This is a genomic window from Microbacterium sp. ZW T5_56 (genome assembly GCF_044987425.1).
GTDB lineage: Bacteria > Actinomycetota > Actinomycetes > Actinomycetales > Microbacteriaceae > Microbacterium.
The window spans coordinates 1-115,343 of record NZ_JBJDRI010000004.1 but is presented as its reverse complement, the minus strand read 5'-3'; the positions used below and the strand labels follow the sequence as shown (position 1 = coordinate 115,343).

Sequence of the window (115,343 nt, the reverse complement as noted above, 5' to 3'; positions counted from 1 at the left end):
GGTTCTCACCCACGGCACGCATGCGGAACCCGAGGCTCGAGCGCTCCATCAGCCACCAGACGACCACGGTCAGGATGATCACGACGATGAGGCCGAGGTTCAGACCGGGGAACTGCGGGCCCGCCAGCTGCGGCAGCTGTGCGCTCTCGGGAGTCGCGACCGACTGCGACTGGTTAGAACCGGGCTTCTGCAGGCCGGGCGTACGTACCAGGAAGCCGACGAGGTTGAGGGCGATCCAGTTCAGCATGATCGTGAGGATCACCTCATGCGCACCGGTGCGTGCCTTGAGGAAGCCGGCGATTCCGGCCCACGCCGCGCCACCGAGGGCGGCGACCAGGATGGTGAAGGGGATGTGCAGCCACAGCGGCATCGACATCTGGAATGACAGGAAGCCCGCGAAGACTCCGGCGATGAGCATCTGGCCCTGCGCACCGATGTTGAACAGGCCGACGCGGAAGGCGAGACCGACACCGAGACCGGCGAGGATCAGCGGAACCGCGAAGCCGAGTGTATTGGTCAGCGGCCGGATCATCCGGACGAAGTTGGCGGCCTCAGGATCGAAGATCGAGCCACGGAACAGGGCCCAGTATCCGTTGGAGACGGCCTGCCAGATGGCGGAGATCGTGTCCATCGGTCGGCTGAAGAAGTAGCCGGAGGCCTTCTGCACGTCGGGGTCGGTGGCGGCGATCAGGATGCCGCCGATGATGAACGCCGCGACGATCGCGAACAGCGTCGTCACGACGCTGCCGCGCAGAATCTCCCGCATGACGGCGTTGCCCTTGGGCACCGGGATGTTCTGGATGTTCCGGCTCGGCTCGCCCTGGGCGGCGAGAGCACCGGCCGTACTCGCCACCTCGGTGGTGATGGTCTTCTCGGCTGCGACCGCCTCGGCGGCAGCCGTCGGGCCGGCCGCCTTGAGCGGGTCGTCTGATCCGCTGTTCTTCTCGTTCATGCTGCCTTCTCTCCCGCCATCAGGAGGCCGAGCACGTCGCGCGGGGTGTCCGCGGGGACGATGCCCATGATCTGTCCGCGATACATGACCGCGATCTTGTCAGCGAGCGCGGTGACTTCGTCGAGCTCAGTCGAGACGACGATCACGGGCACGCCGGAATCACGCGTCTCAACGACGCGCTTGTGGATGAACTCGATCGAGCCGACGTCGACGCCACGCGTGGGCTGCGATGCGATGAAGAGTGTGAGCTCACGGCTCAGTTCGCGCGCGATCACGACCTTCTGCTGGTTGCCGCCGGACAGCGCCGCCGCTGGTGTCTGCGGTCCCTGCGTGCGAATGTCGTACTCTGCGATGCGGCCGCGAGCGAACTCGTCCAGCGCTCCGCGCCGGATGGTGCCGGCGGACGCGAACTGCGGGTCCGAGGAGCGATCCAGGATGAGGTTCTCCGCGACCGAGAAGGAGCCGACCAGTCCGTCCTCGTTGCGATCTTCCGGGACAAAGCCGACGCCCGCGTCCAGCACGGCACGGACGTTCTTGCCCACGAGCTCGATGTCTCCCAGCCGAGCCGAACCTGTCACCCGGTTCTGCATGCCCACGAGAGCTTCGACCAGCTCGGTCTGTCCGTTGCCCTGCACTCCGGCGATGGCGAGGACCTCCCCGGGGCGGACCTCGAAGCTGATGTGGTCGACGGCGAGCTGACCTGACGGAAGCTGCACGCTCAGGTCGCTGACCACCAGTCCACCGGGTCGCACGTTCGGTGCGTTCTTGTGCACGGTGAGCTCGACCGCGCGCCCCACCATGAGAGACGCCAGCTCGGTGTTGCTGGCCGTAGGCGATGCCTCCCCCACCACGCGTCCGAGGCGGATGATGGTGATCCGATCGGCCACCTCGCGCACCTCGCGCAGCTTGTGGGTGATGAAGACGATCGCGGTGCCCTCTTCACGCAGCTGGCGCATGATCGCCATCAGCTCGTCGGTCTCCTGCGGCGTGAGCACGGCAGTGGGCTCATCGAAGACAAGGACACGTGCATCGCGGGCGAGCGCTTTGATGATCTCGACGCGCTGCTGGACGCCGACGGGCAGGTCCTCCACGATCGCATCCGGATCGATCTCGAAACCGAAGCGCGCGGCCACGGTGCGCACGTGCTCGCGCGCAGCCTCGATGTCGAGGATGCCGGGGCCGTGGGTCTGCTCGTGACCCAGCATCACGTTCTCGGCGACCGTGAAGACCGGGATCAGCATGAAGTGCTGGTGCACCATGCCGATGCCAGCCGACATCGCGTCGCCCGGGCCGGAGAAGTTCTGGACGACGTCGTCCAGCAGGATCTCGCCCTCATCGGCCTGGTAGAGGCCGTAGAGGACGTTCATCAGGGTGGATTTTCCGGCACCGTTCTCCCCGAGCAGCGCGTGGATCTCACCGGGCTGGACGGTCAGGGAGATGTGGTCGTTGGCGACGAGGTTGCCGAACCGCTTCGTGATTCCGCGGAGCTCAAGCTTCATGGGTGCACCTTATCGAGGACACGGGTTCAGAGGACAGAGCGCGATCGGGGCGCGAGCGTCTCGGAGAGACGCCCTGTCCGGGGTGATGACAGCAGATGCGGCCGGGCGGAGGACTCCGCCCGGCCGCATCCGGGAGTGGGTCAGGCCTTCGGCGAAGAAACCGAGGTGACCGTGATCTTGCCGTCGATGATGTCCTTCTTCAGGGCGTCCAGCTTGTCGGTGAGACCGGCCGGCAGCTTCGACTCGAAGTCGTGGAAGCTGGAGAGACCGACGCCATCGTTCTCGAGCGTGCCCAGGTAGGGGGTCACGTCCACGTTGCCGGCAGCAGCTTCCTTGACCGAGCTGTACACGGCCTCGTCGATGCGCTTCATGATCGAGACGAGCACCTTGTCGGCGACCGAGGGGTCGGACACAGCCACGTCGGAGTCGACGCCGAGCATGACGTCGCCCTCTGCCATGGCGGCAGCGGCCGACTGGTAGATGGGGCCACCGACGGGCAGCAGCACGTCAGCACCCTGGTCCAGCAGCGACTGAGCGGTCTGCTTGGCGGTGTCGTTGGCCGCGAAGCCACCCGTCATCTGACCATTCTGTGCGGCGACGTCCCAGCCGATGGCCTCGACGTTCTTCGAGTTGTCCTCGTTGAACTTCTTCACGCCGTCGACGAAACCGTCCATGAAGATGGTGACGGGCGGGATCGGGATGCCACCGAAGGTGCCGACCTTGTTGACGCCGCTCGCGTCAGACCACGCGGCTGCAGCGTAGCCACCGAGGTAGGCGGCCTGGACGGTGTCGAACAGCAGCGGCTTGATGTTCGGGGCGTCGGTCTTGCCGTCGGTGTCGACATCGGCGGAGTCGTCGATGATCGCGTAGTTGATGTCGGGGTTGGCCTTGGCCGAGTCGACGGTAGCCGCGGCCAGCTTGAAGCCGACGGTCACGATGTAGGTGCAGTTCTGGCTGACCAGCTGCTCCAGGTTGGGCGCGTAGTCGCTGTCGCCGTCGGACTGCAGCTCGACGGTCTCGACGCCCAGCTCGGCGGCGATCTTGTCGAGGCCCTCCTTGGCGGACTGGTTGAACGACTTGTCGTTCCAACCGCCGTCGTCGGAGACGATGCAGGGCTTGAAGTTGCTGTCGGCGGGCTTCTCAGCGCCGCCGGTGGCGCCTGCGCTGGACGTCGACGTGGTGTCTTCGGGTGCGGCACCACAGCCGGCGAGCGCGAAGAGCAGGCCGGCTGCTGCTGCGACGCCCACGATCTTCTTGGTGGTTGAGATGGTCACTCAGGCCTCCACGGGATAGGCCCCGCGGACTTCACGGGAGCATTCGAAAACTACCCGGAAACATGCGCGCTTCGACGGGTGCAGATCCAATGGTTATCGAGATGCAACAGATCCTCAACGTCGTGCTCATATGAGCAGGGCACCCGGTTTTCGCCAGCGATACTGCGCGCTGATCTGCGCAGATGATCACAACGAGAGAACTACAGGAAACGTGAACCTACAGGACGTCACCCCGGCCGGTGAGCTTCAGCGCGTCCACGACGCCCTTCACCCGCTGCGCGTGCTCGCTGGTGGTGACCAGCAGCGCGTCGGGGGTGTCGACCACCACGATGTCACGCACGCCGATCAGCGAGATCACGCGTTTGGTCTGGCTCACGACGATGCCGCTGGACGCATCCGCGAGCACGCGGGCATCCGCGCCGATGATGGCCAGATCGCTCGGTCGCCCCCGGTTCTGCAGCTTCGCCAGGCTCGCGAAGTCACCCACGTCGTCCCAGTCGAAGTGGCCGGGGATCACCGCAAGTCGTCCGGCGTCGGCTGCGGGTTCTGCGACCGAGTAGTCGATCGCGATCTTCTCCAACCGAGGCCAGATTCGATCGACCGCCGGGCCGCGCAGATCCTTGTCGTCCCAGGCCTCGGCCAACTCGACGAGTCCCGCGTGCAGCGCGGGCTTGGTGCGGCGCAGTTCTTCCAGCAGCACATCGGCACGGGAGATGAACATGCCCGCGTTCCAGAGATACGTGCGCTCGTCGAGGTACTGCTTCGCCGTGTCGAGGTCGGGCTTCTCGACGAAGCGCTCGACCAGTGCAGCCTCGGGGGCGCCGTCCACCGCGAGCTCGTCATCGGCGCGCTTGATGTATCCGAAGCCCACCGACGGCTCCGTGGGCGTGATGCCGATGGTGCAGATGTAGCCGGCGCGCGCCACGGCGACGGCCTGCTGCACCGCCCACTCGAACACGCGCTCGCCACGGATCACGTGGTCTGCGGCGAAGGAGCCGATGATCACGTCGGGATTGCGGCGATGAAGAACCGCGGCAGCCAGCCCGATCGCCGCGGACGACTCGCGCGGCTCGGACTCCAGGAACACGTTCATGTCGGCGAGGTCGGGCAGGTGCTCTTCCACCGCCGCGCGGTGCGCCCGGCCCGTGACGACGGCGATACGATCCGCTCCGGCGAGCGGCAGCAGCCGCTCCCAGGTGTCGCGGAGAAGCGAGTGCCCGGAACCCGTCAGATCGTGCAGGAACTTCGGCGCATCGGCCCGCGACAGCGGCCACAGGCGGCTGCCGATGCCTCCTGCCGGAATCACAGCGTAGAAGTCGTCCAGAGGCGCAGTCATGCCCTTCACGGTAGCGGCACCGCGAAGTCGGTTCCTGACGGCTCGCGCAGCGGTACCCGCGAAGTCCGCGCGACGGCTCGCCCGGGACGCGGCGCACTACCCCCGAGAGTAAGGGTGTCCTTTCTCGACCCGTCTGCACTGCGGGCATAGGATGTGGATGCGCTCGCGTGCCGTTCACGCCCGCGCTTCTCATCGATCAGGGAGGACGACGTGTCCACAAGCGCTCGCTTGACACCGTCGGTATCCGAGACCACATCGAAGACGCCGCGCGGCACCCTGTACCGGGGTAACGAAGGCATGTGGTCCTGGGTTCTGCACCGCATCACCGGTGTCGCGATCTTCTTCTTCCTGCTGGTCCACGTGCTGGATTCGGCATTGCTGACTGTGTCGCCGGAGGCGTACGACGCCGTGATCGGCACGTACAAGAACCCGGTCATGGGCCTGGGTGAGACGGTGCTCGTCGCCGCCATCGCCTTCCACGCCTTCAACGGTCTGCGCATCATCCTCGTCGACTTCTGGTCGAAGGGCGCCAAGTACCAGCGTCAGCTGTTCTGGGGCGTCATCGCGGTCTGGGTCGTCGTGATGGCGGGCTTCGCCCCCGCGCACCTGGTGCGCGTGTTCAGCTCTGTGGGAGGTGGTCACTGATGACCGCGGAAATGCTCGCGATGCCGCGCACGCCGCACGTCAAGCGCAACGGCGGCTTCAACCTCCAGAAGTGGGGTTGGCTCTACATGCGCATCAGCGGCGTGCTGCTGATCGTGCTGATCTTCGGACACCTGTTCGTCAATCTCCTCACGGGTGAGGGAATCCACCAGATCACGTTCGGATTCGTCGCAGGCAAGTACGCCGGCGGGTTCTGGCAGGTGTGGGATGGACTCATGCTCTGGCTCGCGCTGATCCATGGCGCGAACGGCATGACCACCGTCACCAACGACTACGTGACCCACAAGACCGTTCGCACGGTGCTGGTGAGCCTGATCTGGATCGCCGCGGCTGTCCTGATCATCCTCGGCACCTACGTCGTGATCGCCTTCGACCCCTGCATCGGCGCCACCGCCGGTGACGTGGTCGCCGGCGTGACGTGCAGTTGAGCGGGAACTCCGAGAGGCATCACAGCGTGGCTACTGAGACAGCAGACTCGTACGTCAAGGACGGCGTGCACTACCACCAGTTCGACGTCGTCATCATCGGCGCCGGCGGCGCGGGCATGCGCGCGGCGATCGAGGCGGGACCCGGCGCGAAGACCGCGGTCATCTCCAAGCTCTACCCGACGCGCTCCCACACGGGTGCCGCGCAGGGCGGCATGGCCGCCGCGCTCGGCAACGTCGAAGAGGACAGCTGGGAGTGGCACACCTTCGACACCGTCAAGGGCGGCGACTACCTCGTCGACCAGGACGCAGCGGAGATCCTCGCCAAGGAGGCCATCGACGCGGTCATCGACCTCGAGAACATGGGCCTCCCCTTCAACCGCACGCCCGAGGGCAAGATCGACCAGCGTCGCTTCGGCGGTCACACCCGTGACCACGGCAAGGCGCCGGTGCGCCGCGCCTGCTATGCCGCCGACCGCACCGGTCACATGATCCTCCAGACGCTGTTCCAGAACTGCGTCCGCCTGGGCATCAACTTCTTCAACGAGTACTACGCGCTCGATCTCATCACGGTGGGCGAGGGCAAGGACACGAAGGTCGCTGGCGTCGTGGCGTACGAGCTCGCCACCGGCGAGATCCACGTCTTCCACGCGAAGGCGGTCGTCTTCGCCACCGGCGGCTTCGGCAAGATGTTCAAGACCACCTCCAACGCCCACACCCTCACCGGTGACGGCGTGGGCATCATCTGGCGCAAGAAGCTGCCGCTGGAGGACATGGAGTTCTTCCAGTTCCACCCCACCGGCCTCGCCGGCCTCGGCATCCTCCTCACCGAGGGTGCGCGTGGTGAGGGCGCCATCCTCCGCAACGCCTCGGGTGAGCGCTTCATGGAGCGCTACGCCCCCACCATCAAGGACCTCGCACCGCGTGACATCGTCGCGCGTTCGATGGTCCAGGAGGTGCTGGACGGTCGCGGCGCCGGTCCCCACAAGGACTACGTGCTGCTGGACTGCACGCACCTGGGTGCCGAGGTGCTGGAGACGAAGCTCCCCGACATCACCGAGTTCGCGCGCACCTACCTGGGCGTTGACCCGGTCGTCGAGCCGGTTCCGGTGATGCCGACCGCGCACTACGCGATGGGCGGCATCCCCACCAACAACGACGCCGAGGTCCTCGCAGACAACAACACCGTGGTGCCGGGCCTCTACGCCGCTGGTGAGTGCGCCTGCGTGTCGGTGCACGGCTCCAACCGCCTCGGCACCAACTCGCTGCTGGACATCAACGTGTTCGGCAAGCGCGCCGGTCGCAACGCCGTCAAGTACGCGAGCACCGCCGATTTCGTGCCGCTTCCGGAGAACCCCGCGCAGGCTGTCATCGACATGGTCGAGGGCGTCCGCAACGCGAAGGGCACCGAGCGGATCGCGACGCTGCGCAAGCGTCTGCAGGACGAGATGGACATGAAGGCTCAGGTGTTCCGCACCGAGGAGTCGCTCACGAGCGTGCTGGGCACCATCGAGGAGCTGCGCGAGCGCTACAAGAACATCTACGTCGACGACAAGGGTCGCCGCTTCAACACGGACCTCCTGGAGGCGATCGAGCTGGGCTTCCTGCTCGATCTGGCCGAGGTGGTCGTGTACGCGGCCCGTAACCGCGAGGAGAGCCGTGGCGGTCACATGCGCGACGACTTCCCGAAGCGCGACGACGAGAACTACATGAAGCACACGATGGCCTACCTCACCGGGGATCCGCACTCCGATGACGCCACCGACCACATCAAGCTGGACTGGAAGCCCGTCGTCGTCACCCGCTACCAGCCGATGGAGAGGAAGTACTGATGTCGACTGATCTCGCTGAGGCGCCGACCAACGACTCCGGTGTGCAGGCCTACACGGTCACGTTCATCATCCGTCGCTTCGACCCGGAGCAGGACGCCGAGCCCCGCTGGGTGGACTACGACGTCGAGCTGTACGCCACCGACCGCGTGCTGGACGCGCTGCACAAGATCAAGTGGGAGGTCGACGGCTCGCTGTCGTTCCGCCGCTCGTGCGCGCACGGCATCTGCGGTTCGGACGCGATGCGCATCAACGGCCGCAACCGCCTCGCCTGCAAGACGCTGATCAAGGACCTGGACATCTCCAAGCCGATCTACGTCGAGGCGATCAAGGGCCTGCCGCTGGAGAAGGACCTCATCGTCGATATGGAGCCGTTCTTCGCGTCCTACCGCGAGGTCCAGCCCTTCCTGCAGCCCGCCAAGGCACCGGAGCCCGGCAAGGAGCGCACGCAGTCGATCGTCGAGCGCGAGCGCTTCGACGACACCACGAAGTGCATCCTCTGTGCCGCGTGCACGTCGTCCTGCCCGGTGTTCTGGACCGATGGTCAGTACTTCGGACCTGCCGCCATCGTCAACGCGCACCGCTTCATCTTCGACTCGCGTGACGACGCCGCAGACGTCCGTCTGGACATCCTCAACGACAAGGAAGGCGTGTGGCGCTGCCGCACCACCTTCAACTGCACCGAGGCGTGCCCGCGTGGCATCGAGGTCACCAAGGCCATCGCCGAGGTCAAGCAGGCGGTGCTTTCGGGCCGCCGTTGATATTCGCGAACGCGAGGGGCGCCGTCATTGACGGCGCCCCTCGCGTTTTGCGTTAGCGCCGGGCGGTCGGGCACGTCAACCCGTCCGGCTCATTCGGAGCCGATCGGTTAGCGTGGACGGGTGAGCGCTATCCGAGTCATCGCCGTCGGTCTGCCCGTTCGAGAGGGGCGCCTGCTGGCATTGGAGGGCTTTGAGAAGGCAACCGGTCAGCGCTTCCTGCGGGCCATCGGCGGCGGTGTGGAGTTCGGCGAGACCGCGGAGCAGGCCGTTCGGCGCGAGTTCGTGGAGGAACTCGGGCTCGAGCCCGACGAGGTCGAGCTGATCTCGGTCACGGAGAACCTGTTCGAGTACGAGGGCGAGCCCGGCCATGAGATCGCCTTTGTCTTCGCCGCTCGTGGTCGCGCGCTGGACGAAGTCCCCTTTGATGCCGAGCTGTTCGTGCTCGATGAGGGCAGCCCGATTCGCTGGTACGACATCTCAGACATCAATCCGATCGATCTCCCGCTCTACCCAAACGGTGCTCCCGCCGCACTCGATGTGGCGGCAGCATTCGGGAAGGCGGTGGCGCGGTGAGTGAGGCGGAGCGACGCGACAGCGTGGCGACGGAGGAATCGGACGAGCCCTCGGGACCGGCGGCGGTGGTGCAGCATGCGCAGCAGACCGCCGAGAAGGTCATGCAGTGGTTCCCGGTGCGCGTCTTCCAGCGCTTCTCGCGGCGCAACGGCCAGACACTCGCGGCCGGAGTGAGCTACCAGGCGCTGTTCGCCATCTTTGCCGCGCTCTATCTGGCTTTCGCGGTCGCGGGACTCTGGCTCGGCTCCAACGCCGCCGCGATCGACGGCCTCATCGACGTCATCAACCAGTACCTCCCCGGCGCGATCCAAGAACACGGGGGGATCATCTCCCCCGACGCCGTGCATGACGTCGCCTCGCAGAGCGCGACCACTCTGGGCATCACGGGTATCGTCGCCCTTCTCGTCGTGCTGTTCACCGCGGTCGGATGGATCGGGGCCATCCGCGCCACCGTGCGTGACATCTTCGGCCTTCCCAACGAGACCGGCAATGCGATCCTGCTCAAGGTGCGCGATCTCCTCGCGGCAATCGGCTTCGCAGTGTTGCTGCTCATCGGCGCGGTGCTCGGCTGGGGCACCACCTCCGCGTTCAGCTGGCTCTTCTCGTTGCTGCAGTGGACGGATGACGGGTGGCTCGCGTTCGTGAGTCGGGTCGTGTCGATCGCCGTGTTGTTCGCCGTGAACACGGTGACGCTTGTCGTGCTGTTCCGCTTCCTCACGGCCACCTCCCTGAGCAACCGCCATGTCCTTCCGGGCGCGCTTCTCGGCGGTGGAGCGGTTGCTGTGTTGCAGCTCGCGTTCGGCTTCCTGATCGGCAAGACGCCGAGCAACCCGCTGCTCGTCACGTTCGCGGTACTGATCGGTCTGCTGCTCTGGATTCGCTTCGTGATGGTGGCCATCCTGCTGGCAGCAGCGTGGGTCGCCGAGTCCGCGGATGACAACGACGTCGTCATCGAGCGCGTTGGTGCGCGCGAGCAGCGGATCCAGGACGCACTCGTGCTGATGGATGCCGCGCAGCTGGAGCTCACCGAAGCGCGCGGCGCCGTTGCGGAGGCCGGGTTCTGGCATCGTCGTCATGCGCGCCGTGACGTGACGCGGGCCCAGGAGAAGCTCGAGCTGCGTCAGCAGGAGCTGGAACAGCTGGAGGCCACACCTGCCGAGCGCATCACCGCGCGCCAGCGCATCGAGCAGACCCTTCTGCGTGAGCGCGAGCTGAAGCGCCAGCGCGACGGTTCGTCGTCCGACTGAGCCCACCGGAGTGCTGCGAACGCATGAGAGTGCGGCGAGATGGGGACGGATCGCGTGAATCCCTCATGCTTTCGGCGCAGACTCATTCGTTCGCGTCCGGGGCGGCCGAGACTGCGCCCGTAGGCTGAAGGGGTGAGCGCCGAGAGTACACAGCGAGGCCGGGAGGCTCGGACCCGACCGCTCGCACACGCCCTCACGAACTCATTTCCGCTGCGCGTGTGGGTGCACTTCAATCGGCGCAATGGACTCCTGCTGGCGTCTGGAACGAGCGACCAGGCCGTGTTCGCCGTCTTCGCGGCGCTGTACATCGCCGTGGCGGTGCTCGGGATCTGGCTGGGTTCGTCCGAGCAGGCCGTCGACTCGCTGCTGGGTCTGGTCAGCGGACTCGCGCCCGGGCTGATCTCCCTCGACGGCGGACCGGGACTGATCTCCGACGCGCAGATCGGCGAGCTCGCCGCCGGCGCGCGGCCGGTCTGGTCAGTCACCGGCATCGTGGCATTCGTCGTGTTCGCCTGGACTGCCGTCGGCTGGGTCACGTTCCTCCGCAGCGCCGTCCGCGACATGTTCGGGCTCCCCGCCGTCGACGCGCACTTCGCGATGGTGAAGGTCTGGGACGCGGTGGCAGCGCTGGGCTACGCCGTTCTGCTGCTCACCGGTGGTGCGATGAGCGCGATCGGGACGTCCGCTCTGGGCGGTGCGTTCGACGCTCTGGGCTGGACCGACACGGTGCCGGTCGTGGTGATACTCGGCCGGTCCGCCACGGTCGTGGTGACGCTGCTGGTGGACTTCGTGGTGCTCGTCACCCTGTTCACGTGGCTGAGTGGCACGGATCTGAGCCTGCGGCAGGTGCTTCCCGCTTCCGTCGCCGGATCGGTCGCGCTGGTGGTGCTGCAGTTCTCCGCCGGCTGGCTGCTGGGCCGACCGCCGGCGAACCCCCTGATCGCCACGTTCGCCATTCTTCTGGGGCTGTTCCTCTGGTTTCGGGTCGCGATGATCGTGGTGCTCCTGGCGGCAGCCTGGATCACCGAACGCGCCGATGACACCGACACCCCGATCGTCGAGCGCAGTGAGCACGAGCGCCGGATCGATGAAGCCGATCTCATGGTCCGTGCCGCGGAGGTGCGGCTGCGAGAGGCGAGATTGGCGCGCCGGGACGCCGCGTGGGCCGCCCGCGGCCGCGCGATCCGCACGGTCACCCGGGCGCGGGACGAGCTGGAGGAGGCGCGCGAGCATCTGGCTGCACTGGAAGCGCAACGCCCGCGGCGCGGACGGCGCTGAAGACGCGGATCAATGTCCGAGGGGGTCGATAGCCTGTACTCATGACACGTCTTCGCATCGCATCCGTGAACGTCAACGGCATTCGAGCGGCGGTGCGCAACGGCATGCACGACTGGCTGGAGACCGCGGACGTCGACGTCCTCACTCTCCAAGAGGTCCGTGCGCCGCGCGCAGAGCTCGAGAAGGCCCTGCCCGGCTGGACCATCGTCGATGAGGAGGCCACGGCGAAGGGACGCGCGGGAGTGGCTATCGCCAGTCGCACCGAGGCCGACGCCGTGCGCATCGGAATCACGGCTGCCGAACACGACACAGCCGGGCGCTGGATCGAGTCCGACTTCCTCGTCAACGGCCGCACGGTCACCATCGTGTCCGCCTACGTCTTCACCGGTGAGGCGGAGACCCCGGCCAAGCAGGATCCGAAGTGGGCCATGCTCGATGCCATGACGCTGCGGCTTCCCGAGCTCAGTGCCGACGACGCGCTCGCCCTGGTCACGGGTGACCTCAACGTGGGCCATCGCGAGTTCGACATCAAGAACTGGAAGGGCAACGTCAAGAAGGCCGGCTTCCTTCCGCGCGAGCGCGCGTACTTCGACCGCTTCCTCGGCGCAGCGGGCACGGAGATCACCGGAGTGGACGGATCGGTCGGAACCGGCCTCGGCTGGATCGACGTGGGTCGTGCGCATGCGGGAGAGGTCCCCGGTCCCTACACGTGGTGGTCGGCTCGCGGCAAGGCATTCGACAACGACTCCGGGTGGCGAATCGACTATCACCTGGCGTCCCCGGCTCTCGCCGCCGTCGCGTCGAACTACTCCGTGTTCCGCGCGCCCAGCTACGACACTCGCTGGAGCGACCACGCCCCGGTCATCGTCGACTACGAGATCTGATTCGGCGACGCCGTGGGCGCGGAGGGCGAGATCTGCACGCCGCGCCCGCGCGCCGCGTCGACACGGCGCAGCACTGCGATCTCCTCAGCGGTGAAACAGCGCCGCGGCAGGACTCCCGCGATGTTCGAGCCCGTCCGCTGGATGAGCACGGTGTCGGGGTAGACGATGGTGCGGCGGAACGCCGACAGCAGGGTGGACGCCGAACCCGCAGGGCCCTCGGTCTTCAGTGAGCCATCCTCGACGTACGCGCGCATCCACGACCCTGCCGGCATCGCCGTCCGAGCGGTTCGTGTGACACGCCGTCCGAGAGTGAACGGCATCAGGGCGATCGTCAGCGCTGCGGCGGCTACGGCCACCCAGAAGGCGGGCTCCGCGGCGAGCGCCACGATGACGAACACAACGGCGGCCAACGCGAAGACGATGAGAGCGACGACCGTTGCCGGACGTGTCATGGCGTGACGCGTGAAGTCACGACGGATCCCCCGGATGTCCTTCTCGGTGACGGTGATCTGCTCGCCCATGCGGCCAGTATGGCAGCCACAGCGCGGAGGGCGCATCGGAGCAGCACCGGAGCACGCGTAGGATCAAGGGGTGACTGGAAAAGCGCGCCTCTACTCTGGAATGCAGCCCTCCGCCGACTCTCTGCAGATCGGCAACTACATCGGTGCGCTGATGCAGTGGCGCGGCCTGCAGGACTCCTACGATGCGTTCTTCTCCGTCGTCGACCTTCACGCCCTGACGGTCCCGCAGGACCCCGAGCAGCTGCGCGAGAAGACGCGCCGCACGGCAGCACAGTACATCGGGGCCGGCATCGAGCCGACGCGCTCGACGCTGTACGTGCAGTCGCACGTACCCGCGCACGCTGAGCTGGCCTGGATCCTCTCGACGCTCACCGGTTTCGGTGAGGCGGGGCGCATGACCCAGTTCAAGGACAAGTCGTCGCGCTACGGTGCGGACACCGCCAGCGTGGGTCTGTTCACCTACCCCGTGCTCATGGCCGCGGACATCCTGCTCTACCAGACGGATGTCGTCCCGGTGGGCGAGGACCAGAAGCAGCACGTCGAGCTGACGCGCGACCTCGCGGAGCGGTTCAACGCGCGCTTCGGCGAGACGTTCCGCGTGCCGAACCCCGTCATCCAGCAGGAGACGGCACGCATCCACGATCTCCAGAACCCGACGTCGAAGATGTCGAAGTCCGCGGAGAACCAGTCGGGTGTGCTGTACCTGCTCGATGAGCCCAGCGTCAACGCGAAGAAGATCATGCGTGCCGTCACCGACAACGACGGCGCGGTCCGGTACGACCGCCAGAACAAGCCCGGTGTCTCGAACCTGCTCGTGATCATGTCCGCCCTCACCGGTCGTCAGGTGCCGGCGATCGAGGACGAGTTCGCGGGCAAGGGCTACGGCGACTTCAAGAAGGCCGTAGCCGAGGCCGTCGTGAACGAGTTCGAGCCGGTCCGCGAGAAGGCGCTGGAGCTCATGGCGGATCCCGCCGAGCTCGACCGCGTGCTGTCCGTCAACGCGGGCAAGGCGGAGACCGTCGCCGATCAGACGCTCGGCGAGGTCTATGACAAGGTCGGCCTGCTGCGCCGACGCTGAGCACCACGCTTCGACGGAGGGAGCGGCAGACGTCCGCTCCCTCCGTCCTTTCCGCAGGACACTCATGAGCATTCCGACTCTCCGCACAGCGCGTCTGACCCTGTCCGCACCGATCGCCGCGGACGTTCCCGCGCTCACCGACGCCTGCCAGGATCCGGAGATCCCGCGCTGGACGCCCCTCCCGTCGCCGTACACCTCCGAGCATGCGGCGGCGTTCATCGATGAAGCGGAAGCGCGGGCGGCGGCGGATACCGGTTTCGAGTGGGCGATTCGAACCACAACCGATGAGGAGACCGCACCCCTGGTCGGGATGATCAGCCTGACGCGACGCGGCCCGGGCGCCGCGGAGATCGGGTTCTGGATGCGCGGCGATCAACGAGGCAACGGCTACCTCACCGAGGCCGCCCGCGCGGTGATCGATCACGGATTCGAGCCGACGGGTCTGGGCCTGGATCGCCTGGAATGGAACGCGGCGGCCGGTAACATCGCGTCCGCCCGCGCGGCGCGCGCCCTCGGGTTCCGCTTCGAGGGCGTGCGACGCGGCGCGTTCATCACGACGAGCGGCGGACGCACCGATGGGTGGAGCGCCGGGCGGCTGTTCACCGACTCCCCTGCTCCCGTCGCGTGGGACGTGCTCGGCTGAGTCGCCTGGACCTGTGCGAACCCGCGGGGTTAGGGTCACGGCATGCGTACATTCCTCGCTACAGCGACAGCAGCTCTCGTCCTCGCGCTGTGTGGCTGTACTCCGGGACCAACCGTCGAGGTTGCCGTTCCGGAGGCGTCCGCGGTCGCCACGCCGATCCCGACCCAGCCCCCGGCTGTCGACGACCTGGTCACACCCGCGCTGCCGGAGAACGCCGTCCTGATCGCCGACTACGCCCCGACCGACCGTTCGCTCTCGCGGACGCGCCCACGGGAGTTCGTCGGAACAATGGGCGCCGATCTGATGTGCACGGGTGGCGCGCCGCTGACGTTCGGGGTGCTCGCCGGCAGCTCCGCAGAGGTGCCCTGCGACGGGAAGACCTACCGCATCCAGCACGACTCGAATCTCTCCGTCGCCGAAGGCGGGCTGGAAGTGACGGCAGAGCTCGGTACCCGGTGGGCGGCCGTGGTCTGGCTCTATCCCGAAGGCTGACGGGTCGCCGGTGTCCGTGCCGGGTGGCAGGATGGGCGCATGCCTGAGATGCCGGAGGTACAGGGACTCGTCGACTATCTCGACGACCGTCTGACGAGCCGCACGATCACGAAGGCGACCGTCGTCTCCATCGCTGCGCTGAAGACCTTCGATCCGCCCATCGACCGACTGGTCGATACCACCGTGTGCACGGTCGGGCGTCACGGCAAGTTCATCGACATCGTCACCGACACCGCGACCGGTGACGAGCTTCACCTGGTGTTTCATCTCGCGAAGACCGGGTGGCTCCGCTGGTACGACACACTGCCCGCCACGCTGATCAAGCCGGGCCGCACGCCCATCGCGCTGCGCATCGCCTTCGATGACGGCTCTGGCTTCGACCTCACCGAAGCGGGCACCAAGAAGTCCCTTGCCGTCTATGTCACCCGCGACCCGCAGACGGTGCCGGGCATCGCTCGACTCGGGCCCGACCCCCTGTACCCGCCGCTCAGCCTGGACGAGTTCCGCGCCCTGCTCGCTGGTCGACGCACGCAGATCAAGGGTCTGCTGCGCGATCAGTCGATCATCGGCGGTATCGGCAACGCCTACTCGGATGAGATCCTTCATGCCGCGAAGTTGTCGCCGTATGCGATCGCCGCGACGCTCAGCGAGGCCGACACCGCACGTCTGCATCAGGCGATGATCGACACGTTGACCACCGCGATCGCCGCTGCTTCGGGTAAACCGCCGGCGGAGTTGAAAGACGCGAAACGGGCAGGCATGAGCGTGCACGCGCAGGCCGGCAAGCCCTGCCCGGTCTGCGGCGATATCGTCCGCAGCGTGTTCTTCGCGGATCGTTCACTCGAGTACTGCCCCACCTGCCAGACCGGCGGCAAGCCCCTCGCGGATCGTCGGCTCAGCCGTCTGCTGAAGTAGTCGCGCTCACGCGGCGAGCGCGGGCCGTGCGGCATCGAAGGCCTCACGGCCCTCGGCGGTGAGCCACTCCGCCACGACGCCACGGATCTCCTGAGCAAGATCCACACGGGCATCGAACAGCCACTGCAACTGCAGACCGTCCATCAGAGATGTCAGGCGCAGCGCGGCGCTGGACGCGTCAAGATCCGCTCGCACCAGCTCGCGCATCTGAAGCGCACGAAGCGCTCGCGCCGTTCCCTCGCGAATACGTTCGTTGCGCCGCGTGAAGTAGCCGTGAGCGGGATGATCAGTGGCGGCGGCCTCGGCCGACAGCCGCACGAACAGCTCGATGAGGCCGGGCACGAGTCGGTTGTGATCGGCAAGGTCCACCATGCCGCGGAGCACCCCGATCGCGCCGTGAGCCTGGACATACGGGGCGAAACGCTCCTGGTCCTCTTCGTCACGAGTCTCGAGCACGGCGTGCAGAAGGGCTTCCTTGTCGGCGAAGTGATGCAGCAGTCCGGCGCGAGAGATGCCGCACGCTGCGGCGATCTCGAGGATGGTGGCCGACACGAAACCGCGCTCCGCGAAATGCTCGGAAGCGGTGCGGATGATCACGTCACGGCGCGCGCGACCGTTGGCATAGCCGCGTGCTTCGGCGTCCTCGGTCGGGGTCATGCTGACACCGTAGCACTCGCCGAAACAAAACCGACACGGGTGTAGGCATTGACCGGTGAATCTCCGTCTCTCGCCCCGCACCCGCCCTCCAAAAAGTACTCTGGCCTGCTTTTTATACGAACACCTACACAAGTGTCGGTTTTCATGCTAGCGTCATCGCAACGGTCATGGCGGACCGCTTTGACCCGTCATGACGGGCGTCACATCCCCACTCGATTCCTGACCTGGCAAGGACTGACAATGTCGTCGACTTCACCCGACGCGCCGGAAACGGTGCAACCGCCGCTCACGCAGACCACCTACGTCCGCACCGCCTCGGGCGAGGACGACCCGCCCCCGCCGCTGAAGGGTCTGGGGCGCCTCCTCGGCTCGATCATCCCGGCGAACTTCGCGATCTTCCTGATCTGGGGTGCCGTACCTGGCGTGCTCCTGCCGCACCAGATCGAGCTGCTCTTTCCGGAGAGCAAGGTCGCCACCTTCGCGGTGATCGCGACCGTCGGCGCGCTGTGTGCCCTCGTGGCCCAGCCTGTCGCCGGCCAGCTGTCCGACCGCACTCGGTCGAAATACGGCCGCCGGGCACCGTGGATGATGCTGGGCGTATTCGGCGGCGGACTCGCGCTCGTCGGTCTCGCGTTCGCCAACTCGTTTGCGGGCATTCTGATCGCCTGGTGCCTCGTGCAGGTCGCCTACAACTTCGCGCAGGGTCCGCTCTCCGCCGTCCTCCCCGACCGCGTGCCGATCGCCCGCCGCGGCACCTTCGCGGCGCTGTCCGGCATCGGTCTGATGGCCGGCGCCCTCGGCGGCCAGATCATCGGCTCTCTGCTGTTCGACAGTCTGACGGCCGGCTACATCATCTTCGCCGTCTTCGCCTTCGTCGTCATCGCGCTGTTCGTCATCCTCAACCCGGACCGCCCCAGCACCAACTTCGAGCGCGAGCCGTTCAGCTTCCGCGACTTCATCAGCACGTTCTGGGTCAACCCGGTCAAGCACCCCGACTTCTTCTGGGCCTTCACCGGACGTCTGCTGCTCTACACGGGCTACTTCGGCGTCACCGGCTACCAGCTGTACATCCTGGGCGACTACATCGGCATCGCCGAACCGCAGACCGTCATCCCACTGCTCGGCATCGTGGGTCTGGTAGGCACGATCATCGCCACGGTCGTCTCAGGACCGCTCTCCGACCGCGTGGGCCGTCGCAAGCCCTTCGTATTCGGCTCCTCGGTGGTGATGGGCTTGGCCCTCGCGCTGCCGTGGATCTGGCCCACCTACGAGTCCTGGCTCATCATGACGGCGGTCATCGGATTCGGGTTCGGCATGTTCCAGGCTGTCGACACAGCACTGATGAGCCAAGTGCTGCCGTCGGCCAAGTCGTTCGCCAAGGACCTCGGCGTCGTGAACATCGCCGCCACGCTGCCGCAGACGTTCGCCCCCGGTTTCGCGGGTGCGATCGTTCTGGTGTTCGGCTACGAGGGACTGTTCCCGATCGGCATCGTGCTCAGCATTCTCGGCGCTGTCTGCGTCTGGTTCATCAAGTCCGCCAAGTAGGAAGAGATCATGACCGATTCCCCTCGTTTCCCATATCAGGACGCGTCGTTGTCCGTCGCCCAGCGCGTCGAGGATCTCCTCGGCCGCATGGACGCCGCCGACAAGGCCGGCATGTTCTTCCACACGATGATCGCCTACGGCGACCCGACCGAGTCCAACCCGACGTTCGGCATTCCGTCCGCGGTTTCGATGGTGCGCAAGCGCCGGATGACGCACTTCAACATCATCGGCGCGGCCGGCGATGGGCGGGAGTTCGCCGCCTGGCACAACGACCTGCAGCGCACGGCGCTGGAGAACGGACTCGGCATCCCGATCACGTTCTCCACCGATCCGCGCCACGCCTTCAGCGACAACCCGCTCACCTCGATCCTCGCGGGCCCGTTCTCGCAGTGGCCGGAGACGCTCGGTTTTGCCGCGCTGGCGTCTCCCGAGCGACTGGAGCGCTTCGGCGACATCGCCCGTCAGGAGTACCTTGCGGTGGGGTTGCGCGTCGCCCTGCACCCGCAGATCGACCTCGCCACCGAGCCCCGCTGGTCGCGCATCAGCGGCACGTTCGGGGAGAGTGCTGATCTGACCTCTGACCTGGCGGTCGCCTACATCCGCGGCTTCCAGGGCGAGCGGTTCGGCACCGAGTCGGTGGCAGCAATGGTCAAGCACTTCCCCGGCGGTGGCCCGCAGAAGGACGGTGAAGACCCGCACTTCCCCTGGGGCCGCGAACAGGTGTATCCGGGCGGTGAGCAGGAGTACCACCTGCGCCCGTTCATCGCGGCGATCAATGCCGGTGCGACGCAGATGATGCCGTACTACGGCATGCCGGTGGGCACGGAGTGGGAAGAGGTCGGCTTCGGCTTCAACAAGGATGTCCTCACCACCCTGCTGCGCGACCGCCTCGGCTTCGAGGGCATCGTGTGCACCGACTGGGGTCTGCTCACCGACGCGGAGGTGCTCGGCAGCCAGATGCCGGCTCGCGCCTGGGGCGTCGAGCAGCTGACGCGACCGGAGCGCATGGTCAAGGCGCTGGAGGCCGGCGTCGATCAGTTCGGCGGCGAGCTGTGCACCGACGTGCTGCTGGACCTGTTGGGCCAGGGAGCCGTATCCGAGGAGCGCCTGGATGTCTCGATCCGGCGACTGCTGACCGAGAAGTTCCGCCTGGGCCTGTTCGACAACCCCTTCGTCGACGAGGACCGCGCCGCGATCGTGGTGGGACAGAGCGAGTGGGTGCAGGAGGGTCTCGCGGCCCAGAGCGACTCGCTGACCCTGCTGACGAACACCGATTCCGTGCTCCCGCTCTCTCGCGGCGTGAAGGTCTACGCCGAGGGCGTGAGCGCAGAGGTGCTTGCAGATTTCGGGACGGTCGTGGACTCCCCCGACGACGCCGACGTCGCGATCCTGCGGATCAAGGCACCGTTCGAGATCCGCGACCGCGGCGGGTTCTCCGCAATGTTCCACGAGGGTTCTTTGGAGTTCCCGACCGAGGAGCACGCCCGCCTCACCGCGATCGCCGAGAAGGTGCCCACCGTGATCGACATCTACCTGGATCGTCCCGCGGTCCTCGGGGGTCTTGAGGAATCGGCGCGCGCGGTCATCGCGAACTACGGCGCCTCTGACCTGGCCGTGCTGCGCGTGCTGTTCGGCGAGCGCGCGCCGCTCGGGTCTCTGCCGTTCGATCTGCCGCGCTCGGACGACGCCGTCGCCGCGAGCCGATCCGACGTCGCCTTCGATACCGAGAACCCCACGTTCCGCTTCGGCCACGGCCTGCGCTACTGACGCCGAGAAACCCAGGCAAGTCCGAGAAACCCCGCATTGCAGGGTTTCTCGGACTTGCTTGGGTTTCTCGCGTGTACGACGTGATCGGGAGTACGGTGCTGGCATGACGACGATGCACCTGGACAGCTGGATCGCAGCGGGGCGAGAGCACGACGCAGATCTGGCCGCCAGCGCGTTGGCTCCGAACGTCGAAATGGTGTCGCCGCTGACGGACGGCTTCGTGTTCTCCGGCCCGGAGGAAATCCGCGACCTGCTGTCCGCCGTGTTCGAGGCGATCGCCGACTACCGACCGGTGTCGTGCCTCCGCGACGGCCGCACGGCGGTGGTGGCGGGCCGCGCGACGGTCCGCGGTGTGGCGCTGGAGGAGTTCCAACACCTGGAGCTCGACGAGGACGGCCGGATCACGCGCATCACGATCGCGATGCGCCCGCTGCCTGCGATCACCGCGTTCGCCCGCGAGCTGGGTCCGGTCCTCGCCCGCCGCCAGGGCAATCCGCGCGCGGCCCGCACGCTGCGTCTCGCGGGCGCGTTCCTCGACAACATCGCCGCGACCGGTGACCGCCGCTTCATCCCGCTCGCCGCCCCCAAACACTGACACCGAGACGGAGGGGAAGGGGGACGGGCGGGATCAGTCGGCGTCGAGGGCCTCGGTGTCGGCGTCGGTCCAGTCCAGGGACTTCGACACGGCCTTGCGCCAGACGCGGTAGCGGCGCTCGCGCTGGTCCTCATCCATCGTCGGCGTCCACCGGCGATCCTCCTGCCACAGCCCGCGCAGCTCGTCGAGGTCCGCCCACACGCCGGTCGCCAGTCCCGCCGCGAACGCTGCGCCGAGGGCCGTCGTCTCGGTGATCCGCGGTCGGATGACCGTCACGCCGAGTACATCGGCCTGGAACTGCATCAGCGTGTCGTTGCGGGTCATCCCGCCGTCCACGCGGAGCTCAGGCAACGTCGTTCCGGTGTCCTCCACCACAGCGTCGATCACGTCGCGGGTCTGGAACGCCGTCGATTCCAGCGCAGCCCGCGCGATGTGGCCCTTGTTGACGAATCGCGTGAGCCCGACCAGCGCGCCCCGCGCATCAGGACGCCAGTACGGGGCGAACAGACCGGAGAACGCCGGAACGAAGTAGGCACCGCCGTTGTCCTCCACCGTGGCGGCCAAACGCTCCACGTCGCTGGATTCCGCGATCAGCCCGAGGTTGTCGCGCAGCCACTGCACGAGCGAACCGGTGACGGCGATCGAGCCTTCCAGCGCATAGCGGGCGGGTTCGTCGCCGATGCGATAGGCGACCGTGGTGATGAGACCGTTCTGCGAGCGGACGATCTCGGTTCCCGTTCCGACGATGAGGAAGTTCCCGGTGCCGTAGGTGTTCTTGGACTCCCCCGCGTCGAACGCGGTCTGTCCGAAGGTGGCCGCCTGCTGATCGCCGAGGATTCCGGCGATCGGGACGCCCGCACCGGGAAGACCCTCGGCGATGCTGCCGACGACCTCCGAGGAGGAACGGATCTCGGGAAGCATGACGCGCGGAATGTCCCACACGCGGCACAGGTCCTCGTCCCAGTCCAGCGTGCGCAGATCCATCAGCAGCGTGCGCGATGCGTTCGTCACGTCGGTGACGTGAACGCTCCCGCCGGTCAGGTTCCACACCAGCCAGGTGTCAGGGGTGCCGAACAACAGCTCGCCACGACTCGCCCGCTCCCGTGCCCCGGGCACCCGATCCAGGATCCAGGCGATCTTCGAGGCCGACGAGTAGGTGGACAGCGGCAGCCCAGTCTGCTCGGCGAAGCGATCGGTACCGCCGTCTCGAGCCAGCTCGTCCACCTTCGCCTGCGTGCGCGTGTCCTGCCACACGATGGCGTTGTGGATGGGCTCACCGGTGGCGCGATCCCACACGATGACCGTCTCGCGCTGGTTGGTGATGCCCAGCGCGGCGACGTCCGACACCGCGATCCCGGCTTCGTCGAGGGCATGCTCGAGCACCCACAGGGTGTTGTCGCGGATCTCCGTCGCGTCGTGCTCGACCCATCCGGCGCGCGGCAGGATCTGCTCGTGCTCGCGCTGACTGGTCGCGACGATGTCTCCGGACTGATCGAACACGATCGCACGGGTCGAGGTGGTGCCCTGGTCGAGGGCGATCACGTGGGCGGCCACACTGCCTCCTATTGGCGCTGCAGAACGAATCAGGCGTACTCGGGAACGGCGTAGTTGACGTGGGCGAGACCGCGCACGACCTCGGTGTCGACCGTGGTCGCATCCCATCCGAGCGTATCGGCGATCGCCTCGGCGACGGCACGCGCGTTCTCCTCGGACGCGAGCCCCGTGAACGCCATGCTGGTGCGACGCATGAGCATGTCCTCCAGGTGGCGCACGTGCTCCGTGCGGGCGAGGTGGCGAAGCTCGGCAGTGGAGTACGTCGGCGCCCCCGGTAGCGGGGCGTCGGACGCATCGGCGGCGATGGCCGCGATGACTGCCGTGGCGATGGTGCCGTAGCGATCCAGCAGCTGCGCTGCGCGCTCGCGCGGCAGCGAGCCGGCATTGTCGTCCAGCCACGCCTGACGCGTCCGCTCGGTGCGCGGGTAGTCCTTGCCACCACCGATCGCGAGTCCGCGGGTAGAGCGGCGTCGCGGCCTCGCCAGCGCCTCCAGCACGTGATCGGCGAGGCGCTCGGCGGAGGCGCGGAACGTGGTCCACTTGCCGCCCACGAGGCTGAAGACCGTCGCGTCGCCCGTGGGCAGCGTCGCGGTCTCGATGCGGTAGTCGCGCGAGACGAAGCCGGGGGCCTCATCGCCGTGTCCCGGCAGCGGGCGCACGCCGGAGAACCGGTACACGATCGTGGCGGGATCCACCGGGATGGAGGGGAACACGTGCGCGGCCAGCTCGACGAAGTACGCCACCTCTTCCGGAGTGCACACGGCGGGTTCGGACATGTCGTGCTCGAGGTCTGTGGTGCCGATGAGCACCTTGCCCTTCAGCGGGTAGATCAGCACGATGCGACCGTCGTTGTGCTCGAAGAAGATCTCGCGCCCGCCGGTGGCCTCCAGCAGCTGCGGGTTGTCGACCACGATGTGCGAGCCTTTCGTGCCGCCCATGAATCGCGTCGGTCGGCCGAGAGCCTCGTTGGTGAGGTCGGTCCACGGACCGGAGGCGTTGACGACCACGCCCGCGGAGAAGTCGAGCTCCTCACCGGTGTCGGCGTCACGCAGGATCACCCTTCCCTCACGGGCGCCGACGGCTGCCGTATAGGTGGCGATCCGCGCGTTGTCGCCGCCGGCCGCCAGAGCATCCCGCGCCACATCGATGGCGAGGCGCTCGGGGTCGTGCATCGACGCGTCCCAGTAGGTGGCGGTGTACTTCACGCCGGGGTTCAGCTGCGGCAGTGCCCGCAGCGAGCGCTTGCGGCCATGGAACTCGTGCCGGGGCACGCGCCCTCCACCACGGGAGAAGGAGTCGTAGATGACCAGGCCGATCTTGATGAGCGCGGCACCACGCTCCTGCGGCTTGCCCGCGCCGTGGCGGAGGAAGCGGAGCGGAGCGTTGAGGATGCCGGAGAAGGTCGAATAGATCGGGATCGTGGTCTGCAGCGGGCGCACATAGTGCGGTGCCGTGGCAAGCAGATCGTTGCGCTCGGTGACCGCCTCGTGGACGAGGCGGAACTCGCCGTTCTCCAGGTATCGCACGCCGCCGTGCACCATGTGACTGGAGGCCGCCGATGCGCCGGTGATCACGTCGCTGCGATCGACGAGAGCGACGTCAACGCCCTGCAGGGCGAGGTCGCGGAACGTGGCGATGCCGTTGATGCCGCCGCCGATGATGAGCACGTCCGCATACGGCCGATCCGCGAGACGCGCGATCCCGGTGGGAGCGAGGGGCGAGGTGGAGGCAGGCATCGTGTTCCTTCCCGGCGGCGCGGACCTCACGCCGTCCTCTCGATCCTCTCGCGGCGAGAACATCCTTTCAACCTTGATGAACGAATGTGCAGACGCACTACGCTGTGCTCATGGCCGACCACTCCTGGGACGCGGATCCCAGCCGCGTGCGCGATGCCCTGCGTGCTGCGCACCTCTACTACCTGCAGGACCTCACGATGGATGCGATCGCGAAGGAATTGCACACGTCGCGCTCATCGGTGTCGCGGCTGCTGAGTTTCGCCCGTGACACCGGGCTGGTGGAGATCCGAGTGCGACCCGAACAGGATGACGCAGCCGCCCTCGCGAAGGGGCTGCGCACGCGTTTCGGCGTGACCGCCCACGTCGTACCGGTACCCGACACGGTCAGCGACATCGAGCGACTCGACCGCGTGGCCCTCACGGCTGCACGGATTCTCACCGGCTTTATCGACTCGAATCAGCGCATCGGTGTGGCCTGGGGATCGACCATCAGCGCGGTCAGCCGCTTCCTGGTGCCCAAGCAGACCCACGACTCGGTCATCGTCCAGCTCAACGGCTCCGGCAATCTCGCCTCCACCGGCGTCCTCTATGCGAGCGAGCTACTACGCCGGTTCGGGGATGCCTACGGTGCGGCGGTGGAGCAGTTCCCCGTTCCGGCGTTCTTCGATGACCCCCACACCCGGGAGGCCTTCTGGCGCGAGCGGTCGATCCGGCGGATCCTGGCGCTGCAATCGCGCCTGGACGTCGCGCTCTTCGGCGTGGGGTCGCCGATCTCCGAGGTGCCCAGCCACGTCTATCACGACTCGTATCTGGAGAAGGCGGACTACCGCGCTCTCTCGGCGGCCGGGGTCGTCGGTGATGTCGCGACGGTCTTCTTCCGTGCGGACGGATCCACCGACGGGATCGTCGTGAATGAACGTGCCACCGGACCCGACTTCCGCGTGCTCCGGCGCACCCCGCGCCGCGTCTGCGTGGTCGCGGGGCGCGCCAAGGCACCGAGCATCCGCGGCGCGCTCGCCGCCGGACTCATCACCGATCTCATCGTGGATGAGCCGACGGCCCTCGCCCTCGCGGAGGCGTGAGCCCGGATCAGGTGAACGCCGTGCCCGGGGGGATCTGCAGCCAGGGGTTGGCGGGCATCTCCCCCTGGTCATACATGACCTGATCGCGCCAGCCCGGTGTCTCCACGAAGCCGCGCTTCATGAACACCAGCTCCATGCACGCGGTCCAGCCCTTCACGCCCTCAAGCTTGCCGAGGGTCTGAGTCTGGAAGCGGTGCAGGTCATCAGTGGAGGGCAGGATGACCTCGCAGTACAGCGAGCTCTCATCCAGCGCCGCCGCCATGAATCGCACGGCGAGATGGGGGCGAAGTGCCTGCGCCACCCGCTCCAGGTGCGAGGGTGCCACCCGCAGGATGATCAGCGTCTCCGCGCTCATCCCGAGTGACGCGGCGGTCACCGAGGTGGCCGTGGTGATGCACCCGTTCGCCTTGAGGCGTTCGTAGCGGCGTCTGACGCTGCTTTCGTTCATCCCGAGCTTGGTCGCGATCGAGGGGAACGAGGCACGCCCATCGACAGAGAGCTCGCCCACGATACGGCGATCGGCATCGTCGAAGTGGTCGGGCTCGCACGAGTTCGGCGGCGGCATGAGCGCCTCTGATCCGCTCTCGGTGGCATCCGGCTCGAACAGCTGGCGGCCCCAGTCGAAGCTGACCTTGTAGTTGAACGTCAGCAGATCACTGCGCCAGCGCTCGATTCCCGGAGTCGACTGCAGACCGGTGAGCACCCGCGTCTGCTGCGCGGGACCACCCGTGATGACCACCTCGGCGTACAGGTCGAACCGACCCGTCACGAGCGTCACGAACCGGACGTACGGCGATTTCACGAGCTGCTCGGCCACGTCCATCTGCGTTCCCGGCGCGCAGTTCACGCGCACGAGGAACGACTCCACGCGGCCGGAGTTTCCGAGCGTCGGGATGACACCCACGCGCACGATGCCATCGTTCAGCAGCTGCTGACCGCGCCGCGCGACGGTCGACACCGCGGCACCCACCTGATCGGCGATGGCGCGCCAGCTGGCGCGTCCGTCCTGTTGCAGAGCGACGATGATCTGCTTGTCCAGCTCGTCGATGCTGCGTCCCCCTGTCCCCCCTGCCACTGCCGTGGTCACTTCGGCGGGTGGACCCGGTGCAGGAACTCCCGCACTGTCTGGGTCCACTCCTCCGCCTGTTCGATCTGCGGGGAGTGCCCCGACTTCTCGAAGACGACCAGCTCGGAGTTCGGTACCAGCTCAGCGATCGTCTCGCTACACGATACTGGGGTGATCCAGTCGGTCCGGCCAACGGTGATCAGTGTCGGAACGGCGATCTCGTGCAGGCGCGGCTTCAGGTCGTAGCTGGCGAGGTTCACCGAGAACGCGTAGTTGTGCGCCTCGTAGCGGTACGGGGTCGCCTCCACCTTGCGCTCCACGGCCTCCGGGTCGTAGACGAAGTCGTAGAGCGGCAGGATCTCCCGCCAGCAGTCCTTGAGGTCCTCGTTGTCACGCACCTGGCCGAGGTCGATGCGATCGAACTTCTCCATGTCGATATCGACGCGGTCGCTCGCCAGCGCGTTCTCCCGCGCGAGGTGGGCGTTGCCGTTGTCGGGACTGGTGTCACGCAGTACGACCGCCGCGACGCGGTCGGGGTAGCGGAGGGCGTACTCCATCGCCATGAATCCGCCGTAGGAGCCGCCGGCCATGACGATCTGCTCGGCACCGATCCATTCGCGCAGGCCATCGATATCCGCGGCCCACTGCTCGTGGCTGAACGTGCCGTTGCCCTCGCTCTGGCCGCTGCCGCGCGCGTCGAACACGAGGACTCGGTACTCGTCCGCGAGGCGACCGAAGCTGGCGCGCGGTTCCGCGCGCGATCCGAGACCCGGTGCGCCGTGGTGGGTGATGATGACCGGAGCCCCCTCGGGGCCGAGCACCTCCACCGCGAGGTGGTTGCCATTGATCTGCACCCATTGCGCCTCGGTGGTGGCGGCCGCGAACTCCGGCGATACCTGCTTGTCGGTCATGGAGATTCCCTTTCGATGAGAGTCAGAGAGCGATGGTGCAGGATGCGAGATCCCGCGGGAAGGTGGTGAGACGCTCGGCGCCGCTGTCGGTGACGAGCATGCTGTCGCTGATGCGGTAGCCGGCGTGACCGGGGATGTAGATGCCCGGCTCGTTGGAGACGACCATCCCGGCGGCGAGCACGGTGGCATCGCCGTCCTCCAGCCACGGTGCCTCGTGCATGCCGAGTCCGATGCCGTGCCCCTGCCGATGCCGCAGGTGCTCGCCGAGGCCGGCGTCACGGATGACGTCCAGGCAGATCCGATTCGCCTCCCGACACTCGACACCGGCGGCGATGGCGTGGGCGCCGACCTCCTGAGCCTCACGGATCGTGTCGTGATAGCGGATCTGTTCGGAGGTGGGCTCGCCCAGAACGAACGTGCGCTCGCCCTCGACGAAGCGGCCGCCCACGGCGCACCCCAGGGACAGCATGAAGGTGTCTCCCGGCTGCAGCCGCTCGGCGGACGGCAGACCGTGCGGGAACGCGGAGTTGGCACCCGAGTAGACGAGCCCGCCCGCGAGCAGCGACGCCACCACGACGTTCTCATGCTCGGCGTACATCGTGGAGACGCCGACCGATGTGACGTGACGTTCCAGTTCCGCCTCACTCGGCAGCTGCCCGCCGGTGGCGACAGCGTCGCGCACCAGCTGGACACCGGCGACCAGCATCAGATCGGTGATGCGAGCGGCCTCACGGTGCAGCGCGATCTCCTCCGGGAACTTGATGTAGCGGCTGTGCAGCACGATGTCCGACGGCGTCAGCACCGATCCGGTGAACGCGTCCTGTGCCGCAAGCAGACGCGAGGTGGACATCGTGGCCGTGAACCCGATGCGCCGGCCCGAGGCTCCGACACGGCGAGCGAGGAACTCGAACGGCGGCACAACACCCGGGAACTCCGGGAACGACACCAGCTCGGCGGTGGCGTTCTGCGCCTGCGCGTACTCCCACTCCAGCGCCGGCACCAGCATGATCACCTCACCGGTGAGATCGAGCCAGACTGCGACCGGACGCTCCGAGGGATGGTGGAAGAAGCCGGTCAGGTAGGCGATGTCCTCGGGATCGTCGGTGAGGATAGCGTCCACACTCGCGTCGGCCATCGCGGCGCGGACGCGCTCGTGGACTCGCGGGAAGAAGTCGGGCGAGAGTCGCTGGGAGAACACCATGTCGTTGCTTCCTGTGGACGTGGCGCGCATCAGCGCGCGCGGTTGCGGGGGTTGCGGGCGTCGTTGTACGCGATGGACAGCAGCGTGGCGGAGAGCACCAGGGCAAGGATCGCGAGGGACGGGAACAGCGTCAGCCACCACGCGCTCGACATCGCCCCGGCCTGCTGCGCTTCATAGAGGATGCGACCCCACGACCAGGTGGTCGGGTCGCCTAGCCCGAGGAAGGCGAGGCCAGCGGCAGACAGCACGGCGCGGGAGGCGGTCACCACGACCGAGACGACGATCACCGGGGTGACCGCAGGCAGTACGTGGCGCGTGATGATCCACCAGGGCGATGTGGTCATCAGGCGCGCGGCGTCCACATACGGCAGACCCACGACGGTGAGCGCCTGGGAGCGCACGAGACGGGTGACCTCGGGCCAGGAGAAGGCCGCCACCACCAGGATGATCGTGGTGGTGCTCGGCCCGACGAGGGCGGCGACCAGGATCATCAGCGGCAGCACAGGCAGCGACAGCGTCATGTCGACGATCACGCTGATGAAGCCGTCTGCGCGGCGGAAGTACGCGCCGATCACGGCGACGAACGTGCCGAAGGCGATCGCGATGACCGAGGCCGCCACGGCCACCAGAACGCTCTGCTGGGTGCCCCAGATCACCTGCGCATACACGTCACGACCGAGCGCGTCGGTGCCGAACCAGTGCGCACCCGAGGGTGGCTGCAGCACGTCCGGACCGTAGCTGGCGGGGTAGGCGGCCAGGAGCCCGGCGGCCACGGAGATCACCGCGAGCGCGAGCAGCACGCCGAGGGAGATCATGCCGAGCGGGTCGCGGCGGAACTGGCGCCAGGTGTGCACGGAGGCACGCACGTTCTCGGTGGCGACCGGCTCGTGTGCGGCGGCGTCGATGACGGCGCCCGCGACGGCGATCTCGGCGGCCGCTTTCGGGGCCAGCGGATCGGTGGAGTCGTGGAGGTTCTCGCTCATGAGGTCTTCACCCGGGGGTCGAGGTAGCCGTAGATGATGTCGGTGATCATGTTGGCGACCACCACGGTGAGCGCCAGCATGAGGAACGCCCCCTGCAGTACCGGGAAGTCCAGCTGTGTGACCGCGTCGTAGATGCCGCGACCGATGCCGGGGTAGGCGAACACGGTCTCGGTGAGCACCGCGCCGCCCACGAGGAATCCCAGCTGCAGCCCGATCAACGTGGTGGTGGGCAGCAGCGCGTTTCGCAGCGCGTGCTTCCAGAGGATCTGGCGATAGGGCAGCCCGTTTGCGCGGGCGAGCGTCACGTAGTCCTCCCCCAGCGCGTCGATCAGCGTGGAGCGCATGGTCAGCACATACGAGCCGACCTGGACGAGCATCAGCGACACCGCGGGAAGCACGAGGTGGCGAGCGACGCTCAGGTACCAGTCCATGCCGTACACGCCGTTGTCGAAGGCGCCGCCGATCGGGAACCAGCCGAGGAAGAGGCCGAACACGAACAGCAGCAGGATGCCCACGCTCGGAACGAACAGCGACTGCCCGGTGACACCGAGGATCTGCACCACCCGGTCGGTGGCGCGGCCCTTCTGGGAGGCGGCCGCGACACCGAGCGGGATGCCGATGATGATCGTCAGGGCGAGTGCGGTGAGGGTGAGCAGCAGCGTCCAGGGCAGACGCTGCATGATCACGTCCACCACGGGCACCGACTGCGTGAAGGAGATGCCGAGGTTGCCCTGAACGAGCTGCCACATGTACAGCCCGTACTGGACGATGAGGGGCTGATCCAGCCCGTACTGCTGAAGGATGGTCGCCCGGATGTCGTCGGTCATGTTCGGGCTCGCGAGAGCGAGCGCTGGATCTCCCGGCAGGATGCGCAGCAGCAGGAACGTCACGGTCACGGCGAACCAGATCGTGAGCAGTCCGCGACCGACGCGGCCCAGCAGGAATGAGAGACGAGACACCCGGGCGACCCCTTTCAGCGGCCGGTCACTCGACCGGCGTCGCGCTCGCGAGCGAGAGCGGGTTGACGATGGACAACAGCTCGCTCGGCTTCGAGATGAAGCCGGTCCACTTGTCACTGGCGGCGAAGAACAGGTTCTGCGTGTACATGATGTTGTCGTAGACCTGCTCGTGGACGATCTTGTTGGCATCGCGCATGATCGCGATCTTGTCGTCCGTGTCGAAGGTGACCATGCCCTTCTCGATCAGCGCGTTGAGTTCTGGATCGTCCACGTGGGTGTAGTTGATCGCTCCACCCGGGAGGTAGGACAGCGAGAAGTTGGTGACCGGGTCATCCATGATGGCGAAGTTGCCCGCATAGATGTCGTAGTCGCCCTCGTTCGTCTGCGCCAGGTAGGTGTTGCGCTCGGAACCCTGCAGCGTGATCTTGATACCGGCCTCGGCCGCGCTGTCCTTCACCATCTGCGCCCACTGGCTGGTGACCGCGTCCTGCAGCGAGTAGATCAGACGGAACTCCAGCGGGAACATCCCGTCGGATCCTGCCGTGTAGCCGGCCTTCTCCATCAGCGATCGTGCCTGCTCCGGGTCGTACTCGTACTCCGTGATGGAGTCGTCGTAGTAGTCCTTGAGCACTGGCATCAGCGCGCTGGAGCCGGTGGAGACGGCCTGCCCCTGCAATACAACGGTGCGGATCGCGTCGTAGTCGGCCGCGTGGGCAAGGGCCTGACGCACCTCGGTCTTGGCGAGGTCGGCGTTGTCCATGTTGTAGACCATGTGCGCGTAGCCGAGCCCGGCGGCCTCGATCACCTGCAGCCCCGCAGTGGAGCGCAGCTTCTCGACCTGCGTGGGCGGCAGCGCGTTGGCGATCACGTCGATCTCGCCGCTCTGCAGCGCCAGGATCTCGGTGTTCACGTCGGGGTACACGCGGTAGACCACTTCGGCCGGTCCCGGCACCCCGCCGTCGACCAGCGGGTAGGAGTCCACCCGCTTGAGGGTGTAGTGCTGGCCCACCTGGAAGTCGGACATGATGAACGGGCCGAGGCCCACCCAGCCGCCGTCCTTGCCGTCGTTCGGGAAGGTGGCGATCGAGCCCTTCGGCTCGAACACGTGCTGCGGCACGACGACGCCCCAGAAGCCGATCTCCTCGATGATGGACGAGTCCGGCTGCGAGAGCTTCAGCTCCACGCGGGTGTCCGACACCGCGGTGGCAGTCTCGAGGTTGCCGAGCTGGCCGAAGAACGTCCCCGGCGCCTCGTCCTTCTTCACGGCGTTCAGCGTCCAGGCGACATCCTGGGCCGTCAGCGGGGTGCCGTCGCTCCACGTGAGGTCATCGCGGATCTCGTAGAACCCGGTGGTGTCATCGACATAGCCCCACTTCGTGGCGACGTTCGGCTCCTTGGATCCGGTGTCGCTGATGGAGAGCAGGTGCGGGTACATCAGGTTCGTCACCCACGAGTCGGTGCGGCTGTTGCCGAGCACCGGGTTGAAGTTGACGACGTCGGTGGTGGTGCCGATCGACAGGGTCTTGTCGCTCGGTCCCGTTCCCGCCGACGCCCCGCCGGAGGCGCCGGCATCGGTGGAGGCGGGAGATGTGGGTGCCTGCGGCGCGCACGCCGCGAGGCTCACGGTGAGGGCGATCGCCGCCCCGAGTGCCAGAAGCCGTCCGCGCATCAGACCCACACCTCCTCGAGCACACGCATGGTGTTGCCGCCGACGACCTTGCGGATCTCGTCGTCGGAGTAGCCGTTCTTCACGAGCCAGCCGATGATGTTGTAGAACTCCTCGGCGGGGTTCTCGATGCCGTCGATGTACGGCTGCTTCTCGTAGTCCACGTGACCGTGCGCCTGACCGATCGACAAGTTCGAGGAGAACGCGTCGTGCAGGCCCACGTGGTCGCCGAACAGGGTGTCAGGACCGAAGGTGACGTGATCGATGCCGACCAGGTTCACGCAGTACTCGAAGTGGTCCATCACCGACTCCAGCGAGTGCTTCGGGTGCTGCGGCGAGATGGTGGTGTGCGGTGCGGCTTCGATGCCGATGACGCCACCGCGCTTCGCGCACTCGACGATGGTCTCGTCCGTCTTCATGCGGTTGGTCGGCCACAGGCCGCGAGCGCCGGCGTGGGTGATGAACACCGGCACCTTCGAGTGCTTGATCACGTCCACGCAGGTGCGATCGCCGGAGTGCGAGATGTCGATGGCGATGCCGAGCTTGTTCATGCGCTCGACGGCGCGCTCGCCGAAGTAGGTGAGGCCGCCGTCGCCGCGCTCCTTGAGACCAGAGCCGAGCATGTTGGCCTCGGAATAGGCGATGCCCATCTGGCGAACGCCGAAACCGTAGAGCACGTCGAGGCGGTCCACCTCGTTCTCGATCATCGTGGCCGCCTCCAGGGCGAACACGTGCGCGATGCGGCCGGTCTCGGCCGCGTAGCGGATGTCCTTCAGCGACTCCGCCTTGATCACGAAGTCCTGGTGGGCCAGGTCTGCCATGCGAACGCCGAGGTCGAACAGCACGTCCTGGTACTTCCAGCCGGCATCGGAGGAGATGCAGCAGGTTCCATCCATGCCGTTGTCGAACACCGCGGTGAGTCCCGAGCGGCTGAGCCCCTCGTAGCCGGTGGGTTCGCGACCCTGGCGGATGTGATCGCGCAGCTCCCCCATATCCTCGGGGAACACCTGGACGTGATCGTGCAGCGAGATGACGATCTCGTCGGTCAGCAGCCGCGTGGTGCGCTGCTTCTGCTCCTCGGTCAGCTGGAGGCCCTGGTATTCGGGCACCCGGCCGATCTGCTTCGCGTAGCGGAACTCACGGAAATCGACGCCGGGTTCCAGATAGTCGTATGCGGTATAGCCGGTGTACCGCGCGGCAGGTTCGAGCATGCTGCTCCCTTGCTCAGGATCGGTTGGGGTTGGCCGCGGTCAGACGCGGGGTGATGATGACTATCTCGATAATTCGGCACGCTTGTCAACATCTTTGAGACATTTCGGTGAAGAATTAATGCACACGAAACAAATCCGCGGCATAGTGGTCTCCATGACGTCTTCCCTGGACAACGACTCCGTGGCCGCCGGCCCGGTGCTGGAGGTGGCCGACCTGCGGGTGAGCGTGGGATCGGGTGCTCGTGCTGTCGAGATCGTGCACGGCATCGACCTCACCGTGCGCCGCGGCGAGTTCGTCGCGCTGCTGGGCGAATCCGGCTCCGGCAAGTCCGTCACCGCCCGCGCGGTGATGGGCCTCATCGACGAGGGCACGGTGACCGCTGAGCGTCTTGTCGCCGGCGGTGTGGACCTGCTGACCTGCTCCGACGAAGAGCGGCGGCGCATGCGTGGTGACCGCGTGAGCCTGGTGTTGCAGGACGCGCTCTCGGCACTGAACCCGGTGCTGAGCATCGGCGATCAGATCATCGATCTGCTCCGTGCTCATCGCACTATCAGCCGCAAAGACGCGCACGCTCGTGCGGTCGAGCTGCTGGGCCTGGTGGGCATCCCCTCCCCCGCGCGCCGCGTCGCGGAGTACCCGCACCAGTTCTCCGGCGGCATGCGCCAGCGCATCCTCATCGCGATGGCCATCGCGCTGGATCCCGTGCTGCTGATCGCAGACGAGCCGACCACCGCGCTCGATGTGACCGTGCAGGCGCAGATCCTCGACCTGTTCGCGTCGCTGCGCGACCGGCTGGGCATGGGCATCCTGCTCATCACCCATGACCTGGGCGTGGTGATGGAGGTGGCCGACCGACTGGCGGTGATGTACGCCGGACGCATCGTCGAGGCCGGCGACGGCGACACGGTGCTGGAGCATCCAGCCCATCCGTACACCGCGGCGTTGCTGCGCTCCATGCCTGCCGCCACCCGCACGGAGCGCATGTACGCCATCCCCGGCAGTCCGCCCACCCCCGCGCAGACGCCATCGGGCTGCGCCTTCCACCCTCGCTGTCCGCTCGCCATCGAGCGCTGCCGCGAAGCCAGACCCGAGCTGGAGACGATCGGCATCGACCGCGTCGCCGCCTGTTTCCGCACCGAGGAGGTTCTCCGTGTCGACGTCCACTGACGACGTGATCCTGCAGGCCGAGGGCCTGACGCGCACCTTCACCACGGGTCGAGGGTTTCGCCCCACCCGCGTCTCCGCGGTGGCGGGCGTGGATCTCTCGCTGCGCCGAGGCGAAGTGCTGGGGGTGGTGGGCGAATCCGGCTGCGGCAAGTCCACCCTCGCTCGCATGCTCGTGGGCCTGGAGACCCCGGATGCCGGCTCCCTCACGTACGACGGGGTCGACGTCTCCACCGGCAGCATGCGCCAGCGCGCGCTGATGCGACGCGGAATCCAGATGATCTTCCAGGATCCGTACATGTCGTTGAATCCGCGGATGACGGTGAACGAGATCATCGCGGAGCCGCTGGCCGCCACCCGCACCGGAACGGCTGCGAGCCGCCGCGAGCGCGTCGCCGAGCTGCTGCAGCTGGTCGGCCTCGCCCCGGAGATGGCCTCCCGCTTTCCGCACCAGTTCTCCGGCGGACAGCGCCAGCGCATCGGCATCGCTCGCGCACTCGCACTGGATCCCGAGGTGCTCATCTGCGACGAGCCCGTCTCCGCCCTGGACGTCTCGGTGCAGGCACAGGTGATCAACCTGCTCGACGACGTGCGTCGCCGCCTCGGCGTCTCGATCGTCTTCATCGCACACGATCTGTCGGTGGTGCGCCACGTAGCGGACCGAGTCGCGGTGATGTACCTGGGCAAGGTGGTGGAGCTCGGCGACACCGAGGACATCTTCACCCGACCCGCACACCCCTATACCCGCGCGCTGCTGTCGGCGATCCCGCCGCACTCCCGCGCCGAGCGCGGCAAGCTGTCCGAGCGCACCCGACTGACCGGCGAGCCCCCGTCCCCCGTGAATCCCCCGTCGGGTTGCCGGTTCCACCCCCGTTGCTCATTCGCTACGGAGGCCTGTGCGACGGGGGTCCCGCCGTTGGAGCCGATCGGCTTGGGAGGGCGCGAGACCGCGTGCTTCCACGCCGATCAGGTCCTGGCCCTCTCGGCGGGCTGATTCGTCGCCGGCGGTGCCCCCTGTGCAGGGGCGGCGCCGGCGACGGTCGGCGGTGACCGCGTTCGTCGGCGGTGACCGCGGATTTCGCCGGGCGGGAATGAACGAGTGTCGGTGGCGTTGAATACACTCGTGCGCAGCCCCTGAGGGGCGCCCACGTCACGTTCCCGACAGTCAGGACCACATGTTCAGCGATGCCGAACGCCGCGCGATGGCGCGGGCCCTGGTGCTCGCAGCGCGCGGACCCCGCGGCGTCAATCCGCAGGTCGGTGCCATCATCCTCTCCCCTGAGGGCGATGTGCTGGCCGAGGGCTGGCACCGCGGCGCGGGTACACCGCACGCCGAGGTGGATGCTCTGTCGCACCTGCCTGCGGGAGCCGCCCGTGGCACGACCGCCGTGGTCACGCTCGAGCCGTGCAACCACACCGGACGCACGGGCCCGTGCGCGCAGGCGCTGATCGATGCGGGGGTGGCCCGTGTGGTCTACGCCCTCGCCGACCCGGGCGAGGTCTCGGGTGGCGGTGGCGCCCGACTGGCGTCCGCGGGCGTCGAGGTGGTGTCCGGACTCCTCAGTGTCGAGGCGGCGCAGCTCATCGGATCGTGGTTGGAGTTCGTCCGCCTCGGTCGACCGCGCGTCACCGTGAAATGGGCACAGAGCCTGGACGGCCGCGCCGCCGCCGATGACGGCACGAGCCAGTGGATCACCGGGCCCGAAGCGCGCGCCGACGTGCATCGGCGCCGCTCCGAGCACGACGCCATCGTCGTCGGCACGGGAACGGTGCTCGCGGATGACCCCTCGCTCACGGCTCGACGCGGCAACGAGCTGTACGAGCGCCAGCCGATCCCCGTGGTGATCGGCGAGCGGGAGATCCCGGCGGACGCGCGGCTGCACGCCCACCCGCGCGAACTCATCCTGGCCCGCACGCACGACCTCGCGGCGGTGCTCGCGGATCTCGCCGAGCGCGGCGTGCAGTCGGTGTTCGTCGAGGGCGGTCCGTCACTGGCGTCGGCTTTCTTCGCCGCCGGTCTCGTGGACGATGTCCTGGTGTACACGGCCCCCGTCCTTCTCGGCGGCTCACGCCTCGCTCTCGGCGATATCGGCGTACCGTCGATGCCGGGGGCGATCCGACTTCTCGAGCCGACCGTCACCACCGTCGGTTCCGACCAACTCCTTCACGCTCGCGTAACGCCCCTCATCTCAGCAGCGCCCGACACGCGCACCCTTACGGAAGAGCCCCGCATGATCGACAACTCCACCACGGCAGCGTCCACCACGGTTCGCAGCGCCGAGGCCACGGTCCCGACGGTGCACGGCACCTTCCGCTTCCTCGCCTACCACGACGCCGAGGCCGGCACCGATCACCTCGCCATCGTGGCGGGCGAACTCGGCGAGCGCGCACTCGTGCGCGTGCACTCCGAGTGCCTGACGGGTGAGGCCTTCGGCTCGGAGAAGTGCGAGTGCGGTCCGCAGCTGGATGCCGCCCTCGACCTGATCAACGAGCACGGCGGCGTCGTGATCTACATGCGCGGCCAGGAGGGTCGCGGTATCGGCCTGCTCAACAAGCTGCGTGCCTACGCGCTGCAGGAGCAGGGGCTGGACACCCTCGACGCCAACCTGGCCCTGGGCCTGCCCGCCGATGCGCGCAACTACCGCGCTGCTGCGGCCATCCTCGACGATCTCGGCGTGCACGAGGTGCGACTGCTCACCAACAACACCGACAAGGTGCACCAGCTGGAGAGTCTTGGCGTCACGGTGGCGGAGCAGGTGCCGCTGGTGGTGGGTGTCGGGCCCAACAACGAGGCCTATCTCGAGACCAAGCGTGCCCGCATGGGCCACATCATCGACGACGCCCTCCTGCACCCGCAGAGCTGAACCGGCAGGGTGTCGTTTCGTGAAGCGATGCCTGAGGAGAGGCTGAGAACAGGCGTACGCTGACATGTGCGACAGGCAACCGTACCCGTCGTTCAGGTGACGCATCGTCGAGCCGCCGGGGAGCGTCAACCCTGCGACTCGGCGACGGACGATGCTCACGCGGCTCCCCCTTGCGAGAGATATGTCACAGTCCACCACTTCCACTCCGGCGACCGCCGCCCCCGTCAACTCACGTACCCGCGTCATCACGGCGAGCCTCATCGGCACCACGATCGAGTTCTACGACTTCTACGCATACGCGACGGCGGCCGTCCTGGTCTTTCCCACCCTGTTCTTCCCCGGCACCGATCCCACGGCCAGCCTGCTGTCCAGCTTCGCCGTGTTCGGCGCCGCGATGGTCGCACGCCCCATCGGCGCCATCGTCTTCGGTCACTTCGGTGACAAGTTCGGTCGCAAGGCCACCCTCGTCGCGTCGCTGCTGACCATGGGAATCGCGACGTTCCTCATCGGCTGCCTTCCCACCTTCGAGAACATCGGCTGGGTCGCGGCCCTGCTGCTGCTGGTCCTGCGTCTCGCGCAGGGCTTCGCGCTCGGCGGCGAGTGGTCCGGAGCCGCGCTCGTGGCCACCGAGAACGCCCCGCAGGGCAAGCGCGCCTGGTACGGCACCTTCCCGCAGCTCGGTGCGCCGCTCGGCTTCATCATCGCCAACTCGCTCTTCCTGATCATCAACTTCCTGCTGCCGCACGCCGATGGCACCGCTCAGCGCTCGCCCGAGTTCCTGGCGTGGGGCTGGCGCGTGCCGTTCTGGTTCAGCGCGGTGATGGTGATCATCGGGCTGTGGGTCCGGCTCAAGCTCGTCGAGTCGAAGACGTTCTCGACGGCGGAGAAGGCGGGTGCCATCAGGAAGTTCCCGCTGGGCGAGGTGTTCCGTCGATATGGCAAGCAGCTGATCCTCGGTACCTTCTTCATGCTGGCCACGTACGTGCTCTTCTACCTGATGACCGTGTGGACCCTGTCCTACGGCACCGCCGCACCGGACGCGCCCACCCCCGGTCTCGGCTTCACATATGTCGATTTCGTCATCATGCAGATCGTGGGCGTGGTCTTCTTCGGAATCTTCACCCTGCTGTCCGGTCCCGTCGCCGACACGATCGGCCGGCGCAAGCTGCTGATCTGGGTGACCGCGGCGATCATCGTGTTCGGCGCGCTGTTCACCGTGTTCCTGCTGCCGCAGGGTGACCCGAAGTTCACCGGAGCCCTGATGCAGGGCTTCCTGATCTTCGGCTTCACGCTGATGGGTGCGACGTTCGGCCCCATGGGTGCGCTGCTGCCCGAGTTGTTCCCCACCAACGTGCGCTACACCGGCTCCGCCGTCGCATACAACGTGTCGTCGATCCTCGGCGCGGCGGTGGCCCCGTTCATCGCGGTGGCACTGTGGCAGACCGGCGGCGGCAACCCGTGGCTCGTGGGTGTGTACCTGTCGGTGATGGGCGTGCTCACGCTGATCGCGCTGCTGCTGTCGCAGGAGACGAAAGACACCGCCTACGAGGACAACCTCACGTAGGGCTCAGAGCAGGCTGGGGTCCAGGACCCGACCGCGGTTGTTGACGTCGAGGTTCAGGTATTGGCCCTCACCGAGATCGGTTCCCGTCGCGGCACGGGTGGGGTTGAGATACTCCAGCTCGCTGCGGGTGATGCCGAAACGATCCGCGATGTCGGCGATCTTGTCATCCCAGGCCACCACGTAGGTGACGGGGCGCCCGTCGGCGTTCGTCTTCACCTCACCGGTCGCGCCCGTGTGCGGGCCCAGGTCCACAACGTCCTCGGCCAGCCACGGGCGCATCGGGCTCATGAACCAGTTGAGCACCGCACGGGCGACGATGACGTTGTCGCACGCGAGACCGTGCTGGTCATAGACGGGCTTGGCGGGATCGGCCGGCACCGTGATGTCCACCTCGCGGTAGTAGGTCCAGTCGTCGGTGTTCGCGTTGCCGAGATAGCGCTGCCGGGTGCCGTCGCCCGCGGGGTCGATGGGCAGGCTGCCTTCATCGACACACGCGTCATCGTCACGTGACCACTGCGACAGCCGGACATCGTAGGTGCCGATCGAGATGTTCAGGTCCTGCACGGTGAGGGTGGCATCGGCCGCGCCGTTCACCGTCACCACCACGGTGCCGGTGGCTGATCCGGTGAAATCGGCGGTGGCGGCGACGCCCTCCGGCGGCAGCTGGTTCGACTTCGCGTAGCGGTTCGGATCCACGGTGGGCGTGGGTGTCGGCGTCGGGGTGGGAGTCGGCGTGGGTGTCGCCGTGCGCGTCGGTGACGGCGCGGCGGTCGTGGTCTCCGCCAGCGGCAGTCCGTCGGGGCCCTCGGGCGCGCACGCCGTGGCGGCCAGGAGCAGCGCTCCGGTCAGCAGTAGAGGAGTCAGGCGTCGTCGCGTCACGCTCCGAACCTAACCCACCCGCACGCGCGCGGACATGCCGCGGCCCCGTGTCTCACGACAGACACGGGGCCGGATCCGTGCGCTCACCGCAGCTCTCTCAGGGCCAAAGCGGATCGCACGGGGTGCACGCAGGGGAACATCCTCACCGGAGCAAGGGGGACATCCCTCCGCGAATCTCGGAGGCTCGCCGAACGTCTCCGGCGATCACGACGCTCATGCGTCGCTCCGAGGGTCAGGGGTGCGCTGGGTCTCCGCCAGGCGGTAACGCAGCGCGGCGAGTTCGGCGCCCAGCGCGGCCGGGATGCGGCCGTCGAAGGTGGCGAAGAACTCTTCGGTCAGGTCGGCTTCCGCCGCCCACAGCGCGGGGTCGACGGCGAACAGCTCGGCCAGGTCGGCGTCGGACACGTCCAGACCGTCGAGGTTCAGATCCGCGGTCTTCGGCAGGCGTCCGATGGGGCTGGCCTCGGCGCCGACCTCGCCGTTCACCCGTCGGACGATCCACTCGATCACGCGGGAGTTGTCGCCGAAGCCCGGCCACAGGAATCGGCCGTCCGTGCCGCGACGGAACCAGTTGACCTGGAAGATGCGCGGGGCGCGGTCGAACCGCAGGTCGTTGCCCACCTTCAGCCAGTGCGCGAAGTAGTCGGCCATGTTGTAGCCACAGAAGGGCAGCATCGCGAACGGGTCGCGACGCAGCTCCCCCACCGTGCCCTCGGCCGCAGCCGTGCGCTCGGAGGAGATGTTGGCGCCCATGAACACGCCATGGGTCCAGTCGGTCGCCTCGACGACCAGCGGGACGTTGGTGGCACGACGTCCGCCGAACAGGATCGCATCCAGCGGAACCGCCTCCTCCCAGTCGTCGGCGATCTGCGGGCACTGAGCCGCGGAGACCGTGAAACGGGAGTTGGGGTGCGCGGCGGGGCGGTCGTCAGCCGGCGTCCAGGGGTTGCCCTCCCAGTCGGTCAGCTCTGCGGGCGCCTCATCGGTGAGTCCTTCCCACCACACATCACCGTCGGGGCGCAGGGCCACGTTGGTGAAGATGGTGTTGCCCCACAGCGTCTCCACCGCGGTGACGTTGGTGGACTCGCCGGTGCCCGGCGCAACGCCGAAGAAGCCGGCCTCGGGATTGATCGCCCAGAGGCGTCCGTCCTCGCCGGGACGAAGCCACGCGATGTCATCGCCGAGAGTCTCCACACGCCAGCCGGGGATGGTCGGACGCAGCATCGCGAGGTTCGTCTTCCCGCACGCGGAGGGGAACGCCGCGGCGAGGTGGTAGCGCCGCCCCTGCGGGTCGATCACGCGGATCAGCAGCATGTGCTCGGCCAGCCAGCCCTGGTCGCGACCGATCACCGAGGCAATCCGCAGCGCGAAGCACTTCTTGGCGAGAATCGCGTTTCCGCCGTAGCCGGAACCGAACGAGTACACCTCGAGCGTCTCCGGGAAGTGGACGATGTACTTGTCGTCGTTGCAGGGCCAGGGGACATCGGCTTGTCCCGGCTCCAGCGGTGCTCCCACGGAGTGCACGGTCTTGACCCAGTCCGCCCCGGCCGCGATCTGCCGGGTGACGGCGTCGCCGACGCGGGTCATGATGCTGATCGAGGTGACCGCGTAGGCGCTGTCGGTGACCTGCACGCCGATGTGGCTGAGGGGGCCGCCGATGGCGCCCATCGAGAACGGCACCACGTACATGGTGCGCCCGCGCATCGAACCGGCGAACAGTCCGGTGAGCTTCTCACGCATCTCGGCGGGGTCGGCCCAGTTGTTCGTGGGTCCGGCGTCGATCTTCCGCTCGGAGGCGATGAAGGTGCGTCCCTCGGTGCGAGCGACATCGCTCGGGTGGGAGCGGGCGAGGTAGGAGTCGGGGCGCCACTGCGGGTTGAGCTTGATGAGCCGACCCTCGTCGACCATCTCGCGCAGCAGAGCGTCGTTCTCGGCGACCGAGCCGTCGACCCAGTGGATCCGCTCGGGCTGGGTCAGCGCGGCGATCTCATCGACCCAGGCCACCAGCGCCGCCATCGATGCTCCCTCATATTCCGGGCGCACCCCGAAAGACCGTGCGGCGCTGAGCGGCGTCGGGCGGTGGGTGCGAACGGCGAGGGATTCGGCGAGTGCCATGGTCATCTCCTTCGATGGTGATCGATGATCTAGATCCATCTTCCGTTGCGTTTTCCGACACTTATCGCCAAATCGAGTCGAAAGAAGCGTTGATCTTTACGTATCATCAAGACATGGCATCCGGTATCGAACTGGCCACCCTCGGCCACCGCATCCGTCATCACCGACAGGATCGCGGCCTCACCCTCGACGAACTCGGCGCGATCGTCGGCGTCGCCGGCTCACAGCTGAGCCTGATCGAGAACGGCAAGCGTGAGCCGAAGCTGTCTCTGCTGCAGGCGATCGCCCAGGCCACCGGCACGGAGGTCACCGACCTCATCTCCGGTGAGCCGCCGAACCGTCGGGCTGCGCTGGAGATCGACCTGGAGCGCGCACAGACCTCCGCGGTGTTTCGCCAGCTGGGCATTCCGTCGGTCCGCGTGAACAAGGCGATGACCGACGAGACCATCGAGGCGATCCTGGGCCTGCACCACGAGCTGCAGCGTCGCGAGCGCGAGGCGATCGCGACGCCCGAGGAAGCGCGTCGCGCCAACACGGAGCTGCGGCTGAAGATGCGGGCGCTCGATAACTACCTGCCCGAGATCGAGGCGCTCGCGGAGAAGCAGCTGAAGGCCGCCGGGCACACCACAGGTGCGCTGTCTCACCGCACGGTGAGCATCATGGCGGAGCAGCTCGGATTCGAGCTCATCTACGTCAACGACCTTCCCCACTCGGCGCGGTCGGTGACGGACCTGGAGAACGGCCGGATCTACCTCCCGCCGTCGTCCATCCCCGGTGGGCACGGCCTGCGCTCGATGGCGCTGCAGGCGATGGCCCACCGCCTGCTCGGACACACGCCGCCCACCGACTACGCGGACTTTCTCCAGCAGCGACTGGAGATCAACTACTACGCGGCCTGCGCGCTGATGCCGCAGGGCGCGGCCGTGAACTTCCTCGCCCAGGCCAAGAAGGATCGCAACCTCGCCGTCGAGGACTTCCGCGACGCGTTCGGCGTCACGCATGAGGCCGCGGGCATGCGCCTGACGAACCTCGCCACCCGTCACCTCGACATCAAGCTGCACTTCCTCCGCGTGGACGCCTCCGGCGCGCTGAGTCGCGTGTTCGAGAACGATGACCTTCCCCTGCCCGAGGACATCACCGGATCGATCGAGGGCCAGCCGGCGTGTCGGAAGTTCTCCGCCCGGGCCGCGTTCGAGGAGCAGAACCGCACCACCGAGCACTACCAGTACACCGACACCCCGGCCGGGACGTTCTGGTGCTCCACGCAGACCGGCTCCACCTCGGACGGCGAGTTCTCCATCACCGTTGGCGTCCCCTTCGACGACGCCCGCTGGTTCCGCGGCCGCGAAACACAGGTGCGTGCGGTGTCAACCTGTCCGGACGAGTCCTGCTGCCGCCGGGCTCCTGCCGAGCTCACCGGCAAGTGGAAGGGCAAGGCGTGGCCGAGCGCGCGCGTGCACACCCATATGTTCTCCCCGCTCCCCCGCGGCGCCTTCCCCGGTGTCGATGACAGCGAGGTGTACGGCTTCCTCGAGCGCCACGCCGCCGAGTAACTCCCTGCGAGAATGGTGGGGTGCCTCATCAGCAGCGCCCCTGGCTGGGGCTGTGGATCCTCACGCTCGCGTGCTTCGCCACGATCACTACCGAGGTGGTGCCGATCGGACTGGTCCCCCAGATCGTCCTGTCCTTCGGCGTCGACGAAGCGCAGGCAGGGATGCTCGTCACGCTCTACGCGATGATCGTCGCCATCACCGCCGTGCCGCTGACCCGCGTGACCAGCCACGTGCAGCGCAAGACACTGGTGCTGGTGACGCTGGCGATCTTCACCGCCTCGAACACCCTCGCCGCCTTCGCCCCGGACTTCCTCACGCTTGCCGTCGCGCGCGGGATCGCGGGAGTGGCCCACGCGCTGTTCTGTGCCGTCGCGCTCGGCTACGCCGCACGGATCGCTCCTCCGGGTCTCACGGGTCGGGCACTGGCACTCGTCGCGACGGGCACCAGCGCCGGCCTGATCGTGGGCGTCCCCGCCGGTGCGGTGGTCGCCACGGCCCTCGGATGGCGATCGGCGTTCGGCGCGCTTGCGGTCATCGGAGCGATCGCGATCGTGGCGGCCATCCCGCTGCTGCCCGCGGTGAGCCACGACCGTGCTGCCGCGAAGTCGCTCGTCCCGGGCGGTGGGCGCATGCTGCTTGTGGCCGGGCTCGCCGGGGCTGCGTTCCTCGGCTACTACACGCTCTACACCTATGTCTCCCCGCTGCTGCTGTCCTCCGGACTACCCGAGATCTGGCTGGGCATCGTGCTCGCGCTGCTGGGGATCACCGGGCTCCTGGCCATCCAGCTCGCGGCCCGCTACATCGACCGCGCACCCCTGCGGTGGCTCATGTTCGTTCCGCTGACGATCACGGCGATGCAGATGCTGGTGGGCCTCGTGTACCCGATGCTGCTGCCCGTGCTGATCTTCACCGCCCTGTGGACGGCATCGTTCGGTCCAGTGAACACCACGTACCAGAACGCGCTCGTGCGAGTTGGCGCCGCGAATCCCGATATGGCGGGCGCGTGGATCAACGTGACCTGCAACCTCGGCATCGCCGGCGGGGCCGCTCTCGGCGGGGCGCTGGTGATCGGTCCCGGCTACCCGGCAGCGGGATTCGTCGGCGCCGCGATCCTCGCGGTCAGCACTGCCGTCACGTTCGTGTTCCGCGGTTCCCTCGCCGCCGGGTTCACCCGCTGAACCTGATCACCATCACACGCGCGCGGCCTGCGGCACCTCCCGCGCGAGGAGCACGGCGACGACACCCAGCAGGCCACCTGTGATCCGTCGCTGCCAGCGCGTCCACGCCGGACGAGCGGTCAGGAAACTTGCGATGCTCCCAGCCGCCAGCACGATCACGCTGTTGACGACGAGACTCACCACGATCTGAATGCCGCCGAGCGCGAATCCCTGCGCCATCGTTAGACCGTGCTGCGGCTCGATGAACTGCGGGATGAGGGCGAGATACATCACCGCGACCTTCGGGTTGAGAAGGTTCGTGATGAGGCCGGTCCGAAACAGCCGGGCGGGCGAATCCGGCGCGAGCGAACGCTGTTCGAACGGCCCCGCTCCGCCCGGACGCAGCGCCGACCACGCCAGGTACAGAAGATACGCGACACCCGCGGCCTTCAGCCCGATGTAGAGCCACGGCACCAGCACGAAGATCATCGCGAGACCGACGTTCGCCGCCGTCAGGTAGACCAGGAAACCGACACCCGTTCCAGCGAGCGACATCAATCCCGCGCGCGGACCCTGCGCCACGGCGCGCGAGACCAGATAGATCATGTTGGGCCCCGGCGTCAGCACCATCACGAGCGCGGCCAAGGCCATCGCACCCATCGTCGCCCACGACACCAGCGGCTCCATGCGCGCTCCCTTCGATCACATCAGGACGATAGTGACGTCAGGGTGTTGTGCATCACAACCATTACGCGCCGAGCCCTATGCGATGTGATTCCTCCAGGTCTCGGTCAGCTGCGGTGCCAGCTCATCCGCGGCGCCGCGGGACCAGGTCGCCACGACTCGACCCCCGCGCAGCACCACCGGCTTCACCATCCCGTTCTTCCCGGGACCGATCTCCGCGCGTATGCCCGCGTCGGCGGTCACCGATCGGTCCGCGTAGGAGATGTAGTACTCCTCGAAGGATCCGAGCAGCCGATCGCCGGTGTCCGCGGGTGAGGTGCGGGTCGCGGGCTCCCAGAGGACGGCGCGGTCGCCCCGGAGTGCCAGCAGCGCGGTATCGGTGACGGGCGCATCATCGTCGCGCACTGCGGCGGCCGCCGCCCGCGCTGCCGTGATCGTGGTTCCGGCCCACCACGCGAAGTCGGCGATCGATGCGGGAGCGTGGCCGACAAGGTAGCGACGGAAGAGCTCTGCCGCGGGATCGGACGGGGTGGGCCGCTGCGGCGGGAGGTGTTCGGTGAGGGTCAGCAGCTGTTCGGTCGCCGGTTGATCCGGGCGAGGCACGGTGGCTCCCCACACGACGACGCCGCGCAGGGCGAGCGACAGCAGGATGTGCGAACCCCGCTGGCCCGTGGTGGCGACGCCGTCCGCTTCGAGCGCCGCGAAGACGTCGGCACGCCGCAGACCACCGCTGCCCAGCACCCGCCGCAGGATCCGCTCCGCGCGCGCGAAGTCGTCGGCCGCGAGGCCGAGCTGGCGGTGGCGGGCGGCAGCGGATCGATGAATCCGCTCCGCGGTGATGGGCACCATCCACGCCGCGTCGAGCGCCGAGATCACGTGCAGCGTGCCGCGCATCGGCCACGTGCGGATGAGGTCACCGCTGTCGAAAAGGGCGTCGAGCTGTCGGGCCGTCGGTGCTCCCGTCGTCCGCACCGACAGCGCGAACCGGCCGCCCCAGAACTCCTGCGCCTGGATGGCGGCGAGGCGCTCCGCTGCAGCGAGTGAGCTCTCTGCCGGCTCGGCCAGCAGGTGTGACGACAGCCGCGCGGCCCGAAGCGCGTCGAGCCCGGCGTCGTCGGCGGCGTTGGCGGCGTTGTCGGCGGCGTTGTCGGCGTTGTCGGCGGCGTTGTCGGCGTCGGCGTTGTCGGCGTTGTCGGCGGCGTTGTCGGTGTCGGCGTTGTCGGCGTCGTTGGCGTCCGCCACCGTGCGTGGTGTTCCCATGCTGCCGTCTCCTATCGATCGTCGCGCAATCAGCATGCCCGAGACCTCCGACATCAGCCAGAATCGTTCGTCCTCGACGGTCTCAGAAGCGGTCGACGACAATGCAGGTCGAGACGTCTTTTGAGACCGCCCGGACCGCCGGTCTCAAAAGATGTCGAACACCTGCGCCGAAACAGCGGCGGCTGAGACCACCCCAAATCCTGCTCTTCAGATGAGACCTTGCTCATAAAGGCGTTGCCCGGATGCGGCTCACCGGCCGCGCCCCCGACACTGGTGGCATGCAGAACAACGCGCTCATCCCGCTGGTGGCCCAGGGACAGATGCTGTCCTGGCTGTGGCAGGGGGCGCTCGGCGCGATGACGGAGAAGCTGGGCGACACGCGCTGGGAGGTGGATCTCGCCGAGGGTCGATTGTCCTTCGTCAATCGGGCCGACAATACCCGACGGATCGACGCGGGCATCGATCTGGTCGCCTCCATCGCCCCCGGGCCGAAGTCCACTCTGTGGGGGTGGGGCCACCCGCAGGGGCGTCCGAACGGGGTGGCCGCGCTGATTCGCGACTCCGGTCATCCCGGACTCGACATCGCAGAGTTCCCATTCCCCGCCGAGGTGTCCGACGTCGACGGCTACATCACCCAGACCTCGCACGAGATCGGGGTGGCCTCGGTCGCGGCGCGCGGTCGCGGCCCGTACTACTCGGCGCCGATGGGCGGAGGCTCACGCGCGGTGTTCGCTCTCGAGGTGCCGGCACTCGAGCCTCCGGCCGTCGCGGACCTGATGAGCACGTTCATTCCGATGATGAGCTCCACCCCGCCGCTGGACGCCCGCACCGCGCTGTGGTTCGCCGCCACACGCCTCGGCTGGGCGTTCGAGTGGACCCAGCCGGAGTTCGCCGCCGCGACCATCGCCGACCCGACAGGCTCAGCGACCTTCCGCTTCGACGCTCAGGGCCGGGTGATCGGTCTCGAGACGGACCTCGCGCGGCCACACAGCAACGCGGCCGCGTGAGAACACCACCGCCGCGGGAGAACACCAACGCCCCCGCGAGAGAACGAGACGGATCAGGCGTCGAGGGTGACCTCGCGCCGCGGCGGAAGCACCAGCGGGTGTGACCCCGCCATCGCCTCCAGCACGCGCACCACCTGTCGCGAGTAGCCGTACTCGTTGTCGTACCAGACGTACAGAATCGCGGTGGTGTCATCGGCGATCGTCGCCAGCCCATCCACGATGCCGGCGCGATGCGATCCGACGAAGTCCGTGGAGACCACTTCCGCGCTTTCCACGTAGTCGATCTGCTGGCGCAGCTGGGAGTGCAGCGACACCCGGCGCAGGTAGTCGTTGACCTGGTCCTTGGTGGCGGGGCGCTGCAGAGTGAGGTTCAGCACGGCCAGCGACACATCCGGCGTGGGCACGCGGATCGCGGAGCCGGTGAGCTTGCCCTCCAGCTGCGGGAGAGCCTTGGCGACCGCCTTCGCCGCCCCTGTCTCGGTGATGACCATGTTCAGCACCGCGGAGCGTCCCCGCCGATCGCCCTTGTGGAAGTTGTCGATCAGGTTCTGGTCGTTCGTGAACGAGTGCACCGTCTCGACATGGCCGTGCACGATGCCGTACGCCTCATCCATCGCCGCCAGCACGGGCGTGATGGCGTTGGTGGTGCACGACGCTGCCGACAGAATGCGGTCATCGTCGGTGATGCTGTCGTGGTTGATGCCGTGCACGATGTTCTTCAGGGGGCTCTTGCCCGGCGCCGTCAGCAGCACGCGTGACACCCCGCTGGAGCGGAGGTGCTGCGAAAGCCCCTCTTCATCCCGCCACCGACCGGTGTTGTCGACCACGATGGCGTTGTCGATGCCGTAGGCGTTGTAGTCGATCGCAGCAGGATCGTCCGCGTAGATCACCTGCACCCGCGTGCCGTTCGCGATGATCTGCTCGCGATCCGCGTCCACGGAGACCGTTCCCTCGAACGGACCGTGCACCGAATCACGAGCCAGCAGCGAAGCGCGCTTGGCGAGATCCGAATCCGATCCGCGCCGCACCACGATGGCGCGCAGGCGAAGGCCGGACCCGCCACCGGCGTGGGAGATCAGGATCCGTGCCAGCAGGCGTCCGATACGACCGAAACCGTAGAGCACGACATCGCGATCCTCGACGTCCTCGTGGGGTGCGCCCAGCACCGGCGCGAGCTGGTCACGAAGGTGGGACTCCAGATCGGTTCCCGCAGGACGGGAGGAGATCAGTCGAGCCACATCGATCGACGACGGTGCGGGTCCGATCGCGCGCAGCGCCTCGATCACGGCGAGACTGTCGGCCACGTCGATGCGCTCGTGACCCACGCTCTGCGCGCGCTGGTGTGCGGCAAGGATCCCCGTCGCGCTCAGTCCGACGAGGCGATGCCCGTGGATCGATGTCACCACCCCGCGCTCCCGGTGCAGCGCCCCGATGTGCGGGATCATCCGCTCGGCGAGCTCCTCCTGGCTGTTCCAAGCTGTGCGGTGTGCGGCGAAATCGTCCATGCGCGTCCTTGCGTTCAGTGTGGTGGATCCGTCTCTGTCCCCGCCTTCCACGCTAGGGCCCCGTGCGAGCGCGACCGGACCCCCAGCAGAAGCGAAGTGAACCCGTCTTGAGGAAGCGGAAACTTCCGCGGATCTTGAGCGGACTCATCGACTCGGATGGCAGACTTCAGAGAGCGCACTCTGCGCCTCCGGAAAGGACAACGATGACGACGTTCCCCGCTCTGCAGACCTATATTGATCGCGGTCTGCTGCTGTCCCTGCTCCAGCAGGACGCTCTCGTGGAGGCGACAGACGCGCTGGGTCAGCATCGCTGGGACGTGGACATGCAGCAGGGGACGCTGACCTTCACCTCGGAGCAGGATCCGTCGCGCCGCTTCGCCACCCGGGCGCACCTCATCGCCTCGATCGCTCCCGGACCGCGTTCGGTGCTGTGGGACTGGGCGCACCCGCAGGGCTCCCAGCAGGGTGCTTCCGCCGCACTGCGCGCCGCCGGAGAGCGCGACGGCGTGCGTGAGCTCAGCATCGGCGAAGTGCCCTTCCCCGCGGACTTCGACGCGCAGGATCGCGATGCCATGGCACAGCTGGCGCACGAGATCGGCCAGGCGGCCGTGGGCATCCTGGGTCGCGGCCCGTACTACTCCGCTCCCGTCGACGGCGGGACCCGCTTCATCTTCCTCCTCGACTCCGCCCTGCCGCCCCTGACGCTGGCCGCCGTGGTCGCGAAGCTGCCCCGACTGCTGAGCACAGGCCTGTTCCGCGACCCGCGCACGGCCGTGTGGGGCCTCGCCACCGCCCAGCGCTGGTCGTTCCGGTGGAACGACGACGCGTTCAGCGGCGCGACGGTGAGCGATACCACCACCGTCGCGCAGTTCGGATTCGACCCCCAGGGTCGCATCGTCGCGGTCAACACGCACGCCGCCTGATCTCTCTTCCCTCATCTTCCCTCCCCCCGACGAAGGAGCCGACGTGGCCTCCGCTTCCCTGCGCGTGGAAACCGTGTCCCTGCCCAGCGCCACCCTCGGCGATCCGGTAAATCTCGTGCCAGTGCGTCGCACACACGATCTGCATGCCGTCGACGCCGGCGTGCAGATCGATGAGGACCTGCGCGCCGGGCTCAGCTACGGACACGTGCGCAACATCGCGCCCTACCTGCCGCAACAGGATTACGACCGCACGCTCGTGGATCGGGAGCACCGCGTTCTCGTCCTGGAGAACGATCACCTGCGTGCGGAGATCCTGCCCGACCTCGGCGGTCGGCTGCGGCGCCTCTATGACAAGGGCGCCGAGCGCGAACTGCTGCACGTGAACGCTGTCTTCCAGCCCGGAAACCTGGCACTGCGAAACGCGTGGTTCTCCGGCGGCGTGGAGTGGAACATCGGCACGATCGGGCACACGCCTCTCACGGCATCGACACTGCATGCGGTCGAGATCGAGCGGCCGGACGGCGCCGCCGCCGTGCGCCTCTACGAGTACGAGCGGCTCCGCGGCGTCGTCTACAGCGTGGAATTCGTGCTCGGCGCCGATGCCCGCGAGCTGCTGGTGCACAACAGCATCGTCGATGTGCGGGAGTCGTCCGAGCCGGTGCCGATGTACTGGTGGTCCAACATCGCGGTGGATCAGACGGCCGACACTCGGGTGATCGCGCCCGCCCACGGGGCATGGAAGTTCGCATACCGCGAGAACGTGCACCTGATCCCCGTCGGAGACGATGCACCGCGCCCGGACATCACGCGGCCGGCGCTGGCGCCGCAGGCGGCGGACTACTTCTTCGACCTCGACGAGCGGACGCATCCGTGGATCGCGGCCGTCGAGGCCGATGGCCGGGGACTTCTCCAGATGTCCGACGCGCTGCTGCGCGGACGCAAGCTCTTCGTCTGGGGAGAGTCCGAGGGTGGTCGGCGGTGGCAGTCGTGGTTGTCACACGGCACGGGGACGTATCTGGAGATCCAGGCGGGGATCGCTCGCACGCAGCTGGAGCACGTGCCGATGCCGGCCGGCGCCACCTGGAGCTGGATCGAAGCCTACGGTCTGGTCGAGGTCGACGGCACCGTGGCGCTGGGCGAATCGTGGGATGCCGCCATCGATGTGGTTGCGGCCTCGTCGGCAGCCGAACGACACCGGGTCGCGATCGAGGCCGAGAGCGCTCGATCCACCGCGGATGACCGCGTCGGAGAGGTGCTCAGCATCGGGTCGGGATGGGGCGCGCTGGAACAGCGACGACGCATTCACACCCGCTCCGGCCCGTTCGACGATTCACGCACGCCGTTTCGGCCCAATCATCTGGGTCCCGAGCAGGAGGGCTGGCTTCAGCTGCTGCGTGGTGGACCGTTCCCGGATGGACTTCCGCTCAGCTACCAGCGCGACGATGCCTGGGCTCCGTTCCTGGAGAGTGAGACGACGCCGGATGCTGCCTTTGCGCTCGGTGTTCTGCACGCCGCGCACGGCCGTCTCGATGAGGCGGTGGCGGCGCTGAGCGCCGCGGTGCAGGCGCAGGACACGTGGTACGCCCGGCGTGCCCTGGCGGAGATCGCGCAGGAACGCGGTGATGAGTCCGCAGCACGAGCGCATGCGCTCCGCGCTCTGGAGTTGGCAGACGTCGCCGCCGCCACCATTGATCTCGGAGAGCTCCTGCTGCGCCTCGGCGCGCCTGCCGAAGCGCTACAGGCTGCCACCGCCGCGGATGAAGAACATCCGGGCGGGCGGGCGCGGCTGCTTCGTGCGCAGGCGCTGGTCGCACTGGAGCGTCCCACAGAAGCCCGCGATCTCCTCGCCGCGGGGATCGAGGTGGCCGACTTGGCCGAAGGCGATAACGCGCTGACGGAGCTCTGGCGGACCGCCGCGATCGGGATTCAGCGTGCCGCCGATCCGGCGGCATCGGCCCAGGTACTCGCAGACCGTGCTGAGGCGGTCGATCCCCTGCCAGCGCGCTACGACTTCCGGATGTCGCTGGACGCGTGAGTCGACGCCGCGGATGCGTTGCTCTCACGCCGGTTGCGAGGTGATTTCCCGCAACCGGCGTGATGCGATGTCAGACCCGCACGCCCGCGAGCTGACGCGTCAACGCCTCCCCGTGGGTCAGTTGGGGGTGGTGCCCGGCACCAGGGATCGAGATCATCTCGACCTGCGGCAGTGACGAGAGCTCAGCCACGAACTCGGGCGCCAGCGGATCCGCGCCGCCCGTGATGATCCGCACGGGACCGGAGAATCGCCGCAGCTTCTCGCGCAGCTCACCGCGCCAGGACGCTGACCCTGCCTGCGCCAGCTGGGCCGCCACACGAGGTGCGCTGTGGCGCCGCAGGTCGTCGGCGCTGGACCGCAGGGCGGCCGCGCTGCGCCCTGCGCCGGTCAGACGCCGCGACAGGCCGGCCGCGCCCGTGCGACGAAGCGCCAGGCTCACGAGCGGCTGCAGTCGTGTCGCGACCCCGGCCGAGGGCTGGAGGAAGAACGGAGCGACCAGCGTGAGCGAGCGCACCCGCCCGGGGTGACGGTCCGCTGCCAGCACAGCGGCCGCGGAGCCGATGGAGTGACCGATGAGATCGGCCGGATCGTCGCCCAGCACAGCGGGAAGCCACCGCTCCCAGTCCTCGATGCCCTCACCACCGCTCAAACCGAGGCCTGGCAAATCCACGGCTCGCGCACCGATTCCCTCGGCCACCGCTGCCCAGGTGTCCGCGTTCACGGGGAGCCCGGGGAAGATGAGACGCGCAGATTCGTGAGCACCCAGTTCGAAGGTGCGAACGCCGCCGGCATCGATGAAGCGACGTTCGGTGCCGTTCATGCTGCCGAATCGGCGCGCGGCGATGTAGTCGGCCCACCGTTCCAGCGATACTCGCACGTCCGGGGTGGGGATCCCGTGCCTTGCGGCGAAGTCGAGCGCGGATCGCGTCGGATACCGATCGCTGGACATGAAGGTGAGCGTCTCGGGGTCAGCATGTGTGATCCAGCTCGGCAGTCGCTTGATCAGACTGACCGGGATGCGCAGTCGCGGGACTTTCGCGCCCAGGTGTTCGCCCGTCTGCGTGAGGAGATCAGCCAGTGGCGGCGTTTCGTCATCGAGGATCCAGTACGCCATCCCCGCGGCGGCCGGATCAACCGCTGCGGCCGCCATGAACGAGGCCAGGTAGTCCACGGTGACCACGGGCAGGAACGTCGACTGTCCAGCGGGCAGCGCCGTGAGCGTCCCGTCCCAGACCTGGCGGACGGTGGTGGCCAGGCCGATCTGCTGCTCGGACTCCCCCGTCACGCTGTCGCCGATCACGCTGGCGGGGTTCACGATGGTCCACGGCACACCGCGCTCGCGCGCCCGGGCCTGAAAGATCGCGTCGGACTCCTCCTTCGACGCCTCGTATGCGCCATGTTCCCGATAGATCGTGGCGCGACGCTCCGCCGACCAGGGCACGAGGGCCGGATCCTGTCCGCCGACGCGATAACCCGAGATGTGGATGACGCGCTGCAGATCCGGGAGCTCCGCGGCGAAGTCGATCAGCTTCTCGACGATGCCGACGTTGGCCTGACGCGCTTCGTCGGCAGCCATCCCGAATCGGAACGATCCGGCACAGTTGTGGATCTCGGTCACGTCCGAGAGCGCGGCGGGGCCGCCCGCGATGATCTCGGTCGCATCGAAGTCGACCATCACCGTGTCGACCGGGGTCGTCAGGCCATGCTCGGTCAGCCAGCGCTGCATCGATGTCGCGGAGCGAGCGCTGCGGACTGCCGCCGTGACCTTCGCGCCGGACTCGGCGATCGCCAGGATGAGGTAGCGTCCGATCAGTCCGGAGGCGCCGAAGATCAGGGCGTGGCGTTGCTGCTCGTCGGCGGTCATCGTCCTGCTCCCGTCTGCTGTGCGATGAGCTCCGACACGACGTCGGCTGCGGCGCGCAGCGGTGCCGTGCTCCGTGTGGCGCGTGAGACGATCACCGAGCCTTCGATGGTGGACACGATGACTGTGGCCAACGATCGTGCGCGGGCGGCATCGATACCGTCAGCCTCCAGCAGCGCCGTGGTCGGCACGATCCACGACTCGAACGCGGAGGCGCACGCTTCGCGGAGTCGCTCGTTCTCCGCCCCCATCTCCAGGGTGACGACGGACACCGGGCACCCGAGCCGGAACTCGCTGTCGCCGACGAGTGCGGCCAGGGCCTCGATCGCGGTGCGTGCCGCCTCGGCAGCGCCGCCGGCGCCGGATGCGGCCTCAGTGATCAGCGCCTGGAACTGCTGCGCCGCAAGATCCACCGCGGCAACGCCCAGCCCTTCCTTCCCGTCGGGGAAATGGAAGTACACCGATCCCTTGGGTGCGCCAGCGTGGTCGATGACGGCGTTCAAGCCCGTCCCGCTGTAGCCGCTGGTCTGAATGAGCTCGAGCATGGATGTCGCGAGCCGGGCCTTTGTGAGGTCTCCTTTGGATGCCATCTCTAAATAATAGACCGGTCTATATATTTTTGCAAAGTGCCTGTGGTTCAGACCTCCCGAGGTCCGAGCACCGCGTATCGTGCGGCGAGGAATTCGCCGTTCACCGCGTGCTCGAGCAACCGCAGCTCTCGCGCCCCGCCGAACAGTGGCCGCCCCGCCCCCAGAAGCACCGGCGCGAAGGTCACGGTGAGCTCGTCCAGCATGCCGTCGTCCGCGAACGCCGCGGCCAGCGCTCCCCCACCGAGCACCCAGACGTCGCGATCTCCGGCCGCGGACTCGATCGCACCGCGATGCTCCACCGGAGCGCCGGAGACGAACCGGACATCGCCGTCTACCGTTGGCAGATCGCGATGCGTGAAGACGAACGTAGGCACGTCGTACGGCCACGGTTCGCCCCCACCGTTCACGAGCAGCCACTCATAGGTGGTGGCGCCCATCACGTTGGCGCCGATGGTCGCCTGGAAATCCGGGATGTTCATCGGCCCCTTCTCATCGAAGTGCCGGCTCAGCAGCCAGCCGAGGTTGTCCTCGGAGTCGGCGAGGAAGCCGTCGAGACTGGACGCGGTGGAGAAGTGGTAAGCCGTCATGAGGACATGATCGCGCTGACCACCGACATTGAGTTGGGGCGGCTCCCCAGCCGTATACTGAGCGAGTCCGGGTATGACCCGGTGCTCGAAAAAAGAGCACGAAGCCGAGCCGACGACGAAGGCCGCTCGAGTGAGACACATACGGATCCCCGTCCGCGATCCGTGCTCACTCGTCTTCGACCACACGCATCGCGGCTTCCGTTTCGACAGGAGCATCGTCATGCCCACTCCCGTTCCCACTGACACCACCGTCTCCGCGCACGTCGCCCACGCCCTAGCGGCCTTCACCGATCAAGTGTTCGGCGTGATGGGCAACGGCAACGCCTACCTGCTCGACGCCTTGGAGCGCTCCCGCAGCGTCACCTTCACCGCCGTTCGCCACGAAGCCGGCGGCGTCGTGGCAGCCGACGCGCACTTTCGCGCCTCGGGTCGCATCGCGATCGCCACGGCCACCTACGGCGCCGGCTTCACGAACACCCTGACCCCCTTGGCCGAAGCCGCGCAGGCGCACGTGCCGCTGGTGCTCGTGGTGGGCGATGAGCCGACATCGGGTCCGCGGCCCTGGGATGTGGACCAGATCGCCCTGGCGTCGGCCGTCGGCGCGCGCACCTACACCGTGGGGCGTGCCGATGCAGTGGCGACCACGGCGATCGCGATCGAACACGCGCTCAGCTACAAGGTGCCGGTGGTCCTCGCGATCCCCTATGACGTCGCCACGCTCGAGGCGGGAGAGCCCGGCGCGGTGCCCGCTCTGTCACTGCCGTCGCCGATGCAGCCGCGAGGCGAGGTGAGCATCGACCGGATCCGTGAGATCTCCGATGCTCTCGCCACGGCGCAGCGACCGTTCCTCCTGGCTGGTCGCGGTGCGCATCTCGCCGATGCCGGCGCAGCGCTCGGCCGGCTCGCAGACGCCACCGGGGCTGTCACGGCCTCAACGGCGCTCGGACGCGGACTCTTCCCGGACACTCGCTACGACCTCGGCGTCACGGGCGGATTCGGCGCCGACGGCGCGATGGAGCTGATCCGCGAGGCCGACGTCGCCGTGGTCTTCGGCGCCGGACTCAACCAGTTCACGATGCGCTTCGGCGAACTGTTCGCCCCCGGCACGCGGGTGTTCCAGGTCGACATCTCCGCCGCCGCGACCCACGCGGTCGTGTCGGGATATGTTCGCGCCGACGCCCGCGTCGCGGCCGAGGACATTCTCGCCGCCCTGCCCGAACGCACCCTGCCGGCCTGGCGGGAGAGCATCGACCTGGACGCGCTGCTCGCGCGCGACAGCGGGGAGGTTCTTGCTCCCGACGGTCGTCTGGATCCCCGGTCGGTGGCTGTCCGCATCGCCCGCAGCCTGCCCGATGACCGCGTTGTCGTCACCGACGGCGGTCACTTCCTGGGCTGGGCGAACATGTACTGGCCGATCACGTCACCAGACCGGTTCATGATGATCGGCACCGCGTATCAGTCGATCGGCCTCGGCTTCCCGAGCGTGGTCGGCGCTGCCGCGGCACGCCCCGACTCGACCATCGTGCTCTCCTCCGGAGACGGAGGCGGCCTGATGGCCCTGGCCGATCTGGAATCCGCCGTTCGTGCGGCCGGCGGACGAGGGATCGGCGTGATCTGGAATGACGGCGCCTACGGTGCCGAGGTCAATCTGTACGGCCTCAAGGGCCTGGCCACCGGACCGATGATGATCCCGGGCGTCAGCTTCGCCGCACTGGCGGAGGCCGTCGGTGCCGAGGGGGTCGTGGTGACCTCCCTCGACCAGCTGGATCGCTTGGACAGCTGGGCGGAGGAGCCGGTCGATCAGCGCCGCTTCCTGCTCCTGGACTGCCGCATCTCCACCGGCGTGATCGCCCCGTACCAGCAGGAGATCATCCGCGTGAACTCGTGAAACGAGGAAGCGCCGGCGGCGAGCCGGCGCTTCCTCGTCCGTTCAGGCGTCGGTGACGCCCACACCGTAGAGCGGGGTCTTCGCCTGTTCCGCCTCGTGGTCGATGCCGAGAGGGATGCCCGCACGGTTGCGGAAGGCGAGGGTGGCCAGCAGCCCCACCACGGTCATCGCCAGCAGGTACCACATCACCGCGGTGGTGCCGCCGGTCGCCTGGAACAGCGCCTCGGCCACGAGCGGGGCGAACGCGCCACCGCAGATCGCGCCGATCGCGTAGGAGATGGAGACGCCCGAGAAGCGCACCGACGCCGGGAACATCTCCGCGTAGAACGAGGACTGCGGACCGTAAGTGAGACCGAGTCCGATCGAGAGGATCGACAGCCCGAGCGCGAAGAGAACGACGCTTCCGGTATTGACCAACGGGAACAGCGACAGCACACCTACGGCCTGCAGCAGCCAGCCGATCAGGTACGTGCGGCGGCGTCCGATCCGGTCCGAGATCGTGCCGCCGAACCAGGTCAGCACCAACCAGATCACGGCGCCCACGGCCACCGACCACAGCACCTCCGGACGCGTGAGGCCCAGGGCGTTCGCGCCGTACCCCTGGATCCAGCCACCGGTGGTCATGTAGCCGACCGCGTTGTTGCCCGCGAAGACCAGGGCCGCGAGCACCACGACCACGCCGTAGTTGCGAAACAGCACCACGATGGGGGTCTTGGTCTGCGCCGAACGCTCGGCGATCTCCGTGAAGACCGGGCTCTCCTCGACGCTGCGACGGATCCAGTAGCCCACGAGGATCAGCACCACCGACAGCAGGAACGGCACGCGCCAGCCCCATTCCAGGAACGCGTCGCCGGGGGCGATGGCGGAGACGATGGCGATGACGGCGCTGGAGAGCAAGAGGCCGAGCGGGACACCCACCTGCGGCGCGGCCCCGAAAGCGCCGCGCTTCTCGCGCGGAGCGTGCTCGACGGCCATCAGCACGGCGCCTCCCCACTCCCCACCGGCGGAGATGCCCTGCAGCACGCGCAGCAGGATCAGCAGGATCGGTGCGGTGATGCCGGCGGCCGCGAAGGTCGGCAGTACGCCGATGAGCGCGGTGGCGACCCCCATGCCGAACAGCGTCACCACCAGCACCTGACGACGACCGACGCGATCGCCGAAGTGGCCGGCCAGGAACGCGCCGAGCGGACGGAAGAGGAAACTGAGGCCGACGGTCACGAACGAGAGCAGGGTCCCCACCCCTGCACCGGCGGGCTGGAAGAACAGGGTGCCGAAGACGAGGCCCGCCATGGTGGCGTACGTGAAGAAGTCGTACCACTCGATGGTGGTTCCGATCACCGTGGCGAAGACGACCCTGCGACGGTCGCCCGTCGAGCTGATCGTGCCGGTGGGGGTGAGACCCCCGGGTGCAGCGTGCGAACTCATGATGACTCCCTCGTCGATCTGTGCGGACCCGAACCGACGATCTGCGGAGGTTGTGGAATCGCCGTTGTCCGAATGACCATGATCATATACGATTTGAGATACGACTCAAGAATTTCTTCCGATAGGGTCGCCGTGACTCATTCCCACCGACGTGAAGGAGAGACGATGGACACGGATCCGCGCTTCGCCGCGCTGCCGCTGCGCCCCGGCAAGGTCATCGCCGTGCACCTGAGCTACGAATCCCGCGCAGCGCAGCGTGGTCGCAAGCCCGCGCAGCCCTCCTACTTCTTCAAGCCCTCCAGCTCGATTGCGGCTTCCGGCGGACTGATCGAACGCCCCGAGGGCACCGAGCTGCTGGCATTCGAAGGGGAGATCGCGCTCGTCATCGGCACGCCCGCACGCCGAGTTCCGCTGGAGAGCGCGTGGTCTCACGTCGGCTGGATCACGGCGGGCAATGACTTCGGCCTGTACGACCTGCGTGCGGCGGACAAGGGGTCCAACGTCCGATCCAAGGGCGGCGACGGATTCACCCCGCTCGGCCCCACGCTGATCGACGCGTCTCATGTCGATCCGGACAGCATCGGCATCCGGACGTGGGTCAACGGTGAGCTACGGCAAGACGACTCCTCCGCCGGGATGTTCTTCTCCCTCCCCCGCTTCATCACCGACCTCTCCCAGCACCTCACGCTGGAGCGCGGCGACGTGATCCTCACCGGCACCCCCGCCGGATCCACGGTGGTTCAGCCGAATGACGTGGTGGAGGTGGAGGTCTTCACCCCCGAGGCCAGCAGCGGACGCCTGCGCACCACCGTCATCGCCGGCTCCGGCGTCTTCGACCCCGCGGTCGGATCGACCCCGGCGACCGATGACCTCCAGCGCGAGGAGGCCTGGGGCTCGCGGGAGGCGGCAGGACTCCCCCCGGTGCGCACCGGGCTTGATCCGGATCTTGCCGATCGCCTGCGTCGTGCCCCCGTGGCAGGACTTTCGCAGCAGCTGCGAAAGCGCGGGCTCGACAACACCACCATCGACGGCGTCGCCCCCATGCACCCGGAGCAGAAGATCGTCGGCGTGGCGCGAACTCTCCGCTTCGTGCCGAACCGTGAGGACCTGTTCGCGTCTCACGGCGGCGGATACAACGCGCAGAAGCGCGCGTTCGACGCGGTCCAAGATGGCGAGGTCATCGTCATCGAGGCCCGCGGTGAGGCCGGTTCGGGCACGCTCGGCGATATCCTCGCCATCCGCGCCCACGCCCAGCACGCCGCGGGCATCATCACCGATGGCGGCGTGCGAGACTACGACGCCGTCGCCGCGGTGGGCATCCCGGTCTACAGCCGCGGAGCGCACCCTGCGGTGCTCGGGCGCCGTCATGTGCCGTGGGACTCCGATATCACCATCGCGTGCGGCGGCACCACGGTGCAGCCGGGCGACGTCGTGGTGGCCGACCGAGACGGCGTCATCGTCATCCCCCCCGCGCTGGTGGAGGAGGTGGTCGACGCCACCCTCGCTCAGGAAGACGAAGACGCGTGGATCGCCGCTCAGGTGGCCGCGGGGGCCAAGGTCGACGGCCTGTTCCCGATGAACGCCGAGTGGCGCGAGCGCTACGACGCCTGGCGCGCCGAGGAGGCCGCTCATGGCTGACTTCGGCCCGATCGACCTCCACACTCCCGAGATCCAGGCGACAAGGAGCAAGTCCGAGCACGCCTACACCTGGATCCGCGGCCACATCGATCGGCACCAGTTCGGGCCGGGCTACCGGCTGGTGCTGGCGTCGCTGGCCGATGAGCTGGACATGAGCGTGGTTCCGGTACGCGAAGCCATCCGCCGACTCGAAGCAGAAGGGCTCGTGACGTTCGAGCGAAACGTGGGAGCACGGGTCACGCTCGTGGACGCCGACCGGTACACCGACACGATGCAGTCGCTCGGCATCATCGAGGGGGCGGCCACCGCTCTGGCCGCACCGCTGCTCACGGAGCAACTACTCTCCCGCGCTGAAGCGATCAACGCCCGGATGGAGTCGCTACTGGCCAACTTCGACCCGCACACGTTCACGATCCTCAACCAGCAGTTCCACGCCACCCTGTTCGAGGCATGCCCGAACAAGCACCTCGTCGAACTGGTCGAACGCGACTGGGCACGGCTCGCGGGTCTGCGCGATTCCACGTTCTCCTTCGTTCCCGATCGCGCAGCGCACTCGGTGCAGGAGCACGCCGCGCTCATTCATCTCATCCGCGACGGAGCCGACGGGCTGCGCATCGAGATCGCGGCGCGCGAACACCGCGACCACACTCTCCAGGCTTACCGCGCCTCGCGAAGCCTCGGATCCCTTCCCTCATCTAACTGAGCGCTCCCGCGCTGATCATCCAGGAGGACCGATGTCCGATCGTCACATCCCGGCAGAGCTGCCGGATCGCATCCGGCACTACATCGACGGCTCCTTCGTCGACTCGCTCGACGGCGACACCTTCGACGTGCTCGACCCCGTCACCAATGAGACCTACGTGCAGGCGGCCGCGGGCAAGAAGGCCGATATCGATCGCGCCGTCGCGGCCGCGCGCCGCGCCTTCACCAACGGGCCGTGGCCGCGGATGGCTGCCCGGGAGCGCTCGCGCATCCTGCACCGGATCGCCGACATCGTCGAATCTCGCGATGCGCGCCTCGCCGAACTGGAGAGCTTCGACTCCGGCCTTCCCATCACGCAGGCGCTGGGCCAGGCGCGGCGCGCGGCCGAGAACTTCCGTTTCTTCGCCGACCTCATCGTGGCCGAGCACGATAACGCCTTCAAGGTTCCGGGCCGGCAGATGAACTACGTCAACCGCAAGCCGATCGGCGTCGCGGGGCTGATCACTCCGTGGAACACGCCTTTCATGCTGGAGTCGTGGAAGCTCGGCCCCGCCCTCGCCACCGGCAACACGGTGGTGCTCAAGCCCGCTGAGTTCACACCGCTGTCGGCGTCGCTGTGGGCCGGGATCTTCGAGGAGGCCGGCCTCCCGCAGGGGGTGTTCAACCTGGTCAACGGCCTGGGCGAGGACGCCGGCGACGCGCTCGTCAAGCACCCCGATGTCCCGCTCATCTCCTTCACCGGGGAAAGCCGCACCGGGCAGATCATCTTCGGCAACGCCGCCCCGTTCCTCAAGGGGCTGTCCATGGAGCTCGGCGGCAAGAGCCCGGCCGTGGTGTTCGCCGACGCCGACCTGGAGACAGCGATCGATGCCTGCATCTTCGGCGTCTTCTCGCTGAACGGCGAGCGCTGCACCGCGGGCTCCCGCATCCTGGTCGAGCGCTCGATCTACGACGAGTTCGTCGAGCGCTACGCCGCCCAGGCCCGCCGCGTGAAGGTGGGCGACCCGCAGGATCCGACCACCGAGGTCGGCGCGCTCGTGCACCCGGAGCACTACGAGAAGGTGATGAGCTACGTCGAGATCGGCAAGACCGAGGGTCGTCTCGTCGCCGGCGGCGGCCGCCCCGAGGGCTTCCCCACGGGGAACTACGTCGCCCCGACGGTGTTCGCCGACGTCCCCCCCGATGCGCGCATCTTCCAGGAGGAGATCTTCGGCCCGGTCGTGGCGATCACGCCCTTCGACACCGACGAAGAGGCACTCGCCCTCGCGAACAACACCAAGTACGGCCTCGCGGCCTACGTGTGGACCAACGATCTGCGCCGCGCGCACAACTTCGCCCAGTCGATCGAGGCCGGCATGGTGTGGCTGAACAGCAACAACGTTCGTGACCTGCGCACGCCGTTCGGCGGCGTGAAGGCCTCCGGTCTCGGCCACGAGGGGGGCTACCGCTCGATCGACTTCTATACCGACCAGCAGGCGGTTCACATCACCCTGGGCGAGCCGCACAACCCCACGTTCGGCAAGCACTGAGCTGCCACGGCCCCGCAACGACGCAAGGACCAGACATGACCAATCGTGCAGACATGACGCCCACCTCCTCCGGCTTCTTCGTGAGCCAGGAGGCGCCGATCGTCACCGAAAACCCGATCGCGACCCCTGCCGCCACGCCCCCGGACGTGCTGCGCTGCGCCTACATGGAGCTCGTCGTCACCGACCTCGCCGCCTCGCGGGTGTTCTACGTGGATGTGCTCGGCCTGTACGTGACCGAGGAGGATGACGAGAGCATCTATCTCCGCTCCACCGAGGAGTTCATCCACCACAACCTCGTGCTGCGCAAGGGTCCGATCGCCGCGGTCGCCGTATTCTCCTACCGCGTGCGCACCCCCGAAGACCTGGACCGTGCGGTGGATTTCTACACGGAGCTGGGCTGCGAGGTACGACGCAATTCGGACGGCTTTGTGAAGGGCATCGGCGATTCGGTGCGCGTGGTCGACCCGCTCGGATTCCCGTACGAGTTCTTCCACCAGACCGATCACGTCGAGCGGATGTCCTGGCGCTACGACCTGCACACCCCCGGCGAGCTGGTACGCCTGGATCACTTCAACCAGGTGACGCCTGACGTTCCGCGCGCGGTGAAGTACATGCAGGATCTCGGCTTCCGCGTGACCGAGGACATCCAGGACGAGGAGGGCACCGTGTACGCCGCGTGGATGCGCCGCAAGCCCACCGTGCACGACACCGCCATGACCGGCGGCGATGGTCCCCGCATGCACCACGTCTGCTTCGCGACCCATGAGAAGCACAACATCCTCGCGATCTGCGACAAGCTCGGAGCGCTGCGTCAGTCCGACGCCATCGAACGCGGCCCGGGCCGTCACGGCGTCTCGAACGCGTTCTACCTCTACCTGCGCGACCCGGACGGCCACCGTGTGGAGGTCTACACGCAGGACTACTACACCGGCGATCCGGACAACCCGGTGATCACCTGGGACGTGCACGACAATCAGCGCCGCGACTGGTGGGGTAACCCCGTCGTGCCGAGTTGGTACACCGACGCCTCCCTCGTGCTGGACCTGGACGGCAACCCGCAGCCCGTCATCGCTCGCACGGACTCCAGCGAGATGGCAGTCACCATCGGCGCCGATGGCTTCTCCTACACGCGCCCGTCTGACGAAGACGCGATGCCGGAGTGGAAACAGGGCGAATACAAGCTCGGCCACCAGCTCTGATCCACGAGAGGATCCGCACATGCTGACGTCTGACACGATCACGCGGCTGGCCGATGAGCTTGCGGTCGCAGACCGCGAGCACACGGTGATCCCACGCATCACCGCCCGACACCCGGAAGCGACGGTCGAGGATTCGTACGCCATCCAGGGCGTCTGGCGCGATCGGCAGATCGCCGCCGGGCGCCGGCTGGTGGGGCGCAAGATCGGCTTGACCTCCCGCGCGATGCAGCTGGCCACGGGCATCACCGAGCCGGACTACGGCGTCATGTTCGACGACACCGTCCATGAGTCGGGTGCGATGATTCCCGCCGCCGAGTACTCGAACGTGCGCATCGAGGTCGAGCTCGCCTTCGTGCTGAAGCAGCCGCTGACTGGTCCCGATTGCACGCTCGAGGCCGTGATCGCGGCGACGGACTATGTCGTTCCGGCGCTGGAGGTGCTGAACTCGCACATCGAGTTGGAGGGACGCACGATCGTCGACACCATCAGCGACAATGCCGCCTATGGGGCGATGGTGCTCGGCACGGTGCGCCGGCGCCCAGACGACGTGGACCTGCGGTGGGTGCCGGGGCTGCTGTTCAAGAACGGGGAGATCGAGGAGACCGGAGTCGCAGCCGGAGTGCTCGGCCACCCCGCCCGTGGCGTCGCCTGGCTGGCGGACAAGCTGCACCAGCACGGCGATCGTCTGGAGGCCGGCGAGATCATCCTCGCGGGGTCGTTCACTCGCCCGGTGTGGGTGGAGGCCGGAGATACCGTGCTCGCCGACTACGGAGATTTCGGCACCATCGAGTGCCGCATCGCATGACATCGCAGGAGGAAGCACGCATGACACTCCCACCGACATTTCGTGAGGCGCTCGCCGGCGCCGACCGCCCGCTGATCGGTCTGTGGTCGGTCGCGGGGTCCGCCCTGATCACCGAGATCATCGCCGGGGCTGGACCCGACTGGGTGCTCATCGACATGGAGCACTCCGCGAACTCGCTGCAGTCGGTGCAGCTGCAGCTGCAGGTGCTCGCCGGCTATCCGCGGGTCAGTCCTGTCGTGCGGGTTCCGATCGGCGATGACGTGACGCTCAAGCGCGTGCTCGACCTCGGCGCGCAGACGGTGCTGGTGCCGATGGTCGGCTCGGCCGCACAGGCGCGCGAGCTGGTAACCGCCGTTCGCTATCCGCCCGCTGGTCGTCGCGGGGTCGGCTCCGCGCTGTCGCGTTCGGCCCGGTGGAATCGCGTCGACAGCTATCTCACCCATGCCGATGACCACGTCGCGCTGTTCGTGCAGATCGAGTCAGCGGATGCTGCGGAGAACGCTGCGGAGATCGCGGCCGTCGATGGCGTCGCCGGCGTGTTCGTGGGCCCGGCAGACCTCGCCGCCTCGCTCGGTGTGATCGGCCAGCAGACGCACCCGGAGGTCGTCGCGGCCGTTCATCAGGTGTTCGACGCCGTGATCGCCGTGGGCAAGCCGGTCGGAGTGAACGCCTTCGCACCGGATGCCGCCGAGGCTTACCTCACGGCCGGTGCGTCTTTCGTGGCCGTCGCCGCCGATGTCTCCCTCCTCGCCCGGGCCTCCGAGTCCGCTCTCGCCCGCTTCCGCGCCTGACAACCGCGACAATTCAAAGCCCGCGAGACATCAACGCCCGCGAGACTTCCGTCTGTGGGCGAGAATCGCCGCGTTGCGTGAATTGTCGCCCACAGACGGAAGTCTCACGGGACATGGGCGCACGCACGAAGAAGGCGGGGTGGTGGCCCCTCGCCAACCACCCCGCCTCAACTTCTCCTCAATCCCGCGCCCTCCGGAAGCACCCCCCAGCGCTCCACACACGAGACGAGGATCGGTGGGACCTCATCGGGTCCAGCCCCACCGAACGGCGACGAATCGCCATTCCCCTCTCGCACCGACTGCTGCAACTCCCCCCGGAACCGCATACGGTGTCTCACCCATAGAGACGACAACCCACGCCATCTATGACGCAAAACCCAGAACATTTTTGAAGAAGTTTTTCGGAGCTGACAGAACAGCCTCACAATCAGGCATTTTCCTCCGGAGACTTTCGCCCGCCAGAGCGCTCCAATCGCTGACGTGCCGTCTGCATCCCCGCACCAACCGGCACATGCTGTGTCGCCCGAGCGAGCCCGAAGGCCGGCATATCGACGTAGACCGCTTCCTGGTCGGCCACCGGCACCTGGTAGGTCTCGTGCCACACGCCGACGTCTCCACTCCCCTGCAGTCGACGCATGTAGTCGCGCCACGGCTGCAGGTGCGGAGCGTCACGATCCGCGGCGAAGCGCTGGAGATGCTCCGGACTCTGCCAGTACGACAGCAACAGAGTCGTCCGCCCGAACCACGAGTGACAGCCGAGCATGCCCGCATCCGGATGCTCCGCGAGGTGACCGAGCATGCGCGGCATCTCCCGCGCAACGGAGGCGATGCTCCCCAGCTTCCACCAGCGGTTCGCGCGCATGCCGATGAGGAACACCGTGACGCTCTCCTGCTCCGGCCGCGCGGTGTACCTGCCGGGAAATACCTCGTTCATGTGATCCTCATTCCGTAACGTCGTTACGCAACAACGTTACGATACGATGATTCACATGGCAAGACCTCCTGTGTACGACGACGCGCTGCGCCACCGACTGCTCGCCGAGACCGCCGAAGCCATTGACTCACATGGCGTAGACGGGTTCTCGCTGCGCGCCGTGACAGCGGCGGCCTCGACGTCAACGAGCGCGGTGTATGCCCTGTTCGGCAGCCGTGACGGCCTGGTCGCCGCCGTCATCGATGACGCGTTCGCGTCGTTCGGCGCGGCACAGCACGGCGCGGAAGCCGACGGGCTCGCGGCACTGGGATGGGCCTATCGCGACTGGGCGCTCGCGAATCCAGTGCGGTATCGCCTGATGTTCGGCGGCGCGCTGCTCGCGTGCGCGCCGGAGGATGTGCCGTCATCCGACGGCGCAATGGCTCCCCTGATTCGGACGGTGACGAGTCTGCTGCCACACGCAGGCGAAGTCGACATCCGCACGCGGGTCCTCGCCATCTGGGCTCAGGTGCACGGCGCCGTGAGTCTGCAGCTCGCCGGAGTCATGCCCGACGGCACGGACTGGCGCATCGTCTTCGAGGCCGTGGTGGCCACCATCGCCCGCGACATCACCCACAGCACGCCCTGACGCTACGCGGCGGCAGGCCACGCCAACACGCCAACACGCCAACACGCCAACACGCCAACACGCCAACGGAGCACACCTCGGTCCGGGTTGCACCTGCCCCGCAACCACGAACCGGGCCAGCGCGCTGCCTCACCTCAGCTCGTCGGGATCCAGATCCGCATGGTACTGGGACCGCGCTGAGCCCAGGAGTAGTACGGAACCAGGGGAATCTCCACCGCCTCCCCCGAAGCGTCCACATCATCGCGATACGGCCACCCCTCCGGTGCCGCTCGGCGCAGCCAGCCGCGTGCGCGGACCCCACTCGCATCGCTCGTCAGCGGCGCAGTCGCGTCGATGACCAGATCCGCGACGTCCGCCCCATCGACGTCCACCGACTCCGCACACAGCACCAGTGGGCCCAGCTCGACAGCGACCGATCCGCGCACCGCGTCGATACGCGGATCGGGATGGGTGAGGCGCGGCGCCAGCGGGAGCTCGAGCACGATCTCCTCCCCCACCGCAAGGGCCGACAGCTCAAGCACACCATCACGCAGCGCTTCCGCAGACACCGGGGATCGCTCTCCACGGCGCTGCACCGTCGCCCCCGTCGCCCACGACGGCAACCGCAGTCGCAGCTCCGCTTCGGTCGGCGACTCCACCACCGTGATCGACACCCGCCCGTTGTGGGGATAGTCCGTCCGCACCCGAAGCAGCACCGCGCCGCGGGGAAGAAGCGCGCGAATGTCCGCGTCGGCGTACTGCACGATGCTCACTCCGCGCTGGTCCGCCACCGCGACATACGCCGCGAACTGCGACAGCGTGCGTGCCACATTCGTCGGGCAGCAGGACACCTCGAACCAGGGCGCACGCAACTGCGCTCGGGCGCGCCGGCTGATGTCGTCGGCGTCGACGGATTGGCTTGCAACCCGCTGCTGGAGCGGATTCGTATAGAAGAACGCGCGCCCGTCCGCCCGCGGCGAGACGGCTACCACGTTGTACATCGTGCGCTCGATGATGTCGCCGTATCGAAGATCGCCGGTTCCGAGCAACAGGCGCCAGGCCGTCATCACCGAGCCGATGCCCGCGCAGGTCTCGCAGTACGCCCGGTCGGCCGGGAGTTCGAAGTCCTCCCCGAACGCCTCGTCCTGATGATGAGAACCCATGCCGCCGGTCACATACGTGCGTCGCTCCAGCGTGCGATCATAGGCGCGCCGGACGGCGTCAGCGAGTTCCTCGTCGGCGAACTCGTCCGCCACATCGAGAGCGCCGGACGAGAGATACAGCGCGCGCACCGCGTGGCCGCGCAGCACCGGAGCATCCCGCACCGGGATGTCGTCCTGGAAGTACTCCCGTCCGAACTCGATGTCCGGCAGCACGTGATGCCCGCGTCGCTCGATGAACTCCCGCGCCTGATCGAGGTAGCGTCGCTCCCCCAGCGCGCGACCCAGCTCGGCGAGGCCGACCTCGACCTCGGGGTGACCGCAGATACCCGGGTTCGCTCCCGGTGCGAAGACATCACACACATGATCCGCGGCGCGCGTCGCGACGGTGACGAGCTCATCGCGGTAGCCGGATCGCACGCGCGCGACCGCGGCTTGAAACAGGTGACCGAGGCAGTACAGCTCGTGGCCCCAGTCCAGCTGCGACCACCGCGGCGCCTGCCCCGGATTGCCGAACATCGTGCTGAGGTAGCCGTCGGGCTGCTGCGCTGCGGACACCCGCGCGACGATCGCGGCGAATCTCGACTCCAGCCCCGCGTCGGGCTTGCGGCCCAGCTGCCAGGCCATCGCCTCGAGCAGTTTGTAGATCTCCGAATCGGAGAACTCACGCCCCGCACGAGTCGCGATGGTGCCCGCAGCGACCGCGTCAAAGTTCGCGAGCCAGCCGGTCCGCTCCTCCCAGTACTCGGCGTGCGGGATGATCGCGTCGCGGGCGAGGCTCTCCCACTCACCCCAGAACCCGCCAGCGAGCCGGACGGCGTCCAGGCCGAGTGGGCGCACGGCGGAGCGGGCGGGGACGACCGGCGCGACGACGTCATCGCGGGATTCAGGAGTGGTCATGTCGGCCTTTCAGTGCGTACCACGGGGTGGAGGTGCAAGAGCGACGAGGCAGGTCATCGCGCTGGTGCTCGCTGAGCAACGGAGAAGGGTAACTCAGCAATCGAGATGGGTCACTCCGCAACCGAGACAGCGGACCCAGCCAGCGAGCCACCTCGTCCCGCTGGCGACACCCGACGGGGCACCAGCGGGACGGGGCCGGGTGGGATCAGGCTTTCGTGACCTCGACCTCGATGACAGCCCACGACAGCGGCGGCAGCGTGGTGGTCAGCGTGCCTCCGTCGACGGCGGCGGACAGCGGCTGCAGTCCCACGCGCTCCTGAGCGTCCACGACGTTGGAGGTGAAGCGGTCGCCGCCCTCGGGAACGGTGAGCACCTCGGCGCGGGTGACACGAGATCCGGTGAAGCCGCGCAGTGACACCGAGACGTCGGCCTGCTCGTCGAGTCCGCGGTTGGCGAGGAAGAGGGCGACGCGGCCCGTCTCCTCGTCCCAGGTCGCGCTCGCGTCCACGAGGTCGGCGTCGCCGAAGCGAGCCGTGTCGTACTTGTCGCTGGAGACGGCGAGGCGCAGGATCTCGCCGCGGGCAAGCTCCGACATGCGTGCGAAGGGCCAGAAGATCGACTGACGCCACGCGGGACCGCCGGCTTCACTGCGGATCGGCGCGATGACGTTGGCCAGCTGCGCCTGGTTCGCGATCGACACACGATCACCGTGGCGTAGCAGCGAGTTCAGCAGGGTGCCGACGACAACGGCGTCCGTCACGTTGTACTCGTCCTCGATGATGCGCGGGTGCTCCTTCCAGGCGCCCGCCGCCTCGATCTCGCCCGGGGAGTCGACGCCCGGACGACCCTGGTACCAGACGTTCCACTCGTCAAAGGAGAGGTTGATGAACTTCTTGTGCTTGCCCGCTGCGCGCACGGCGTCGGCGGTGGAGACCACCGACTCGATGAAGTAGTCCATGTCGACGGCGGAAGCCAGGAAGCTGGCGGCGTCGCCCTCCTTCTCCTCGTAGTAGGCGTGCAGCGAGACGTAGTCGGCCACGTCGTAGGTGTGACCGAGCACGATGCGCTCCCACTCGCCGAAGGTCGGCATGCCACTGGACGAGCTGCCACACGCGACCAGTTCGATCGAGGGGTCCACCAGACGCATGGCCTTGCCGGCCTCCTGCGCCAAGCGGCCGTACTCATCGGCCGTCTTGTGGCCGATCTGCCAGGGGCCATCCATCTCGTTGCCCAGACACCACAGCTTGATGTTGAAAGGATCCGCGGCACCGTTGCGGCGGCGAAGGTCGCTGAGCGCCGTGCCGCCCGGGTGGTTGGCGTACTCGACCAGCTCACGCGCGGCCTCGACGCCGCGGGTACCGAGGTTGATGGCCTCCATGATCTCGACATCGGCCTTGCGCGCCCAGCTGGCGAACTCGTGCAGGCCGAAGGCATTGGTCTCCACCGTGTGCCAGGCACCGTCCAGACGACGGGGCCGCTCGGCGACGGGGCCGACGCCGTCCTCCCAGCGATAGCCCGAGACGAAGTTGCCGCCCGGGTAGCGGACGACGCTCACGCCCATCTCCCGGGTGAGCTCCAGCACGTCGGTGCGGAAGCCCTCCTCATCCGCGGCGGCGTGGCCGGGCTCGTAGATGCCGGTGTAGACACACCGGCCCATGTGTTCGACGAACGATCCGAAGATCCTCCGTGGTACCGGGCCGACGGTGAAGTCGCGGTCGACGGTGATGGTCGCGCGGGACATGTGACTCCTCATTGTCGCTGTCTGTCAAAGGGCGAATCTCCCCGCCATCCGGCGACGGTGCCCGTTGAGTGATGACATTACATCGTTGGAACAGATGTGTCGAGCACCAAGTTCGGCGGACTGGAAGGCGCACGTGTGACCGGTCCCTTCCGCAAGAAATCAGCAACTGCCCATTGCGAGACCGCTCCGCTCGCGCTACCGTTACCACGTTGAAATGAGGAGAGCTCATCTCAATCCCGAGAATCCGTTCTCGGATCTCGTCGACAAGGAGGTCACGTACGAATGCCTGACACCTCGCTCCGGCTCACGCGCCGGGGATTTCTCGCTGCGGCTCTGGGTGCCGCAACCGTCCCGTTGCTCGCGGGCTGCTCCTCCCCCGTGTCCGCGGGTCTGTTCGGAAGCAGCCTGAAGCCCGAGACCCTCGTGTTCTGGAACCTGTTCGGCGGCGGCGACGGCGTCCGACTCCAGGAAATGCTGGACGTCTACCGCACGCAGAACGGACCGGACTCACTCCAGGCCACCACGTTCGCCTGGGGAAATCCGTACTACACGAAGGTGACGCTGGCGACGGTTGGCAACAAGCCGCCGGACGTCGCCGTCTCGCATCTCACCCGCGCGAAGCCGCTGTGGCAGGGCGGACTGATCGATCCCATCACCGAGGAGGACCTCGCCGGCGTTGGGCTCTCGTTCTCCGACTTCTCCGAACGACCGTGGAACGCGCAGATCACGGACGGGCAGAACATTGCCATTCCGATCGACACACATCCGCTGGTGATGTTCTTCAACCAGACCGTGTGCGAGAAGGCCGGCCTCGTCTCCGGGGGGAAGCTGCAGAAGCTCGATGGCATCGACACCTTCGAGCAGGCGCTCGCCGCGATTCACGATGTCACCGGCGGCGAGGCGATCACCATCGCCAACGTGGGCGGCGAGACCGCCACCCCCTGGCGGGTGTTCTGGACGCTCTACAACCAGCACGAGGGCGCGACGCCCTTCCTCTCCGACAACGGCGCCAAGCTCACAGTCAACGAGGACATCTTCCTGTCGGTGATGGATCGGATCCAAACCTGGGTGAAGAACGGCTGGACCAACAAGGGACTCGACTACGCCACCGCGCAGTCGTACATGTTCACCGAGAAGGCGGGCCTGTACTTGCAGGGCGAGTGGGAGATCTCCACCGCCCAGTCGGTGAAGGGTCTGAAGTTCGGCATGGTGCCGGTGCCCACACTGTTCGACAAGGCGGCCTCTCAGGCCGACTCGCACACGCTGATCCTGCCGCGCAAGAACCGCACGCCGGAACAGCGCCAGCAGGCGATGCTGTTCATCAAGTCGATGCTCGATCAATCGATGACCTGGGCGCAGGGCGGACATGTTCCCGCCTACCTCCCCACGGCGAACAGCACGGAATTCGCCAACCTCGTGCCGCAGTCCGACTACGCCTCCGCCGCCGACTCGGCCGTGTATGACGATCCCGCCTGGTATGGCGGATCGGGATCCACGTTCGAGGGCATCGTCGGTGCCCAGCTGGGCCTGGTCCAGCAGCTGTCCATCTCGCCGAAGGAAGCCCTCTCGGCCATCAAGGATCAACTCGCCGTGTATCTCAACACGCCGAGCCCACTCTGACCCGGAGGTACGACGACGTGACCACCGCAACCCTCACCGTCCCGCGCGCCGCGCGCGGCAGACACCGTACGGCGCGCTCCAGCTACGCCGGTGCCACCAGCGGCACCGCACGCAGCGCCTGGCTGTTCATCGCCCCGTTCGGGATCTTCTACCTGGCGTTCCTGCTGGGTCCGACCATCTACATGCTCGTCATGAGCTTCTTCAACACCTCGACCGTGCGCACGGGGCTCGGCTCGTTCGCCGGCTTCGCGAACTACGCCGAGATGCTGACGCGAGCGGATTTCTGGAGCTCGCTGTGGCACACGCTGCAGTTCACGCTCTACACAACACCGCCGCTCGTGATCCTCGCGTTCGCGCTCGCCGTTCTGACGAACCGGATGCGCCGCTTCCAGTGGTTCTACCGGCTGGCCTTCTTCCTGCCGTACATCCTTCCATCCGCGACGATCTCCCTCATCTGGGTGTTCATCTTCACGCCCACCACGGGCCTCTGGGCGTGGGTGGAGTCGCTGTTCGGCATGACGCCCGGCTCCGGAGTGCTGTCAGATCCGAACACCGCGATGATCGGCATCGCGATCGCCACACTGTGGTGGACGATCGGCTTCAACTACGTGCTGTACCTCGCCGGCCTCCAGGAGATTCCGCGGGAGCTCTACGAGGCGGCGGCCGTCGACGGAGCGAGTCCGTGGCAGCAGATCCGCTACATCACCGTTCCCATGATCAGCAAGACCACGACACTCGTGGTGCTGCTGCAGATCATCGCCAGCCTGAAGATCTTCGATCAGGTGTACCTGATGACGGGCGGTGGGCCGGGAATCTCCACGCAGGTCACCCTGGGCGTGATCACCAACACGGCCTTCACCGACAACCGACTCGGGGCGGCGTCCGCGGCCAGCGTGCTGCTGTTCATCGTCATCGTGGTCGTCGCGATCGTCCGCCAGCTGTTCGAGCGCGCCGCCGCCCAGAAGGAGAGCTGAGATGACCGACACCATCAACATCACCGTTCCCCGCAAGCGCCGCGACGGCATCTCCGCTGCCGCACCGGGCTCGCGGGTGCGCAAGCCCGTCAACGGACGAACCTTCAACCGGGTCGCCGCTGTGGTGCTCGTCATCTTCTCGGTGATCTGGCTCATCCCGAGCCTGTTCGCGCTGAAGACCGCGCTCACCGACAACGGCACGGCTGCGATCGGCGCCTCCGCGATTCTCAGCGACTGGAACCCGACGCTGTACTCGTTCTCGACCCTGCTCGGCTCGGGCGACATCTGGAACTGGTATCTGTCCAGCGCCATCACGTCCGTGGTGACGTCGGCGCTGACCGTGCTGTTGGCCTCGATGGCCGCCTATGCCCTTTCCCGTCTGAAGTTCCGCGGGTCGAACATCGTGCTGCTGCTGATCGTTCTGGGCATCATGATCCCCGGTCAGGTGCTCATCGTGCCGATCTTCCAGGAGCTGAACGCGCTGGGCCTGCTGAACACCTACTGGTCGGTGATCTTCCCGCAGGTGCCCGCGGTGATCGCGGTGTTCATCTTCAAGCAGTTCTTCGACTCGATTCCCCGCGAGCTCGAGGAGGCCGCCGTCATCGATGGAGCCGGTACCTGGCGCATCTACTGGTCGCTGATCATGCCGCTCAGCCGTCCGGTGATCGCTGCGGTGACCATCCTCACCTTCGTGGGCGTGTGGAACAACCTGCTGCTCCCGCTGTACGTGCTCTCCAACCCGGATCTGATGACGATTCCCGTGGGACTCGCCACGGTGCAGGGCAGCTTCGGTCAGCGCTACGCCGACATCCAGGCCGGCGCGATCCTCGCGGCGCTCCCGCTGGTGATCCTGTACCTGATCTTCCAGCGTCAGATCGTGGAAGGGGTGACGGGTTCCGGATTGAAGGGCTGAACCGTTCACATCATGCACCAGGCTCCCCTCCCTCGCGGAGAGGGGAGCCTGGTGCATGTCGCGGGAGTCAGGCCGCCGCGGCCTGAGCCATCGCGTCCCAGACCGCAGCGGGAATCTGCACGTCCGGCGCGGTATCAGTGCGGGTAGCGGTCCAGGGCGAGGCATCGTCAGCGGACACCCGTGCGGAGAAGTACTGCAGCTGACCATCGGCGTCGAGGTAGTAGCGCACCGGACTCGCGGCGGCATCCGGGGACCCGGTGCCCCCGGCCTCCCCCGGCCCCGTGAACACGTCGCAGGTCACGCCGCCCACGGTCTCCGTCCCCACCCACAGGTACTGACTCTGCTGCAGCAGTTGCGCGTTCTCCGGTCGGTCACTGGACAGGAGAAGCATCATACGCAGGAAGGTGTCGATGTCGCCCTCGCCGAGGTCGCGACCGGCCCAGGTGGACAGGTCTTCCCCCCGCGCCGCGTCGGTGCAGGTGAAGACGGACTTCTCCCCCCAGACCACGATCGACGTGGGCGTATCCGCCATCGTGACGAGGCCATACCCCGTGTGCGCCTGAGTGTCGAGCCGCACGGTCGCCTGGATCGGCAGCGATTCCGGGCCGGTGAGGGTGTAGTTCACGTGTTCGGCGAGGTAGTTCTTGAGCCGAAAGCTCGCCAGTAGCTCAGCCTCTGCCGCAGTTAGTGGCCGGGCCTGCGGTGATGCCGGCGTGTCCGGCGTGCACGCGGTCAGCGCCGCCAGCGCGACCACCCCCGCTCCGGCAAGGAACGCACGTCGGGTGAAGGCGGCGTCACGACGTGGCGTCATCGGGCGTCCCTTCGGGTGAGCGCCGCTGGCGCGGGGTCCGGTCCTTGTTCCCGCGACGCAGGAACCACCAGATCAGAATAATGCCCGCCAGGGTCACGCCCGCGTACACGACGAACCACCACGGGAACGGCACGACCACGGGACCCTCGCCACGGATCTCGTCCTCCGGTGGGGTGGGCGTCACGCGCGTGCCCGTCACCAGGATGCGGTGGGTGTTGATGCCGAGCGGCGTGCAGGTCACCAGGGTCACGAGGTCCTTCCCGGCCTCCTGCCGCAGACTCGCGGTGTCCTCTGGTTCGACCACCTTCGTCTCGATCACCTGGTAGGTGACGGTGTGCCCGAAGGTCGTGACGGAGAACGTGTCCCCTTCTTTCACCTTGTCGAGATCGGTGAACATGCGGGCATTCGCGAGCCCGCGGTGCGCGGTGAGCACGGAGTGCGTGTCTTCGCCGCCCACGGGAAGCGAAGTGCCCTGCAGGTGACCTGCACCGGCGAGCAGTGCCTCATCAGTGGTGCCGTGGTAGATCGGCAGATCGACGCTGATCGCGGGGATCTGCACGCGACCCATGACGCCGTTGCCCGCGTCGAGCAGTTTCCAGTAGTTCAGCTCATCATCGGCGAGGCTGCCCGAGCCCGTCGGCACGTTGGCGTTCGCCGCAAGGATGGCACCGGAGGAGAGTTTGGAGTTGTATTCCTCGGCCAGCGCGATCTGATCGTCCGGAGCGGGCGAGGCATCCACCACCTGCTGCTCGTAGCTTTCCACGGCAAGCGACTGGTTATACATGCTGACCCACGCCGCCGCCGTCGGGTACATGACCAGGGAGAGCCCCGCCCATGCAAGCACGCCCGCCATGATGACCAGAAATCGCGACGTGCGCTGTCGGCTCACCTGTTGGCGGCGCTGCTGTCGTCGTGTTGCCATGTCTTCCTCTTCCGGGCGGGTGTGCGGGTGATCACCCGTGCGAATTCATGGAGAATGCGGGGGCGCATGTGCGCCCCCGCATTCTCAGCTACTGCTGAGTGTCAGGACTCGTCGATGGTCGCGGTGCGACGACGACGGACCACGAACACGATCACGCCGGCAGCGACGAGGAACAGTGCAACGCCACCGATGGTGAGGATCATCTGTCCGTCAGAACCGGTCAGCGGCAACGCCGGAACGCCCTGCTGCTTGTTGGTGATGGTCACGATCGGGTTGATCGTGCCCACAGCACCCGGCTCCAGCACGATCTCGGTCAGTGCCGCGGCACCGGTGGGGAGCACGAAGCCCGCGGGGGCCTTGATCTCCTGCACCACGTAGCAGCGCTGCTGGAAGTCGTGGTTCGGCACGGTCGTGTTCGTCACGGTACCGTCGGTCGCGATCTCGAGCTCGGTGTCACCGACCCACAGACCCGGGATAGTAACCACACCGTTGGCGCCAGCCGTCACGACGTATGGGTTGGTCGTGCCAGGAACCGTCACCTGGGTGAGGTTCGCGAAGTCAGCAATGCAGCCGGCCGCATCGGTGTTGCTCATCCAGACGGTGAACTCGGCACCAGACAGGCCCTGACCGGAGTTGTCCGCGTTGACCTTCTTCAGCTCCAGCGCGCCCCAACGGGTCGTCACGATGTTCGTCGGCGTGTTGCCCGGAGGCGTTCCCGGCGGGATCGTGCCGATTTCGAGGTCGTTCAGGTTCACGAGTGCCTGGTTGTCGATCGTGCCGATCTCCGTGGCAGCCGCGGTGAAGCCCACCACGACGTACTGACCGGCGACGAGCTTGTCGAGCCCGGCCTGCAGGAACGTCACGACCAGCTGCTGACCGTTCCACACGAAGGTGTAGTCCGTGCCCTGTACGAAGGTCGCTCCGCCGAACACCTTCACGGTGATCTTCGAGGGGTCCTCGTCGGGGTCCAGACGCGGGTCCAGGTTGTCCGTGACGATGAACTTGTTGTAGTCCTCACCGGCGGGCAGCGCGGGGATCTTGACCGTGACCTCGTAGTCGATGGGTGCACCCAGCACCACACCGTTGTCGTCCTGGTGAACGATGTTCTTACGCGGGCCCTCGGCCACGGTGTTCTTCGGGTACACGTTGACGTCGTACACCCACTCACCCGTCAGGTTCGTCGGGTCCTGCGGGGTCGGCAGCGCCACAATGAACGGTGCGGCAGGCGCAACCACGTTGGCGGGGTGGGAGATCTCACGCACGAAGTACGGGCCGAGCGGAAGATCCGGCGTCTGTGACAGACCGGCCGAGTTGGTCGCCGGTGCCGACGCACAGTTGAGCAGGTCGTAGCTGCCGAGCGTGGTCACACCCGTCGCACCGGCCGCGGCCATCTCGCCGGCGGTGATCGCGTTGAGGTCGTCCCAGCCGTCGTTCGTGCCGTCGAACAGGTCGATCCCGTCGATCATGCAGTACTCGAACACAACACCGGCAACACCGGGCGTGTTCGGAGCCGTGCCGGAGCCGTCGGGCGTGCCCGCACCGTTACCGGGGTTCTCGTGCTTGTGGATGATGATCGAGCCGGTCTGAGTCGTGTCGATCTCAGCGGCGGAGGCAGCGGTCGCAGCACCCGCACCGGCAAGAGCCAGCACAGAGCCGAGCGCAACCCTGCGCAGCCAGCGCTGCTTGCGTGAGGTTGTCATTGCGTGATTTTCCGTTTCTTTCGGGTTTTCCGGGTTATCGGGACTGAGCAAATGAATTGAGAATAAGGAAATGAATGGGACTGAGGAAACTGAGGATCGAGAGGTCGTCGTGATCATGCCTCCTGGTGGGTGCGTCGGCGCCAGACGAGGAAGCAGACTCCCGCGGCCAGAACAATCAGGACACCGCCACCGGCGAAGAAGTAATCACTACCCCACCCACCCGTCAACGGGATCTCGGGAACACCCTGCTGCTGATTCTGAATATCGGGAAGCGTCGTGACCGCAGCATCACCAAGCACCGTGACCGCTACCGGGTCAGGCAGCAACACGAACCCAACAGGAGCCTTCGTCTCCACCAGAGAGTACGTGCCCGGCTTCAACCCGATGATCAAGAACTCACCCGCATCCGGATCCGTATCCGCACCCGTACACGCCGCAGCAGCAGCCTCAACACAGTCAACGACCACGATCGCCGGCCCGGTCGGCACGCCACCCGCATCCACCGGAGTGAGCTCCCACTCCGAACCCGCCAACACGTCACCCTGCGGATCAACCTTCTTCCACACCAGCGACGCCGAAATCGGGTTCACCACGGTCTTATCGAAATAGTGGTTGCGCATCTCACCGAACGCATCAGCCTTCACCGTGGCCTGGTAGGTGACCTTCGCCTCTTCACCCGGTTGCAACACACCCGTCCACGTCAACAGCTTCGTCACCGCGTCATACGACGCGACACCCAAACCGGCAGGATCGATCGTGATCGACGCCGGATCCAAATCCGCCTTCGACACCACATCCGTCAAATCATCCGACACCGAGAACGCATTCGACGCGACAGCACCCGTGTTCTTCACCGAAATCGTGTAAGAAACCACATCACCCGGGTTCACCAACGTGCCAGCAGCCGGAACAGCAACCTTGTCCCACGTGATGATCGGATGCTCCGTCGTGATATTCGGCTCCACCAGCACATTGCCGACAGTGCCCGTCGCACCCGCATCAACCACCACCGTGTACGTGATCTTCGCCGTCGTCGCCGCAGACAACGGCGCCGCAGCACTCGCCGTCCACACCACCGTCCGCGCCACCGCATCAAACACAATCGCACCACACGTCGCACCCACCGGGCCATCACACGACAACACCGGAACAGCACCCGCCGGCGACAACGTCGCCTTATCAAGCACCCCCGCCATATTGTCCGTCAACGTGCCCGTCGTGATCGACTGCGTCGCACTCGGATTCACCGCCGTCACCGTATACGTCACCGAATCACCCGGCTTCACCACCGACCCCGGAACCGGATCAGACGTCTTCCCAAACGCCGGCACCACCGGCAACGGAATAACATAACCCGCATCAATCGTGTGATCATTCTGACCCGGCCCACCAGCCGTATACACGAACGTGCCATCTGCAGGATTCGGGTTCGAGTCGATGCGCTTGTTGGACCCGACGCCCTGAGACGTGAAGCTCAGATCTGCCCAGGGCCGTGTTCCCACTGTGCCGCCGAGGTCTACCGTGCCCGTCGTCGGAGCAATGAACTTGATCGTATAGTCACCACCATACGGAACAAACTGACCACCCAAATCGGCATCGGCCGTCGAGAAGTAATACTCACCACGAGCGTTCGTGGTACGCGTCCCGATCACAACACCGTTCTTGATCAGCTGCACAGTAACGCCAGCAAGAGCCGTCTCATCCGCACCCTGAACGCCGTCGTTGTTCGCGTCGAACCACACCCGGTTACCGATCTGCAACGGAGCGTTGTTACACAACGCCTCAATATCAGCAAGACCAGCACCCTTACCAAAGCTAGTGGTCACGCTGAGATTCCGAATAGTTGCGGAGGTGTTGACGTTGGCGCTCGACATGCCGTTCGTCATCGCACCACCCGCGTCGAGCTGGTCGCTCACAACGCCGAGTTCGGTGGGCACATAGACAATGCCGCTGAAGTAGGTTTCGTTGTGAAATTGCGCTCGCTGCTCGTTCTTAAAGAACTCGCCAAACGCGTTCTTCGCAGCATCAGGGCAGCCGCCGTTCACGTCAAACACGTAGCCTTGATAGTTCTGTGTCGGTGAGCAGGCGAGAAGAAGGTCACCAGCGGGTGATGCCCACCCCATGTATGAGGTCGTGTCGTCGAGATATGTGCTTGCGTAAGGGTACATATCCGGGTTGCGATCACGGAAGCTCACCATCATCGCTCCATCGTTGCGGAACTCGATGTCACCGAGCAGCGGCTGTGCCCACACGAAACCCGACGAGATGCAGATCCCGGTGGCCGGCGCCACGAAAGTGTCCACCCACGGACGCCAAATGCCGCTGCCACAGGCGGGGCTGGTATACGCGTTGTCACGAGGGTACGTCAAGGTCTGGTTTAGCACCGTCTGGCCAGTGAATGCCATGTCAGAGAGATCACCGGCAGTGCCGATGGTCATCGTATGAATCGCAGCACTGAGCGTCGTCGAGCACACACCCCCGACGTATAGAAGCCCGTCACGCTCACCCATGCCCATTGGCCGCCACTCGTTCGCGTCAGCGCACCCTGAAGGGATCGGAATAGTCTTCAGAATAGGCGCGGCTCCGGACGTGTCAGACGCGCTGTATACGTAGATCTGCTTGTCAAACATGTTCACGGCGAACAGGTAGCGTCCGTCGTCGCTCACGTCGACGTCGCCCAGACTCTCCTTGCCGACAACGGACCGGAATGCAACATCCATCCGCGTCAGCGAATGACCGGTGGTTCCGGTGTTCGGAACTGTTGTGAAGATCGTCGGAACGCTCGGCTGTGTCGTCGCCGTCGCCGCAGATGACACGAAGATCGCCCCGCTCCCGGCCGCACCATACTGTGCAGCGCGCTTCGCATACGCGCCGGTGAACACACGGAATTCCGGACTGGTCGTCGTGGGGCGTCGCACACCGATGCCGTAAACGCCTCCACCGGTCACGTTGTTCGTGGTGATCGTCGCAGGAGCTGCGGTGAGCGCGTAGTTCGATGTGAACAGTGTGCGCTGGTTCGTTTCCCACGCGGAGCCCGAGGTGTTCAACCCTGGTTGGCAGGCGTTGACGATGGTCGGGTTGTTTTGGCAGTAGTCGGTGGGGTTCCAGAACCCAGTGAGCACCGACACGGTCTTCCCCGCCGAGATGTCGACGAACTCCTCGTTCGACGACATAGCGGTGCCGCTCGGCGTACCCGTTGTGGCCGCGGGCGCCGAGTAGAGCGCACCCGGGTTCGGGTTGATCACCTCGACGCGGTACTTGCCGCCGACAAGCGGCGACGTCGCGCCGTTGAAGGTGGCCACACCACTCGCGTTGGTGGTGAGCGTCGTCGACGCGCCGGCATTGTCGGTAATGACAACCTGCACGTTCGCCAGTCCCGGCTCCAGCGTCGCGGTTCGCGCGCCATCACCGTTGGCCTCGCGGACGACCGTCACCGTCAGAGTGCCGTCGCCTGGCGCGGCGACGGCCGGCTGCGCGAATGGCGATAGCAGCCCGGCCGCAAGCGCAACAACGCCAGCGACCAGCGCCGAGCGGCGCAGTCCGCGAACACCGAGGCGCGTTGTGTCGCCTCGGCCGCGTGGATGAGTGAACGTCATCGATTCCCCTTGATATTGCAGCACGAATACTGTCGTCTTCCTCGTCGCATCCCCATGCGTGAAGAAGGGACCCCCACGTCGCCACGAGGACCAACGGCGGGAACCGCTCGTTCACGTAGGGACGTTCGGATCAGACTGACAGACGGTTGTTGCATCTGCCACATTTGAGGGAGCTTTGACCCCACCGCAGGGGTCATGCCCAGCGTTCGCCGCACGCCACCTTCACGGTAGGCACCGCCGTTGCAGGCGAGTGATCGCTCGTCCATGATCATGCCTCCTGGTGGGTGCGTCGGCGCCAGACGAGGAAGCAGACTCCCGCGGCCAGAACAATCAGGACACCGCCACCGGCGAAGAAGTAATCACTACCCCACCCACCCGTCAACGGGATCTCGGGAACACCCTGCTGCTGATTCTGAATATCGGGAAGCGTCGTGACCGCAGCATCACCAAGCACCGTGACCGCTACCGGGTCAGGCAGCAGCACGAATCCGACAGGAGCCTTCGTCTCCACCAGCGAGTACGCGCCCGGCACCAGTCCGATGACCAAGAACTCACCCGCATCCGGATCCGTATCCGCACCCGTACACGCCGCAGCAGCAGCCTCAACACAGTCAACGACCACGATCGCCGGCCCGGTCGGCACGCCACCCGCATCCACCGGAGTGAGCTCCCACTCCGAACCCGCCAACACGTCACCCTGCGGATCAACCTTCTTCCACACCAGCGACGCCGAAATCGGGTTCACCACGGTCTTATCGAAATAGTGGTTGCGCATCTCACCGAACGCATCAGCCTTCACCGTGGCCTGGTAGGTGACCTTCGCCTCTTCACCCGGTTGCAACACACCCGTCCACGTCAACAGCTTCGTCACCGCGTCATACGACGCCGCACCCAAACCGGCAGGATCGATCGTGATCGACGCCGGATCCAAATCCGCCTTCGACACCACATCCGTCAAATCATCCGACACCGAGAACGCATTCGACGCGACAGCACCCGTGTTCTTCACCGAAATCGTGTAAGAAACCACATCACCCGGGTTCACCAACGTGCCAGCAGCCGGAACAGCAACCTTGTCCCACGTGATGATCGGATGCTCCGTCGTGATATTCGGCTCCACCAGCACATTGCCGACAGTGCCCGTCGCACCCGCATCAACCACCACCGTGTACGTGATCTTCGCCGTCGTCGCCGCAGACAACGGCGCCGCAGCACTCGCCGTCCACACCACCGTCTTCGCCGTCGCGTTGAACACGATCGCACCACACGTCGCACCCACCGGACCCTGACACGTCAACACCGGAACAGCACCGGCCGGAGACAGCGTCGCCTTGTCCAAAACAGCCGACATGTTGTCGGTCAACGTGCCCGTCGTAATCGACTGCGTCGCACTCGGATTCACCGCCGTCACCGTATACGTCACCGCATCACCCGGCTTCACAACCGTCCCCGGAACCGGATCAGACGTCTTGGCGTACTGCGGCTCGGGAGGTGCTGGAATGATGTAGCCCGCATCAATCGTGTGATCATTCTGACCCGGCCCACCGACGTGGAGGTTGTACCTACCAGTGATCGGATCGGGGTTCGAGTCGATGTTGCGCTGCGGGCCGGTCTCCGCCGTGGTGAGCACCAGATCGGTCCACGGCCGTGTTCCGGTGGGCGTACCCAGGTTTACCGTGCCAGTCGCGGGCTTCACGAACTCCACCACATAGTCGGTGTCCGGCGTGATTGCCGCCGTGGTCAGCGAGGAGAAGTAGTACTCGCCGCGAGCGTTGGTGGTGGTCGTCGCGATCACCGTGCCGTTCTTGATGAGGTTCACGCGCACGTTCGGCAACGGTACCTCGGCAGCGCCCTGCGTGCCGTCTCGGTTCTCGTCGAACCAGACCCGGTTTCCGATCTGGATCGGTGCCAGGTCGCAGAGTGCCTCGATGTCACCGAGTCCCTGACCCTTGCCGAACGACCCGCTTCCTGGCCCGGTGCCGCCTCCCGCAATCACCTGCAGCGAGGGTCCTGCCGCCGCATTGCCGGTTCCCGGCGCAAACACGCTCGTGTTCGTCATGCCATCGGAATAGATGGCGTTCGTGGGATTGATGGAGTTCGTGACAACGCCGGTCTCGGTCGGGATGTACACGATCCCGCCGTAGTAAGACTCCGTGTGAACATTGTTCCCCCAGAAGTCACGCCGAACATCATTGCTGAAGTACTCGGTCGTGCGTCCGCATCCCCCATTGACATCGAAGACGTAGCTTCCGGTGACATCGGTGCAGGCCCGCAGCAGGTCTCCGCCGGATACGTAGTTCGCGTTGGTCGTCCACCCCGCTGCGTTCTGCTTGGACAGACGGGAGCCGTACTGATCTGCGCCGCGATCACGGAAGCTGGCGAGCATGGTGCCGTCGAGGAGGAACTCGATGTCGGCGAACATCGGCTGGGCGTAGGTGTACTGATACTGGCCCCCACCGCCGACGGTGGCACACTCAACCGGACCGATCGCATTCACCCACGGGTGCCAAGTTGCGTTCGGGCAACTGCCGCTACCCGGGTCATAGACCGTGTTTCCACGCGTGTACGTGAGACCCTGACTGAGAACCGAATCGTTGTTCATGGCCATGCCGGCCGCGGTCGCGCCGATGGTCATCGTGGTGACGTGCGCGGTGAGGCTCTGCGAGCACACGCCGCCGATGTAGAGCTTGTCGTCGATGTCGCTGAGTCCCAGAGCGTGCGGGCGCCATTCGGTCGGGTCCGCGCACTGCGACGGGATCGGGAGCACGGCGCTGGGAGCCGACGCCGTGGGCTGCGTGGCGTCGTACACGTACAGCTGTCGGTCGTTCATGTTCACCGCGAACAGCCATTTGCCGTCATCGGTGATGTCGATGTCGCCGAGCGACTCCTTGCCGACCACCGGTGTGAAGTCGTGGTCCTGGCGAGGATTCAGGACGTGCGCCGTGGTCCCCGCGTTCGGCACCGTCGCGAACAGCGTCGTTGCACCGCTCGTGGGGTTCACCGCGAAGATGGCACCCTGACCGGACGCGCTGTACTGTGCGGCGCGCTTGGCGTAGGCGGACTGATACAGCGTCCGCGTCACGCGGTTGTACGCGACGCCGTAGGTGGTCCCCGTCGTGCTGGTCTGGTTGAGCGTGGTTGCTGCGGTGTTCAACTGATAGTTGGTCAGCACCATCGATTTGTCGGTGTCCCAGTTCGTTCCTGCGGCGTTCAGTCCCTCATTGCAGACATCGGCGATGCGAGGGTTGGACTGGCAGTAATCACCCGGGTACCAGAACCCGGTCGTCATGGTCACGTTCTTGTTGGCGCTGAGATCGATGAATTCCTCATTGGACGACAGCGCAGCCCCGGGTGTTCCGGCGAGGGACGCGAATGCAGGGAAGAGCACGCCGGGACGCGGATTGACCACCTCTACCCGATATCTCCCACCGGTGAGGGTGATCGCCGCCCCGCCGATGATCAGCTGACCGCTCGCATTGGTTGTCAAAGACTGCTGCGCACCGGCGGCATCGGTGAGAATGACCTGCACCCCGGCCAGCCCCGGCTCCAAGGTCGCATTTCGGGCACCATCCGCGTTGACATCGCGGATCACCGTGAGCGTGAGGGTGCCGTCGCCGGGAGCGGCGGATGCGGCAGGAGCGAACGGAGAGAGCAGCCCCACGGTGACGGCGACGATGCCGACGGCAAGAACTGCCCGACGGAGCGCCGAGAGGACTCGACGCGCTCCGCGCCCCGCCTGGTGGGCGCGGTGTGATCCGAGGGACGTCTGGGCCGGGGGTGTCATGACGTGTGTGACCTTCATTGCCGTGATCGCGAAAGGGGGACTTGATCAAACCGACAGCAAGTGGATTCCCCGGGCGAACCTGGGAGTCACCTGTGTGCTCCGGGGCCAGTGTGGCAGGCGCATGTGTATGGTGCCACTCCCGGGTACGGATTGTCCCCAACGTTGGGGTCATTGTCGCTCGGGGCGGATCTCGGTTCGCTCAGTGGAGCCGGTTCGCTCAGTGGAGCCGGTTCGCTCAGTGGAGCCGGTTCGCTCAGTGGAGCCGGTTCGCTCGGCGGAGCGGCTCGCTCGGCGGAGCGGCTCGTGAGTGAGCTTTGGCTCGACGCAGCGAACAGTGCGGGCGTAGCTGTTCTGGCAAGCCTCGTCCCGTTCAGCGAGCGTCCTCAACTCCAGCCCGCGACAGTGACTCGGTCTGCCGCCGCCGCGCCTTGGCTGCGGCTAGACGCACACGAACGCGGGCATCGTTGAATCCGGACCACCACACGTAGGCCGTCGCGACGAGGAGCGCCACGAGAATACCGACAGCCCACCACGGGAATCCGGGGATATCGGGAGCCTGACCGGCCGCGGCGATGTCCTTGACCGGGGTCGGGGTGATCCGCTCCCCCGTCACGAGGATGCGGTGCGTGTTGATCCCGAGCGGCGTACAAGTGACCAGAGTGACGAGGTCCTCGCCGGGGATCGCACGCAGAGCGTCGGTATCTTCGGGGGCGACGACCTTGGTCTCACGCACCCGATACGTCAGGACCTCGCCGAAGACCTCAATGGTAAAGGTGTCCCCCACCTTCACCTGGTCGAGATTCGTGAACATCGCCGCATCGGCGAGCCCGCGATGCGCGGTGAGCACCGCGTGGGTGTCGGCTCCGCCGATGGGAAGGCTCGACCCCTCCAGGTGTCCGACGCCCTCGAGCAGAACGGCGTCGCTGGTGCCGTGGTAGATCGGCAAATCCACGTCGATGGACGGGATCTTGACGCGGGCCATGAGCCCCTGCGCGTTCATGCTCAGGATGCTCGGATAGTCGAAGCTGTCGTCGTTGAGGGTTCCGCTGCCGACCGGGACGTTGCTGTTCGCCTTCACCTGCACGCCGGAGGTGAGCGCCGCGTTGTATGCCGCCGCCTGCCGAAGCTGTTCTGCCGCGCTCGGGTTGGAGTCCTCCACCAGCTCGGCCACATTGCCGATCACCTGCGACTGGTTATAGGAGGTGAACCACTGAGCGGTGGACGGGTAGAGAAACAGCCCGCTCCCGCCGAGGATGAGGATGGCGAGCAACCAGGTGACAACCCCTGGCCGCCAAGAGGTGCGCAGCACGTGCGCGCCTCCGGAAGAATGCGAAGACCGGGGCCGAGAGAGCAGCGCGGACGCTGCGGACTCTCGACCCCGGTTCGGCATATCAGATGCTGCTTACAGCTGAGCTGCCTGGCGACGACGACGCGCCACGATCAGCACGAAGCCGACCGCGAGCACCGCAGCGCCACCACCGAGCATGAGCACCTGACCGGCGGCACCGGTCAGCGGCAGGCTCGGAACGGACTGCTTGGTGTTCTTCACGTCGATGTCGACCGTCGCGGGCGATCCGGTCGTGACAGCCACGGCGGTCTTGGCCGCGTCACCGGTGGGCAGGATGTAACCGGCGGGAGCCGCGGTCTCGATGATCACGTAGCAACGCTGCGTGGCGTTGATCGGCGCGTTCTTCGAGTCGGACACGAACAGGCCCGCGACCGCCACGACACCGTTGGCGTCGGTGGTGAAGTCGGTGACGCCGTTCACGCTGATCGCGGAACCGGTGGTCACCTTCGACACGCAGGGCTGACCCGCTGCGACGTAAGCCGGGTCGGCCGCGAACACCTGGAAGGTGGCACCCGAAAGGGTGAGGTTGTTGCCCGCATCGCTCTTCTGGATCACCAGGTTGCCCCAGTTGGTGGTCACCTCGTTGGAGGGCACACCCGGGCCGGGGTTGGTGTCGCTGTCGCCCGAGGGGTCGTTCACGAAGAGCGTCGCCTTGTTCGGGATGACGCCATCGCCCACGGAAGCGACCACACCGGAGAAGGTGGTGACCACGCTCTTGCCGCCCTGGCTCTTCAGCCAGGTGAGGCCGGCAGCAGTGAAGACGACGCGAACGTCGTTAGCGTTGTTCGGGTTGACGGTGACCGTGTAGTAGCTCGGGTCCACGGCCGTGCCGTCGACCGTCACCGAAGCGACGGAGACGGGGGTCAGGCGCGGGTCCAGCACGTCACGCACGATGTAGGACTGCAGCTGGTCTGCGGAGGCGATGGTCGGGATGCTCGTGGTCACCGGGAAGGAGACCGTGGAGCCCAGGCCCAGCTGACCGGCCGGCTGGCTGGTCACGTCCTTCGTGATGCTCGCGTTCACGTTCTTCGGGTACGCATTGACGTTGTAGATCCAGGTGTCGTTGTACGGCATCGGCACGGCGATCACGAAGGGCGCTGCCTTCGTGACGATCGTGGTGGGGACTCCACCGACGGTCGCTCCCGCGGTGTTCGTCTCGCACACGGCATAAGCGGTGCGGGAGGTTCCCGTGGGGAACGCGATCGAGCCGTCGGGGCCCGTGGTTCCGGTGAGCGTGGTCGTGCTCGCCGTGAAGCCAGCGGGGCCCGTCACCTGGCAGTTCGCGTCGAGGGTGACCGCTGACAGGCCGTTCCAGTCGGCGAAGTTCGCGAGGTTGATCGGCTGGCCGTTGTAGTTCAGCTGGTAGAGGGTGAACTCCACACCCGCCACGGCCGCGCCGGAGACGGAGCCGCTGCCGTCGGGGTTCGCCCCTGCGGTGGAGCCTGTCTCCAGGTGCTTGTGGATGGTGATCGACCCGTTGGTGGTGGTGTCGATGTTGCCGGGCGCAGCCGACGCAGCGGTCGCTCCCCACAACGTCGCGGCCCCTACCGCCACGATACCGAGCAGGCTGGCGGCCACGCGGCCGGTCCTGCGCGAGGTGGATGCAGACATGGTGTTCCTTTCAGGAAAACACGGAGGTGTTTCGGGTGTGGTTATCGGGATGAGATGTCAGTGGCGCGCAGCAGCCGCTGCCCGCGCCGGTGGCGGATGAATGCGACGGTCAACAGCGCAAGGAGCGCGCCGCCGCCACCGAGCAGGAAGCCGTCGGCCCCGAGCCCGCCGGTGAGCGGGATCGTGAGGGGCGGCTGCTGCTGATTCACGAAGGCGCCGAGATCCACCTGCAACTGTGCGGGAGAGGCGACGCCGATCGAGAACGTGTGCGGGGTGGAGTCCAAGACGAACCCGGCGGGTGCCTTGGTCTCCGTGAGGGTGTAATTCCCCCAGGCAAGACCGGATACCGAGAAGAACCCGGGCCGCTGGTCTTTGTCGGTCGCGGACGCGCACGCCGCGGCGGTTGCGCCGACACAGTCGATGACCGCGGTGGTGACGGAACTCGCGCCGGTGGGTCCGATCAGCGACCACTCCGAGCCCGCGAGCGCGGTGGCGGACGCGTCGGTCTTGGACCAGGTCACGGTGCCCGTGCGCTTCGCGTTGGTCACGGTGACGGTCACGCGCGACGCGGCGAGGGTGACGGCATGCACGGCGGGAGCGACGATGTCGTACCCCGGCGGGGCCGCGGTCTCCTGCAGCAGATACTGTCCAGCCACCAGGCCGGTGGTCCACAGAATCTGGCCGGCGGCTGACGTGGTCAGCGCTGTGCCGACCATGGTATCGGTTCCCGGCTCCAATGTGCCGTTTCCGTTCACGTCCTTCCAGAGCTGGAATGTGGCTCCGGCAAGGGTGACAGTGGGCGACGCGGCGTCCACCTTGATCAGTTCGATCTCGGGAGCGGGTGGCTTGTTGGTGAAGGTGCAGAGGATGTCTGCTCCGTTGCCCGACGCCGCGGGAGCCGTGAATTGGCCCGTCGACCCGCTGCCGCTGGCGATCTGCGTGCCCGACCGTTGATCGACGCACGCCCATGATGACGAATACGATGTCAGGTTCGTGGTGCCGCTCGCGGTCTCCGTGATCGTGTATGAGTTGCCCGGGAGCCCGATCACCGGTCCGGCGACCTCCCCCGCCTCCTGGTTCTGGATGCCAGTCTCGGTGCCGGTGGTGAGGCCCGTGTTCCCCACGTTCAGTCCACCGCCAGTGACCGCGAGTGCGAACTGATCCGTAGGCACGATGCGTCCGTTAGGGAGATCCTTCTGAAGGCGGATGACCTGCGGAGATGCGCAGGAGGCGAAGTCTCGGATGGAGTTCGTCGTCGGCGACAGCGTCTGCCACGTTCCAACGACAGCCCCGGATGCGGGGTTCACCTTCGCGATTTGCTCCAGCGCGGTTCCCACGGCGCCCGCGCCGACATAGAGGTAGCCATCGGGCCCGAAGGCGACGGAGTTGGGTGCACTGACCGCACCCAGGTTGGAGATGATGCGTGATGCAAGCAAGGGTGGCGTGGTGCTGCCCGTCGTGGGCACCGTATCGGTCACGACCAACAAGGCGCCGTCAGTGACCACGAAAAGGCGCCCCGCTGCATCAAAGACGAAGTCTCCGTTGAAGGCACCGCTCGGGAGCGCCACCCGTCCGACGCTGCCTACGATCGGCTGGCCGGTGAGCGTGTTGAACCCATAGATGTAGAGCTCGCCGCCGCTCAGCGTGCCGAAGTAGTACACGCCCGTGGCGGGGTTGTAAGCGCCCATGATGAAGGCGCCATTGGGCGTCTTGATGTTGGGCACGGTCCCCGCCGTCGTCGTGACCCCGCCGACCACGTGGTAGACGATGGCCGACGTCTGGCTGACGCCGGGGATGGTGGTGTCAGTCTGGTTCACGAACCAGAACTCCTGGAATCCTGCCCCGACGGCGAGGGCGTTCGTGAGCGTGTCCGTGCCTGTCGTCGTCACGATCGATGTCATCTGAGCCGCGGCGGAATCGATGGACCAGATCTTGGACGGGGCCGACCGGTCCAGCCCGTAGATCCCGTTCACATCGCATGTGGCGGACACGGGTTTGTTCGTGATGGTGCACGCCACCGCGTCGCCCGGCGCAATGCCCGTGATCGGAGCCCCCTGCGCGTTGGGGAGCGTGATGGTGCGGGAGGAACCATCCACCGACGTCACAAGGCAGCTCCCGCTGACGAAGTCGTACCCCGGACGCTGTGTCTCTGAAACGATGGCCGTGACTCGAGTTGCCGCGGTGGACAGCTTCAGCGACCATACGGCATCACCCGACGCGTTCGACACCTGCGTGGTTGCCGTCGGCGTGCGGGTGACCGTGCCGGGAGCAGCAGTGAAGGCGGCACCCAGGGTCCACCCCACACCAGGCAGCGGATTCTGGCCTGCGAAATCGGTGACCGTCTTGTGAATGACCACCGAAGCGGTAAGCGGAGTGTTCGTGTAGACGCAGTTCGCGGCCGTGGCGGACGAGGGAATCGTGATCGACCCCGTCGTGGTGATCCCTGAGGCGAAGGAGGTTCCGCCCGATGTGCAGGAGTAGGTCGTCGAGTAGTTCGCGAGCGACCCACCCGATGACGCTTCGACCACCTGGTAGGCACCGTTGCGGACCACCGGCAGCGGCCCCGCCTGTGCGGACTGCAGTCCCGTGGCGGCGCCTGACGTGGTCGCGGTGCCAAAGGTGGCCGGGCTCGCACCGCTGCGCACGGTGAGGGTGAACTGGTCGTTCGTCGCGAAACGACTGGTCACAAACTTCTGCAGGGTCAGGGTGACGGGCGGCTCGCAGCTGGCAAGATCTGTGGTGGTGGCGTCGATTCCCACGGTGGATCCGATGCGAACACCCGTGGACGGATCGAACTGCGCCATATTGGCACCGCTGGACAGGTACATGGAGCCATCAGCCTTGAAGGCGATGCCGGTCGTGCCGTTCATCGTTGGCGTGCCAGCGAGCGTCTTCGGCGTGGTGGCCGCGCGGGCGATCGTTCCGCCCGCGGCCGAAGCGATCGCGTCAGCGCTGACGATGTACCACGTCATGGAGGTGGAGGACATCGCGGCGATGTACAGGTTGCCCGCGCTGTCGAACACCATGTCGCCGATCGTCTGACCGCCCGTGGCAACTGTGCCGAGGAGGCGGAACAGGTTCGTCACCGGGTCGTACTCGTAGAGCTGGAAGTTGGTGCCGCTGGCGCCGCCGACGATGTACCGGCCGTTGACGGGGTTGATGGCACCAGAGATCAGGGCGGCACCTGTCGTGCGTGTGAAGGAGCTGCCCGGGATGCTCTCCCATACTCCGGTGGTGGCGCTATACCGGAGGATCGAGGAGATGCCCAAGGTGTTTCCTGTAGCGCCCTGCGTGAACGCGTACATGGTGGAACCGTCGGCGGAGATCGACAGGCCGTTGGCCGTCGTCGTTGCACTCCAGCCACCGAACGTCGTGAGTACGGGCGATCCGGTGGGCGAGTACTGCGCGACAGTGCCGTTGGACTGCAGGATGTAGGCGTAGTCCGCACCGCAGACCGCGAGCGGACCGACGGCGAGCGGAGCGACCAGGTCGGTCTCGGTCGCCGCAGGCGTCTTCGACACCACCTTGGTCGGTGCGGACGGCTCGACAGCGGTCGGAGAGTCCGAGATCGCGGGCGCCTCGGTGTCGGTCGGCGCAGGCGACGCAGTGTCAGTCGGCGCCGTGTCCGTCGGCGCAGTGTCTGTGGGGACCGAAGTCGCGGTGTCGGTGGGCTCCGAAGTCGCGGTGTCGGTCGGCTCCGAAGTCGCGGCGTCGGTCGGCTCCGAAGTCGCGGTGTCGGTGGGCTCCGAAGTCGCGGTGTCGGTCGGCTCCGAAGTCGCGGCGTCCGTCGGCGCGGAAGACGCGGCGTCTTCACCCGCAGGCGCAGGGATCGACACTGTCGGTGACGGCGATGTGAGAGGAAGCGTGACCGCAGAGACACCGGAGGCCGTGCTCACTCCTGCGGTGAGCAAGATTCCCGCGCACAGTGCGGACGCCAGAACGATACGAACCGTTCGCATCCGCCCACGACGAGACGTAATGAAAGACATGCAATTCCCCACTGGCAACAAAAAACCGTTGCCTTCCGAGTGCAGCCCCTGCTCCCGGAAGGATCCCCTCAGTCCGGTCACGGGAGCGCTCGGCGGGAACCGAGAGCCAACGTGGGGACGTTGCTCACTAGGGTCACAGGTCGGTTGCCTACCCACCATCATCCGACGATATTTGACCCCAATATTGGGGTCAAATATCGATATGACTCGACTGCGCAATCGTCACCTCATATGGTTTCTGCGCGAGTCTCGCCGGTGCCCTCTCCACAACCGACACCTGACAACGACCTCGGGACATACCGGAGAACATCGCGTTGCCGGAGGGCGCCTCGCTCGCACTCCCGCCTGTGAGCGTGAGCGGCGCCCCGCGAGGTGGCCGATGTTCGGTGCAGGGTGTGCCACATGTTCGCCAACCTTGACCCCCATGCGGGGGTCAACATCGGCGCGTCGAATGTCAGCGGGCGAAGAAGTTCGTATTCTGGCGTTCGCAGCGGCACTGTCGGAGGTCTGCTGCCAGGCGCACACGCGTGACGTTCCGGGGGGATCCTCATCTCATGTGCGCCATCGATGCGCAGTGCTCTCTTCCTCCCCCTGGGGAGAGCACTGCGCATCATTCTTCGGTGCTGGTGGTGCCCCTCTTCTCCCCCGGGGCGGGAGCGCTGCGCATCGATCTCGGCTCCTTCCCGGGCCGTAGAGGAGCGAATGGCGCGCTAGGGAATCGGGGGAATCACAAACGTGTCGCGGTGCTGGCCCGTTCCACGATCACGTGGCCGACCGTGGTGACCGTCTGCGCAGCAGTGCGATCCGAGATGCGCGTGGCGAGGCGATCCAGTGCGGCGTTCGCGAACGCGGTCTTATCGAACGACACCGTCGTCAGCGGCGGGGTAGCGAACTCGCCGTCCGCCACGTCGTCAAAGCCCGCAACCGAGACGTCGTCGGGCACCACGATGCGTCGTCGCCAGAGCTCGTTCAGCACCCCGATCGCCAGCGAGTCGGTGAAGCAGAAGATGGCCTCGGGGACCGGATGCTCATCGAGGTAGCGGTTGATGGCCGTCGCTCCACCCCGTGGAGTCCAATCGTCGCAGGAGATCTCCCGGCTCGCGTCCGCCGCGATGCCGGCATCCGCGAGCGCGCGGCGATACCCGCGGGTTCGCAGCACCGCCGTGGAGGTCCCCGACCCCTGGTCCGAGCCCACCACCGCGATGAGGCGATGACCCCGGCGGATCAGGAGGCTCGTCATGTCGTAGGCCGCTTGATCGGGATCGACGCGCACCTGGTCAAGCGCGGGTTGCTCGACCTCGCCGATGACGACTGCCGGCGGAAGGTCCGAGTCGTCGGGGAGATCCAGCTCATCGATGACCGTGGGGTTCAGAATGAGGCCGTCCACGAGGCGCGCTCGGGCTCGGAGCAGAAGTTGGGCCTCTCGATCAGGGCGACCCCCGGTCTCCTCGATCTGGACTCCCCACCCCCGTGCGTGCGCAGCTTCGACGAAGTGGTGTGCCATCTCGGCGGAGTATGGGGTGGCGAGGTCTGGAAGCGCGAGCGCGATCACTCCGGAGCGTCCGTTACGGAGTCCGCGCGCGGACAGGTTGGGGACGTAGTCCAGCTCCCGCAGCGCCGCCTCCACGCGGTCCTTGGTCTCCGGGCGCACGAAGACGTTTCCGTTGATCACGTTGGAGACGGTCTTCGCGGACACGCCGGCGCGAGCTGCGACGTCCTTGACGGTTGCGCGCATTCCTGCCCTTCTTCCCGGCCCGGCGAACAGCCTAGTAGGGTGCAGGGATGGCGACCGCAACGAAGCAGCCAGCCCGCCGCGAGGCGTTCGGCTCGAGAAACGTGTTCATCCTGTCGGCGATCGGTTCTGCCGTGGGCCTCGGCAACATCTGGCGATTCCCGTATGTGGCCTACGAAGGAGGCGGTGGCGCCTTTCTCATCCCCTATCTCTGCGCGCTTCTCACCGCCGGAATCCCGTTGCTGTTCTTCGACTACGCCATCGGCCATCGCTTCCGCGGATCCGCGCCGCTCGCATTCCGGCGCCTGCACCGCGCTGCCGAGCCACTGGGGTGGTGGCAGGTTCTGATCTGCGTCGTGATCGCGGTGTACTACGCCGTGATCATCGCGTGGTCTGCGATGTACACGTGGTTCTCCGCACAGCTCACCTGGGGCAAGGGCAATGAGAACGACTTCTTCTTTTCCGATTTCCTGCAGATGGCAGACGTGAAGGAGGTGGGTGTCTCCACGCAGTTCGTGCCGCAGGTGGGTATCCCCCTAGTGCTGGTCTGGCTCGTGGTGATCGTCATCATGTGCCTCGGCGTGAAGCGCGGAATCGGCGCGGCCAACATGATCCTGATGCCGCTGCTGAGTCTGATGTTCTTGGTGCTGGTGGTGCAGTCGCTGTTCCTTCCGGGCGCGCTCGACGGTTTGAACGCCTTTTTCACCCCGGACTGGAAAGCCCTCGCCAACCCGGCGGTGTGGGCCTCGGCGTACGGACACATCTTCTTCTCGCTGTCGGTGGCTTTCGGCATCATGGTGACCTACTCGTCTTACCTGAAGCGGCGCACCGACCTCACCGGCTCTGGGCTCGTCGTGGCATTCGCGAACTCGTCGTTCGAGATCCTCGCCGGCATCGGCGTGTTCGCCGCACTCGGGTTCATGGCCGCCGCCCAGGGCACGGACGTGTCCGGTGTCGCAAGTTCCGGCATCGGTCTGGCGTTCATCGCCTTCCCCACCATCGTCTCGAACGCGACGGGCGGCTCGATCATCGGGGTGCTCTTCTTCGGCGCCCTGGTGTTCGCGGGCGTCACGTCGTTGATCTCGATTCTGGAGGTCATCGTCGCCGCACTGCAGGACAAGCTGGGCTGGCGTCGGGTGCCCACCACCCTCGTCGTCGCCATTCCGCTGGCCGCGATCTCGACGGCGTTGTTCTCGACCACCACAGCGCTGGCTGTGCTCGATACAGCCGACGCCTTCGTGAACGCCTTTGGCATCATGGCGGTAGCGCTGGTCGCCGTGATCGTCGTCGCCTGGTTCCTTCACAAGCTTCCGGCGTTGCAGGAGCATCTGAACCGCCGCTCCAGCTTCCGCGTCGGAACGGTCTGGAAGCTGCTCGTCGGGGTGCTCGCTCCCCTGGTGCTGGGGTACCTGCTGGTCAATGAACTGATCGCGAAGATCTCCGCGCCGTACGGCGACTATCCGGGATGGTTCCTGTCGATCTTCGGCTGGGGGATGGCGATCGCCCTCATCCTGGGCGGTGTGGCGCTGTCGTTCGTCCCCTGGAGCAAGTCCTCACACGCGAAGGACGACTCGGACTACGACGAGTTCCTGCTCGACGAGGCTTACGATCCCGACCCCGAGACGGGGAGTATCCGCGTAGCAACCCAAGGAGGTGCGCGATGACGACGACGGCTGTCGTGATGATGATCGTCGCAATGGTGACGGTGTGGGGCGGTCTGATCGCGGGCATTGTGAACCTCGCGCGCCATCCCGAGGAGGAGGGCGCCGAGCCGGCACCCCCGGTGGAGCTCTAACGGGGCAGCCCGCGGGCGTTCACTCCACCCGGATCAAGGAGACGAAGCGCATCCGGTCCTCACCGTAGAAACAGGATTGCAGAATGAGGTCACCGGTCATCCCGGCAAGCTGCGTGACGGGCCCCCACTTCGGGGTGAATCTGTCGCCGGCCACCTCGTAGGTACCGCCACGGCCACCATCGTCATCGCTCACGTACACCCGCTGCCCGATCTCCCAGTTGAGCAGAATGTCGCCGCCACGATTGTTGTGGGCGGCAAACACCGGTGGGATGTCGACAACGCGATAGTCGGTGAGCTCGATGAACTGCCGCCAGCCGGCACCGTCCAGCGCCGCCTCCCCCGTGCCGACCGGACCGAGTTCTACGCTCGGCAGGGTCGCTGATTCAGGCTGCCCGGTGATGACTGCGACCTGGCTGCGGATGTTCTCGTACGTCCCGGTGACCGCCACCGTCACGGCACCGGTGACCTTTTCGGTGACATCGGGGAGGGCGAAGGCCGCGATGATCATGCCGACACCGAGCACGCTACATACCGCGGAGATCACGGTGAACGTGCGTCCGCGTTTCTTCCGCGTCCGCCGCCGCGATATGGGCGCTGCGGGCGTCGCATCGCGGTCGATCGCGCGAGACACGGTGTCTCGGTCATCTCCCTGCATCGTGCTCATCCTGTCCCACCGGTCCCATCCCTCGCGGCTGAGCGGTCCCCGCGTGCTTTTCGGTGCGGCCTCGCCCCCTGTCGCTGTGCGGCAAGCCGTCGGGCGCGACGGCTGTCCGAATTGTGGGCAGGTGCGGTGCCGCTCGCGGACTCGACAGCAGGCTTGCGTGTGAGCGCGCGAATTCGAGCCACCGCGTACCAGACGATAACGCCGCAGCCGATGAGGCCGGCCACAAGCCACCACGGGAATTCGGCGTGCCCCGTTGCCATGGCGATTTCTTCAGACTCCGGCAGGGTCGGGGTGACCCGCTCGGCGGTGACAAGGATGCGCTGGGTGTTGATGCCGAGCGGCGTACAAGTGATCAGGGTGACGAGGTCCTTGCCCTCCTGCTGGCGCAGGCTCGCCGTGTCGTCGGGATCGACGACCTGTGTCTGCGTGACCTGATAGGTCATCACCCGGCCGAACGTGGTGAGGGTGAAGGTATCACCTTCGGCGAGCTGGTCGAGGTCGGTGAACATCTTCGCACCCGCCAAGCCGCGATGACCGGTGAGCACCGAGTGCGTCGAGACGCCACCGACCGGCAGCGACGTCCCCTGCAGGTGGCCGGCGCCTTCGAGGAGTACAGCGTCTGAGGTGCCGTGATAAATCGGTAGATCAACGTCGATCTTCGGGATCTGCAACCGCGACATGGTGCCACTGAAGGTCGTGAGTTGTTCCCAGTAGGTGTCCTGGACCTCGGTGGAGGTGCCCGTGCCGGATGCGACATTGGCGAGCGGGACGAGTTCCGCTCCCGCGGACAGTCGGGAGTTGTATGCCTCGGCGAGAGCGAGCTGGTCGTCGGCGGACGGGTTCCCCGCCACGACCTCGAGATTATAGTCGCCGGTGATGAGCGACTGATTGTACGAGCTGGCCCATTGGGCCGCGAAGGGATACAGCACGATGCCCAGGCCCGCCATGCCGAGCAAGCAGATGACGAGGGTCATCACGACCGCTCCGCGTCGGGACGGCGCCGAGCGTTTCAGAGGGGAGCTCTTCACAGCTGAGGCCCTTCGGTCTTTCTGGATGGGGATATCGGGGAAGAATACGGAGGCTGGGCTCGCGAGAACATGTCGTTCACGCGAGCCCAGCCGATGACGTCGCTTAGGAAGCGGTGACGTCCTTGCGACGACGCGCGATGACGGCTGCGGTGATCGCGATCGCGAGCACAACGCCACCACCGGCGATCATCAGCATCTGCCCCGAACCACCGGTCAGCGGCAGCGAGGGAACGCCCTGCTGCTTGTTGGTGATGGTAGCGAGGCCGCCGAGCTGCGCAACCTGACCCGTGGTCACGATGAACTCGGTGCGGTTGTTGGGGTCAGCCGGCAGGATGTAGCCGGCCGGCGCCACGGTCTCCACCAGCACGTAGCAGCGCTGGTCGAAGTCGTGGTTGGGCTCGTTCACGTCGGTGATGTTGCCTTCGGCGTCGATCTCGAGCTCGGTGTCGCCGACCCAGAGGCCGGGGATCGTTACGGTGCCGTCAGGCAGCGAGGTCACGGTGTACGGGGTGCCGTCAGCCTTGGTCGCCTTCTGCAGGTTCGCCAGCGGCGTGGCCAGGCAGCCGCTCTCGCTCATGGACATGTAGATCTCGAACTGCGCGCCACCCAGCGTGGTGGTAGGCGTGCCCTGGTCGACCTTCACGAACTGCGCGCCGCCCCAGCGAGTGGTCACGACGTTCGTCGGCGAGCCTTCGCCCGGGGTGTTGGGCTCAGTGCCGAGCTCCAGGTCGTTGATGTTCACGAAAGCCTGGTTGTCGATCTCGCCGATCGCGTTGGCCGCGGCCACGAACGTCAGCACGATGTTGGTTCCAGACGGAAGCGCGTTGAGCTTGACGAGACCAGCAGCGGTGAAGGTCACTGTCAGTTGACGACCGACCCACACGGCGTCATAATCGGTGCCCGGCGTGAATGCCGTGCCACCGAACGGCGCGACCGAAAGAGTGGTCGGGTCGGTGTTCGGGTCGAGCTTGTCATCCAGGAGGTCACGGATGACGAACTTGTTGATCGGGTCCTCCAAGGCCGGCAGCTTCGTCGTCACGTTGTACGTGATCGGCTCGCCGAGCACGACGCCATTGCCCTCCTGGTCGACGATGTCCTTCTTCGGGCCCTCGACGACGGAGTTCTTCGGGTATACGTGCACGTCGTAGACCCAGCCACCGTTGAGGTTCGTGTGGTCCTCGGGCGACGGGATGGTCACCACGAACGGCTGTGCCGGCGTGAGGATGTTGTCCGGACCATCGGTCTCGGTCACAAGGTAGGCACCCAGCGGGAGTGCAGTGGTGGTCACCGCGACGCCGTTGGCGTCCGTGGTTACCGGGCCGTAGCTGCAGTCGAGCGTGACACCGGCCGGGAGGGCCGCCGTCGGGTCGAGGGCCTTCACGGCATCCCAGAACGTGTTGTTGGTCGACAGCACGTTGTTGAAGTCGCCGCCCTGGATGAGACACACGTCGAACTCGACACCCTCAATGGGGTCGCCCTCGGGGACGATGGCGCCGTCGCCGGGGTTGTTCGAGGTGCCGCTGTTCGGGCTCTCGTGCTTGTGGATGGTGATCGAGCCGGTTTCGGACGGATCGATGTTGCCATTCGCTGCAGAGGCGGGCGCGGACAGGGTCACTGCGCCCATGAGGCCCAGCGCAAGGGCCGCGCCGCCGGCGAGGACCTTCTTCATTCGGGTGGAGTGGATCTCACTCATGGTGTTCCTTTCGGGAAACGGGTTCTTGGGTTGGAAGTTCACATCGGTGGACATCAGAGGCGTAGCGTGGCGCGCGACCTCCTCGAGCGGATCTCGAACCAGGCCAGGAGGACGACCGTGAACAGGCCGAGCCCTCCGCCGAGGATCCAGAAGGAGTCGCTGCCCAGACCACCCGTGAGAGGCAGACTGGGAACACCCTGCTGCTCGTTCACGATGTCTGCGATCTCGGTGAGCGTGCCGTTGTCCTCCACCGCGATGCGGATGGGGGCGGCGAGCTTCTCGAAGCCGGCGGGAGCCTTGGTCTCCTCGAGGTCGTACAACCCCGGCAGCAGATCGTTCACCCGGAAGCCGCCGCCGGCGACGTTCTTATCGATGCCGTTGCACGTCGCGTTGTCGGGGTGGCAGTCATCGATGAGCGCGATGGCCGCTCGGCTGGGGTCCGGCGAGCCGTCGGCCAGCACGGGGGTCAGCTTCCACTCGGAACCGATCAGCGCGACACCCGATGCATCGACCTTCTGCCAGAGCAGGGAGACCGGCGCGGGCTGGGCCTCGTTCTCGATGTCCTCGAGAACCGTGACGCTCGCGTCGTCACGAACGGTGACGGCGATCGGGTCGGCCAGAAGGTCATACCCCGTGGGTGCCTGGAGTTCTTCGAGTTCATACTCACCGGGCACGAGTCCCGGCAGACGGAACTTTCCGGCAGCGGGCTCCTTGTCCGGGCCCAGGCAGTCGGTGGCCGCAGCCGCGACGCAGTCCTCGATCGGGTCGATGATGGCGCGAGTGGGATCGACGGCACCGTTCGCATCCACCGGAGTCAGCTTCCAGATCGATCCGGCCAGCAGGGCCGCCGTCTCCGCATCGACCTTGTTCCACACAAGAGTCGCCGAGACCGGGTGCTCCGTGCCGTGATCGAGGAACACGTTCTGCAGTTCGCCGAAGGCTCCCTCGTCCACGTTAGGCGTGGCCGGGTCATCCACGTTCACGACGACCGCGTAGGTCACCGAAACTCGGGTGTGTGCCGGGATGTCGCCGGTCCACGTGATCTTCTCAGCACCCGCGGTGCCGTCGAAGGTCGCCGTGCCGATGGCACCACCCGGGACGTCCGGGGTGCCACGCAGGAGCGAGGTCACCGTCAGCGTCGGTGTGGTGTTGTCGGGGACGAGTTTCGCCTTGTCGAGCACTGCCGACAGGTCGTCGGTGAAAGTCTGCGCCGTGGCAGGAACGCTTCCGGTGTTCTCGAACCAGATCGTGTAGGTGACGGTGTCACCGGGGTCCACCTGCGTTCCCGTCACCGGGTCGGAGTCCTTGCCTGTGATCAGGATCGGGTGGTCGACATGGATACCCGGCTCCACCAGCACGTTGCCGACGGTGCCGACGGCCGCCTCGTTGACGTCCGGCGTCGCCGGGTCGTCCTCATTCAGCTTGACCTTGTACGTGATCGTCGCCGTGGTCATGCCCTGCATCTGTGCGCTTGCCGAACTGGTCCAGGTGAACTGAGTCGCCGGCGCCGTGTAGGACACCGCACCGCACTGGTTCGCTGCGGGCGTGCAGGTCAGCGTGGGTGGCGTTACGAGCGTCGCCTTGTCGAGCACGGCGCTCATGTCGTCGGTGAGCAGACCGTCGGTGACGGTCGCGTTCGTGATGTTCTTCACGGTCACCGTGTAGGTGATCTCGTCACCGGGCTTCACCACGGTGCCGGGCGCCGGGTCCGAGGTCTTCTCGAACGTCAGTTGCTGCGGGGGCGAGCTGATGCAGCCGAGGCCCGTGCCGCCGTCGCCGCCGGTACCCGCATTCATATTGTTCTTCGGGTTGGCAATGGCGCCACCCGCGGATCCGCCGTCGAGTTCGAACGCGATGTTGTAAAGGGTCGGATCTGCCGGGCAACTTGCCACCGCTCCGACGAGTTCCACCCAGATGCCGCCGGCACCACCACCCGCTCCAGAGACACCAGCGTGGCAGTCATTTCGAGCGACAGAACATCCGCTCTGGCCAGCGGTGTTGCGGGTCGCCACCCCACCGAGACCGCCCTCAGCCGAGAGCGTGAACGCTCCGGTGGTCGCGATTGATTGCGCTCGAATGCGCATCTGACCGCCACCGCCACCGCCGGCACCAGAGTGCGCGCCTCCGCCGTAGGTTGCCGGCGAGGCGCCGACGCCACCATTAGAGACGACGTCGCCCGCACCCGCGATGGTCTGGAAATCTGCGTACACGATTCCGCCACCGACGCCGCCCGGGATGTACCCGGAGTCAGCACTGCCACGGCCACCCGCACCGCCCATCATCAGGCGGGGATTCGTCAAGTTCAAATAGTGCCGATCATCGGGCAGGGGTGCGCCGACGGCAGCATTTCCGTTACCACCGGCCAGAGCCGCGATAGGACTGCTGACCGGAGGGTTGCCGTTCCACGTCCCGCCACCGCTGAAACCTCCGGCTCCGCCGCCGGTCCAGCTGCCGCCACCGCCGCCACCAGCGGAGTCGTCGCCGCCGGAGTTGTTGTTCGCGGCACCGCCGCCGCCGCCATACGATCCACCGCCACCGCCGGCGCTGCCGTCTTGACCTGGGCTGCCGGACTGGTTCTTTCCGGTACCGCCGATGATTCCGTCACCACCATTGCCGACACCCATCGTGCCACCACCGCCACGGGAGAAGTGCTCGCCGACTGTTCCGGCGAAGGCCTGGTACCACGCACCGCCGCCGCCACCGTTGACGCCGCCACCACCACCGCCGCCACCGTTTCCGATGGGGGGCAGGACGTACAGTGCACCGCCGGCACCACCGCCACCAGTCACGCCGCCACCACCGCTCGCGCCGCCCTTGGCTCCGCCGTAGTAGCTCAGGCCGCCTGAGACGAACGGACCCGTCGCGTTACCTCCGTTGGTGCCCGCCACTCCGGGGCTCGCGCAACCGACGCCACCGCCGAAAGTTTCGGTGCGACCGGCCGGGAAGGTCTTCGCCGTGCCGCCACCACCATCGATGCCGCCACCGCCGAGCCCGCCGTAGATCGAGGGAGCTGCTCCACCACGACCGGTCGTCTGCCCTTGCCCCGTTGCCGGAGCGATACACGGCACGACAGTGCCTGTCGGTGTGTTGACGTTGTTGAATCCCTTCGCCGAGGCGTCGATGTTGGCGTCGAGCTGCAGGATGCCGCCCGACAGCGCGACCACACCACCCGTCGAGCCGTCCCAGGCCTTCGCCGTGACGGCAGCACTCACGGTGACCGTGCCCGCATCATGAATCGCACGTACGAGCTGCACCGCCTCCGTTCCCGGCGAGTAGGTGCGAGTGATCGCCGAAAGCGTGATGGTCCCGCCGCTGATCGCGGTGATCGTCGCGTTGTCGTAGTTGCCCATGTTCGAGCCCGACTGCACCGGCGCAACGCCCGTCATCTGGATCAGCATGACCTTGTCGCCGACCGCGAACGGCGTCGCTGCACCGGTCACCGCACCCGTGACGGTGACAGTGTTGCCGGAGACCGCCGACACCTTCTGGTAGCTGTTCACGACGCCGCTGACGGTCACGTCAGCGAAGGCCGGAGTCGCCGGCGTCAGACCGATGCCCGCCGGCGCCAGCGCACCGAGCGCGATGGCGAATGCTCCCGCGGTGGCGAAGCACACGCGGCGGAATGTGGGGGCGAAATGCACGCGTGCGGAACGCTGGCGCACGCTTCGACGTGGGCTGGGCTCCCGTGTCCTACTCATGTTCACTGCATCCTCGCGAATTCGACATCTTGACGTAGCTCGGCGGCTTTGGGGCCGCGAGCTCTCCTCCGGTGGTGGCGGTCGTGGTGACTGCACACTCATAGGACAAGAGGTCGAACCGGGATTTTCATGACGCCGTTTGTCGAAAGGCTTGCGTTTTGACCCCAATGAGCACTCACATTTGACCCCAGTGGCGGAAGAGGACGAGCGCTGAGGGGGGAGCATGGTCGCTGCAACGCAGGACCGGAGGAACCCGCTGCTACGATCTGGCTTCGTGAGAGCAACGACCAATGACCTGCCCAATCCCGACGGCAGGCACCGATCGCGCCGCGCGATCGTCATCGCCGCCGCGGCGCTCGTCGTGCTCCTCGCCGGCGGGGTCGGAGCCGTCTGGCTGTGGTCGGCGAAATCCGCGCCCGCCGTTGCAGCGCCGCCGGCTGGCGGCGTCGCCGGTTTCGTGTTTCGAGACGCCAACGGCAACGGCACCTTCGACGCCGGTGAGTCGGCCGCATCGGGCGCGATGGTGCGCCTGTACTCCACGGGACCTCTCGCGCTTCTCGACACGAAGACGGACGAACACGGGATCTTTCGTTTCGACGAGATCGAGTACATCACCCCCGGCGAGGCGAGCGTGAGACTGCGAATCACCCCGGTGCTCGAGGGTCCCGGGGCCACTACCTTCCCCGCGACGAGCGGGCTCAGCCAGGAGTACACCGTTGCCCTGGGCACAACGGCAAACCTGGCGGCGAAGGTCTACACCGTGTGCGAGTCGCTGAAAGACTGCGCCGACATTCAGCCACCGGACCTCACGCCGATCCTGACGGCCGCGGGCGGCGAGGACTTCCCGCCGCCCACCACCACGTTCATCGACACGGAGGAGATTCCCGGGCGCACCCTGCTGCGTTTTGCCACCTCCACCGCCAACATCGGAGGGCTGCTGCACATCGTCGCCCTCGACACCCACTCTGTGGCCGACGGCGAGGCGCAGCCGGCGCAGCAGTTCGTCTACGGCGACGACCACGTGTACATCCACGACGCGGGCGAGTTCATCTACCACGAGGTTCGACAGCGCTTCCACGTCAACGACTACGTCAACTTCGAGTTGCTTTCCGAAGATCAGAGCACGGTACTGGCCGAGAACGCGAAGATCAGCTTCTGTCTCACGGACGTGCAGCAGTACGAGGTGCGCGACGTCGCCGAGGGAGACGTCTTCCTGGAGCTCCCGCCAGCTGATTGCGGGCTGGCGGAACAGGGCATCAACGGCGGCTGGGCCGACTACTACGGACCGCGCCTCTTCGACCAGTGGGTCGACGTCACCGACCTCCCGGCCGGCAAGTACTGGATCCGCATCACGGTCGACCCGAAGCAGCAGTATGTCGAGGCGGACGCCGACAACAACGCGGTGTTGTTCCCCATCGACTACACACCCCCGGCACCGTGAGCGCGGCACGATTCTCGATCGCTGTGGTGATCAGCACCCTGCTCTGCGGCATCGCGGCTACGCCCGCCGAAGCAGCGGATCCGGCTGGCTCCCCGGCCCCGACCATGTCTGCGACGACACCGCCGGACGCCTACGCACCGCTGCGTGAGCGGCCCCCGCATGCGGGCTACGCGGCCAGCGAATGGCGCATCGATGCGATTGACCGCGATGGACTCACGCTCGGCTTCACGGTGGATCTCCTGCAGGTGAATGCCGCCGTGCTGATCGTGAACGAGGTCGGCGATGCCGTCCGCGTCGAAGATCCCGAGACGCAGGGTCGGAGCGTGTCGCTACGGTTTGCCGATGAGGCCTCGGACGGGACGTATGACGTGCGTTGGCACGTGGTCGCTGCCGACGGTCAGCCGATGGAGGCGCGCTTCACCGTGACCTATACGGCAGGCTCAGACACCCCCGCCATCGAGTACGAGCCGGTCCCCGCAGATGTTCCGAGCGCGTCGCCGAGGGTGAACGACCGAACCGCACCGAGCATCGCCGCACAGGCGGTGCCCGAGCCGGGCCTCGACGCCCGCCCTGCCCTCTGGGCCGCCGGGGGCGGGGTGCTGGGGCTGCTCGGCATCACGCTGTGGCGTCGTCGACGCTCCAGCACCAGCAGCAACACCGAAACCGGCGAGGCGTCGTGACGGACAAGCAGGGGTTCCGATTCACTCGACGGGGACTGCTCACCGGTGGTGCCGCCGCGTCCCTCGGGGCTGCCGCCGCGCTGGTCGGCGAGCGTTCGCTGGCCGGGCATGAGGCTGCCATCCGCTCGGACGCGCACGCGGCGGCGCTCCGCGAAGCAGAGCGGCTGCGTGGCACACAGACGCTGCCGTTCTACGGTGAGCATCAGGCCGGCGTGGAGACCGAACCACAGGCACAGCAGGCGCTGGTCGCCCTGACGATCCGGGATTCGGCGGCAAGCCCCGCTGAGCTGCGCCGCATGCTCTCCTCGCTCACCCAGATCGCCGCGCGGCTCACGCAGGGCAACTCGCCTTCCACCGATGCCTCCCCTGAACTCGGGTTGCTCCCGGCGCGGCTCACGGTGACGTTCGGCTTCGGACGACGACTGGTCGAGATCGTCAAGCCCGACGCCGCGCCGTCGTGGCTGAGCGAGTTGCCCCCGTTCACCCACGACCGACTGCGCGAAGAGTGGAACGGCGGCGATCTCCTGCTTCAGATCGCCGCCGATGACCCCGTCACCGTGACCTACGCGCAACGACAGCTGCTGAAGGTGGCTCGCGAGTTCGCCACCGTGCGGTGGACCCAGCAGGGCTTTCGTCGCGCCTACGGCACCGAGCCGGGGAGCACCACGCAGCGAAACCTCATGGGCCAGCTCGACGGCACCGCCAATCCGGCGCTTGGTTCGGCGGACTTCGCCAGCGTGGTCTGGAACACCGGCGCCGAGACCCCGCCCTGGCTGGATGGTGGCACAAGCCTCGTCGTGCGACGGATCACGATGCACCTGGACCGCTGGGACCGCGTCGATCGCACCGGTCGAGAACAGGCGATCGGTCGGCGCCTGGACACCGGCGCACCCCTGACCGGAGCCTCCGAGCACGACGAGCCGGATCTGGGGGCGAAGGACTCCCTCGGCTTCCCCACCATCGGCACCTACGCTCACGTGCGACGGGCGCGCTCCACCAACTCGAACGAACGCATCTACCGGCGCAGCTACAACTACGACATCGCTGCCGAGAACGGCTCCGAGCAGATCTCCGATTCCGGCCTCGTGTTCACGTCATTCCAACGCGACGTGACGGCCCAGTTCCTCCCGCTCCAGTCGCGGATCGACGAGCTCGACCTGTTGAACGAGTGGACCACTCACATCGGATCCGCCGTCTTCGCGATACCCACGGGCTGCCGCGAGGGCGAGTTCGTCGGCCAGGCGCTCTTCCCCTAGGACGCGGGTCAGCACACCTGCACACTCACCGACACCCACGACCCCACCGTGCCGTCAGGCGCGACTCCGCGGAACGAGACGCCGGTGGCGGTGAGGGTCACGGGATCGGTTGCCCAGCGATACGGGTCGCTATCGTCCACCGCGGCCGAGACGAAGCTCGATGTGTCGCCCTGCGTGGGAGCAACCTGCACTGTGCCGGCGCCGCTGGCTGCGCCCTGGATGCTGAACTCGGTGTCGCTGATGCGTGCGGCGCAGGCACCGGTGACCTCCGGCGCCGTCATGCGCACAGGTTCGGTGGTCGGTGTGGGCACTGGCGTCGGCACCGGTGGGGCGGGTTCCGGCTCGACCACCGGGGGCGGCGAGCTGGGCTCGGGCTGGATCGGGTCTGAGATCTCCTCGATCACCGGCTCCTCTGTCGCGACCGGCGTCGGCACCACCTCTGGCACAGGCGCAGGAATCGCAGCGGTGGGCGACACGGGGGCAGCGGGCTCCACGAGCACAACCGCTGCAGCGACCACATCGTCACCGCTCCCCTGATTCGACGTCACCACATTCCACACACCCGCACCACCGCCGACGACGACGACGCTCGCAACGACAGCCGCGATCGCCTTCGGCGCGAAGGTTGCGACACCAACGGCCTTCACGCCCGACGCCAAGGCTGCGGGGGCCGAGGCCGTAGATGCGAGAGCGGTCGTGCCTGCGCCGGCGACCGTCGCCGCAGCGGCAGCTGTCTCGCCCCACGGCATCGCAGCCCCCACACCAGCGCCACACGCGATGATCAGCGGCAGCACGCGACCACCGATCATGTCTGCAAGCGAGTGTGCTTCGTCGCTCGCCTTGCGGCATGAGCGACAGCTGTGCAGATGCGCCTGCAGGCGAGCAGCCTGCGACGCGGCAATCGGCTCTGTCGCCTCGCGGACCAGCAGAATGGCGAACTCGTCGCACGCGTCAGTGCTGCGAATCGACGAAACCTGCACTTCGATCCATGCGCGACGCAGGGCTCGGCGGCCGCGCACACGGAGGGCGGACACATGATTGGGGGTCATCCCCAGCAGCTTCGCCGCGTCGCGGGGCGAGCGCCCTTCAATCTCCACCTGCCACAGCACAGGTCGGTACTTCTCTGGCACCTGCTCGAAGGCACGGCGGGCCATATCCCGATCGAACGCCGATTCGACGTCGAACGCGTCGACCGCGACATCGGCGGTCGACTCGTCGAGTTCGGTTTCGGATGGCCGGAGCTCGTCGCGAATCACGGTGCGAATCACCTGGTACAGATACGGCCGGAACGAGCGATCCGGTCCCCCACCCTCCGCCAGCATGCGGAAGACACGCACGAAGGCCTCGGAGACCACGTCCTCCGGGTCCAGCACCGACGTCTGGCTCCGAGCGGCGACATATCCGGGCCGACGGTGCCGTTCCCACAGTTCAGCGCACGCCGACTGATCCCCCTGCCGCGCCGCCTGAATCAGGTCACGGTCGGTCTGTAGTTCATCCGACACTTCGCATCATCTCCCCTCGCGAATCACGTTCGGTGTTTTCGGGTACACCGACGTCCCCTGGATCCGACGTTGAACCGACACTGCGTCAAATCGACCGGTCTCCCCGACCGGGATCCGCCGTCTTGGACGGTTCCTCGACTCCCCGTTCGTAGCTTAATCGCGCCGCGCGGAAGCGCCACCCACTGTGATCACAACGAATACGCCCCGGTCGCGCCGCTTGCACGCCGTCGCTAACCGGAGGCCGGTGTTGCGGCGGTCGCGCCGCGGCGCATCCACGACAGCGTGAGCAGGTGCACGAGCAGCGTCACCGCAAGAATGCCGCCGGAGATGAGCAGCAGCTGATCCGCACTCGATCCCGCCACCAACGCGACGCCGCCGAGGGCGCTGCCCAGTCCGCTGCCGAGCATCATGGCACTGGTGTTCACCGCGAGCACGAGGGCGGCCACCGTCGGCGAGACCATACTCGCGAGGCGTGCCTGACCGGCGACCCCGGAGCCGCCGTTGAAGAACGCGCAAACCAGGAACCACGCCACACCCGCGACAGCCCCGAGGATTCCCGGAAGCATCAGCCCCAGCCAGCCGAGGACGGCCGCAGTCACGACCGCGGCGAGGATCACCGTCAGCACCGCCACGGGTCCGCGACGATCGATCACACGACCCGAGACGAGGTTGCCGACCAGGCTCACGACGCCGTAGCCGAACAGCGCGGCGATCATCGGATACCCCTCACCGATGCGCGGCCCGAGAATCAGGGTGGCGTATGTGAAGCACAGGTAGCTCGCGCACATGAGTCCGGCGGGGACGACGAGGGCCAGCAGGATCCGCGGCTGTGTGAGCGGACTCAGCGCCTCGCGCACGGTCGTCGCCGGCAGGTGCAGGGGCGTGACGCCGCGGAAGATGCCGATCATCGCGACCACTCCGACACCCACCACCAGGAAGATCGGGATGCGCCAGTCCGCCTGGCCGATCACGAGTCCCACCGGAACGCCGAGCGCCGTGGCGAACAGGAACCCGCCCATCACCCACGACAGGGCGCGTCCGCGGAACTGCTCCGGCGTAGCCGCGACCACGTACGAACCGACCGCCGCGCTCAGCAGCGCACCGCCGAGAGCGGAGACGACGCGTCCTGCCATCGCCCAGAAGTAGGTCGGGGCCAGGCCCACCAGCAGATTGCCGAGGACGAAGACGCCGAGCGACAGCAGGATCGTGAACTTGCGCTCCCACCGCCCGGTGAGCGCACCGAGCACCGGACCGCTGATCGCACTGGTGACCGCGAACACGCTCATCAGCTGGCCCGCGGCAGCCGCGTCGACCTTCAGATCGGTCGCGATCTGCGGCAGCAGGCCGGCGAGCACGTAGCCGTCGATACCCATCGAGAAGTTCGCGACGGCCAGCCACACCAGCGCACCGATGCGGAAACCGCTTCTGTCGTTCATCGTCCTCGAATCCTCATCGATCGGGTCCCGCATGCGACACCGGGGCGGGCCCCTCCGAAGAAGAGCCCGCCCCGGTGAGTGGCATCAGGCGAGACTGCGCTCGGCCGCTTCCACCACATTGGTCATCAGCAGAGCCACGGTCATCGGTCCCACGCCGCCGGGATTCGGCGAGAGGAATCCCGCCACATCCTCGACACCCGGGGCGATGTCGCCGTAGACCTTGCTCTTGCCCGTCTCCGGGTCAACTTCGCGTGTGACACCCACGTCGAGCACGGCGGCGCCGGGCTTGACGTCCTCGGGCTTCACCAGGTGCTTCACACCCGCAGCGCCGACGATCACGTCGGCCTGACGCAGGAAGAACGGCAGATCCTGGGTGCCCGTGTGCGTGAGCGTGACGGTCGCGTTGATCGCGCGGCGCGTGAGCAGCAGCCCGATCGAGCGACCGATCGTGACACCGCGACCCACGACCACCACGTGCTTGCCAGTGAGGTCATAGTCGTTGCGCAGCAGCAGCTCGATCACCGCGCGCGGCGTGCACGGCAGCGGCGTCGCGATCGGAGCGTTGACGTTGAGCACGAGCCGGCCGAGGTTGGTCGGGTGGAGGCCATCCGCATCCTTCGCCGGATCGATGCGCTCCAGAATCGCGTCCGTGTCGATGTGCTTCGGCAGCGGCAGTTGGACGATGTAGCCGTGGCACGACGGGTCGGCGTTGAGGCGGTCGATGACCTCTTCAACGTCGGCCTGCGTGGCATCGGCCGGCAGCTCCACCTGGATGGAGTTCATGCCGATCGCCTCGGACTGACGGTGCTTCATGCCCACATACAGCTGCGATGCGGGGTCGGCGCCCACCAGCACGGTGGCGATGCCGGGCGTGATTCCCTGCGCCTTCAGCGCGGCGACCCGTTCGGTCAGCTCGTCCTTGATGGCCGCAGCGGTGGCCTTGCCGTCGAGGACGACAGCGGTCACTGGGCCAGCCCCGGGTAGAGCGGGAACTTGTCGGCCAGCACCTTCACACGAGCCTTGAGCGCCTCGGTGTCGGCGTTCGGCAGCAGCGCGAGCGCGATGACGTCAGCGACCTCGGCGAAGTCGGCATCATCGAAGCCGCGGGTGGCGAGGGCGGGCGTTCCGATGCGCAGACCCGAGGTGACCATCGGCGGACGCGGGTCGTTCGGGACGGCGTTGCGGTTCACCGTGATGTGGATCTCGTGCAGCAGGTCTTCGGCCTGCTTGCCGTCGATCTCGGCGTCACGCAGGTCGACCAGCACCAGATGCACGTCGGTGCCGCCCGAACGAACGGCGATGCCGGCGTTCTTCACGTCGTCCTGCAGCAGACGCTCGGCGATGAGCTTCGCACCGCGGAGGGTGCGCTCCTGGCGGTCCTTGAACTCCGGGGTGGCCGCGAGCTTGAACGCGGTGGCCTTCGCGGCGATCACGTGCATGAGCGGGCCGCCCTGCTGGCCCGGGAACACAGCCGAGTTGATCTTCTTGGCGATGTCGGCGTCGTTGGTCAGGATGAAGCCCGACCGGGGGCCGCCGATGGTCTTGTGCACGGTCGAGGAGACCACGTGTGCGTGCGGCACCGGGTTCGGGTGAACGCCCGCGGCGACGAGCCCGGCGAAGTGCGCCATGTCCACCCAGAGGTAGGCACCGACCTCATCGGCGATCTCGCGGAACTTCGCGAAGTCGAGTTGACGCGGGTAAGCCGACCAGCCCGCGATGATGACCTTCGGCTGGTGCTCAACGGCCAGGCGACGCACCTCGTCCATGTCGACGAGCGAGGTCTCCGGGTCGACGCCGTACGCGACGATGTTGAACAGGCGGCCCGAGAAGTTGATCTTCATGCCGTGCGTGAGGTGACCGCCCTGGTCAAGCGACAGACCCAGGATCGTGTCGCCGGGGCGTGCGATGGCGTGCAGCACGGCAGCATTCGCGGTGGCACCGGAGTGCGGCTGGACGTTGGCGAACTCGGCGCCGAACAGGCTCTTGGCCCGCTCGATCGCCAGCTCCTCGGCGACGTCGACTTCCTCGCAACCGCCGTAGTATCGCTTGCCCGGGTAGCCCTCGGCGTACTTGTTGGTGAGCACGGAGCCCTGCGACTGCAGCACCGACACCGGCACGATGTTCTCGGATGCGATCATCTCGAGGTAGTCGCGCTGACGGGTCAGTTCGCGCTCGAGAACCTCGGCGATCTCAGGATCGACCTCGGCGAGCGGGGCGTTGAAGTAGGAATCGGTCATGGCGGATGCCTCCACGAGGGTGTTCTGCGTGTTTCCGAATCGACCCAGGCGCGCGGTCGAAAATCTGAATCGCTTCCCGGTGGTGACCCACCTTTTACGCCAGTCGCGACACCAGCGAGTGTAGCGGAATCGGGGAGGCGCTCGTCGCCGTCCCGGCACAGGACGAAACGGGCAATCCGAGGAATTATCGACGCCGTCATGGATTCAAGGTGCGGTGTTTGTTAGGTTTCCTTACATGTCGATCGGCGTCGCTCCACTCCCCCTGATTCCCTTTCCGAATTCCGTCACCGCTGCACCTCCGGTGCGCCTGACCGAAGCCACTCGTATCGTCACGGGCGAGGTGACGCGCGGCGAAGCCTTCCTGCTGGCCGCCGCGGTCGCCGAACGCACCGGACTGGGCATGGAGCTGATCATCGGCGTCTCCCCCGAGCCTGGTGACATCGTCGTCGCGCTCGGCCCCGGTGCAGCCGACGAGGCGTACTCGCTGCGCACCGGCGACGTAGTTCTAATCCAGGCGACGACCCCGCGCGGCGCGTTCTGGGGAACACAGACGCTGCGACAGCTGATCGCCCAGGACGCGGACGGTTGGTTCGTGCGTGGAGCGGACATCACCGACAGCCCGCGCTTCGCCTATCGCGGAGTGATGCTGGATGTCGCCCGTCACTTCTTCTCGGTGGCGGAAGTCTGCCGCTTCATCGACGGGATCAGCGCGTACAAGATCAACGTGCTGCACCTGCACCTCACCGATGATCAGGGTTGGCGCATCGAGCTCGACGGCTGGCCGAAGCTCACCGATCTGGGCGGTCGCACCGCGGCGCTCGGCGATGAGGGCGGCTTCTACACGGCCGACGACTACGCGGAGATCATTGCGTACGCGGCCGCCCGGCACATGACGGTGGTGCCGGAGATCGACACCCCGGGTCACACCCACGCCATCACGGTGGCGTATCCGGAATTCACCGAGCAGCCGGTGATGAACGAGCACCTCGAGGCCGACGCCGCGCGCCTCAATCAGTCGCTCCCGGTCTTCGGCGAACCCTACCTCGGCTGGGGCGTGGGCTTCTCATCGGTGAAGGTGGGCGATCCCGCCACCGACGCGTTCATCACGGACGTGTTCACCCAGGTGGCGGCGATGACGCCCGGACCGTGGGTGCACCTTGGTGGCGACGAGTGTCTGGGCACCGACCCCGCCGACTTCGCCACGTTCGTGGGAACCGCGAGCGCGGCCATCGCGGCTACAGGCAAGACTCCGATCGCCTGGCACGAGGCGGGTCGATCCGGAACTCTGGCTGCGGGCACCGTCGGTCAGTACTGGGGATTCCGTACGCCGCAACAGGGTGTCGCCGATGCAGCCCGGACCTTCGTCGAGGGTGGCGGCGCGCTCATCATCTCTCCCGCCGACGCGGCGTACCTCGACATGAAGTACGACGCATCCACCGAGCTCGGACTCGCGTGGGCCGACGGGCCGACGAGCGTGCAGGAGTCCTATGCGTGGGATCCTGCGGCCGTCGTGCCGGGAATCGATGAGTCGCAGATCCTCGGCGTCGAGGCTCCGCTGTGGACCGAGAGCATCCGCACGTCGGCGGACATCGACTACATGACGTACCCCCGTCTGCCCGGTCTCGCTGAGATCGGCTGGAGCGCTGCCGGCGGGCCGGAGCGGACGTGGGCGTCGCTGCGTGAGCGCGTCGCACAGCAGGCGCCGGCGTGGCAGGCTGACGGGATCGGCTACTACCGCAGCCCCGAGATCGACTGGCCGCAGGCGTGACCGCCCGGTCCCTGACAGGAGCATCCATGCGCACTCTCATCCACTCGGTCGACATCATCGAGTCGGGCCAGCGACTTCCCGGAGCCTGGGCCCTGCTCGACGACGACGGGATCCTCGCCACCGGGCAGACGACGCCCTGGCAGGATGTCGCGGCCGAAGCCGACGTGGTGATCGACGCCGTCGAGGTGGCGGGTGAGGGCGCGATCCTCACGCCGGGATTCATCGACGTGCACGGGCACGGTGGCGCGGGGCACGCCTACGATGACGGCGTCGACGCCATCCGCGCCGCCCGCGCCGTGCACCGCAGCCACGGAACCACGCGCGCCGTGATCTCGCTGGTGACGGCAACGATCGATCAGCTCGCCGCGAATGTGGCGCTCATCGCCGATCTCACCCGCACCGACCGCGACATCCTGGGCTCGCACCTGGAGGGTCCGTTCCTGGATCCGGGTCACAAGGGCGCGCATGATCCGGAGCTGCTGCGCGACCCCGAGGCGGACCTCGTGCAGCACCTCCTCGACGCTGGCGAAGGCACGGTGCGGCAGGTCACGCTCGCTCCGGAGCTCAGTGGCGGCTTGGACGCCGTTCGCACGGTGGTCGCTTCGGGTGCGATCGCGGCCGTGGGTCACACCGATGCGGACGCCGACATCGCCGGTGAGGCGTTCGACGCCGGCGCCACGCTGATCACGCACGCGTTCAACGCGATGCCGGGCATCCACCATCGCAAGCCCGGCCCCGTGGTTGCTGCGGCGTCCGACCCGCGTGTGCGCCTGGAGATCATCGCCGATGGCACGCATGTCGATCTGGACCTCATCCGCATGATGTTCGCCTCGGCTCCAGGGCGCATCGTGCTGGTCACCGACGCGATGGCCGCGGCCGGCGTCGGCGATGGCGACTACATCCTCGGCGCGCTGGCGGTCGAGGTGCGAAACGGTGTCGCCCGGCTGGTGGAGGGCGGATCCATCGCGGGATCGACGCTGACGCAGGATGCCGCGCTGCGCAACGTGGTGCAGGCGGGCGTTCCGCTCGAGCAGGCTATCGACGCTCTGACGCGTACCCCTGCCGAGCTCATCGGCCGCGGTGAGGACCTGGGCCGGCTGCGCCAGGGCTACGCCGCCGATGCCGTGCTGCTGGATCGCGATCTGCATGTGCGCGCGGTGTGGGCGGACGGTACTCGCGTCTGAACTCGCGCTGAGAGATCGAAAACGCCGCTCTGCTGAACCGCAGAGCGGCGTTTTCGATCTTCCATCCCCGGCCTGCGGCTGGGAACGAGAAAGGGGCGGCCGTCAGACTGACGTGCCGCCCCTCAGTCCGGCGGGAACGGGCTCTCGCTGGGGACGAATAATGGCCTCGGCTCCCCCTGCCGAACCGCGGCCGCTGGGGACGATGCCGCGAAGGCCAGACTACCAAACCGACCAGGGTTTTTCTCCGTCATCTTGCGTCATAAAGGTGTGCCAAATGCACACTCGCGCCCCGTGTCGCGAGTTGCCGCTGTGCCTGCGCTCGACGCCCGTTGGTGAGGGTCCGGAACCTCGCTCTGTTCGGGTGGGCGACGGTCTCGTCATCCATCGCCGAAGGTGACTTCTCGCCCACCAGGAACTCGGCGGGCTCAGGCGCTGCGCGCTCGGCGGGCTCGGGCATTGCGCGCTTGGCAGCCGTGAAGGCTACGGAAACGCTCCCACAGACTGGACGCGGCGGCGATTTCGCGGGAGAATATCCCAATGGCCGTGTGGTAGCCGGCCGATTTCGCCCCGAACGAAAGCCGCTGTGCACGCTGAAGACTCCGTGACCCCTGACGCCGTACCCGATACGACGCTGGTCGAACGCACCCGCGAGGGCGACACGGAGGCCTACGCGGAGCTCTGGCAGCGGCACTACACCGCCGGAATGCACGTCGCTCGCTCGATCACAACGAAGATCGATGCCGACGACCTCGTGCAGGAGGCATACACCCGCATCTTCCAGGCGATCCGTCGTGGCGGCGGTCCCACGGGAGCCTTCCGTGCCTACCTCTTCTCCAGCATCCGCAATGCCGCGGCGAGCTGGGGACGCGCGAAGAACGACTCCCCGATCGAGGACCTCGACGCGGTCGCGGACCCGCAATCCACCGACCAGGCAGCCGAGGAGGCACTCGATCGCGGACTGACGCATCGCGCCTTCCGGAGCCTGCCGACGCGGTGGCAGGAGGTGCTCTGGTACACCGAGATCGAGCAGATGAAGCCCGCCACGGTCGGTCCGCTGCTGGGGATGAAGCCGATGGCCGTCGCCCAGCTCGCCGCACGCGCCCGCGAGGGGCTGCGAGAAGCGTGGATCACCGCGCACCTGGCCAGCTTGGATGACGGGTCTCCCTGCCAGTGGGTCGTTGAACGCCTCGGCACTTATGCCCGCGGCACGATCAGCAACCGCGACCGCACCAAGGTGCAGGAACACCTCGCGGACTGCGCGCGATGCACGATCGTCGCCGAAGAGGCACAGAACGTGTCGCACCGTCTCGCGTTCGTACTGCTTCCGCTCACGATCGGCGCGACCGGCGCCACCGCTTACCTCGCCACGCTGCAAGGCGGCGGCACGGCTGTCGCTGCTCTCGCCGCGGGAGCCACCCCGGCGTTGCCGGCCGCCATCGCTCCGGCGATGCCTGCAGCCGTGATCCACGGCTCGACTCACGGCGCTGTGGCGGCTGGTGCGTCCGGTGGCGGCTCCGCTGCAAGCGCGTTCCAACCCGTTCCGGCGGCCGATGCTTCCGCGGCCATGGCTTCGGCCAGCGGGTCGCATGG

The 115,343-nt window shown here is 67.0% G+C and carries 88 protein-coding genes, 1 pseudogene and 1 riboswitch (1 of these 90 running past the window's edge); of the genes and pseudogenes, 45 read left to right on the top strand and 44 right to left on the bottom strand.

What is annotated here, in order from left to right; translation table 11 throughout:
* The 4 genes from ACI3KU_RS03300 to ACI3KU_RS03285 form a co-directional block, all read right to left on the bottom strand.
* Positions 1-952 carry the 5' portion of an ABC transporter permease gene (locus tag ACI3KU_RS03300; RefSeq protein WP_404920862.1) on the bottom strand. Its footprint begins 437 nt before the window's first position, so the window shows 952 of its 1,389 coding nt (coding positions 1-952); its start codon is at positions 950-952; the stop codon falls past the left edge of the window.
* On the bottom strand, positions 949-2,451 hold the full coding sequence (locus ACI3KU_RS03295; RefSeq protein ID WP_404920861.1) for an ABC transporter ATP-binding protein: 1,503 nt from the start codon (positions 2,449-2,451) through the stop codon (positions 949-951). Before ACI3KU_RS03295 ends, ACI3KU_RS03300 begins: the two co-directional genes overlap by 4 nt.
* A gap of 140 nt (positions 2,452-2,591) precedes the next feature.
* Positions 2,592-3,725 (bottom strand): BMP family protein, encoded by a 1,134-nt coding sequence (locus ACI3KU_RS03290; RefSeq protein ID WP_404920860.1) that lies wholly within the window; start codon positions 3,723-3,725, stop codon positions 2,592-2,594.
* Between the two features lie 217 nt (positions 3,726-3,942).
* Positions 3,943-5,061: a mannose-1-phosphate guanylyltransferase gene (locus ACI3KU_RS03285; RefSeq protein ID WP_404920859.1), complete on the bottom strand. Its 1,119-nt coding sequence runs from the start codon at positions 5,059-5,061 to the stop codon at positions 3,943-3,945.
* Positions 5,062-5,271: 210 nt separating this feature from the next.
* Here ACI3KU_RS03285 and sdhC point away from each other — a divergent pair, with 210 nt between their 5' ends.
* The 8 genes from sdhC to ACI3KU_RS03245 all read left to right on the top strand — a co-directional run bounded on the left by sdhC (position 5,272) and on the right by ACI3KU_RS03245 (position 12,721).
* The gene (gene sdhC / locus ACI3KU_RS03280) at positions 5,272-5,706 is read left to right on the top strand and encodes a succinate dehydrogenase, cytochrome b556 subunit (protein ID WP_231092578.1); all 435 of its coding nucleotides are present in this window, start codon (positions 5,272-5,274) and stop codon (positions 5,704-5,706) included.
* Positions 5,706-6,152 (top strand): succinate dehydrogenase hydrophobic membrane anchor subunit, encoded by a 447-nt coding sequence (locus tag ACI3KU_RS03275; protein WP_231092577.1) that lies wholly within the window; start codon positions 5,706-5,708, stop codon positions 6,150-6,152. Before sdhC ends, ACI3KU_RS03275 begins: the two co-directional genes overlap by 1 nt.
* A gap of 26 nt (positions 6,153-6,178) precedes the next feature.
* Positions 6,179-7,981 (top strand): succinate dehydrogenase flavoprotein subunit, encoded by a 1,803-nt coding sequence (gene sdhA / locus ACI3KU_RS03270; RefSeq protein WP_404920858.1) that lies wholly within the window; start codon positions 6,179-6,181, stop codon positions 7,979-7,981.
* Positions 7,981-8,739 (top strand): succinate dehydrogenase iron-sulfur subunit, encoded by a 759-nt coding sequence (locus ACI3KU_RS03265; RefSeq protein WP_404920857.1) that lies wholly within the window; start codon positions 7,981-7,983, stop codon positions 8,737-8,739. Before sdhA ends, ACI3KU_RS03265 begins: the two co-directional genes overlap by 1 nt.
* Positions 8,740-8,859: 120 nt before the next feature.
* Positions 8,860-9,312 carry an NUDIX hydrolase gene (locus ACI3KU_RS03260; protein WP_404920856.1) on the top strand — a complete coding sequence of 151 codons (453 nt, stop codon included), beginning with the start codon at positions 8,860-8,862 and terminating at the stop codon, positions 9,310-9,312.
* The gene (locus ACI3KU_RS03255; protein ID WP_404920855.1) at positions 9,309-10,559 is read left to right on the top strand and encodes a YhjD/YihY/BrkB family envelope integrity protein; all 1,251 of its coding nucleotides are present in this window, start codon (positions 9,309-9,311) and stop codon (positions 10,557-10,559) included. Before ACI3KU_RS03260 ends, ACI3KU_RS03255 begins: the two co-directional genes overlap by 4 nt.
* Before the next feature lie 132 nt (positions 10,560-10,691).
* Positions 10,692-11,837, top strand: coding sequence for a YihY/virulence factor BrkB family protein (locus ACI3KU_RS03250; protein ID WP_404920854.1), 1,146 nt, complete (start codon positions 10,692-10,694; stop codon positions 11,835-11,837).
* Between the two features lie 41 nt (positions 11,838-11,878).
* Positions 11,879-12,721 carry an exodeoxyribonuclease III gene (locus ACI3KU_RS03245; protein ID WP_404920853.1) on the top strand — a complete coding sequence of 281 codons (843 nt, stop codon included), beginning with the start codon at positions 11,879-11,881 and terminating at the stop codon, positions 12,719-12,721.
* Here the strand turns inward: ACI3KU_RS03245 and ACI3KU_RS03240 are convergent.
* Positions 12,709-13,242, bottom strand: a complete 534-nt coding sequence (locus tag ACI3KU_RS03240) for a hypothetical protein (protein ID WP_404920852.1) — start codon at positions 13,240-13,242, stop codon at positions 12,709-12,711. The genes ACI3KU_RS03245 and ACI3KU_RS03240 overlap by 13 nt on opposite strands.
* A gap of 70 nt (positions 13,243-13,312) precedes the next feature.
* On the opposite strand from ACI3KU_RS03240, the gene trpS reads away from it, so the two are divergent.
* From trpS to ACI3KU_RS03220, 4 genes are all read left to right on the top strand, one after another.
* On the top strand, positions 13,313-14,320 hold the full coding sequence (gene trpS, locus ACI3KU_RS03235; protein WP_404920851.1) for a tryptophan--tRNA ligase: 1,008 nt from the start codon (positions 13,313-13,315) through the stop codon (positions 14,318-14,320).
* 64 nt (positions 14,321-14,384) lie between these two features.
* Entirely contained in the window at positions 14,385-14,963 is a 579-nt protein-coding gene (locus ACI3KU_RS03230; protein ID WP_404920850.1) for a GNAT family N-acetyltransferase, read from the top strand.
* Positions 14,964-15,005: 42 nt separating this feature from the next.
* Positions 15,006-15,455, top strand: a complete 450-nt coding sequence (locus ACI3KU_RS03225) for a hypothetical protein (RefSeq protein WP_404920849.1) — start codon at positions 15,006-15,008, stop codon at positions 15,453-15,455.
* Positions 15,456-15,494: 39 nt separating this feature from the next.
* Complete coding sequence (locus ACI3KU_RS03220; protein ID WP_404920848.1) at positions 15,495-16,370, top strand: Fpg/Nei family DNA glycosylase; 876 nt, start codon at positions 15,495-15,497, stop codon at positions 16,368-16,370.
* A gap of 6 nt (positions 16,371-16,376) precedes the next feature.
* Here ACI3KU_RS03220 and ACI3KU_RS03215 read toward each other — a convergent pair whose 3' ends face one another.
* The gene (locus ACI3KU_RS03215) at positions 16,377-17,027 is read right to left on the bottom strand and encodes a TetR/AcrR family transcriptional regulator (RefSeq protein WP_404920847.1); all 651 of its coding nucleotides are present in this window, start codon (positions 17,025-17,027) and stop codon (positions 16,377-16,379) included.
* Between the two features lie 240 nt (positions 17,028-17,267).
* Between ACI3KU_RS03215 and ACI3KU_RS03210 the strand changes: the two genes are divergently transcribed.
* The 3 genes from ACI3KU_RS03210 to ACI3KU_RS03200 all read left to right on the top strand — a co-directional run bounded on the left by ACI3KU_RS03210 (position 17,268) and on the right by ACI3KU_RS03200 (position 20,934).
* Positions 17,268-18,572 (top strand): MFS transporter, encoded by a 1,305-nt coding sequence (locus tag ACI3KU_RS03210; protein ID WP_404920846.1) that lies wholly within the window; start codon positions 17,268-17,270, stop codon positions 18,570-18,572.
* Between the two features lie 9 nt (positions 18,573-18,581).
* Complete coding sequence (locus ACI3KU_RS03205) at positions 18,582-20,339, top strand: glycoside hydrolase family 3 protein (protein ID WP_404920845.1); 1,758 nt, start codon at positions 18,582-18,584, stop codon at positions 20,337-20,339.
* A gap of 103 nt (positions 20,340-20,442) precedes the next feature.
* Positions 20,443-20,934 carry a nuclear transport factor 2 family protein gene (locus ACI3KU_RS03200; protein ID WP_404920844.1) on the top strand — a complete coding sequence of 164 codons (492 nt, stop codon included), beginning with the start codon at positions 20,443-20,445 and terminating at the stop codon, positions 20,932-20,934.
* A 33-nt stretch (positions 20,935-20,967) separates the two neighbouring features.
* Here the strand turns inward: ACI3KU_RS03200 and glpK are convergent, their stop codons facing one another.
* Both glpK and ACI3KU_RS03190 read right to left on the bottom strand, forming a co-directional pair.
* Positions 20,968-22,488, bottom strand: a complete 1,521-nt coding sequence (gene glpK / locus ACI3KU_RS03195) for a glycerol kinase GlpK (protein ID WP_404920843.1) — start codon at positions 22,486-22,488, stop codon at positions 20,968-20,970.
* A 29-nt stretch (positions 22,489-22,517) separates the two neighbouring features.
* Positions 22,518-24,224, bottom strand: coding sequence for a glycerol-3-phosphate dehydrogenase/oxidase (locus ACI3KU_RS03190; protein WP_404920842.1), 1,707 nt, complete (start codon positions 24,222-24,224; stop codon positions 22,518-22,520).
* A 110-nt stretch (positions 24,225-24,334) separates the two neighbouring features.
* On the opposite strand from ACI3KU_RS03190, the gene ACI3KU_RS03185 reads away from it, so the two are divergent.
* Positions 24,335-25,306 (top strand): sugar-binding transcriptional regulator, encoded by a 972-nt coding sequence (locus ACI3KU_RS03185; protein ID WP_404920841.1) that lies wholly within the window; start codon positions 24,335-24,337, stop codon positions 25,304-25,306.
* Positions 25,307-25,313: 7 nt separating this feature from the next.
* Here ACI3KU_RS03185 and ACI3KU_RS03180 read toward each other — a convergent pair whose 3' ends face one another.
* Genes ACI3KU_RS03180 through ACI3KU_RS03150 form a run of 7 tightly spaced genes read right to left on the bottom strand, consistent with a single transcriptional unit; the run spans position 25,314 to position 33,303 of the window.
* A complete protein-coding gene (locus tag ACI3KU_RS03180) occupies positions 25,314-26,393 on the bottom strand; it encodes an Lrp/AsnC family transcriptional regulator (RefSeq protein ID WP_404920840.1) in 1,080 nt (359 codons plus the stop codon).
* On the bottom strand, positions 26,390-27,283 hold the full coding sequence (locus tag ACI3KU_RS03175; RefSeq protein ID WP_404920839.1) for an alpha/beta fold hydrolase: 894 nt from the start codon (positions 27,281-27,283) through the stop codon (positions 26,390-26,392). The genes ACI3KU_RS03180 and ACI3KU_RS03175 overlap by 4 nt, the downstream gene beginning before the upstream one ends.
* 22 nt (positions 27,284-27,305) lie before the next feature.
* Entirely contained in the window at positions 27,306-28,484 is a 1,179-nt protein-coding gene (locus ACI3KU_RS03170; protein ID WP_404920838.1) for a M24 family metallopeptidase, read from the bottom strand.
* A gap of 29 nt (positions 28,485-28,513) precedes the next feature.
* On the bottom strand, positions 28,514-29,467 hold the full coding sequence (locus ACI3KU_RS03165) for an ABC transporter permease (RefSeq protein ID WP_404920837.1): 954 nt from the start codon (positions 29,465-29,467) through the stop codon (positions 28,514-28,516).
* Complete coding sequence (locus ACI3KU_RS03160) at positions 29,464-30,426, bottom strand: ABC transporter permease (protein WP_404920836.1); 963 nt, start codon at positions 30,424-30,426, stop codon at positions 29,464-29,466. The genes ACI3KU_RS03165 and ACI3KU_RS03160 overlap by 4 nt, the downstream gene beginning before the upstream one ends.
* A gap of 25 nt (positions 30,427-30,451) precedes the next feature.
* A complete protein-coding gene (locus ACI3KU_RS03155) occupies positions 30,452-32,095 on the bottom strand; it encodes an ABC transporter substrate-binding protein (protein ID WP_404920835.1) in 1,644 nt (547 codons plus the stop codon).
* Positions 32,095-33,303, bottom strand: a complete 1,209-nt coding sequence (locus ACI3KU_RS03150; protein ID WP_404920834.1) for a dipeptidase — start codon at positions 33,301-33,303, stop codon at positions 32,095-32,097. The genes ACI3KU_RS03155 and ACI3KU_RS03150 overlap by 1 nt, the downstream gene beginning before the upstream one ends.
* A 154-nt stretch (positions 33,304-33,457) precedes the next feature.
* Here ACI3KU_RS03150 and ACI3KU_RS03145 point away from each other — a divergent pair, with 154 nt between their 5' ends.
* The 5 genes and pseudogenes from ACI3KU_RS03145 (at position 33,458) to ACI3KU_RS03125 (ending at position 38,896) form a co-directional block, all read left to right on the top strand.
* The gene (locus ACI3KU_RS03145) at positions 33,458-34,471 is read left to right on the top strand and encodes an ABC transporter ATP-binding protein (RefSeq protein ID WP_404920833.1); all 1,014 of its coding nucleotides are present in this window, start codon (positions 33,458-33,460) and stop codon (positions 34,469-34,471) included.
* A complete protein-coding gene (locus tag ACI3KU_RS03140; RefSeq protein WP_404920832.1) occupies positions 34,455-35,462 on the top strand; it encodes an ABC transporter ATP-binding protein in 1,008 nt (335 codons plus the stop codon). The genes ACI3KU_RS03145 and ACI3KU_RS03140 overlap by 17 nt, the downstream gene beginning before the upstream one ends.
* Before the next feature lie 181 nt (positions 35,463-35,643).
* A pseudogene (gene ribD, locus ACI3KU_RS03135) lies at positions 35,644-36,648 on the top strand (bifunctional diaminohydroxyphosphoribosylaminopyrimidine deaminase/5-amino-6-(5-phosphoribosylamino)uracil reductase RibD); the annotation flags it as partial.
* Between the two features lie 51 nt (positions 36,649-36,699).
* A complete protein-coding gene (ribA, locus tag ACI3KU_RS03130) occupies positions 36,700-37,332 on the top strand; it encodes a GTP cyclohydrolase II (protein WP_404920899.1) in 633 nt (210 codons plus the stop codon).
* Between the two features lie 181 nt (positions 37,333-37,513).
* The gene (locus ACI3KU_RS03125) at positions 37,514-38,896 is read left to right on the top strand and encodes an MFS transporter (protein WP_404920831.1); all 1,383 of its coding nucleotides are present in this window, start codon (positions 37,514-37,516) and stop codon (positions 38,894-38,896) included.
* 3 nt (positions 38,897-38,899) lie between these two features.
* Here the strand turns inward: ACI3KU_RS03125 and ACI3KU_RS03120 are convergent, their stop codons facing one another.
* Both ACI3KU_RS03120 and ACI3KU_RS03115 read right to left on the bottom strand, forming a co-directional pair.
* Positions 38,900-39,775 carry a hypothetical protein gene (locus ACI3KU_RS03120; RefSeq protein ID WP_404920830.1) on the bottom strand — a complete coding sequence of 292 codons (876 nt, stop codon included), beginning with the start codon at positions 39,773-39,775 and terminating at the stop codon, positions 38,900-38,902.
* 213 nt (positions 39,776-39,988) lie between these two features.
* A complete protein-coding gene (locus ACI3KU_RS03115; protein WP_404920829.1) occupies positions 39,989-41,890 on the bottom strand; it encodes a phosphoenolpyruvate carboxykinase (GTP) in 1,902 nt (633 codons plus the stop codon).
* Positions 41,891-42,003: 113 nt separating this feature from the next.
* Between ACI3KU_RS03115 and ACI3KU_RS03110 the strand changes: the two genes are divergently transcribed.
* Both ACI3KU_RS03110 and ACI3KU_RS03105 read left to right on the top strand, forming a co-directional pair.
* Positions 42,004-43,443, top strand: coding sequence for a helix-turn-helix domain-containing protein (locus ACI3KU_RS03110; protein ID WP_404920828.1), 1,440 nt, complete (start codon positions 42,004-42,006; stop codon positions 43,441-43,443).
* Positions 43,444-43,463: 20 nt separating this feature from the next.
* Positions 43,464-44,621 carry an MFS transporter gene (locus ACI3KU_RS03105; protein ID WP_404920827.1) on the top strand — a complete coding sequence of 386 codons (1,158 nt, stop codon included), beginning with the start codon at positions 43,464-43,466 and terminating at the stop codon, positions 44,619-44,621.
* Positions 44,622-44,633: 12 nt separating this feature from the next.
* Here ACI3KU_RS03105 and ACI3KU_RS03100 read toward each other — a convergent pair whose 3' ends face one another.
* On the bottom strand, positions 44,634-45,287 hold the full coding sequence (locus ACI3KU_RS03100) for a LysE family translocator (RefSeq protein WP_404920826.1): 654 nt from the start codon (positions 45,285-45,287) through the stop codon (positions 44,634-44,636).
* Between the two features lie 75 nt (positions 45,288-45,362).
* Complete coding sequence (locus tag ACI3KU_RS03095; RefSeq protein WP_404920825.1) at positions 45,363-46,544, bottom strand: winged helix DNA-binding domain-containing protein; 1,182 nt, start codon at positions 46,542-46,544, stop codon at positions 45,363-45,365.
* Between the two features lie 278 nt (positions 46,545-46,822).
* Here ACI3KU_RS03095 and ACI3KU_RS03090 point away from each other — a divergent pair, with 278 nt between their 5' ends.
* Positions 46,823-47,551 (top strand): DUF6882 domain-containing protein, encoded by a 729-nt coding sequence (locus ACI3KU_RS03090; protein WP_404920824.1) that lies wholly within the window; start codon positions 46,823-46,825, stop codon positions 47,549-47,551.
* A 53-nt stretch (positions 47,552-47,604) separates the two neighbouring features.
* Here ACI3KU_RS03090 and ACI3KU_RS03085 read toward each other — a convergent pair whose 3' ends face one another.
* Positions 47,605-49,056, bottom strand: a complete 1,452-nt coding sequence (locus ACI3KU_RS03085; protein WP_404920823.1) for a glyceraldehyde-3-phosphate dehydrogenase — start codon at positions 49,054-49,056, stop codon at positions 47,605-47,607.
* Positions 49,057-49,259: 203 nt separating this feature from the next.
* On the opposite strand from ACI3KU_RS03085, the gene ACI3KU_RS03080 reads away from it, so the two are divergent.
* On the top strand, positions 49,260-49,979 hold the full coding sequence (locus tag ACI3KU_RS03080; RefSeq protein ID WP_404920822.1) for a DUF6882 domain-containing protein: 720 nt from the start codon (positions 49,260-49,262) through the stop codon (positions 49,977-49,979).
* Between the two features lie 43 nt (positions 49,980-50,022).
* Positions 50,023-52,014 (top strand): DUF5107 domain-containing protein, encoded by a 1,992-nt coding sequence (locus ACI3KU_RS03075; protein ID WP_404920821.1) that lies wholly within the window; start codon positions 50,023-50,025, stop codon positions 52,012-52,014.
* Positions 52,015-52,084: 70 nt separating this feature from the next.
* Here the strand turns inward: ACI3KU_RS03075 and ACI3KU_RS03070 are convergent, their stop codons facing one another.
* Genes ACI3KU_RS03070 through ACI3KU_RS03060 form a run of 3 tightly spaced genes read right to left on the bottom strand, consistent with a single transcriptional unit; the run spans position 52,085 to position 55,052 of the window.
* The gene (locus tag ACI3KU_RS03070) at positions 52,085-53,878 is read right to left on the bottom strand and encodes an alpha/beta fold hydrolase (protein ID WP_404920820.1); all 1,794 of its coding nucleotides are present in this window, start codon (positions 53,876-53,878) and stop codon (positions 52,085-52,087) included.
* Complete coding sequence (locus ACI3KU_RS03065; protein WP_404920819.1) at positions 53,875-54,465, bottom strand: TetR/AcrR family transcriptional regulator; 591 nt, start codon at positions 54,463-54,465, stop codon at positions 53,875-53,877. Before ACI3KU_RS03065 ends, ACI3KU_RS03070 begins: the two co-directional genes overlap by 4 nt.
* 47 nt (positions 54,466-54,512) lie before the next feature.
* The gene (locus ACI3KU_RS03060; RefSeq protein WP_404920818.1) at positions 54,513-55,052 is read right to left on the bottom strand and encodes a dihydrofolate reductase family protein; all 540 of its coding nucleotides are present in this window, start codon (positions 55,050-55,052) and stop codon (positions 54,513-54,515) included.
* Between the two features lie 220 nt (positions 55,053-55,272).
* Between ACI3KU_RS03060 and ACI3KU_RS03055 the strand changes: the two genes are divergently transcribed.
* Positions 55,273-56,940 carry a thiamine pyrophosphate-binding protein gene (locus ACI3KU_RS03055; RefSeq protein ID WP_404920817.1) on the top strand — a complete coding sequence of 556 codons (1,668 nt, stop codon included), beginning with the start codon at positions 55,273-55,275 and terminating at the stop codon, positions 56,938-56,940.
* Positions 56,941-56,982: 42 nt separating this feature from the next.
* On the opposite strand, the gene ACI3KU_RS03050 is transcribed toward ACI3KU_RS03055, so the two are convergent.
* Positions 56,983-58,365 carry an MFS transporter gene (locus tag ACI3KU_RS03050; RefSeq protein WP_404920816.1) on the bottom strand — a complete coding sequence of 461 codons (1,383 nt, stop codon included), beginning with the start codon at positions 58,363-58,365 and terminating at the stop codon, positions 56,983-56,985.
* Between the two features lie 165 nt (positions 58,366-58,530).
* On the opposite strand from ACI3KU_RS03050, the gene ACI3KU_RS03045 reads away from it, so the two are divergent.
* The 6 genes from ACI3KU_RS03045 to ACI3KU_RS03020 are packed head-to-tail and all read left to right on the top strand — an operon-like array spanning position 58,531 to position 65,029.
* The gene (locus ACI3KU_RS03045) at positions 58,531-60,003 is read left to right on the top strand and encodes a fumarylacetoacetate hydrolase family protein (protein ID WP_404920815.1); all 1,473 of its coding nucleotides are present in this window, start codon (positions 58,531-58,533) and stop codon (positions 60,001-60,003) included.
* Positions 59,996-60,706, top strand: coding sequence for a GntR family transcriptional regulator (locus tag ACI3KU_RS03040; RefSeq protein ID WP_404920814.1), 711 nt, complete (start codon positions 59,996-59,998; stop codon positions 60,704-60,706). Before ACI3KU_RS03045 ends, ACI3KU_RS03040 begins: the two co-directional genes overlap by 8 nt.
* 31 nt (positions 60,707-60,737) lie before the next feature.
* Positions 60,738-62,234 (top strand): 5-carboxymethyl-2-hydroxymuconate semialdehyde dehydrogenase, encoded by a 1,497-nt coding sequence (hpaE, locus tag ACI3KU_RS03035; protein ID WP_404920813.1) that lies wholly within the window; start codon positions 60,738-60,740, stop codon positions 62,232-62,234.
* A 35-nt stretch (positions 62,235-62,269) separates the two neighbouring features.
* Positions 62,270-63,433, top strand: coding sequence for a 3,4-dihydroxyphenylacetate 2,3-dioxygenase (gene hpaD / locus ACI3KU_RS03030; protein WP_404920812.1), 1,164 nt, complete (start codon positions 62,270-62,272; stop codon positions 63,431-63,433).
* A gap of 19 nt (positions 63,434-63,452) precedes the next feature.
* Positions 63,453-64,238: a 2-keto-4-pentenoate hydratase gene (locus ACI3KU_RS03025; protein WP_404920811.1), complete on the top strand. Its 786-nt coding sequence runs from the start codon at positions 63,453-63,455 to the stop codon at positions 64,236-64,238.
* A 20-nt stretch (positions 64,239-64,258) separates the two neighbouring features.
* The gene (locus ACI3KU_RS03020; RefSeq protein WP_404920810.1) at positions 64,259-65,029 is read left to right on the top strand and encodes an HpcH/HpaI aldolase/citrate lyase family protein; all 771 of its coding nucleotides are present in this window, start codon (positions 64,259-64,261) and stop codon (positions 65,027-65,029) included.
* A 427-nt stretch (positions 65,030-65,456) separates the two neighbouring features.
* Here the strand turns inward: ACI3KU_RS03020 and ACI3KU_RS03015 are convergent, their stop codons facing one another.
* Positions 65,457-65,963 carry a DUF4188 domain-containing protein gene (locus ACI3KU_RS03015; protein ID WP_404920809.1) on the bottom strand — a complete coding sequence of 169 codons (507 nt, stop codon included), beginning with the start codon at positions 65,961-65,963 and terminating at the stop codon, positions 65,457-65,459.
* Positions 65,964-66,018: 55 nt separating this feature from the next.
* Here ACI3KU_RS03015 and ACI3KU_RS03010 point away from each other — a divergent pair, with 55 nt between their 5' ends.
* Positions 66,019-66,591 carry a TetR-like C-terminal domain-containing protein gene (locus tag ACI3KU_RS03010; protein ID WP_404920808.1) on the top strand — a complete coding sequence of 191 codons (573 nt, stop codon included), beginning with the start codon at positions 66,019-66,021 and terminating at the stop codon, positions 66,589-66,591.
* Between the two features lie 134 nt (positions 66,592-66,725).
* Here ACI3KU_RS03010 and ACI3KU_RS03005 read toward each other — a convergent pair whose 3' ends face one another.
* Positions 66,726-68,630, bottom strand: coding sequence for a glycoside hydrolase family 127 protein (locus ACI3KU_RS03005; RefSeq protein WP_404920807.1), 1,905 nt, complete (start codon positions 68,628-68,630; stop codon positions 66,726-66,728).
* Positions 68,631-68,835: 205 nt separating this feature from the next.
* Positions 68,836-70,371, bottom strand: coding sequence for an alpha-N-arabinofuranosidase (locus tag ACI3KU_RS03000; RefSeq protein WP_404920806.1), 1,536 nt, complete (start codon positions 70,369-70,371; stop codon positions 68,836-68,838).
* A 282-nt stretch (positions 70,372-70,653) separates the two neighbouring features.
* On the opposite strand from ACI3KU_RS03000, the gene ACI3KU_RS02995 reads away from it, so the two are divergent.
* The 3 genes from ACI3KU_RS02995 to ACI3KU_RS02985 are packed head-to-tail and all read left to right on the top strand — an operon-like array spanning position 70,654 to position 73,878.
* A complete protein-coding gene (locus ACI3KU_RS02995) occupies positions 70,654-71,991 on the top strand; it encodes an extracellular solute-binding protein (protein WP_404920805.1) in 1,338 nt (445 codons plus the stop codon).
* Between the two features lie 17 nt (positions 71,992-72,008).
* Positions 72,009-72,965: a carbohydrate ABC transporter permease gene (locus ACI3KU_RS02990; protein WP_404920804.1), complete on the top strand. Its 957-nt coding sequence runs from the start codon at positions 72,009-72,011 to the stop codon at positions 72,963-72,965.
* 1 nt (position 72,966) lies between these two features.
* Positions 72,967-73,878 carry a carbohydrate ABC transporter permease gene (locus tag ACI3KU_RS02985; protein ID WP_404920803.1) on the top strand — a complete coding sequence of 304 codons (912 nt, stop codon included), beginning with the start codon at positions 72,967-72,969 and terminating at the stop codon, positions 73,876-73,878.
* Between the two features lie 67 nt (positions 73,879-73,945).
* On the opposite strand, the gene ACI3KU_RS02980 is transcribed toward ACI3KU_RS02985, so the two are convergent.
* The 9 genes from ACI3KU_RS02980 to ACI3KU_RS02940 form a co-directional block, all read right to left on the bottom strand.
* Positions 73,946-74,689 carry a hypothetical protein gene (locus ACI3KU_RS02980; protein ID WP_404920802.1) on the bottom strand — a complete coding sequence of 248 codons (744 nt, stop codon included), beginning with the start codon at positions 74,687-74,689 and terminating at the stop codon, positions 73,946-73,948.
* Positions 74,673-75,611, bottom strand: a complete 939-nt coding sequence (locus ACI3KU_RS02975; protein WP_404920801.1) for a class C sortase — start codon at positions 75,609-75,611, stop codon at positions 74,673-74,675. The genes ACI3KU_RS02980 and ACI3KU_RS02975 overlap by 17 nt, the downstream gene beginning before the upstream one ends.
* A 101-nt stretch (positions 75,612-75,712) precedes the next feature.
* Positions 75,713-77,311: a SpaH/EbpB family LPXTG-anchored major pilin gene (locus ACI3KU_RS02970; protein ID WP_404920800.1), complete on the bottom strand. Its 1,599-nt coding sequence runs from the start codon at positions 77,309-77,311 to the stop codon at positions 75,713-75,715.
* 113 nt (positions 77,312-77,424) lie between these two features.
* Positions 77,425-80,907, bottom strand: coding sequence for an SdrD B-like domain-containing protein (locus ACI3KU_RS02965; RefSeq protein WP_404920799.1), 3,483 nt, complete (start codon positions 80,905-80,907; stop codon positions 77,425-77,427).
* 268 nt (positions 80,908-81,175) lie between these two features.
* Positions 81,176-84,691 carry an SdrD B-like domain-containing protein gene (locus ACI3KU_RS02960; RefSeq protein ID WP_404920798.1) on the bottom strand — a complete coding sequence of 1,172 codons (3,516 nt, stop codon included), beginning with the start codon at positions 84,689-84,691 and terminating at the stop codon, positions 81,176-81,178.
* A 370-nt stretch (positions 84,692-85,061) separates the two neighbouring features.
* Positions 85,062-86,000, bottom strand: a complete 939-nt coding sequence (locus ACI3KU_RS02955; protein WP_404920797.1) for a class C sortase — start codon at positions 85,998-86,000, stop codon at positions 85,062-85,064.
* A 93-nt stretch (positions 86,001-86,093) separates the two neighbouring features.
* Complete coding sequence (locus ACI3KU_RS02950; RefSeq protein WP_404920796.1) at positions 86,094-87,650, bottom strand: SpaH/EbpB family LPXTG-anchored major pilin; 1,557 nt, start codon at positions 87,648-87,650, stop codon at positions 86,094-86,096.
* 41 nt (positions 87,651-87,691) lie between these two features.
* A complete protein-coding gene (locus ACI3KU_RS02945; protein WP_404920795.1) occupies positions 87,692-91,486 on the bottom strand; it encodes a SpaA isopeptide-forming pilin-related protein in 3,795 nt (1,264 codons plus the stop codon).
* 880 nt (positions 91,487-92,366) lie between these two features.
* Positions 92,367-93,374, bottom strand: coding sequence for a LacI family DNA-binding transcriptional regulator (locus ACI3KU_RS02940; RefSeq protein ID WP_404920794.1), 1,008 nt, complete (start codon positions 93,372-93,374; stop codon positions 92,367-92,369).
* Between the two features lie 47 nt (positions 93,375-93,421).
* Between ACI3KU_RS02940 and ACI3KU_RS02935 the strand changes: the two genes are divergently transcribed.
* Positions 93,422-95,035, top strand: coding sequence for a sodium-dependent transporter (locus ACI3KU_RS02935; RefSeq protein WP_404920793.1), 1,614 nt, complete (start codon positions 93,422-93,424; stop codon positions 95,033-95,035).
* On the top strand, positions 95,032-95,166 hold the full coding sequence (locus tag ACI3KU_RS02930) for a methionine/alanine import family NSS transporter small subunit (protein ID WP_404920792.1): 135 nt from the start codon (positions 95,032-95,034) through the stop codon (positions 95,164-95,166). The genes ACI3KU_RS02935 and ACI3KU_RS02930 overlap by 4 nt, the downstream gene beginning before the upstream one ends.
* A gap of 19 nt (positions 95,167-95,185) precedes the next feature.
* Here the strand turns inward: ACI3KU_RS02930 and ACI3KU_RS02925 are convergent, their stop codons facing one another.
* The 4 genes from ACI3KU_RS02925 to ACI3KU_RS02910 form a co-directional block, all read right to left on the bottom strand.
* The gene (locus ACI3KU_RS02925) at positions 95,186-95,821 is read right to left on the bottom strand and encodes a hypothetical protein (protein ID WP_404920791.1); all 636 of its coding nucleotides are present in this window, start codon (positions 95,819-95,821) and stop codon (positions 95,186-95,188) included.
* A 5-nt stretch (positions 95,822-95,826) separates the two neighbouring features.
* On the bottom strand, positions 95,827-96,804 hold the full coding sequence (locus ACI3KU_RS02920) for a class C sortase (protein WP_404920898.1): 978 nt from the start codon (positions 96,802-96,804) through the stop codon (positions 95,827-95,829).
* A gap of 157 nt (positions 96,805-96,961) precedes the next feature.
* Positions 96,962-98,551, bottom strand: a complete 1,590-nt coding sequence (locus tag ACI3KU_RS02915; protein ID WP_404920790.1) for a SpaH/EbpB family LPXTG-anchored major pilin — start codon at positions 98,549-98,551, stop codon at positions 96,962-96,964.
* A gap of 53 nt (positions 98,552-98,604) precedes the next feature.
* Positions 98,605-102,249: a SpaA isopeptide-forming pilin-related protein gene (locus ACI3KU_RS02910; RefSeq protein WP_404920789.1), complete on the bottom strand. Its 3,645-nt coding sequence runs from the start codon at positions 102,247-102,249 to the stop codon at positions 98,605-98,607.
* Positions 102,250-102,523: 274 nt separating this feature from the next.
* Between ACI3KU_RS02910 and ACI3KU_RS02905 the strand changes: the two genes are divergently transcribed.
* The 3 genes from ACI3KU_RS02905 to ACI3KU_RS02895 are packed head-to-tail and all read left to right on the top strand — an operon-like array spanning position 102,524 to position 105,626.
* The gene (locus ACI3KU_RS02905; protein ID WP_404920788.1) at positions 102,524-103,690 is read left to right on the top strand and encodes a lysyl oxidase family protein; all 1,167 of its coding nucleotides are present in this window, start codon (positions 102,524-102,526) and stop codon (positions 103,688-103,690) included.
* Complete coding sequence (locus ACI3KU_RS02900; RefSeq protein ID WP_404920787.1) at positions 103,687-104,370, top strand: copper resistance protein CopC; 684 nt, start codon at positions 103,687-103,689, stop codon at positions 104,368-104,370. Before ACI3KU_RS02905 ends, ACI3KU_RS02900 begins: the two co-directional genes overlap by 4 nt.
* Positions 104,367-105,626, top strand: coding sequence for a Dyp-type peroxidase (locus tag ACI3KU_RS02895; RefSeq protein ID WP_404920786.1), 1,260 nt, complete (start codon positions 104,367-104,369; stop codon positions 105,624-105,626). The genes ACI3KU_RS02900 and ACI3KU_RS02895 overlap by 4 nt, the downstream gene beginning before the upstream one ends.
* An 8-nt stretch (positions 105,627-105,634) precedes the next feature.
* On the opposite strand, the gene ACI3KU_RS02890 is transcribed toward ACI3KU_RS02895, so the two are convergent.
* The 4 genes from ACI3KU_RS02890 to glyA form a co-directional block, all read right to left on the bottom strand.
* Complete coding sequence (locus tag ACI3KU_RS02890; RefSeq protein ID WP_404920785.1) at positions 105,635-107,128, bottom strand: RNA polymerase sigma factor; 1,494 nt, start codon at positions 107,126-107,128, stop codon at positions 105,635-105,637.
* Between the two features lie 230 nt (positions 107,129-107,358).
* The gene (locus tag ACI3KU_RS02885; protein WP_404920784.1) at positions 107,359-108,564 is read right to left on the bottom strand and encodes an MFS transporter; all 1,206 of its coding nucleotides are present in this window, start codon (positions 108,562-108,564) and stop codon (positions 107,359-107,361) included.
* Between the two features lie 84 nt (positions 108,565-108,648).
* A complete protein-coding gene (locus ACI3KU_RS02880) occupies positions 108,649-109,530 on the bottom strand; it encodes a bifunctional methylenetetrahydrofolate dehydrogenase/methenyltetrahydrofolate cyclohydrolase (RefSeq protein WP_404920783.1) in 882 nt (293 codons plus the stop codon).
* Entirely contained in the window at positions 109,527-110,801 is a 1,275-nt protein-coding gene (glyA, locus tag ACI3KU_RS02875) for a serine hydroxymethyltransferase (protein WP_404920782.1), read from the bottom strand. The genes ACI3KU_RS02880 and glyA overlap by 4 nt, the downstream gene beginning before the upstream one ends.
* Before the next feature lie 35 nt (positions 110,802-110,836).
* A riboswitch (ZMP/ZTP riboswitch) is annotated at positions 110,837-110,918 on the bottom strand.
* Between the two features lie 118 nt (positions 110,919-111,036).
* Here glyA and ACI3KU_RS02870 point away from each other — a divergent pair.
* The 3 genes from ACI3KU_RS02870 to ACI3KU_RS02860 all read left to right on the top strand — a co-directional run.
* Positions 111,037-112,569 carry a family 20 glycosylhydrolase gene (locus ACI3KU_RS02870; protein ID WP_404920781.1) on the top strand — a complete coding sequence of 511 codons (1,533 nt, stop codon included), beginning with the start codon at positions 111,037-111,039 and terminating at the stop codon, positions 112,567-112,569.
* A gap of 26 nt (positions 112,570-112,595) precedes the next feature.
* A complete protein-coding gene (gene nagA, locus ACI3KU_RS02865; protein WP_404920780.1) occupies positions 112,596-113,753 on the top strand; it encodes an N-acetylglucosamine-6-phosphate deacetylase in 1,158 nt (385 codons plus the stop codon).
* A 601-nt stretch (positions 113,754-114,354) separates the two neighbouring features.
* Positions 114,355-115,343: sigma-70 family RNA polymerase sigma factor (locus ACI3KU_RS02860; RefSeq protein WP_404920779.1), on the top strand; the 989-nt coding region annotated here is incomplete at its 3' end.

Bases quoted from the DNA above. Each gene is read 5' to 3' on its own strand.
- ACI3KU_RS03295 (WP_404920861.1), bottom strand. From the start codon at position 2,451: ATGAAGCTTGAGCTCCGCGGAATCACGAAGCGGTTCGGCAACCTCGTC.
- ACI3KU_RS03285 (WP_404920859.1), bottom strand. From the start codon at position 5,061: ATGACTGCGCCTCTGGACGACTTCTACGCTGTGATTCCGGCAGGAGGC.
- ACI3KU_RS03275 (WP_231092577.1), top strand. From the start codon at position 5,706: ATGACCGCGGAAATGCTCGCGATGCCGCGCACGCCGCACGTCAAGCGC.
- ACI3KU_RS03265 (WP_404920857.1), top strand. From the start codon at position 7,981: ATGTCGACTGATCTCGCTGAGGCGCCGACCAACGACTCCGGTGTGCAG.
- ACI3KU_RS03245 (WP_404920853.1), top strand. From the start codon at position 11,879: ATGACACGTCTTCGCATCGCATCCGTGAACGTCAACGGCATTCGAGCG.
- ACI3KU_RS03240 (WP_404920852.1), bottom strand. From the start codon at position 13,242: ATGGGCGAGCAGATCACCGTCACCGAGAAGGACATCCGGGGGATCCGT.
- ACI3KU_RS03230 (WP_404920850.1), top strand. From the start codon at position 14,385: ATGAGCATTCCGACTCTCCGCACAGCGCGTCTGACCCTGTCCGCACCG.
- ACI3KU_RS03225 (WP_404920849.1), top strand. From the start codon at position 15,006: ATGCGTACATTCCTCGCTACAGCGACAGCAGCTCTCGTCCTCGCGCTG.
- ACI3KU_RS03220 (WP_404920848.1), top strand. From the start codon at position 15,495: ATGCCTGAGATGCCGGAGGTACAGGGACTCGTCGACTATCTCGACGAC.
- ACI3KU_RS03215 (WP_404920847.1), bottom strand. From the start codon at position 17,027: ATGACCCCGACCGAGGACGCCGAAGCACGCGGCTATGCCAACGGTCGC.
- ACI3KU_RS03210 (WP_404920846.1), top strand. From the start codon at position 17,268: ATGTCGTCGACTTCACCCGACGCGCCGGAAACGGTGCAACCGCCGCTC.
- ACI3KU_RS03205 (WP_404920845.1), top strand. From the start codon at position 18,582: ATGACCGATTCCCCTCGTTTCCCATATCAGGACGCGTCGTTGTCCGTC.
- ACI3KU_RS03200 (WP_404920844.1), top strand. From the start codon at position 20,443: ATGACGACGATGCACCTGGACAGCTGGATCGCAGCGGGGCGAGAGCAC.
- ACI3KU_RS03190 (WP_404920842.1), bottom strand. From the start codon at position 24,224: ATGCCTGCCTCCACCTCGCCCCTCGCTCCCACCGGGATCGCGCGTCTC.
- ACI3KU_RS03185 (WP_404920841.1), top strand. From the start codon at position 24,335: ATGGCCGACCACTCCTGGGACGCGGATCCCAGCCGCGTGCGCGATGCC.
- ACI3KU_RS03175 (WP_404920839.1), bottom strand. From the start codon at position 27,283: ATGACCGACAAGCAGGTATCGCCGGAGTTCGCGGCCGCCACCACCGAG.
- ACI3KU_RS03170 (WP_404920838.1), bottom strand. From the start codon at position 28,484: ATGGTGTTCTCCCAGCGACTCTCGCCCGACTTCTTCCCGCGAGTCCAC.
- ACI3KU_RS03165 (WP_404920837.1), bottom strand. From the start codon at position 29,467: ATGAGCGAGAACCTCCACGACTCCACCGATCCGCTGGCCCCGAAAGCG.
- ACI3KU_RS03155 (WP_404920835.1), bottom strand. From the start codon at position 32,095: ATGCGCGGACGGCTTCTGGCACTCGGGGCGGCGATCGCCCTCACCGTG.
- ACI3KU_RS03150 (WP_404920834.1), bottom strand. From the start codon at position 33,303: ATGCTCGAACCTGCCGCGCGGTACACCGGCTATACCGCATACGACTAT.
- ACI3KU_RS03145 (WP_404920833.1), top strand. From the start codon at position 33,458: ATGACGTCTTCCCTGGACAACGACTCCGTGGCCGCCGGCCCGGTGCTG.
- ribA (WP_404920899.1), top strand. From the start codon at position 36,700: ATGATCGACAACTCCACCACGGCAGCGTCCACCACGGTTCGCAGCGCC.
- ACI3KU_RS03125 (WP_404920831.1), top strand. From the start codon at position 37,514: ATGTCACAGTCCACCACTTCCACTCCGGCGACCGCCGCCCCCGTCAAC.
- ACI3KU_RS03115 (WP_404920829.1), bottom strand. From the start codon at position 41,890: ATGGCACTCGCCGAATCCCTCGCCGTTCGCACCCACCGCCCGACGCCG.
- ACI3KU_RS03110 (WP_404920828.1), top strand. From the start codon at position 42,004: ATGGCATCCGGTATCGAACTGGCCACCCTCGGCCACCGCATCCGTCAT.
- ACI3KU_RS03100 (WP_404920826.1), bottom strand. From the start codon at position 45,287: ATGGAGCCGCTGGTGTCGTGGGCGACGATGGGTGCGATGGCCTTGGCC.
- ACI3KU_RS03095 (WP_404920825.1), bottom strand. From the start codon at position 46,544: ATGGGAACACCACGCACGGTGGCGGACGCCAACGACGCCGACAACGCC.
- ACI3KU_RS03090 (WP_404920824.1), top strand. From the start codon at position 46,823: ATGCAGAACAACGCGCTCATCCCGCTGGTGGCCCAGGGACAGATGCTG.
- ACI3KU_RS03085 (WP_404920823.1), bottom strand. From the start codon at position 49,056: ATGGACGATTTCGCCGCACACCGCACAGCTTGGAACAGCCAGGAGGAG.
- ACI3KU_RS03080 (WP_404920822.1), top strand. From the start codon at position 49,260: ATGACGACGTTCCCCGCTCTGCAGACCTATATTGATCGCGGTCTGCTG.
- ACI3KU_RS03070 (WP_404920820.1), bottom strand. From the start codon at position 53,878: ATGACCGCCGACGAGCAGCAACGCCACGCCCTGATCTTCGGCGCCTCC.
- ACI3KU_RS03065 (WP_404920819.1), bottom strand. From the start codon at position 54,465: ATGGCATCCAAAGGAGACCTCACAAAGGCCCGGCTCGCGACATCCATG.
- ACI3KU_RS03060 (WP_404920818.1), bottom strand. From the start codon at position 55,052: ATGACGGCTTACCACTTCTCCACCGCGTCCAGTCTCGACGGCTTCCTC.
- ACI3KU_RS03055 (WP_404920817.1), top strand. From the start codon at position 55,273: ATGCCCACTCCCGTTCCCACTGACACCACCGTCTCCGCGCACGTCGCC.
- ACI3KU_RS03050 (WP_404920816.1), bottom strand. From the start codon at position 58,365: ATGAGTTCGCACGCTGCACCCGGGGGTCTCACCCCCACCGGCACGATC.
- ACI3KU_RS03045 (WP_404920815.1), top strand. From the start codon at position 58,531: ATGGACACGGATCCGCGCTTCGCCGCGCTGCCGCTGCGCCCCGGCAAG.
- ACI3KU_RS03040 (WP_404920814.1), top strand. From the start codon at position 59,996: ATGGCTGACTTCGGCCCGATCGACCTCCACACTCCCGAGATCCAGGCG.
- hpaE (WP_404920813.1), top strand. From the start codon at position 60,738: ATGTCCGATCGTCACATCCCGGCAGAGCTGCCGGATCGCATCCGGCAC.
- hpaD (WP_404920812.1), top strand. From the start codon at position 62,270: ATGACCAATCGTGCAGACATGACGCCCACCTCCTCCGGCTTCTTCGTG.
- ACI3KU_RS03025 (WP_404920811.1), top strand. From the start codon at position 63,453: ATGCTGACGTCTGACACGATCACGCGGCTGGCCGATGAGCTTGCGGTC.
- ACI3KU_RS03020 (WP_404920810.1), top strand. From the start codon at position 64,259: ATGACACTCCCACCGACATTTCGTGAGGCGCTCGCCGGCGCCGACCGC.
- ACI3KU_RS03015 (WP_404920809.1), bottom strand. From the start codon at position 65,963: ATGAACGAGGTATTTCCCGGCAGGTACACCGCGCGGCCGGAGCAGGAG.
- ACI3KU_RS03010 (WP_404920808.1), top strand. From the start codon at position 66,019: ATGGCAAGACCTCCTGTGTACGACGACGCGCTGCGCCACCGACTGCTC.
- ACI3KU_RS03005 (WP_404920807.1), bottom strand. From the start codon at position 68,630: ATGACCACTCCTGAATCCCGCGATGACGTCGTCGCGCCGGTCGTCCCC.
- ACI3KU_RS03000 (WP_404920806.1), bottom strand. From the start codon at position 70,371: ATGTCCCGCGCGACCATCACCGTCGACCGCGACTTCACCGTCGGCCCG.
- ACI3KU_RS02995 (WP_404920805.1), top strand. From the start codon at position 70,654: ATGCCTGACACCTCGCTCCGGCTCACGCGCCGGGGATTTCTCGCTGCG.
- ACI3KU_RS02985 (WP_404920803.1), top strand. From the start codon at position 72,967: ATGACCGACACCATCAACATCACCGTTCCCCGCAAGCGCCGCGACGGC.
- ACI3KU_RS02980 (WP_404920802.1), bottom strand. From the start codon at position 74,689: ATGACGCCACGTCGTGACGCCGCCTTCACCCGACGTGCGTTCCTTGCC.
- ACI3KU_RS02975 (WP_404920801.1), bottom strand. From the start codon at position 75,611: ATGGCAACACGACGACAGCAGCGCCGCCAACAGGTGAGCCGACAGCGC.
- ACI3KU_RS02970 (WP_404920800.1), bottom strand. From the start codon at position 77,311: ATGACAACCTCACGCAAGCAGCGCTGGCTGCGCAGGGTTGCGCTCGGC.
- ACI3KU_RS02965 (WP_404920799.1), bottom strand. From the start codon at position 80,907: ATGACGTTCACTCATCCACGCGGCCGAGGCGACACAACGCGCCTCGGT.
- ACI3KU_RS02960 (WP_404920798.1), bottom strand. From the start codon at position 84,691: ATGACACCCCCGGCCCAGACGTCCCTCGGATCACACCGCGCCCACCAG.
- ACI3KU_RS02950 (WP_404920796.1), bottom strand. From the start codon at position 87,650: ATGTCTGCATCCACCTCGCGCAGGACCGGCCGCGTGGCCGCCAGCCTG.
- ACI3KU_RS02940 (WP_404920794.1), bottom strand. From the start codon at position 93,374: ATGCGCGCAACCGTCAAGGACGTCGCAGCTCGCGCCGGCGTGTCCGCG.
- ACI3KU_RS02935 (WP_404920793.1), top strand. From the start codon at position 93,422: ATGGCGACCGCAACGAAGCAGCCAGCCCGCCGCGAGGCGTTCGGCTCG.
- ACI3KU_RS02930 (WP_404920792.1), top strand. From the start codon at position 95,032: ATGACGACGACGGCTGTCGTGATGATGATCGTCGCAATGGTGACGGTG.
- ACI3KU_RS02925 (WP_404920791.1), bottom strand. From the start codon at position 95,821: ATGCAGGGAGATGACCGAGACACCGTGTCTCGCGCGATCGACCGCGAT.
- ACI3KU_RS02920 (WP_404920898.1), bottom strand. From the start codon at position 96,804: ATGACCCTCGTCATCTGCTTGCTCGGCATGGCGGGCCTGGGCATCGTG.
- ACI3KU_RS02915 (WP_404920790.1), bottom strand. From the start codon at position 98,551: ATGAGTGAGATCCACTCCACCCGAATGAAGAAGGTCCTCGCCGGCGGC.
- ACI3KU_RS02910 (WP_404920789.1), bottom strand. From the start codon at position 102,249: ATGAGTAGGACACGGGAGCCCAGCCCACGTCGAAGCGTGCGCCAGCGT.
- ACI3KU_RS02885 (WP_404920784.1), bottom strand. From the start codon at position 108,564: ATGAACGACAGAAGCGGTTTCCGCATCGGTGCGCTGGTGTGGCTGGCC.
- glyA (WP_404920782.1), bottom strand. From the start codon at position 110,801: ATGACCGATTCCTACTTCAACGCCCCGCTCGCCGAGGTCGATCCTGAG.
- ACI3KU_RS02870 (WP_404920781.1), top strand. From the start codon at position 111,037: ATGTCGATCGGCGTCGCTCCACTCCCCCTGATTCCCTTTCCGAATTCC.
- nagA (WP_404920780.1), top strand. From the start codon at position 112,596: ATGCGCACTCTCATCCACTCGGTCGACATCATCGAGTCGGGCCAGCGA.